This window comes from Lepagella muris (assembly GCF_004793975.1).
Classification (GTDB): Bacteria; Bacteroidota; Bacteroidia; order Bacteroidales; family Muribaculaceae; genus Lepagella; species Lepagella muris.
Genome location: NZ_SRYB01000019.1, coordinates 1 through 94,193, shown reverse-complemented (window position 1 = coordinate 94,193; position 94,193 = coordinate 1). Strand labels below are relative to the sequence as shown.

Annotated in this window: 95 protein-coding genes, 3 tRNA genes and 3 pseudogenes; 63 read left to right on the top strand and 38 right to left on the bottom strand. The window is 47.4% G+C overall.

What is annotated here, in order from left to right; genetic code table 11:
- The first annotated feature begins 186 nt into the window (after positions 1 to 186).
- From E5331_RS12965 to E5331_RS12795, 35 genes are all read left to right on the top strand, one after another.
- Positions 187 to 576: a hypothetical protein gene (locus tag E5331_RS12965; protein ID WP_123484870.1), complete on the top strand. Its 390-nt coding sequence runs from the start codon at positions 187 to 189 to the stop codon at positions 574 to 576.
- A 1-nt stretch (position 577) separates the two neighbouring features.
- Positions 578 to 913: a hypothetical protein gene (locus E5331_RS12960; protein ID WP_121698757.1), complete on the top strand. Its 336-nt coding sequence runs from the start codon at positions 578 to 580 to the stop codon at positions 911 to 913.
- A 106-nt stretch (positions 914 to 1,019) separates the two neighbouring features.
- Entirely contained in the window at positions 1,020 to 1,598 is a 579-nt protein-coding gene (locus E5331_RS12955) for a hypothetical protein (protein ID WP_121698756.1), read from the top strand.
- A 100-nt stretch (positions 1,599 to 1,698) separates the two neighbouring features.
- Positions 1,699 to 2,046, top strand: a complete 348-nt coding sequence (locus E5331_RS12950; protein WP_123484869.1) for a hypothetical protein — start codon at positions 1,699 to 1,701, stop codon at positions 2,044 to 2,046.
- Positions 2,043 to 2,486: a hypothetical protein gene (locus E5331_RS12945; RefSeq protein ID WP_123484868.1), complete on the top strand. Its 444-nt coding sequence runs from the start codon at positions 2,043 to 2,045 to the stop codon at positions 2,484 to 2,486. Before E5331_RS12950 ends, E5331_RS12945 begins: the two co-directional genes overlap by 4 nt.
- A 31-nt stretch (positions 2,487 to 2,517) precedes the next feature.
- A complete protein-coding gene (locus E5331_RS12940; protein WP_135985320.1) occupies positions 2,518 to 2,817 on the top strand; it encodes a hypothetical protein in 300 nt (99 codons plus the stop codon).
- 1 nt (position 2,818) lies between these two features.
- The gene (locus tag E5331_RS12935; RefSeq protein WP_121698752.1) at positions 2,819 to 3,220 is read left to right on the top strand and encodes a hypothetical protein; all 402 of its coding nucleotides are present in this window, start codon (positions 2,819 to 2,821) and stop codon (positions 3,218 to 3,220) included.
- A 21-nt stretch (positions 3,221 to 3,241) separates the two neighbouring features.
- Positions 3,242 to 3,517, top strand: coding sequence for a hypothetical protein (locus E5331_RS12930; protein WP_123484865.1), 276 nt, complete (start codon positions 3,242 to 3,244; stop codon positions 3,515 to 3,517).
- A 111-nt stretch (positions 3,518 to 3,628) separates the two neighbouring features.
- Positions 3,629 to 4,123, top strand: a complete 495-nt coding sequence (locus E5331_RS12925) for a hypothetical protein (RefSeq protein WP_121698750.1) — start codon at positions 3,629 to 3,631, stop codon at positions 4,121 to 4,123.
- Positions 4,116 to 4,820 (top strand): hypothetical protein, encoded by a 705-nt coding sequence (locus E5331_RS12920; RefSeq protein WP_135985318.1) that lies wholly within the window; start codon positions 4,116 to 4,118, stop codon positions 4,818 to 4,820. Before E5331_RS12925 ends, E5331_RS12920 begins: the two co-directional genes overlap by 8 nt.
- 25 nt (positions 4,821 to 4,845) lie before the next feature.
- Positions 4,846 to 5,241 (top strand): ribonuclease H family protein, encoded by a 396-nt coding sequence (locus E5331_RS12915; protein WP_121698748.1) that lies wholly within the window; start codon positions 4,846 to 4,848, stop codon positions 5,239 to 5,241.
- Between the two features lies 1 nt (position 5,242).
- Positions 5,243 to 5,455 (top strand): hypothetical protein, encoded by a 213-nt coding sequence (locus tag E5331_RS12910; protein WP_135985316.1) that lies wholly within the window; start codon positions 5,243 to 5,245, stop codon positions 5,453 to 5,455.
- On the top strand, positions 5,433 to 6,248 hold the full coding sequence (locus E5331_RS12905) for a radical SAM protein (RefSeq protein ID WP_338033522.1): 816 nt from the start codon (positions 5,433 to 5,435) through the stop codon (positions 6,246 to 6,248). Before E5331_RS12910 ends, E5331_RS12905 begins: the two co-directional genes overlap by 23 nt.
- Positions 6,245 to 6,556 (top strand): hypothetical protein, encoded by a 312-nt coding sequence (locus E5331_RS12900; RefSeq protein ID WP_135985312.1) that lies wholly within the window; start codon positions 6,245 to 6,247, stop codon positions 6,554 to 6,556. Before E5331_RS12905 ends, E5331_RS12900 begins: the two co-directional genes overlap by 4 nt.
- Positions 6,553 to 6,801 (top strand): hypothetical protein, encoded by a 249-nt coding sequence (locus E5331_RS12895; protein ID WP_135985310.1) that lies wholly within the window; start codon positions 6,553 to 6,555, stop codon positions 6,799 to 6,801. Before E5331_RS12900 ends, E5331_RS12895 begins: the two co-directional genes overlap by 4 nt.
- Before the next feature lie 4 nt (positions 6,802 to 6,805).
- A complete protein-coding gene (locus E5331_RS12890; protein WP_135985308.1) occupies positions 6,806 to 7,159 on the top strand; it encodes a hypothetical protein in 354 nt (117 codons plus the stop codon).
- A complete protein-coding gene (locus tag E5331_RS12885) occupies positions 7,156 to 7,491 on the top strand; it encodes a hypothetical protein (RefSeq protein WP_135985307.1) in 336 nt (111 codons plus the stop codon). Before E5331_RS12890 ends, E5331_RS12885 begins: the two co-directional genes overlap by 4 nt.
- Positions 7,484 to 7,732: a hypothetical protein gene (locus tag E5331_RS12880; RefSeq protein ID WP_135985305.1), complete on the top strand. Its 249-nt coding sequence runs from the start codon at positions 7,484 to 7,486 to the stop codon at positions 7,730 to 7,732. The genes E5331_RS12885 and E5331_RS12880 overlap by 8 nt, the downstream gene beginning before the upstream one ends.
- On the top strand, positions 7,729 to 8,220 hold the full coding sequence (locus E5331_RS12875; protein WP_135985303.1) for a hypothetical protein: 492 nt from the start codon (positions 7,729 to 7,731) through the stop codon (positions 8,218 to 8,220). Before E5331_RS12880 ends, E5331_RS12875 begins: the two co-directional genes overlap by 4 nt.
- Before the next feature lie 161 nt (positions 8,221 to 8,381).
- A complete protein-coding gene (locus tag E5331_RS12870; protein WP_135985301.1) occupies positions 8,382 to 8,741 on the top strand; it encodes a hypothetical protein in 360 nt (119 codons plus the stop codon).
- Positions 8,734 to 9,387 carry a hypothetical protein gene (locus E5331_RS12865; protein WP_135985299.1) on the top strand — a complete coding sequence of 218 codons (654 nt, stop codon included), beginning with the start codon at positions 8,734 to 8,736 and terminating at the stop codon, positions 9,385 to 9,387. The genes E5331_RS12870 and E5331_RS12865 overlap by 8 nt, the downstream gene beginning before the upstream one ends.
- A gap of 3 nt (positions 9,388 to 9,390) precedes the next feature.
- Positions 9,391 to 10,071, top strand: a complete 681-nt coding sequence (locus E5331_RS12860; RefSeq protein ID WP_135985297.1) for a hypothetical protein — start codon at positions 9,391 to 9,393, stop codon at positions 10,069 to 10,071.
- A gap of 5 nt (positions 10,072 to 10,076) precedes the next feature.
- A complete protein-coding gene (locus tag E5331_RS12855) occupies positions 10,077 to 11,966 on the top strand; it encodes a hypothetical protein (RefSeq protein ID WP_135985295.1) in 1,890 nt (629 codons plus the stop codon).
- 3 nt (positions 11,967 to 11,969) lie between these two features.
- Positions 11,970 to 12,203: a hypothetical protein gene (locus E5331_RS12850; protein WP_135985293.1), complete on the top strand. Its 234-nt coding sequence runs from the start codon at positions 11,970 to 11,972 to the stop codon at positions 12,201 to 12,203.
- Positions 12,204 to 12,364: 161 nt separating this feature from the next.
- Positions 12,365 to 13,057 carry a hypothetical protein gene (locus E5331_RS12845; RefSeq protein ID WP_135985291.1) on the top strand — a complete coding sequence of 231 codons (693 nt, stop codon included), beginning with the start codon at positions 12,365 to 12,367 and terminating at the stop codon, positions 13,055 to 13,057.
- A 216-nt stretch (positions 13,058 to 13,273) separates the two neighbouring features.
- Positions 13,274 to 13,555: a hypothetical protein gene (locus tag E5331_RS12840; protein WP_135985289.1), complete on the top strand. Its 282-nt coding sequence runs from the start codon at positions 13,274 to 13,276 to the stop codon at positions 13,553 to 13,555.
- 5 nt (positions 13,556 to 13,560) lie between these two features.
- Positions 13,561 to 13,785, top strand: coding sequence for a hypothetical protein (locus tag E5331_RS12835; protein WP_135985287.1), 225 nt, complete (start codon positions 13,561 to 13,563; stop codon positions 13,783 to 13,785).
- Between the two features lie 3 nt (positions 13,786 to 13,788).
- A complete protein-coding gene (locus E5331_RS12830) occupies positions 13,789 to 14,010 on the top strand; it encodes a hypothetical protein (RefSeq protein WP_135985285.1) in 222 nt (73 codons plus the stop codon).
- 2 nt (positions 14,011 to 14,012) lie between these two features.
- A complete protein-coding gene (locus E5331_RS12825) occupies positions 14,013 to 14,270 on the top strand; it encodes a hypothetical protein (protein ID WP_135985283.1) in 258 nt (85 codons plus the stop codon).
- Positions 14,251 to 14,601 carry a hypothetical protein gene (locus E5331_RS12820; RefSeq protein WP_135985281.1) on the top strand — a complete coding sequence of 117 codons (351 nt, stop codon included), beginning with the start codon at positions 14,251 to 14,253 and terminating at the stop codon, positions 14,599 to 14,601. The genes E5331_RS12825 and E5331_RS12820 overlap by 20 nt, the downstream gene beginning before the upstream one ends.
- Positions 14,598 to 14,792, top strand: coding sequence for a hypothetical protein (locus E5331_RS12815; RefSeq protein WP_135985279.1), 195 nt, complete (start codon positions 14,598 to 14,600; stop codon positions 14,790 to 14,792). The genes E5331_RS12820 and E5331_RS12815 overlap by 4 nt, the downstream gene beginning before the upstream one ends.
- Before the next feature lie 21 nt (positions 14,793 to 14,813).
- Positions 14,814 to 15,086 carry an HU family DNA-binding protein gene (locus E5331_RS12810; RefSeq protein ID WP_135985277.1) on the top strand — a complete coding sequence of 91 codons (273 nt, stop codon included), beginning with the start codon at positions 14,814 to 14,816 and terminating at the stop codon, positions 15,084 to 15,086.
- Positions 15,087 to 15,129: 43 nt separating this feature from the next.
- Positions 15,130 to 15,564, top strand: coding sequence for a DUF2829 domain-containing protein (locus tag E5331_RS12805; protein ID WP_135985275.1), 435 nt, complete (start codon positions 15,130 to 15,132; stop codon positions 15,562 to 15,564).
- A complete protein-coding gene (locus tag E5331_RS12800) occupies positions 15,561 to 15,821 on the top strand; it encodes a hypothetical protein (protein ID WP_135985273.1) in 261 nt (86 codons plus the stop codon). Before E5331_RS12805 ends, E5331_RS12800 begins: the two co-directional genes overlap by 4 nt.
- The gene (locus tag E5331_RS12795) at positions 15,808 to 16,188 is read left to right on the top strand and encodes a hypothetical protein (protein ID WP_135985271.1); all 381 of its coding nucleotides are present in this window, start codon (positions 15,808 to 15,810) and stop codon (positions 16,186 to 16,188) included. Before E5331_RS12800 ends, E5331_RS12795 begins: the two co-directional genes overlap by 14 nt.
- 38 nt (positions 16,189 to 16,226) lie before the next feature.
- On the opposite strand, the gene E5331_RS12790 is transcribed toward E5331_RS12795, so the two are convergent.
- The 6 genes from E5331_RS12790 to E5331_RS12765 all read right to left on the bottom strand — a co-directional run bounded on the left by E5331_RS12790 (position 16,227) and on the right by E5331_RS12765 (position 22,719).
- Positions 16,227 to 17,489: a tyrosine-type recombinase/integrase gene (locus E5331_RS12790; protein ID WP_135985269.1), complete on the bottom strand. Its 1,263-nt coding sequence runs from the start codon at positions 17,487 to 17,489 to the stop codon at positions 16,227 to 16,229.
- A 208-nt stretch (positions 17,490 to 17,697) separates the two neighbouring features.
- Positions 17,698 to 17,773, bottom strand: a tRNA-Phe gene (locus E5331_RS12785).
- A gap of 281 nt (positions 17,774 to 18,054) precedes the next feature.
- Complete coding sequence (locus tag E5331_RS12780; protein WP_123483806.1) at positions 18,055 to 19,533, bottom strand: lipopolysaccharide biosynthesis protein; 1,479 nt, start codon at positions 19,531 to 19,533, stop codon at positions 18,055 to 18,057.
- Positions 19,534 to 19,573: 40 nt separating this feature from the next.
- Positions 19,574 to 20,383, bottom strand: a complete 810-nt coding sequence (locus tag E5331_RS12775) for a GIN domain-containing protein (protein WP_123483807.1) — start codon at positions 20,381 to 20,383, stop codon at positions 19,574 to 19,576.
- Between the two features lie 101 nt (positions 20,384 to 20,484).
- A complete protein-coding gene (gene dusB / locus E5331_RS12770; RefSeq protein WP_123483808.1) occupies positions 20,485 to 21,465 on the bottom strand; it encodes a tRNA dihydrouridine synthase DusB in 981 nt (326 codons plus the stop codon).
- 30 nt (positions 21,466 to 21,495) lie between these two features.
- Positions 21,496 to 22,719, bottom strand: coding sequence for a M16 family metallopeptidase (locus tag E5331_RS12765; RefSeq protein ID WP_123483809.1), 1,224 nt, complete (start codon positions 22,717 to 22,719; stop codon positions 21,496 to 21,498).
- Positions 22,720 to 22,824: 105 nt separating this feature from the next.
- Between E5331_RS12765 and E5331_RS20995 the strand changes: the two are divergent.
- Positions 22,825 to 24,428, top strand: a pseudogene (locus E5331_RS20995) (DUF6377 domain-containing protein).
- Between the two features lie 536 nt (positions 24,429 to 24,964).
- The gene (locus E5331_RS12750) at positions 24,965 to 26,248 is read left to right on the top strand and encodes a chloride channel protein (protein WP_123483811.1); all 1,284 of its coding nucleotides are present in this window, start codon (positions 24,965 to 24,967) and stop codon (positions 26,246 to 26,248) included.
- Between the two features lie 124 nt (positions 26,249 to 26,372).
- On the opposite strand, the gene E5331_RS12745 is transcribed toward E5331_RS12750, so the two are convergent.
- Entirely contained in the window at positions 26,373 to 27,056 is a 684-nt protein-coding gene (locus E5331_RS12745; RefSeq protein ID WP_123483812.1) for a tetratricopeptide repeat protein, read from the bottom strand.
- Positions 27,057 to 27,306: 250 nt separating this feature from the next.
- Between E5331_RS12745 and rpoN the strand changes: the two genes are divergently transcribed.
- Together rpoN and E5331_RS12735 are read left to right on the top strand one after the other, a co-directional pair.
- The gene (gene rpoN, locus E5331_RS12740; protein WP_135985264.1) at positions 27,307 to 28,689 is read left to right on the top strand and encodes an RNA polymerase factor sigma-54; all 1,383 of its coding nucleotides are present in this window, start codon (positions 27,307 to 27,309) and stop codon (positions 28,687 to 28,689) included.
- A 176-nt stretch (positions 28,690 to 28,865) separates the two neighbouring features.
- Complete coding sequence (locus E5331_RS12735; protein WP_123483814.1) at positions 28,866 to 30,278, top strand: hypothetical protein; 1,413 nt, start codon at positions 28,866 to 28,868, stop codon at positions 30,276 to 30,278.
- Between the two features lie 31 nt (positions 30,279 to 30,309).
- Here the strand turns inward: E5331_RS12735 and E5331_RS12730 are convergent, their stop codons facing one another.
- Complete coding sequence (locus E5331_RS12730; protein ID WP_135985262.1) at positions 30,310 to 31,122, bottom strand: DUF4886 domain-containing protein; 813 nt, start codon at positions 31,120 to 31,122, stop codon at positions 30,310 to 30,312.
- Positions 31,123 to 31,322: 200 nt separating this feature from the next.
- Here E5331_RS12730 and E5331_RS12725 point away from each other — a divergent pair.
- From E5331_RS12725 to E5331_RS12710, 4 genes are all read left to right on the top strand, one after another.
- Positions 31,323 to 31,404: transfer RNA gene (locus tag E5331_RS12725), tRNA-Leu, on the top strand.
- A 306-nt stretch (positions 31,405 to 31,710) separates the two neighbouring features.
- Positions 31,711 to 31,920: a hypothetical protein gene (locus E5331_RS12720; protein ID WP_123483816.1), complete on the top strand. Its 210-nt coding sequence runs from the start codon at positions 31,711 to 31,713 to the stop codon at positions 31,918 to 31,920.
- Between the two features lie 83 nt (positions 31,921 to 32,003).
- Complete coding sequence (locus E5331_RS12715; protein WP_123483863.1) at positions 32,004 to 32,357, top strand: PAS domain-containing protein; 354 nt, start codon at positions 32,004 to 32,006, stop codon at positions 32,355 to 32,357.
- Between the two features lie 87 nt (positions 32,358 to 32,444).
- The gene (locus E5331_RS12710; RefSeq protein WP_123483817.1) at positions 32,445 to 33,362 is read left to right on the top strand and encodes a hypothetical protein; all 918 of its coding nucleotides are present in this window, start codon (positions 32,445 to 32,447) and stop codon (positions 33,360 to 33,362) included.
- A 312-nt stretch (positions 33,363 to 33,674) separates the two neighbouring features.
- On the opposite strand, the gene E5331_RS12705 is transcribed toward E5331_RS12710, so the two are convergent.
- From E5331_RS12705 to E5331_RS12615, 19 genes are all read right to left on the bottom strand, one after another.
- Positions 33,675 to 36,443 carry an alpha-amylase family glycosyl hydrolase gene (locus tag E5331_RS12705; RefSeq protein ID WP_135985260.1) on the bottom strand — a complete coding sequence of 923 codons (2,769 nt, stop codon included), beginning with the start codon at positions 36,441 to 36,443 and terminating at the stop codon, positions 33,675 to 33,677.
- A gap of 80 nt (positions 36,444 to 36,523) precedes the next feature.
- Entirely contained in the window at positions 36,524 to 36,964 is a 441-nt protein-coding gene (locus E5331_RS12700) for a DUF695 domain-containing protein (protein ID WP_135985258.1), read from the bottom strand.
- A gap of 32 nt (positions 36,965 to 36,996) precedes the next feature.
- Positions 36,997 to 38,145 (bottom strand): Smr/MutS family protein, encoded by a 1,149-nt coding sequence (locus E5331_RS12695; protein ID WP_135985256.1) that lies wholly within the window; start codon positions 38,143 to 38,145, stop codon positions 36,997 to 36,999.
- Positions 38,146 to 38,158: 13 nt separating this feature from the next.
- The gene (locus E5331_RS12690; protein ID WP_135985254.1) at positions 38,159 to 39,157 is read right to left on the bottom strand and encodes a PhoH family protein; all 999 of its coding nucleotides are present in this window, start codon (positions 39,155 to 39,157) and stop codon (positions 38,159 to 38,161) included.
- A 31-nt stretch (positions 39,158 to 39,188) separates the two neighbouring features.
- Complete coding sequence (gene sufB, locus E5331_RS12685; RefSeq protein ID WP_123483822.1) at positions 39,189 to 40,658, bottom strand: Fe-S cluster assembly protein SufB; 1,470 nt, start codon at positions 40,656 to 40,658, stop codon at positions 39,189 to 39,191.
- Positions 40,659 to 40,716: 58 nt separating this feature from the next.
- Positions 40,717 to 40,956: a hypothetical protein gene (locus E5331_RS12680; protein WP_135985252.1), complete on the bottom strand. Its 240-nt coding sequence runs from the start codon at positions 40,954 to 40,956 to the stop codon at positions 40,717 to 40,719.
- A complete protein-coding gene (locus E5331_RS12675) occupies positions 40,953 to 41,981 on the bottom strand; it encodes a hypothetical protein (RefSeq protein ID WP_135985250.1) in 1,029 nt (342 codons plus the stop codon). The genes E5331_RS12680 and E5331_RS12675 overlap by 4 nt, the downstream gene beginning before the upstream one ends.
- Positions 41,982 to 42,419: 438 nt before the next feature.
- A complete protein-coding gene (locus tag E5331_RS12670) occupies positions 42,420 to 43,880 on the bottom strand; it encodes a cadherin repeat domain-containing protein (protein WP_135985249.1) in 1,461 nt (486 codons plus the stop codon).
- Positions 43,881 to 43,940: 60 nt separating this feature from the next.
- Complete coding sequence (locus E5331_RS12665) at positions 43,941 to 45,209, bottom strand: cadherin repeat domain-containing protein (RefSeq protein WP_123483827.1); 1,269 nt, start codon at positions 45,207 to 45,209, stop codon at positions 43,941 to 43,943.
- Positions 45,210 to 45,229: 20 nt separating this feature from the next.
- On the bottom strand, positions 45,230 to 46,939 hold the full coding sequence (locus E5331_RS12660) for a RagB/SusD family nutrient uptake outer membrane protein (protein WP_135985247.1): 1,710 nt from the start codon (positions 46,937 to 46,939) through the stop codon (positions 45,230 to 45,232).
- Between the two features lie 17 nt (positions 46,940 to 46,956).
- Positions 46,957 to 48,273 carry a TonB-dependent receptor domain-containing protein gene (locus E5331_RS12655; RefSeq protein ID WP_135985245.1) on the bottom strand — a complete coding sequence of 439 codons (1,317 nt, stop codon included), beginning with the start codon at positions 48,271 to 48,273 and terminating at the stop codon, positions 46,957 to 46,959.
- Between the two features lie 18 nt (positions 48,274 to 48,291).
- Positions 48,292 to 50,058, bottom strand: coding sequence for a SusC/RagA family TonB-linked outer membrane protein (locus tag E5331_RS12650; RefSeq protein WP_135985243.1), 1,767 nt, complete (start codon positions 50,056 to 50,058; stop codon positions 48,292 to 48,294).
- A gap of 616 nt (positions 50,059 to 50,674) precedes the next feature.
- Positions 50,675 to 51,748 (bottom strand): cadherin repeat domain-containing protein, encoded by a 1,074-nt coding sequence (locus tag E5331_RS12645; protein ID WP_135985241.1) that lies wholly within the window; start codon positions 51,746 to 51,748, stop codon positions 50,675 to 50,677.
- Between the two features lie 23 nt (positions 51,749 to 51,771).
- On the bottom strand, positions 51,772 to 52,659 hold the full coding sequence (locus E5331_RS12640) for a cadherin repeat domain-containing protein (RefSeq protein ID WP_123483831.1): 888 nt from the start codon (positions 52,657 to 52,659) through the stop codon (positions 51,772 to 51,774).
- Positions 52,660 to 52,685: 26 nt separating this feature from the next.
- Positions 52,686 to 54,227 (bottom strand): RagB/SusD family nutrient uptake outer membrane protein, encoded by a 1,542-nt coding sequence (locus E5331_RS12635; RefSeq protein ID WP_135985239.1) that lies wholly within the window; start codon positions 54,225 to 54,227, stop codon positions 52,686 to 52,688.
- A gap of 50 nt (positions 54,228 to 54,277) precedes the next feature.
- Positions 54,278 to 57,319: a SusC/RagA family TonB-linked outer membrane protein gene (locus tag E5331_RS12630; RefSeq protein WP_135985237.1), complete on the bottom strand. Its 3,042-nt coding sequence runs from the start codon at positions 57,317 to 57,319 to the stop codon at positions 54,278 to 54,280.
- A 301-nt stretch (positions 57,320 to 57,620) separates the two neighbouring features.
- Positions 57,621 to 58,808, bottom strand: a complete 1,188-nt coding sequence (locus E5331_RS12625) for an FtsX-like permease family protein (RefSeq protein ID WP_135985235.1) — start codon at positions 58,806 to 58,808, stop codon at positions 57,621 to 57,623.
- Positions 58,809 to 58,833: 25 nt separating this feature from the next.
- Entirely contained in the window at positions 58,834 to 59,490 is a 657-nt protein-coding gene (locus E5331_RS12620) for an ATP-binding cassette domain-containing protein (protein ID WP_275441205.1), read from the bottom strand.
- Positions 59,487 to 60,857 carry a DUF4836 family protein gene (locus E5331_RS12615; protein ID WP_168355230.1) on the bottom strand — a complete coding sequence of 457 codons (1,371 nt, stop codon included), beginning with the start codon at positions 60,855 to 60,857 and terminating at the stop codon, positions 59,487 to 59,489. The genes E5331_RS12620 and E5331_RS12615 overlap by 4 nt, the downstream gene beginning before the upstream one ends.
- Before the next feature lie 290 nt (positions 60,858 to 61,147).
- On the opposite strand from E5331_RS12615, the gene E5331_RS12610 reads away from it, so the two are divergent.
- Positions 61,148 to 62,341, top strand: a complete 1,194-nt coding sequence (locus E5331_RS12610; protein ID WP_135985232.1) for a pyridoxal phosphate-dependent aminotransferase — start codon at positions 61,148 to 61,150, stop codon at positions 62,339 to 62,341.
- A gap of 119 nt (positions 62,342 to 62,460) precedes the next feature.
- Positions 62,461 to 62,543, top strand: a tRNA-Tyr gene (locus E5331_RS12605).
- A gap of 310 nt (positions 62,544 to 62,853) precedes the next feature.
- On the opposite strand, the gene pfkA is transcribed toward E5331_RS12605, so the two are convergent.
- On the bottom strand, positions 62,854 to 63,840 hold the full coding sequence (gene pfkA, locus E5331_RS12600; RefSeq protein ID WP_123483838.1) for a 6-phosphofructokinase: 987 nt from the start codon (positions 63,838 to 63,840) through the stop codon (positions 62,854 to 62,856).
- 239 nt (positions 63,841 to 64,079) lie between these two features.
- Here pfkA and E5331_RS12595 point away from each other — a divergent pair, with 239 nt between their 5' ends.
- The 14 genes from E5331_RS12595 (at position 64,080) to E5331_RS12535 (ending at position 77,147) form a co-directional block, all read left to right on the top strand.
- Positions 64,080 to 64,727, top strand: a complete 648-nt coding sequence (locus E5331_RS12595) for an HAD family hydrolase (RefSeq protein ID WP_135985230.1) — start codon at positions 64,080 to 64,082, stop codon at positions 64,725 to 64,727.
- Positions 64,724 to 65,602 carry a riboflavin biosynthesis protein RibF gene (gene ribF, locus E5331_RS12590; protein ID WP_123483840.1) on the top strand — a complete coding sequence of 293 codons (879 nt, stop codon included), beginning with the start codon at positions 64,724 to 64,726 and terminating at the stop codon, positions 65,600 to 65,602. Before E5331_RS12595 ends, ribF begins: the two co-directional genes overlap by 4 nt.
- Before the next feature lie 180 nt (positions 65,603 to 65,782).
- Positions 65,783 to 66,448 (top strand): uracil phosphoribosyltransferase, encoded by a 666-nt coding sequence (gene upp / locus E5331_RS12585; RefSeq protein ID WP_135985324.1) that lies wholly within the window; start codon positions 65,783 to 65,785, stop codon positions 66,446 to 66,448.
- A gap of 74 nt (positions 66,449 to 66,522) precedes the next feature.
- On the top strand, positions 66,523 to 67,629 hold the full coding sequence (gene recF, locus E5331_RS12580; protein ID WP_168355229.1) for a DNA replication/repair protein RecF: 1,107 nt from the start codon (positions 66,523 to 66,525) through the stop codon (positions 67,627 to 67,629).
- 1 nt (position 67,630) lies between these two features.
- The gene (locus E5331_RS12575) at positions 67,631 to 67,924 is read left to right on the top strand and encodes a DciA family protein (protein WP_123483842.1); all 294 of its coding nucleotides are present in this window, start codon (positions 67,631 to 67,633) and stop codon (positions 67,922 to 67,924) included.
- A complete protein-coding gene (locus tag E5331_RS12570; protein WP_123483843.1) occupies positions 67,921 to 68,382 on the top strand; it encodes an acyl-CoA thioesterase in 462 nt (153 codons plus the stop codon). The genes E5331_RS12575 and E5331_RS12570 overlap by 4 nt, the downstream gene beginning before the upstream one ends.
- A 34-nt stretch (positions 68,383 to 68,416) precedes the next feature.
- Positions 68,417 to 69,061, top strand: coding sequence for an SIS domain-containing protein (locus E5331_RS12565; RefSeq protein ID WP_123483844.1), 645 nt, complete (start codon positions 68,417 to 68,419; stop codon positions 69,059 to 69,061).
- The gene (locus E5331_RS12560) at positions 69,058 to 69,966 is read left to right on the top strand and encodes a hypothetical protein (protein WP_135985225.1); all 909 of its coding nucleotides are present in this window, start codon (positions 69,058 to 69,060) and stop codon (positions 69,964 to 69,966) included. Before E5331_RS12565 ends, E5331_RS12560 begins: the two co-directional genes overlap by 4 nt.
- Before the next feature lie 30 nt (positions 69,967 to 69,996).
- Positions 69,997 to 70,500: a 6,7-dimethyl-8-ribityllumazine synthase gene (ribH, locus tag E5331_RS12555; protein WP_135985223.1), complete on the top strand. Its 504-nt coding sequence runs from the start codon at positions 69,997 to 69,999 to the stop codon at positions 70,498 to 70,500.
- Positions 70,501 to 70,813: 313 nt separating this feature from the next.
- Entirely contained in the window at positions 70,814 to 70,948 is a 135-nt protein-coding gene (locus E5331_RS20755) for a hypothetical protein (protein ID WP_275441204.1), read from the top strand.
- Positions 70,949 to 71,232: 284 nt separating this feature from the next.
- A complete protein-coding gene (locus E5331_RS12550) occupies positions 71,233 to 73,455 on the top strand; it encodes a RelA/SpoT family protein (protein ID WP_135985221.1) in 2,223 nt (740 codons plus the stop codon).
- An 18-nt stretch (positions 73,456 to 73,473) separates the two neighbouring features.
- Positions 73,474 to 75,633, top strand: a complete 2,160-nt coding sequence (locus E5331_RS12545; protein WP_123483848.1) for an HD family phosphohydrolase — start codon at positions 73,474 to 73,476, stop codon at positions 75,631 to 75,633.
- Between the two features lie 110 nt (positions 75,634 to 75,743).
- Positions 75,744 to 76,544, top strand: coding sequence for a DUF4919 domain-containing protein (locus E5331_RS12540; protein ID WP_168355228.1), 801 nt, complete (start codon positions 75,744 to 75,746; stop codon positions 76,542 to 76,544).
- Between the two features lie 24 nt (positions 76,545 to 76,568).
- Positions 76,569 to 77,147: an FKBP-type peptidyl-prolyl cis-trans isomerase gene (locus E5331_RS12535; protein ID WP_123483850.1), complete on the top strand. Its 579-nt coding sequence runs from the start codon at positions 76,569 to 76,571 to the stop codon at positions 77,145 to 77,147.
- Between the two features lie 143 nt (positions 77,148 to 77,290).
- Here the strand turns inward: E5331_RS12535 and E5331_RS12530 are convergent, their stop codons facing one another.
- The 5 genes from E5331_RS12530 to E5331_RS12510 all read right to left on the bottom strand — a co-directional run bounded on the left by E5331_RS12530 (position 77,291) and on the right by E5331_RS12510 (position 82,914).
- Positions 77,291 to 78,949: a lytic transglycosylase domain-containing protein gene (locus E5331_RS12530; RefSeq protein ID WP_123483851.1), complete on the bottom strand. Its 1,659-nt coding sequence runs from the start codon at positions 78,947 to 78,949 to the stop codon at positions 77,291 to 77,293.
- A gap of 12 nt (positions 78,950 to 78,961) precedes the next feature.
- Positions 78,962 to 79,720, bottom strand: a complete 759-nt coding sequence (locus tag E5331_RS12525) for a DUF5683 domain-containing protein (protein ID WP_123483852.1) — start codon at positions 79,718 to 79,720, stop codon at positions 78,962 to 78,964.
- A 1-nt stretch (position 79,721) separates the two neighbouring features.
- Positions 79,722 to 80,597, bottom strand: coding sequence for a ParB/RepB/Spo0J family partition protein (locus tag E5331_RS12520; RefSeq protein ID WP_123483853.1), 876 nt, complete (start codon positions 80,595 to 80,597; stop codon positions 79,722 to 79,724).
- A gap of 66 nt (positions 80,598 to 80,663) precedes the next feature.
- Positions 80,664 to 81,440: a ParA family protein gene (locus E5331_RS12515; protein WP_123483854.1), complete on the bottom strand. Its 777-nt coding sequence runs from the start codon at positions 81,438 to 81,440 to the stop codon at positions 80,664 to 80,666.
- 79 nt (positions 81,441 to 81,519) lie between these two features.
- A complete protein-coding gene (locus tag E5331_RS12510; RefSeq protein WP_123483855.1) occupies positions 81,520 to 82,914 on the bottom strand; it encodes an MATE family efflux transporter in 1,395 nt (464 codons plus the stop codon).
- Between the two features lie 360 nt (positions 82,915 to 83,274).
- Here E5331_RS12510 and E5331_RS12505 point away from each other — a divergent pair, with 360 nt between their 5' ends.
- From E5331_RS12505 to E5331_RS12490, 4 genes are all read left to right on the top strand, one after another.
- A complete protein-coding gene (locus E5331_RS12505; protein ID WP_135985217.1) occupies positions 83,275 to 84,705 on the top strand; it encodes a TolC family protein in 1,431 nt (476 codons plus the stop codon).
- 186 nt (positions 84,706 to 84,891) lie between these two features.
- On the top strand, positions 84,892 to 85,851 hold the full coding sequence (locus E5331_RS12500; RefSeq protein WP_275441206.1) for an HlyD family secretion protein: 960 nt from the start codon (positions 84,892 to 84,894) through the stop codon (positions 85,849 to 85,851).
- 55 nt (positions 85,852 to 85,906) lie between these two features.
- Positions 85,907 to 87,073, top strand: coding sequence for an ABC transporter permease (locus E5331_RS12495; protein ID WP_123483857.1), 1,167 nt, complete (start codon positions 85,907 to 85,909; stop codon positions 87,071 to 87,073).
- Positions 87,074 to 87,117: 44 nt separating this feature from the next.
- Positions 87,118 to 88,341: an ABC transporter permease gene (locus E5331_RS12490; protein WP_168355227.1), complete on the top strand. Its 1,224-nt coding sequence runs from the start codon at positions 87,118 to 87,120 to the stop codon at positions 88,339 to 88,341.
- A 92-nt stretch (positions 88,342 to 88,433) separates the two neighbouring features.
- On the opposite strand, the gene E5331_RS12485 is transcribed toward E5331_RS12490, so the two are convergent.
- The 5 genes and pseudogenes from E5331_RS12485 to E5331_RS20405 form a co-directional block, all read right to left on the bottom strand.
- Positions 88,434 to 88,820 (bottom strand): DUF2752 domain-containing protein, encoded by a 387-nt coding sequence (locus tag E5331_RS12485; protein ID WP_123483859.1) that lies wholly within the window; start codon positions 88,818 to 88,820, stop codon positions 88,434 to 88,436.
- 13 nt (positions 88,821 to 88,833) lie between these two features.
- Positions 88,834 to 89,676, bottom strand: a complete 843-nt coding sequence (locus E5331_RS12480) for a CD225/dispanin family protein (RefSeq protein WP_123483860.1) — start codon at positions 89,674 to 89,676, stop codon at positions 88,834 to 88,836.
- A 132-nt stretch (positions 89,677 to 89,808) separates the two neighbouring features.
- A complete protein-coding gene (locus tag E5331_RS12475) occupies positions 89,809 to 91,647 on the bottom strand; it encodes an ABC transporter ATP-binding protein (protein ID WP_123483861.1) in 1,839 nt (612 codons plus the stop codon).
- 312 nt (positions 91,648 to 91,959) lie between these two features.
- Positions 91,960 to 93,155, bottom strand: a pseudogene (locus tag E5331_RS12470) (PDDEXK nuclease domain-containing protein).
- Positions 93,156 to 93,675: 520 nt separating this feature from the next.
- Positions 93,676 to 94,193 (bottom strand): annotated as a pseudogene (locus E5331_RS20405) (AAA family ATPase); the annotation flags it as partial.

The following is a 94,193-nucleotide window of genomic DNA, read 5'->3' as shown; positions in this document are numbered from 1 at the left end:
TTGCGACCGAAAGATAGGGCATAATTCGATTTTTTATTGTATCTTTGTCAAGTACTGCGTATTCTGGCATAGGTGCAACTTATTGAAGTTTGGCGACTATAATATAGTGCTTCATTTTCAGGATGCGCTGTATTTTATTTATTTTACCGAATTTTTAACATCTCAAAATAAGTTTAGACAACTTCAATGAAAAAGAAACAAACCAATGACTCGACCAGAGTAAAGGGTTTTTACATCAACGAGCTTATCAGAGGATTTTTCGGAGAACAGAATGAGGGAAAGATGATGCTTCAGAAAATGGGACTTTCTCCTGATACCGTACCATTCAGTGTAGCCATTTTCCTTCAGAACCAACGCATATTTTGGTTTGATAAGGATGGTAATCGTGTCACCATTTCTTTTAAGCTGAAGCCTCATCAACTGGAGTGTTTCGGCACTTACCGGAAGAAAAGAAAGTCTATGAGGCTTTTCAGAGAGTGGGGAGAATATGAAGATCCTGAAGTAATCGCTCGTATTGAGTCGGGAGCCATTGGTGACTGTTGTATGAGATGTATTTACGAAAATTTGATTGAATAATATGGGCTGGATAATTTTTGTCGGCTATCTTTTCTGTGGAGTGATGTGTAACATTTTCTACCAGATTGAGAAGTCATCCACCAAAGGTAGCAAGGAACAGAAGATTGCTACCATAGTTATGTACTGCTTTGCAGGCTTGATTGGCCTCGGACTCCTAATCCTGGCGATGTACGCAATCGGATGGATTTGGTATTTCTTCTGTGGAGGCTTCCTCATATTTGAGGATCAGCCGTTCTGGGATAAGGTCGTGTGTGGCTTAATGTCCTTAGTCTTTCTCGGATTTATCTTCGGTTTCATTGCAGTTTGCTGTGGCTGGGATCCGGATAGCAGACGATGAAGCCAACAAATATTAGAGGGATTAACTTTTCTTCACAAACTGTGGAGGGTTAATCCCTCTATTATGTTATATCTGATAAAAGCAGTTTCATTCTCAACATAATATTATGGATATATCTAATGTAAAGGTCTATGACCTTAAAGAATCCGTTATTGCTTGCAGAAATGCAATGCGTCTGGAGGTTCCGGAATATACGGATGAAGAGTTTGAGGCAAGTTTGAAACGGGCCATAAAACTATGTGAAGCCTCTAAGGGGCCGGTCAAGTGTCACGCCAATTTCCGCACTGGTATTCGTGTCAGCTTCGATATAAAATACCCCAACTACATCTCTCCCGAAATGCAGCGTTACCACTGGTTTGACATCGTGACCTCATCATCCAAAATGCACCGCATAATGCAAATGGATTTCGACAAGTGCTGCAACCAATGGGTCACTCAGGAAACAATCGCTCAAATGAAGCGACTGATTGCCAAATACAATGAGGACAAGTCCGAAGAGAACTTTATGACTGTTCTTTCCAACTGCCCCCAGGGTGTAATGCTCTTTATGAGAGTTTCTACCAACTATGAGCAGCTTCGCACAATCTACCTCCAGCGCAAGAGCCACAAACTCCCTGAGTGGAGAATGTTCTGTGAATGGATTGCCACTCTTCCTTATGCCAAGGAGTTAATAATTTGCGAATAATCTGCAATCTAAGTATATCGGAGTAATTTTTATACTGAAAGGCATTGCATTTTTTCGTAATTTTGCAGTGTCTTTCAGTTCTAAAGCAAAAACCAAAAATATGAATAGACAAAGACGAAGTGTTCTTCATGCCGTTCTTGACGGTTTAGCAAGACTGAGAGACCCGGTTGATAAGGCAGAGGCCCTGAAAATTCTTCAGAAAGCTCAATCTGATGTTCAGAAATGTGCCGATGAAGAGGAAGAAGCTCTTGATAACCGGCCCGAATCATTCCAGTGGTCTGCTGCCAATGATGCGATGACCGACAATGTGTCTGACCTCACTGATGCCAGTGGAGATCTGGAGGTGCTTATCGAAAACTGTCAATCTGCCGATAAGTTTTCGTACCAATCGGTCAAAAGTGACGTTATTAAGATAGTGAACACCATCAAACAGACTATTCATAGATGAACCAGGAACAACTCGCAGACAGAATAAAGGAAGCTGTAAATGGAGCTGCCTATACAGGTAGTTTGACAGCTTATGCCGTACAATCCATAGAGTTATCAAGAAGTAACTATCCAGTCCAAAATCTTATCATATTTTGTCAAGATATGAACTTGAAATTTGTGATGACAGATTTGGCTACTGAGGATCGCTTCTATCCCGATTCTGTGCTTGGTGTTCACAAGGTGTTGGATTTGCTTATGAGACGCTACCAAGTCGATCCTAAGTTAGTCTATCGAAAGACCGGAATACATTATACCCCTCCCAAATCTTTCATTCCAGAAGATCTGGAACGAATGAAAGAAGAGGCAGAGGGGCGTAAATATGTCATTCCACTTTCCATCAAAACCTTGTTGGCCGTCTGTGAGGTGATTCATTGTGATTTGACGTTTGACCCAAAATGATGAAAGCAGTGTCATAATATGATCAATATTTATGGCAACTAAGAAAGAGGTTCTTCAAAAATCTCAGGAAGCAATCGCAAACTACTTCCAATTATCAAAGTTTTTATTCAGTGAGGATGCTCCTTACGACGTAAATGAAATTCCACAAGACAGCCCATTCTATGAGAGTGCAAAAGCTATCTCAGATGAGATGGAGCTGGATTGGAAAAATATGTCGCATGAGGACAGCAATCGAGTTATGATCAATATGCTCGCAGATGCTTTTGCCGCTATTGAGCCGGATGAGCATTACGATGCAGTCCTGACCATCTCCTTCAAAAAAGCTGAATAATATGGGCCTGGCCGATACAGTTCAATTTACACTACGCCCTAAAGACTTGGAGAAAGCGAGTGATATGTTTGGTATTGAGATTGCCTTGCTGGAACGCCTCAACGCCCAGCGACTTCTCAATGCCACATACATTCGCAATCTCTTAATCAGGGCCGACTACGAAAGACTGACAAGCGGATTGCATTGGCTGGAACATCAGGACAAGAATTATAACTTCCCTGAAGTGTTGAGAGCGTTATCGCGCGAATACAATATAAGCCAACAAAGTCTCAAAGACATTCTTCACGGAAAGAATGAATCACTCTTGTTCTGTAACCGTTGTGGCCGACGCATTGGTAAGGCTCAGTATAACAGGACAAAAGGTTTCTGTTCCAACTGCTTCTCAGACACGTTGGAACTATAATTGATTAAAAGCAGTATTTATATGAACGCGACATTCCAAATCCAACAATTATGGCAATATTTAGGGGTTCAGGATGACGAAATCCTAATCATTCGACATTACAACCAGTCTGATGATAAAGATGAGTTCTTAATCGTTGAAGCAACCCAGAATGGTCTCACAATCACCACAACTGACACTCTTCCGGAGCTGAGAACTGACATGAAGTTCCAAATCGTTCAGCAACGTGACTCATCCGGGAAGTTCATAATCCCATCAGTAACTCAGTTAATCAATGACAAGGTTAGCGATTATTAACCAAAATAAATAGGCTTTTTAAGATTTATTAATAAATCTTTCTGAAGGCTCTGCACTATTACTCGGTGCAGGGCCTTTTTGTATGCCCTCAAATGATAACAGCAATATATTATGGCACAAAGAATAAAAACTAACATCAAGTTCTACAAAGGGCTTGAAAATGTTGCAGACCGGCTCTATGGTTTCGTCACCAAGACCAACGGAAGTTGGAAAGGGTGTCGGGAAACTGAGAGCAAGAAAAAAATCGTGTTCGTAGATCCGTCTATCGCAAAAGACATCATCCCCAATATGCTTTATAGCTGCACTCTGATGCCAATGCGTAGCGAGACTGGCTTCATAGCCAAATCTGCAACCATTCTCCGGTTCCCCGCCACCATTAAAACCATTTGCCGCAAAAACGTATTCGTTGTGCGCATAACTTTTGGTAACAAAGAAATCATCTACGACCCCTCCAGCAAGGAGAAGCGTAAGAATGACATTCAAGTTATCGCCCAGCTTCTTCGTGGTAGAAATGACCTTGAAAACGCCATTGCCACTGCCGAAGATTTCATTGACAATGCCTTTATGGTTAGAAGGCTTTACGAACAATCTCAGGGCAATGTTTGAAGAAGGAATGTCAAGTAATGAGCTGCTTGATGAGTATCGCTTAGACCTTGCAGATATTCAGGAAAAGACTGTCCGTTTCGACAACTCTGAATATGTCACACGATATTTATGGAAACGCCATAAACAGCCAACTGTGATTCTGACCAAAGTCTTTACCTCGTTTCGTGGTAACAGCTATCTCGGAATACTCATCTACTTTCAGACTGGCGCCGGCAAATCTAAGAAATGGGATTGGTCATCATTCCATATCGGTCTGATGAATACTGGCAAGGGCATATCAGCTATTGCCTTTTATACTGAGAGCAGACAAGCTATCAAATTCAATCCTCATTTCTTTCATCGCTATAAAGAGCGATTTATGGAGGTTTGTGACTGGCAGATCAGAGGTCAACTCACAACTTCAAAAAACATTATTGATGTGATTGCTATCTATATGAAGCGCAACCTGACGATGACTTGGATCGAAACCAAATCGGTCTTTCGTAACAAGATTCACATATTCGGCCCGGTCAATGATGGTGTAGCTCTGCTTCAGTGGGATAAGCAACGCAAACTGCTTCAGGCAAACACATTTGTAACCATGAATATGCTGGATGAGAAGCAGACCGAAATGGTGAAGTATGCCAAAATATACTTTTCTCTCTCCAAAGCACAAAGAAAGAAATTCCGTTTCCCGGATTTCATCTCAAATGATTAACGCAGTGTAACATAACTATCTTAATATGATTAGTCTCAATGAGGGTATCGCAGTTGACGCGGCCCATTCAATGAAGAATCGTAAGACAGAATTTCAGGGAGTTGACCTGAATACTGGGAAAACGCTATTCTATTCCGATTTGGGTAATCAGACCATTAATATCGGTGAGTTCCTTGCGATAGTTGAGGCTGTCAAATACATCATTGACAATGACTTTCAGCCTAAAGTCATTTTCTCAGACAGTACGACCGCTATAAGTTGGTTCAAGAATAAACGTACTGCATCCGGCAAGCGTAATGCGAGACTGATGAAAGCTGAAATATACCTAAGAGCTATGGCTTATTGGGTGGATGAGATTAAGGTAGTGAAATGGGATAACAGAGCCTGGGGAGAAATCCCAGCAGACTTCGGTAATAAATGATATGATACGCCATATAATTGAAGCCTATGGTATAGGTGCCCTATCTATGCAACAGCTATTCAATTCTTTTAGAGAAGAGCCTCGTGAAATCATTGATGTAGAATATGAAGATCTTTCAGACCAAATCGAGAATAATCAACTGCCTGCATCAGAACCCAATATAACAGAACCCCTTTTAATACCTTCCGATTATGCTGATTCAGATAACGAATAAATGCCACGAAGAATGCGCTCATTGTATGCACTGCTCCAACCCTAATGGAGAACACATGAGCGAAGCCACTTTCAAAAACGCCCTGAGATTTGGACAATTCTTAGGTGCAAGTGCCTATATCATAACTGGTGGAGAGCCGACAGAGCATCCTCAGTTCTCAGAGTTCTGTCAGTATCTTGACCGCTTTGTCAAACAAAGTAAGACTCCTGGAGGCTTTACAGTGACCTCAAATGGCACTTGGTTCCCGGAGCGCTCTGAAGAAATGATAAAACTTGCAAAGCTCCAATCTTATGTAGGTATGCAAGTTTATACTAATCCAAAGTGGTATAAAGATGCCTCATTCATCATTGAGCACAGCAAAGAACTCAGTGCCATACCAAAGATTATTCTTACTACTGATGAAATCAGAAGTATGCAGGACTTAGGTAGGGCCAAAACAAATGAGCAGGCTCAGAAAGAAATAGCAGACAATCCTCACTATATGTCTTGTCTGAATGGGCACTTGCTTTTCAAACAAACAAGTCCAACCAGAAAACTAACTGGATTGGATCATACACCGGGAGTGATGTGCAAGCCTTGTATTGACTACAAAGGCAATGTGCATCTTTCAGAATCCTGCCTATGCCCTTCATTCGGAAATGTCAATGATGATTATATGCTTGACATTTTCAACAATCTCAGGGAGGCTAAACCGTGTTGTCAGTGTGCTTTAGGAAAGAAGTTCCTGAAGTCGGACAATATCAAGATTGTGGTGGCCCGTAACTTATTAGGTTTTAAGGAGGAAGAAAAATGAGAGTCAAATATTATGACATCTTCGGAATGAGAGGTCAGATTAAGATGTCTGTCAATCCACCTCAATGTATTGTTGATGCCAACTTCCACATTGTGCTGGATGGTGTAGTTCATCAATATGTCGGTATCGGCTGGGTGCAAGTGCGTGATGCCACTCCTGAAGATGAGAACCTTCCCCAAGTGTTCTCACCTCACTGCTCTCAGTGCAAGCATTACGATGTCCTTAAAGACAAGAAAATGTATTGTTTCAAATCTCATAAGTGTATAACGGCACGAAAAAGACCGTGCAAAGACTACTCAGAACAATGAAAAAGCAACTTGTAACTTCCGTAGATGTGGCTGGTGTTCCTCGCGGTTTTGATGGCTTAATGGAGCTGTGTGTCATTGGCGAAGTATATTATACTCGTCGAACAAAAATCCTGAAACGCCTTGTGCGTAAGGTTATACATAAGGTTGAAGTTCCTCTGGATTACTTTACCTCTGTTGAAGCAGCCAAGGCAGAAGCTCGCCGGCAGATGGATGCGTTTGTAAAAGAATACTATCGTAACCACTAATCGTATGAAAAAGAAAATAGCGGCTCTACTTAGGAAATGGGCAAATAAACTCAACCCACAAGTCATTACTTGTCATGGTGAAGATCCCCGTGAATGTTACTACATACCAATCAAATCGGTTTACAAAATCACCCCAGTACAATGTGGCTATATTTTCCCACATAAATTTGGGGAAATCGTCGATCCTGACAATATCCCGCAATGCCAAAAGGAATGGGCCTATCGGCATATAGCTGAAGAGTTTGCTAAACATTTCCTTGAAAGTAATATCATCACATTCAACATCAGAAAGGCTTATAACAATGAGGTGATGTTGGAAGGTGAAATGTATGTCGGTGTAAAACAAGATAGACAATGAATGAAAACTTCTATCTTTCAATAGATGAGCTTTGCACGTTAGAGCAGACGGATGCTTTGCTGACTTTAGGGATGGGAACTGAGCGATTGTACTATGAAGAGCAATCGGGTCACTTCCTATTCCCTCTCAGCTCCGCAATAAAATGGATCAGGGAGAACAAGGGTATTAATATTCGTGCCAATTATCGCTTTATAGGCCGTGATTGGTTTGCTGATTGGTTAAACCTCAGCACTTCTGAATATGATGATACCGATGAATACTATCCCACAAAAGAAGCTGCTGAATCGGCAATGCTGTCTTTTGTCTTAACCCAGTTCAATAACAATGAGTAAGAAAGCATTATTTGCAATGTTGAGTGCTGCTGCAATGATGGCTCAACATTCAGACAACTTTTATCGGTATGGTGAGCGCAAGCGTTATCCTGTGCTGGATTCTGGTAATGGCTTTTCTAAAACCCTTCCCAGGGCCGTAGATAGCCGTCAGTTGCGTGAATTTTCAATCAAAGGACACAAGGTTATGGCATATTCCAAAAAGGATGCCATAACTCGTCTGAAACACCAGAAGAAAATATGAGCGTAGAAATAAAACATAGAAATGGTGGTGTCACTATTGTGCATGACTTATCGGTTTTAGATGATATATTAGAAGCTGATAGAAAATTTAATGCTGCAAGTGATGCTTTCCATGCCAAATTGATGGCAATGGGCGTAAAAGCATATAGGTGTAATGATGGCTGGGTAGATAGAGAGAACCATATTGTAACCTTTTTCGCAGATGAAAGAGAACCTGGATATTATTGGGGGAACAGAAATCTGAAAAATGGCGATAAGATTTTTCTCAGGGGCATAGGCGATAGTGGGCAATTTGCTCTGGTAGATTGTATGGTCGAAATTGGCTCATACAGTGTTAAATATCATTATATTCTGACAGACGAGTTCTTAGATGAAAATGGCATTTTTCATAATTCTCTAATCACCCCTCCTAAGATGAGTCATAAGAAATTTCGGAAGATGATCAATCGGATAACTGAAAGGTTTATCTCCAAAAAACAAAAGAAATAATAAGTCAGATGAAGCAGATAATATACTCCACGGGATTCTTCGAGACCGATCTCACTATTGAGCATCCAGCAGAAATGCCTGACTATAATGCTCCATATAAAGCCATTGTGTAATCACCTAAATATATGCTTCGGAAAACCTCTCAATGTTTAACGAAATTCGTGATTGAAGAGGGAGATTATATGATTTTGTGTGAATTAAATGCGAAAGCCAATAAAGCACTTCTTGACCTAAGAGATAACCTAATTACACTTGATGAGTGTCACATTGTCTGTAATAAGTTAAAACGCTTTCGTGAAATGTATGAGAAAGCGAAAAACAATTATTCAGAACCTTGTGAGAATGTGTGGTATATCGAAATAGCAGATGAAACAAGTCGTGGCTGTCAAGCTCTCTATCGTTTTAATGATGGAGTAGTTAGCAGCGAGCAATCTTGTAAAGTAGGAGAAATATTGGAACTAAAATATGACCCAATGTATTCTCAGTTTTCACCTATCAAAATTGTCACTAACAATGGCTAATAACAACTACTCAAATCCTTATGATGGGATTCTTAAAGTAAATCAGCTTTCCTCATACACTAAAGAGGATTCTTATAAAAATGCTGGGCCAATTCAAATAGCTAAAGATGAACCAACCTCAATAGTTATGCTGGGATATATCTCGCGTGATGCTGCCGGCAGATTAAAACTTACCCATTCTCATCCCAGTATGGCAATAAACTTTAACTTGTTGCCTCCAGACTTATTCCCAGAGGTTCAATACGGTTCGGAGCCTCTTTATGTTGAGATCAGAATAAGTCCGTTCTTAAATATAAAAACTCCTGAGCAAATCAAAGAGCAGACTGAATTTCAGGAACGGATTTTATGCAATCCTGACCGGCCTACTGATGAAGAAATATGGAGAGATTTAACTGGTGAGATTCCTTTGAAGGAGGAAGAGGAATTTGAGACACCCATTCCAAAATATAAGGTTGGTGATCGGATGTATATCAAATATCTCAATATGGTCGGAACAATAGATATTGTTATGGGCTATAATGAGGAAGAAGATGGCATATTTTATCATCTAAAAGTTGAACCTGAAGGGGTTGCGACTGCCAGAGAAGAATATCTTACTCCTTATACCGAGACAGAAATAAGGAATAATAAATCTAATAAATTATAATATATGGGGAGCTATAATGGAGAAGGCTGTATCTCTGGCCTTCCAATCGAAAGTGGAGATCCTATTGGTGGTATAATCTGTGTAAGCACGAAAGATTATTCTGACAATGAAATGATTACTCCAGTTTGGCCAATAATATGGGGCCATTATGATGATTACGGAGGCATTGACTTGACTTCCGTAGATTCTGAACTCGAAGAATATTTTGGCAATAGAAAAAATCTTCTTCGAGATTTAGAACGTGTGACTCACGATTGTAGGCATCAAATTGAAGATGGTATTCCTGAAGATATTTGTTTGCTTATTGAGCATGAGGATGTTCTGAAAACCATAATTACTCAGGGTAATCCTAAAACGATAGAAGAAAGTTTCAAAGCAGGTCAACCAATGTATCGACTGAATTTTAAGCCTTCAGGTTTTCAATGTCGGGGAGATAACATATATCATAAGAGATGGTCTTATTTTGATAATGACATCTTCCTTAAATGCTTTAGGAACCACTGTAAAGGGGGCTTGCCTCAGAATAAACAAGAGGCTTACTTCGATACGATAGCATTTTATATGTCATTATATGAGAATCATATTTTCCTAAAATGGCAACGATTTGCTGGTTGGCAACATCCTGGCCGTAAAAGTGCTATCTGGAAAAAATTAATTTCGGTTTATAAAAAATTAACCCGTTAAGTATAATGGAAAATTATGAGTTAAAGCCAATCGTTTCCAGTATTCTTCAATTTCTTGAAGATACTACTGGGTGTTATTTGAAAGATTTGGAGGGTCAAATATCTTTCAAAGGCTCAATCGGAAGATACTGTAACACAAAAGATCTTTTCACAATCAATAACTATATTCAGAGTGGTGATTATGAGATTGCCTACGAAAAGGAAATTACCTTCCTCAAAAATCTCATTTCTGAAATCCGTTTTTCTCACAGAATGGATGAGTTAGTTCAAGATTGTGAAGCAGTTGGTAATGCTCTTCTGAAAGCTCATCATATTTTCAAAGAGTATGTAGCGTGGACTGCTGAAGAGAAAATTCGTTTCCGGGAGTATCTATTCAACAATAAGTTTCTTAAAGAGGAAGAAAAAACAGAGGATTTTCTCAATAAATTCAGCTATGAATGGGTGGATGCAGCCAAAAAATCAGTTCAATCTAAGCTGCTTCAGCTTTATAATTTTGGCAAGGCTTCTAACACCACTCTCAGCATAGGCCATACGGTGCCATATTCTATTTCTGACGCACTTTGTATCTCAGATAATATAAACCTCTGCATCGGCGCCAATAAGGGCGAAAACGAGGATGTCTGCTATGCTCGACTCGCATTGAAAATTGACAGAGAGTTGGCTTTCTCTCACTTCATCATTACAATCCAGTATAAAGATAGGATATGGCTTGTAACAGATAAACCAGCCATGCCCAATCCCCAGTTTCGTGAAAATTCAAGAAACCCATATCGTTGGCGTGAAGAGGCTTTTGAGAATATCCAGCTTCCTTATGGACTGCTGGATGATATAGCAGAATGGCGTAAAGAGTCAAAAGCCATTGCTAAGGAAAATAGTTCTGAGGTCTATATCAAATCTATTAGAGATTTCTTGCCTCCGGCCTCCAAAATTCTGATCAAGCTGATTATCGAGGAACTGATATACAACGTCATTCCTATGAAGCAGCATAACTTAAAGAAAATTGGATTTGCCAGAGAAACTATCAAACTTCTTGGTGCTGGTAACGAACAGGTTGCTGACAATAATTATTTCAGTCAAACCAATAGGGAAGCTAATGAAGAGCGACTAAACAATATCATTTATCCGACCTCTACTGAACTTATCAAAATTGACCCGGCCAAAGCTGTGGCTCAATATGTGGAAGCTGGAGAATTATGTACTGAAGATGAGGTACGAAAGATTGCTCTCTGGTCTCAGAAAGAAGAAATGCGCCGGCACAAGCAAAAACTATTGAATGACGCATATACTCGTGAAAGGATGAGAGCTGATGAAGAAGAGCTGAATAAGGTATTGTTTGATAATATCGAAAATCTTTATGAAGTCATCTTCTCAGCAGATACAGTTTATATGTGCATAGAGGATGAAAAAGCTAAATGCTTTGGGGCACCGGCTGGAATTGCGATATTCCAGATATTTGATGCCAGCCTTTTTAAGTCATCATATTCTCAACAATATCTCACAAACTATCATATCAATAAGTTTAGAGATATGTCTCACGTAGCAAACTGTATCGTATGTGATTGCGAGAACCCGGTTAATCTTCAGTTGAAAGTCTTTACCTATAAAGAACTCTGCGGGATTCTTAGAATAAAACGAGAGCAGCTACCATACACTTTCCAAAATTATATCAGTAATTATTATATGCCTTATTGCGGCAACACAATTTTGGATAATGTCAATCCGGAATATATGGTTTGTGATCCTCGAAGCAGAGAGCATAGAAACTCCTATTCAATAGGTGTTCCCTTGAATAAACGTTGTTTCAACAAGCTCCGAAAGAAATACTGGAAGTATGAGAAGAGTCTTGTAACCATTAACTACGGGAAAGGTACATTAACCATTCAAAAATATCAATAAGATATGGCTAAAAAGATAAAAGAACTTGATTCTATGACTCTTTCAGAAATAAAAAATCTGAAAGAAAAGATGGAGGATGAAATTCGTGAAGCTATATGGGCAATCGAGAAAAAGTATAAAGCCAAATATGAATTTGGTCAACTGGGAGTAGATACCCACACATCTTTTAGTGATATGGAGGAAAAACCGTATCTGTACGTTGACGTGAAATTTTACTATGATGAAGAAGAAGTCTAATAGTGATCGTCAATTCCGAAAATATCCACAAACTGTAGTGATACGTTGTCCGTGCTGTCAACAAGTGTATTACGTTATGCCTTGGTTTGACGCAAATGGGGAAGCTGAATATCGCTGCAACTGTGGCTATCGGAGTAAAATAAAACTTGCTAAATACCCAAATGGATAAAAATATATCTAACAAGAAACCTGCAATTTGTGGCGGGTGTCAAAAGGAATTATACCCACTACCAATCCTATCTCCAGTTGTTAATGATGAGTTGTGGGAACAGTGTCTAAGTTATTACAACCTATCTGAAAATAGACCGGGGCCACAGCTCTCAGCTATGACCCCACAATATATCTGTGCAGAATGTATGGAAAAGGCACTTGGACGCAAACTAACTCTGAAAGACTTGAAAACCGTACCCTTTAATGTCTATTTCAATCTTTATTACTTTCATAATGTGCCTTTTGATACAGTGGTAAACATTCGTAATCACGCAAAACAATACATTAATAAGGCACCACAATTCAAGACACCAGGGTTACAAACAGAGATGAACTTTATCGCTGGTGTGGCAATGCCATTTCTTCATTCTGACCTTGCCGGATATGCAAAATCATTGTTGGCTTTGCTGTCTGATGATGAATTAACTGAAGAGTTAAAGCGTCGAGACAAAGAGCGCCAAGCTCAATATCCTCGTGGCGCTCATTGTCGTGATTGCAAACATTGTGGAGAAGGCCATACTTTCAAACATCACTTATGGACTACAACGGTTTGTTTTGCCAAACCTAAACCAAAGATGGGACCAAACCACTATTATGCGACCTCTTTATCTTGTAAGATTTACGATAAATTTGAACCAAAATGAGCAAACTAATAGCAATTTGGAAAATCTTGTGGTCTCACCAGTATGCAGTATTCACTTTCAAAGAAGCTGCACCTGACCCAACATGGTTGACCGTGCCCACTTTTTCGTGGGTGGTATCGAAAAACTGGAGAGAAAATCATTTCTTCTGGTTTATCCGTGAGCGACTAACGAATATCGAGAAATACAATGGAGTATTAAATAAATAAATCATTAAGTATGGAAACAGCAGCATTATGTATCGGGTATGCGATACTCACACTGATGGCAATGATCATCTTACTTTTTGCTTTCGCATTAGGGTGGTTTGCAATTCACGAAGCAAGAGGTATTATATCCTCACGCAAATGGCGAAAACGTAAGTTAGAACAAATGAAATACGAGACAGCAAGAGATTGTGCGTACTATCTCAATCGTTGGGAATTACCGACAGATACGACAATCTTTGTTGCCTGCAACTATTTTGACCGAAAGGTCAAAGAATTGAAGAATAAACAGTGATAATTATGGAAGAAAAACTGAAAGCGGTTCATCAAATCCTTCAAGATGACTGGTATGCCGTAATATGCTTAGACCCAACTCAACAAAGAGGATGGTATATGGGCTTCATCCCAGATGATGAAGCCGAAGCATACAGACTCTTTTGTGGAGTTTGTGATATGATAAACCGTACATATAAAGAGAAATTCAATCGAGACTTAATCACATTCAACAATAATTCATCAAATTGACTTATGGAAGATCTAACATTAGAAGCTCTTTACCAGCTGGTAAGGGAAATGTGGAAAGTGAAAGAAAATAGAGATAAGAAAGTCCAAGTCTGGTTTTGGAGTTCGGCTAAACAAACTGGAGCTTGCTTATTCGATAAAATCGGAGCAGTAGTTGATGCCGGCAATTACTTTGAATCCAGAGAAGAAACTTCAACTATACCTGTTCTCAAAATTGAAGAGCGTTAAAAATGGCAGCAAAAGATTATGTATTTGTTGAAAGTGGATTAGGAACAATCTATCTCGCAAAGAAAACCAAGACACCAAATCTAATGTCGCAAGACCGTAGAGTTGTGACAGATGATGAAATTATAGGTTTGTTTGAGCACTACTTGAAAAGATGGTGCGAAGAAAACAACACCACTCATCTTGGCATAACTGATCAAAATGGCAATGAAATTTTCAGAGCAATCTTAACTAAAAACAACAATGCAAGCAATAGTGATTAAGACTGGAGAGGTTGTCGAAGTTGAGAAGACAGCAACCTATTGCGCAACCTGGAGTGGGAACAAGCAGATATATAATGAGTCTGAACTTCTCTTTGAACCATCTACAAAAATTGATGGCTGGGTTGCTCGTAATGCTACTGGAAAGATTTTATTCTTCAAAGGTAAACAAGCACCCAGCAAACCAAATTATGAAAAATTGCCAAAACAATGGCATGGAAGTGCGCCCCCGGATAATGGCATACCCATCGTTCCTCAATCCGCTTTCCCTGAAGTCACATGGGATTCCGAACCTCTTGAAGTGACTATTATCATAAAACCAAAAGAAAAATGAAATTCGATGTTCGATTCATCCAGAAAAAGCCCAAGGCTCTGGAGTGGCTATATCTGTTAATTTTCGGACTTGGACTATTAATAGCTGTACCATTCGTAGCAATGGCTATCGTATCAGAAATTATCTTATATGCTGGAAAGGCATGGATTCAATGGCTTTCTCGCATACTTGATATAGAGTTCACATTATAATTCACCTAAAACAAAGGAACAATGACAAAAGCAGACATTGTAAACGAGATCGCCCAAAAAACCGGGCGTGAAAAGAAGGCTGTCACTGAGTGTGTAGAAGCCTTTATGGAAACAGTAACTGAAGAGCTTGCTCGCGGAGGCCGTATCGAGCTTCGTGACTTCGGCAACTTCATGGTCAAAGAAAGGGCCGCAAAGATTGGTCGCAATCCGGCCACCGGCGCAGTCGTAAACATCGCCGCCAGAAAGATGCCGGTATTCAAGCCCAGCAAGACCCTCAAAGACAAAGTTCTCTAACAACGTGCCCCGGACGGCCTCGTAAAATCCAACTGAAACCGTAATGAGAAAATTCGATTCAATCGTAGGAGTCTCAAAAGACTTCGCTCAGGAAGCCGTAAATGCTAATCCTGCCTACAAAGAAAGTGAAGAGCAGATTATGCTCGCTGTTGACTATGGCCATGAAAGAGCCTGGATGCAGCTTGAAACAATGAGCTTTGGAGATGCTATCAATGCTCTCAAAGCTGGTGCAAAAGTGGCCCGTAAAGGCTGGAATGGCAAGGGAATGTTCCTCTGGCTCAAACCAGCTGCCAACGTCAAATCCGAATGGTGCAAGGATCATATGCTGAAGAAGCTCGCAGATGACAATGGTGGGGCAATCGAAGCCCTTGGCACTATCTGTATGCTCACTGCACAGCATCAGATTCTCACTGGCTGGCTCGCTTCCCAGACTGATATACTGGCCGAGGACTGGGTTGTTATCTCCGAACCTGAATGAGAATCCGTCTGACAAATCCCGCAATGCTCGATAAAGTGCTTGAAAAACTTGATGAAGTTTGGCCCTTTGGAGAGGATAACGAGCGTTTCATTGAGCATTGCGTTCCTTCTCTGAAAGAAAAGATTACCCAAGGCCAGACGGTAATCCTTGAAACTGAGATAGGCAATATGGGAAATGGTATTGTTCAGATACCTTCTTATTGGACTCTCGACGAACTTCCCACTGATGAGGAATTTCTTAACAATGGAAACGAGTAAGGTTTTTCTCAGAGATATGAATACTGGGGAGGAACTTGAAATTCTCCCCGGCACTGTTGAAGTATCTTGGACTGACAAAGACACACATCCAATAGACATTCATCATTCATACAAATTTGAATGTAGTGTCAATCTGCCTCTGATGAATGAGGTGGCAAAGGAGCTTTTCTTTGGTAGTCCAGGATATAAAACCGCTTGTAGGCTTGCTGATGAACTAAACGACCTGATTGAAGAGTATCACGCTCCAGGGACACCAAGACGTGAACGTCGGGCCATCAGACGTGAGTTCGTCAAAATCTACAGGATATTCCGCAAACACTGTAAAGAATGTAAAATTAACTTTAAGTTTGTGAGACCAGAAAAATAAGAATAGGGGCAGTCAATCAGTAGCTGCCCCTATCTTTTTTAGAACTTCATAGCTGCCAATACCTTGTTTCGACTGGCAGTATCACCTTGATTGTTGTAGTAGATCTTTTCACAGTTCTCTATGCTGGTGCCCATCATATTCGACACATATATAACCGGCACCCCCTTACTGATATAATGTGTTATCGCTGTATGCCTGAAAGTGTAGGTATGCAGCGGAAACGAACAACCCAGCGCCTTGCCGACTTTTTTTAGCCAGTTGTTCAAATTCCCTATAAAGTGTTTTATATCCCCATTATTGGTGATCTGAGTTTTCAGTTTCTCCTTATTCCGAATAGGGAAGATATAGCCGTCCTTGGCTAATCTTCGCCATCGGAGCATTATACGGTCAAGTTCTGTATTGATTGGAACAGAGCAAGGCACGGCTTGCTTCTCAGCAATCTTTCTTCGGTTGAACACAAAGTGACTGATACCGCCTATTTTCTTGATGTCCGAATATCGGAGAGCGATCGCGTCACAAGCAGACTGGCCGGTGTAGAGAATGAAGAGGCAGAAATCCCGGTACAGCTCATTCAGAGGTGACTTGGAGATTGATGACAAATCCAGAGTGGTAAACTTCTTACATTGCTCTTCAGTCAGTGTGTGGAACTTCTGGGAGCTGGAGCTTGGTTTCTTGAACCAGTTGCATTTCTTGAAATCCTCAGCTTTCAGATACCCCTCCTTATCAGCTTTCATAATCAAAGAATGGAGTATCTTTGAGACATAGCACATTCCTGTGCCTTTACGCGCGCGCTCGACCCATTCAAACACGTTATTCACGAAAGCTGCATTAAGCTCCGTAATCAACAGTTTTGAGTATTTAATCTTTTTTGCCTTGCAGAACTCCTGAAGTCTTTTGTCACATTTCAGGTAGTTCTCAAAACTGCCCTTTCCAGAGCCGTCTGCGTGCTTGTTTTTGTTGAGCTGGTCAACTACATACTGGATAAATTCTGAGACCGTCATGGCCTTCTGAGAGGGCTCTGTGGCCGTTTCCATAGCAGCTATCATACCAAAGACGCTGCCAGTCCAGTTGATTGCCATTTCATCGTACCTCTGCCGGAATTGAACCAGCATGGCATTGTTCTCATCACTGAAAGGGCAGCTTGGGATAAAGAGCTGCTTCTTCTGATTCCAGTGCTTCTTCTGGATGGCTCCTTTCAGCATTTTGGTGACGTTGATAAACTTTGTCTCGCCGTCCTGATAGAGCCTCAATCTTAGTTGGAACCCTTTGGTCCCGAACATCTGATAGTTGATTGTAATCATTACGTTGCTTTAATCAGTTAATGTTGGCGCATTGTCTGTCACAAAATATGCACATCATTGACTGACCCAAGCCACTACACTGCAAAAATACCCCAAAGTGTACAGGGTATTGACAGAACTTAGAGTGGGCTAACTCTAAGATAATCAGCTATAAAAAGAGAAACTCAGTAAACACTTAGTGTACAGTGTAAACTGAGTTTCATCAATCTGGTGGTGCCACCAGGAATCGAACCGGGGACACAAGGATTTTCAGTCCTTTGCTCTACCAACTGAGCTATGGCACCTTTTGGGGTTGCTTCTGTTGAAGTTTCTTGTCTGATTTGTCGCTCTCTAGCGTCCTTATCAGCCCCGTTTGCGATTGCAAAGTTAGATACTTTTTGCGGTTCTACCAAATTTTTTGGTCACTTTTTTCAATATTTTTTATCTTTTATTTTTATCGCATTATTTATCAACTATTTATTTTTGTCTTTTTTTCGCGTTTATTGGGTGATCGTATGGTATTTTTGATATTTTTTGGTGGGTAGCGGATATGTCGGTCTCGGTTTTGTCGTTGTCAAGGCTGTTTTTATTTCCTTTTGCGGAAGCGTCCGAAGATGTAGGCGGTGCCTTCCTGTAGTTCGGGACTCTTCCCTATCCACATTATAAGCAGGTATGCCGCTGCACCTACTGTGATCTCAATCATCATCTGCATGGGTGCCGGCAGCGTGAGGACCGACATCATGCGGCAGACACACCACATGACGCAGGCGGCGGAGGCAAAGGGCATGAGGTCGTAGATCATCGCCCCTACCCTATAGCCAATCGCCCTACCGGTCATTGTCACCACTATGACGAAGGTGACAACTGAGGCTATCAGCTGACCCCATACGAGCCATTCTACGCTTCTAAGAAATACCGTGGATATTATCGCCAAAGCTATCGCGCTATCCTTTATGAGTTCTATTATGAAGAGGCGTTTGCCGTAACCTTTTGCAAGCATGTAGTTGCCGTAAAGCGACACGAGCACCACGAATATGCCGCGTATCACCAGTATCTGAAACAACAGTATCGATGCGTCCCATTTGGATCCGAAGAGCGTATGGAATAATGACTCCCCTATTGCGGCTAATCCGACCATGGCAGGGAAGACTATGAAGGCCCCAAAACGGTTGATGCGTCGCACGTAGCGGCGGAAATCGTCGGGATTATCCTGGAATCTTGAGAGGAGTGGCACGAATGATGCAGTAAGCACCTGCGATATTGATGCGCTACCCATCTTGCTCCATTTGTCAGCCTGTGTGTAGACTCCAAGCGACTTCAATGAATAGAACGCACCTATGATGAAGGAATATATCGTCAGGAAGAGCGTGTTGAGCATTGATGAGGAGAATACGCTCAGTCCTATACGCCATATCTTACGGAATGATTCTATCTTTATCCATGATGTGGGGAACCATCCCCCGGTAGCCCACAGTATCCCCGTCTTTATACCTGCCAATGCCACCGACTGCCATACGAGTGCCCACGCACCGTATCCTGCCAATGCGAGGGCGATGCCAAGGAGTCCGCCACCGGTCTGCGCCACAAGATTCGACACGGCAATCATCTTCACGTCCATACGTTTCATGAGGCGGTTGGTCTGCACAATCGCGAGAGCGTTGAGCACAAAGGTAAGAAACATCACTTTCGACAACGGTATCAACCTACGGTCATGCTGGAATATATCGGCAATCAACGGCGCCGCAAACCATAGTATACAGTATATTCCCACACTCACTATGAGGTTAAACCAGAATACCGTGGAATAATCCTTCTCCGTCGGGTCCTTTCGCTGGAGCAGCGCTGCCCCAAAACCGCTGTCGGCAAATATTATTGCGAATGCCTGAAAAACGAGAAGTGCCCCCACGAGTCCGAAATCCTCCTGCGAGAGCACATTCGCGAGCACAATGCCCACCACGCCATAAAGCACTTGCGATGCAAGCCTGTCTATGGCATTCCATTTAAGAGTACGTGCCGTCTTCAGTTTCAACGGCACGTCGGTATTGTTGTTGACATCTTCTGCCATCAGTCTATTTCTTAATCACTTCCGGCTTAAAATAATCATTTCACTCATCATCATCGTCATCATCCTCCTCCCCGTCATCTTCTTCATCTTCTGACTGAGAGGCAGATTCCTCTTTCATGGAATCATTCCCTTCCATATATGAGCCTGACGTGCGACCCTCCGGCAACGGATAGAGCTTGCCGCCTCCCGATTTCTTCACCTGCGGATCACCCTTATAATATACCTTTGTCGAACCGATTCCCCTCACATTCAGCTTCTGCAACGGCCAGCAACCGATCGAACCGCTGCCGAGAATCTTGCATTGCACCACATCTGCCTCAAGACGGTCGGCGGAGATCGTGCCGGTGCCCACCATCTTCAGCACAGCCTCCTTGCACGTGCCGGAGACGTTGACAGAGCCATTTCCGGTAGCCACTCCGGCAATCACCTTGTTTGCCTTGACATTCTCCACGCGCACGGAGCCATTGCCTACCTGCGTCACCTTGAACTCGGCACAAGCCGCCGGATTTTCCACCGTAAAATTGAAATTAGATGCATTTTCCACTCCCGTAAGGAAATCGGAATATATATAGAGAGTCGGGAGGTCGGGATGACCCACGTCCTCTGTCGACACCTGTATCTTCAGATTTCCATTCTTCGGAGTGATTATGAAGGCGTCGGCAAACTGCTTGTCGCCTCTATACTGTATGAATCCGGAGGAATCCGGCAGACAACGGTACACCACGTTAACGTTGTCGCACACTTTCACACGATCAAACTGACCGACCTCTACCTTATAGTTGTTAATTTCCTGTGCCCATCCGCACAACGACACTGAAAGTAGGATTACAAGATAAAAAATTTTATTCATAGACTTTTCTTATGTTTATTCCCGTGGTTATTCCTATTGGCTTACCTGACGGAGTACAAGCAGGCATTGCCACATCATATATAACGTGGTCTCGTCAATCTTTAGCCGAAATACTTTTCTTCTATTTCACGGAATATCTGTTCAAGTTCGTCAGCCGTCTCAGCACGGAGCATCCGTATTCTGGTCTGCCTGAAATCGGGCAGACCCTTGAACAATGGGGTTGCCGCAAGATGCCGGCGGATGTGTAGTATACCACGATATTCATCTATGCGGTCGATGCTCTCACTTATCTGACGACGCAACAGGGCAAATTTCTCCGCATCCGTCAGCGGAATCCACTCCCCTGTGCGCAGATATTGCTCCACGTCATGAAAAATCCAAGTGGCACCGATCGCTCCCCTCCCTATCATCACTCCGTCAACGCCATAATCATCGAAAGCCTTAGCCGCTCCCTCAGGCGTGGTGATGTCGCCGTTGCCGATTATAGGTATCTCCATCTTACCGGATGACTTCAGTTCGCCGATCAGCGACCAGTCGGCATCCCCAGTATACATCTGTGCCCTCGTGCGTCCATGCACAGTAAGCGCGGCTATACCGCAATCTTGCAGCCTTGGAGCCAAATCGGTTATGATCTTGCTCTCCGCATCCCATCCCAGGCGTGTCTTCACCGTCACCGGCAAGCTGACTGCCTTCACCACAGACTCCGTTATTGCAAGCATCTTGGGCACATCTCTCAACATGCCTGCACCTGCACCCTTACCCGCCACCTTCTTGACCGGGCAACCGAAATTTATATCTATTATATCCGGACCGGCGTCCTCCACCATCTTGGCAGCATCGACCATAGCTTCCGGATCACGTCCATAGATCTGTATCGCCACCGGACGCTCCCTCTCATCTATATTCAGCTTGCGTGCGGTCGACGCGATATTACGCACGAGAGCCTCCGATGATACAAACTCCGTGTAGACCATCTTCGCACCCTGTTCACGGCATATCAGACGGAATGACGGGTCGGTGACGTCTTCCATCGGAGCAAGCATCACCGGGCGTTCCCCGAGATCAATATTTCCTATTTTCATCGTATGTTTTCTTATTTTTGTTTTGTCTTATCAAATCAGCGTCAGACACGCGCACTTGTCGGGCGACAGGAGTTCAGCCACCTGACGCATCTCCTCTGCCGTCACAGCCATTATCCGATCAGCCGTGGTTGATATGTCGTTGATACGGTCGTAATACAGCAGGCTCTTACCCATAGAGATCGATCTGCTCTCTATATTGTCGGAGCTGACGAGCAACTGACCGCAATATTGACGTTTTATGCGCTCAAACGTGGCAGCGGATAGCGACGACTGTGCCAGACGGTCAAGCTCTCCGGCTATTATACGGCGGCATTTACCTACCGTCGACGGATCTGATCCGAAATAAATGATAAGGAGTCCGCTGTCGCTCAGCAATCCCACGCTGCTGTCTACCGTATAGACGTATCCCCTTCTCTCGCGCAACTCACGGTTAAGGCGAGAATTCATGCATGGTCCGCCGAGATAATTATTCAGAAGAAAGAGGGCATATCTTCGGGGATCTTGCCTACAGAACACCCTTGCACCCACGATAGTATTCGCCTGATGGTTACCACGGTCGCGGCGCAGGTCAAACGGCTCCATCGGCGGCGGCACGATACGGTTATGCCCCCTGTCAGGAAAGCTCATGCAGGAGAAATATCTCGACACGAGCCGCTCCACCCTCTCCGGCGGCAACGGACTGCTGCAATACACCACCATATTGCCGGGAGTATAGTAACGGTCGAGGAATCCGCGACAATCTTCCCCGGTCAGTTTCTTGACACTTTCCGGCGAACCGAGGATATTGTGGGAAAGACAGGATCCGGCGTATGCCAGCTCCTCAAACTCATCATATACCGATTCCGACGGGCTGTCAAGATAGCTATTGATCTCCTCCACCACCACTTCCCTCTCGCGGTCAAGCTCCGCTTTCGGGAAGCAACTTGCCGTCAGTATGTCGGCAAGCAGTTCCATGGCTCTCTCCTCATAACCTGACGGGGCATTCGTGTAGACCACCGTCTCCTCCTTTGATGTGTAGGCATTCAGCTCGCCCCCCACCACTTCCATACGCGCCGATATCTGCCAGCTGCGCCGTGATAGGGTCCCCTTAAATATAGTATGCTCCACAAAATGCGCGAGTCCGTGGCAATCCCCGGCCTCGTCGCGGCTTCCGGCATTAATCACCGCCCCTATATAACTGACGAGTCCATTCGTCCGACGGCTGACCACTCTCAGACCGTTTGCCAATGTGAAGATATTGTATGCATGATCCATATTTTCCTTCTTGCTTTTTAGAACTACAAAATTAATAAATTTTCCTTAACTTTGTATCCGTATCCACCCAGGGATACACAAACCTTAAAATTACTCTTAACGAATATGAGCCGTTTTTTTAAAGAATCGCTTCCCCTCCTTTTCATACTCCTGATTGTCGCATCCTCATGCAGTAACCCTTCGGGACAGTCAAGCAGTCTTGAGGCGGAGATTCCATACGACGTGCTAAGACGTCTTAATGCCACCATCACCAAGGCACCTATATATCAAAAAAAGAAAGTAGAGAAGATCGACTCTCTTAAAAATCTACTTAAAGCAGGCAACCAGCCCTCCCGGCAGTGGGAGGTGCTTCTCAAAATAGCCTCACTTTACCGACAGATGAATGCCGACTCCTCAATATTCTATGCTCAAAAGTCGGTCTATGCAATCCCGGCAGATGACAATGGCATACGCCTAATTAAGAGCGAGCTCGCCACAATAATGGCTCTCAGCACCGCCGGAATATTCCCTCCTGCCATACAGAGACTTGACTCTATAAGCAAGCTAAATCTCCCACATGACGCCCGCATTGAATTTTGGAAAACATCGAGGATGTTGTATTCTTATATGCTGGCATTCGTACAAGACCATGGGGAATATTCCGAGATATTCAGGAAAAAATACATCCAATGTGACGATTCCCTGCTCTCCCTTCTCCCTCATTCCGATCCTTTCCGACAATTCATATTTTCCGAACGCCTCGCCTCTGATGCAAAGTGGGAGACTGCCCGCAAGAATCTTGAAACGATATTGAGAGAACAGCCAAAAGAGAGCAACATCTATGCTATGGCTGCTTTCCAACTCGCGTTTGTCAACATGAATCTCGGCAATCCCGCGAAATATGTGGAATATCTTGCGCTTTCCGCTGAAAGCGACATAAAGCAATCTGTGAAGGAGGGTATCGCTCTCCCAACCCTTGCATACCGACTATATGAAATGGGAGATATTGACGATGCCTTCAAATATATAAACTTCGCCCTTGAGGAAGCCAACAGCGGCAACATACGAATGAGGATGGTATCAATAGCGCATTCATGCCGCTGATTGATGAGGCCTACCGTAAAAAAATCAATGATTCCAACAATAAGATGCTCGCATACCTCCTCATATCGACCACCCTCCTAATAATCGCACTGATTCTCTCCACCTCTCTGATACGCAACATACGAGACTCGCGTGCAAAGGAGAAGAAACTCGCCACAGCCTCAAAGAAACTGGAGGCATACGTAGGCAACTTCATCGGACTTTGCTCAAATTATGCGTCAAGACTTGACCAGTTTGGCAAACTTATCACCCGTAAAATCAACGCACGCCAGACCGACGATCTTTTGAAGCTCGTATCCTCAGGACGATTCAATGAAGAAGACAACGATGAGTTCTATCGGCTAATCGACAAGGCAATCCTTGACCTGTTTCCTGACTTTGTCGACAATATCAACACCCTTCTGATGCCCGACCAACAGATAGCGCTTAAGCCCGACATGCAGCTTTCTCCCGAACTGCGCATCTACGCGTTCGTAAGGCTCGGAGTAGACCAGAGCAACAAAATCGCACAGATTCTAAACTACTCCTCCAACACTGTCTATTCTTACCGTAACAGGATGAGAAATCGCGCATTTGACCGCGATAATTTCGACAAGAACGTGGCAGAGCTCGGGTATAACAATTAATTTTCACGTCATATCATCACTTCATAATCTATATATAACCTTATATTTAATCTATATTTAATTTTTACAACATAATGATTTACAATATATTAAATTAAATAAAATCTATATACATACAATATTATGGTTAATATCACTTGCAAAACATGTTTTTGATGATTAATTTTGCATTGTTCTCAAAAGAGAGAATCACTACTCTCTCAACTGAGACACCTCAAAATAGATTTATAGGTAAATAATTCATAAGGATAAATGACTCATAGGTTATAAGGTAAGTATTATTATTTCGATAGTTTTTACAGTAATAATCTACATTAAGGTAAAAAAGAGAAAAGGTTCAGATATTCTGAAAGAAATCGGGGACAGTTTAGATTAAATAAATCGTTTATGTTAGGTTTGTAGAAATAATTTTGATTCGCAACGTGGCAGACTTCTTGTGAAAGAAGTCTGTTTTTATTTATAATCCTGCTTCCAAACTTCTGTTTCATTTGTTATAGTATAAGACAACACTGATAACATAAAAAGACTCATCAACCATGCCCTATAATTACAGATCAAAGACGTTCATATTGCTGCTCGCCATCACAATCGGCATATCCACAGGATTAGTTGCATGGCTGCTGAAGCTCGCAATCTCATCATTGGCAAATGTATTCCTGACTCACATACATGATGCAAAGCCCGACTGGTGGCTACTTATCACGCCTGCAGTGGGAATAATCCTAACCGGAATATTCTCCAGATACATTGTGCGTGAGAATCTTGAGCATGGCACGGCTCAACTGAAACGCAATCTCAGAAAGAGACTCTACAAAATAAGGCGCAACCGATGCATCTCTCCTCTCATCGGCTGCTCCCTAACGCTCGGATTCGGCGGCTCCGCCGGAGCCGAAGGACCTATAGCGTCTGCCGGAGCCGCCATAGGCAGTAATATCGGGCAATACGTCCATGCAGACAACGATACCCTCAAGACATTTATCGGATGTGGGGCAAGCGGCGGTATCGCCGCCATATTTGCTGCTCCTATTGGAGGACTGATGTTTTCACTTGAATTGCTACGTATCAACTTAAACGTCAATTCCGTATTGATGCTGTTCGTCACGAGCCTAACCTCCTATCTCACCATCTCTGCACTGACAGGGTTCAGCACAGATCTTTCATTCACTGCATATCCCGACTTTGAGATACACGCCATCCCTATGGTGATTCTATTGGGGTTATTCTGCGGTGCATACAGCATCTACTACACCTCTGTTACATCATACATGGATGCCGCCTATTCCCGTATCCGAAATCCATGGATACGCAATCTATCGGGCGGACTGATGTTGGGAGCCACACTTCTTATGTTTCCGTCAATGTACGGGACAGGCTATCCGATCATAACCGACGTAATCAACGAGCATCCCGAGTCTCTTGCCAAAGGTTCTCCTTTGATGGAGATATTATCCGGCGACAAATTGCTGATAATAGCCGCTATATGCATACTTCTCTGCAAATGCTGGGCCGTGTCGGCATCCAACAGCAGTGGCGGCGTGGCAGGCGACTTCGCCCCGACCATATTCGCAGGGAGCATGGCAGGCTTTATTTTCGCCACCATGAGCAATCAGTGCTTAAACATGCATCTACACGTCGGGGCATTCTCATACATAGGCATGGCTGGAGTCATGGCAGGCGCGATACAGGCACCCCTTATGGCTATATTCATAATCTTGGAGATGACGCAATCCTATCATTTTGCATTGCCTCTAACCATTTGTGCCATCGTGTCATACATCACCACACGCTACGGACAACATATCCTCAAGAAAAAGGCATAAGAAAAGGGCACCCGGCTCGAAAGCCACCGCCCCTTTTCATAAAATAAGCAAATGTTTTATTATTTTATGTAATATTGCCTTGTTTAATAATGAAGTTGTATTAACTTCAATCTTTCGAAATCACTTATTTTCCGAGTCTTGCATTTTCACGCGCTATGTAGGCGTCGATGTCAAGACCATTCCCCAGGCGGAACTCCGGGAAATCATTCTTTATGGAAGTATAACATTCAAGAGCCTTGTCATACTTCTTCTGCTCGTCATAGACGTTAGCCTCCTTAAGGAGCACACGCGGAACAATCTGCGGATTGCCGTCTGCCTTTCTGACAGCTTTCTGATATGCGCTCAGCGCATCGTCATATTTCTTCAGATTGACGTAGCAGTCGCCGGTCAGCACCATTGCATTTGCATCAAGCACCGCATCATCCGACGAGAATTTCCCAAGATATTTGGCAGCCTCCTCATACTTACCCTCGTTGTAAAGAGCCTCGCCCGCACTGAGAGCGGCAAGATTGGCGGCATCGCTGCCACTGAAGTTGTCGGCGACCTGCTTATACTGCGCAGCTGCGATAGAGTCGTTAGCAAAAGCCTGCTGCTCCACCTTGTTATACGCCTCAAACGCCTTCTCCTCTCTGGGCTTACGATAACCGAAGAGATAACCCAATATCACAACAGCCACCAGGATGATCGCTCCGGTGGTGATGTATATGATTTTCTTATTGTTTGCAATCTTGTCGCCAGCTGCTGTAAGCTGCGAGTTCATCTTGTCGATTGCTGTCTCATCCTGCTGATTAGTATTCTGGGATGCCATTTCGTTTGTTTAATTGTTACTGAGGTTTTTGGTAACGCTGATTAAGCTTTATTTCCCTGCATGTCTCTTAAGGCTGCACTCATTTCTCTTTGGCTCGCTCTTTTAACACATGCTACGGTTTGGAATCGCGAAATTAAGCATTTTTTGTCGCAATCGCAATTTTTTCATGATATTTTTCTCTCCACTCCCATTTTTATGCTAATTTCGCAGTGTTTTTCATCAATTATGGACTACTTTAAATAAAATCCGTATGTCTTCATCGCAATCATTATCCCTTGACCAGCGTCTCTCAATGAGGCTATCCGCCCAGCAGCTCAGATTTGTGAAAATGCTGGAATTTAATGCACCAGAACTTGAGGAAGCCGTGGAACGGGAGATTGAAGACAATCCCGCACTGGAGGTAGTGGAGGAGCCGGAAAATGTCGACAAGGAGTTGCCTAGATACCGTACATCCATCAACAACTCGTCGCCCGACGACTATTCCGACTACGACTTCTCCCCTCCCGACACAGGCGAATCCTTGTATGACTGCCTGCTCCGCCAGCTGTCGGAGCGCGACATTCCGGAGAAAGTGCGTCTGGCTGCCACATACGTTATCGGAAACCTTGATTCCAACGGCTATCTGCACCGTACCATACCCGCCATAGTCAACGACATGGCGTTCGGTCCGGGCATCGACATCACGGAGGATGACGCCCGACGCGCACTTGACATTGTAAGAGACCTTGAACCATACGGCGTCGGGGCTACCGACCTGCGGGAATGCCTCATGATTCAACTGCGTCATCTCTCCGACTCCCAGCCGAAGGAAGATGCATTGAAAATCATAGAGTCGCAGTTTGAAGCTTTCTCCATGAAGCACACACACAGGATCATCACCGGGCTCAAGATCGACAAGGAGAGGGTTAGGAGAGCCATCGACCTAATCTTGACATTAAACCCGAAGCCCGGTGCGTCAATAAACTCCGATGCCGGGAATACCAATATAATAATCCCCGACCTTGTGATATCTACGGAAGACGGTATCCTATCAGTCGCGACCAACAACCGCATACCGGAATTGGCAATCGACAGATCTTTCTCCGAGGCTGTCAGAGAGATGGAATCCGGCGAACGGAGAAAAGCCAAGAGAGGGAGTGAGTTCATCACGTCAAGATATAACGATGCCCGAGATTTCATCAAGATATTACGACAAAGGCAGGAGACCCTCATCACCGTAATGACAGCCATCATGAAAATTCAGCATGAGTATTTCATGACTCAGGACGTATACCGACTGAAACCAATGATGATCAAAGATATTTCCGCCATGACAGGATTGGATCTCTCGGTCATATCCCGCGCCACAAACAATAAATATGTGGCGACCCCGTGGGGAATATTCCCTCTCAGGTTCTTCTTCAGCGACTCTATCGGCGAGGAGGGGGACGATGCTGCCGAGACACTCACAAACAGAAAAATCGAAGCTGAAATCTGCGCTCTCGTGGAGAAGGAAGATAAGCAGCATCCCCTTAGCGACGAGAAGATCCGTCAGGAGATGGAGGCAAAGGGGTACGACGTGTCACGCAGGACCGTGGCGAAATACCGCGACAGGCAAGGGATACCGGTGGCACGACTGCGCAAGGAATTATGACTTCAATTTTCCACAAATGATGAAATCGTCGGCATTCCACTCCTTTTTTTATCATAGCTGCAATATTCTTTAATTATTTTTTACTACTTTTGTATTTTAAAAGACAATAACAATCCAACAGGCGGTGACAATTCACATTGCCATCTCCATAAAACATTCAAGCCGATCACTTCATAATGAAACGACTCATCTACCTATTTCCATTATTCATCTCTCTCCTTGTATCCATCCCGGCAAAGGCTGTCACGGAAAAAGAGATGGATCAGGCCCGTGCCTTGGCAGCACAGGCTTACCTACGTTATGCCAACGATGGCTCAGGGTATCTCGACAACATTCATCCCAAAAGCATGTCTCAGCTTGAGCGTGCGCTAAAGACGAAGGAGAAAGAGAATATCAAGGCATTCAAGAATATTCCTGTCCCTTCCGACTATGCATCATGGGACAAACAGAAACTCGTGGACTATTGGGGAGTGAAGGCTTTCGCGGCAAGCGGACTCCTTCAGAAAGGGCGCGTGGGAAAGGGACGCGCTAAGAAAAACATATCCGCTATGAAAATATCCGAGCCGGTGAAGACAGAGAAGACTGTAGCCAAGCCGGCTGCCACCACTGCCAAACCCGCCCAGGACAAACAGGAAGCCGCCAAGCCTGCCCAGACTCCGGCTGATGCCCCCGAATCAGAGAGCAAAACCGATTCCTCCCTGAATGTAAGCCAGGAAACATCTGACACCACTGCTCCCAATCTTGATAATGATAAGTTTTTCGCCGATCTTGAAGAGGAGACCCAGATAAAAAAGGCCGAGGACCACACTTGGATATATATACTTATACTATGTATACTCGTAGCCGTCGTGGTCGCCCTCGTGGTGTTTGCGTCAAACGTCATGAAACGCAATGAGGCACGTCTTGCCGAAGCCGACCGCATTCATGATGATAATCTCACCCCTTCTGCCGACTCTGACAAGATGAGGGAGAAATTCGCCGCCGCAATGGCTACCAAGAATGAGGAATTGGCTACACTGTCGCAGAAAATAGAATCACTCAACTCTCTCAACACTTCTCTTAAAGTGAACATACAGGGTCTGACTGCAGAAGTGGTATCCCTACGCACAAGACTTTCGGAAGCAAACGCCCGCATAAGATCGTTTGAAGAGAAAGCAGCAGGCGCCACACCTCAGGCAGCTCCTGTAAAGCAACAGTCTGCAACTACAGCAACTCCCGCATCCACAGTCCCCACACGTCAGACATCACCGACAGATGCCGACACGCCTGCCGTGAGATCAATATATCTCGGCAGAGCAAATGCTAAAGGCATATTTGTGCGTGCCGACCGTTCGCTGATCCCCGGCAACTCGATCTATCGTCTTGACACAACCGACGGTTATGCCGGTTCATTCCGTGTGGCTGCCAATCAGGAAGTGTGGGAACATACGCTCCGCTCACCCATAGAGCTTCTTTCCGGAGCATGCATTGCCCCCAACTTCACAGAGACTTCCGGCATGACAAAAATTGTGAACGACTCTGCCGGCACAGCCATATTCGAAGACGGCTGCTGGAAGGTGATACGCAAGGCAAAGATACATTTTGAATAATGCAGCATAGCCACATTGAGACACGGGCTTATCAATCTGCCGGATGCAGATTGATAAGCCCTCTGTTATCAAATACAGTTTCCTGCGCCACCTGCTGGATATATTCCGCAAGTTCCGGATCAAAGTCAGCGGTCCATGAAGTCTGATAGTGCCGTCCAAGCATAGTGGCATATATCACGTTTGCCGCAAGATACGTACCTAACCGGGAGGGATGGCTACGATCCGGACAATACAGAGTGTCATACGGGCGTTCTTCCCTTACTCTCTTCCAAGCCATGCCAACTGGCGCACACATAGCACCTGTGGTATATGCCATCTCCAGATAGCTTGTCTTAATTCTATCCTGCATCCCCTCATACGTCATTGCCAACGGATAGGGATTATCGGGATTCCGGAATCCATCCTTATGACCCCACGTCATGTAGTAGATCACACGCGTATTTTTGTCAGCAGAACGGGCAAGGCTGTCAAGGCGTGCCGCGTAGGGATATACGTTTCTCACCACCGATTCCGTTTGCATGGCAGGGGCTGTGCTCTGCTCCTGTATCACCACAAAGTCCCATCCACCTTTCTTCAGAGCCTTTATCAATTCCGGATTCTCAAGATGCTTACGAAGCGTACATCCTCCCGGAGTGAATGACACTGCCGATATATTCATTTTCTCATGCACACCGGCACGGAGTGCCAACTGCCTTATCATATCCGGAAGATCATGATAATGCGTGTAGCTGTTTCCTATAAATAATACCCTCACCGAATCTTGTGATTCCTCGCCCTTCACATTATTGGGAAAGACCATTCCCGACAATGCCAGGAATGCTATAATAACTGATCTGATTTTCATTTTGCAAAAATACACAAAAAAAAATATATACCGACAAATTCATTTTATAAAATGGTATCCAAACAGTCGGTGACATACCACATACCGTCACAATTTATTTTTTAACGCACTAAAAATTTCGCAAAAGATTGCATATAATAAAATTTATTACTACCTTTGCACCCGAAATCACGAAAAGACACGTCTAATCGTGGATTCCTGCCCTGATGGCGGAATTGGTAGACGCGTTGGTCTCAAACACCAATGGAGCAATCCGTGCCGGTTCGATCCCGGCTTAGGGCACCCAAAAACCTTGCAACCTTTTGCAAGGTTTTTTTGTTTCTATATCCGACCGCATACTTTTTCTGTTGCCTCAAATGCAACAGATGCTAACAGTTGATTCACATCGACCGACGAGATTTCGATGATTTTACCCCTAAAATTCGTTAAAATCGCATTTTTTTAAGTTAATAGTGTTAAATATCCCATTTTATATGATATAAAACATAAAAAAAAGTCCTTTTTTGATTCGCGTTAAAAAAATTAGTATTAACTTTGCACCGTTTTTGATAGCAAATATTGTTTTATTATTTTTAAATTTTAACAAAGATGAAAAAAGTAGTTCTTTCACTCGCTGTTCTTTTCAGCGTAGCTATGGTTAGCTGTGGTGGCAACAAAAATGCAGCTCAGGATTCTGACTCTGTTGTAGTTGAAGAAGTTGCTGTTGAGGAAGTAGTTGTTGATAGCGCAGCTCCTGCTGATTCTGCTGCTCCTGCTGACTCTGCTGCTCCTGCTGCTGAGGCTCCCGCTGCTAACTAAGAATTAGCTCTCAAATAAGACTAAAAGCAATATTGACCGATGCCCTCCCCGAGAGCGTCGGTCAATTCTTTATATACAGACACATGGACAGCAATATTCCTGACTCACTTATAGGATGGGCAGACGACGTGGACTATGCAGTTACAATCTGCGACATCGACTGCCGGATTATTTATATGAACCGTCGTTCACGCGAGACATTTGCAAAGCATGGTGACATTATCGGGAAAAACCTTCTTGAATGCCACAACGCTAATTCACGCGAGAAAATTAAGGAGATGCTCTCTCTCGGCACATCCAATGCTTACACAATCAGCAAAGGTGGTGTCAAGAAACTGATTTTCCAATCTCCTTGGCGTAGAAACGGCGTGATTGCCGGGCTTGTTGAAACATCAATGATTATACCGGAAAATATGCCTCATTACGACAGAGGATAAGGTTTTACCCTCTCTTTCTTGGGCATTAGCAAAATTCGTTATAACTTTGTAAATTGTTGGGATCTTCAACTCACCCATGATTTTATTATGAATAAAAACCAAAAAATAATCCTCTTTGGAGGGATTGGAGTGCTCGCCGCTCTGGTGGGGCTGATTATTTTTCTTATAATTTCAAATGCGAACCGCACGAATGAAGTGAATGAGGCACGTGCCGAGACCGAGAATCTCCGTCTCGCCAACGACCGTCTACTGCTGACTAATGAATTCAACCAGTTGAATGCGGACTTCAACCAGTATGAGGATCAGCAGATATATCTGAAGAACGACTCTCTCGTGCAGAAATACAATGAGGCTCGTCTGAAGGTGGAAGGATTGCTGACTGAACTTAACCAGGAGAAGAAAAGCAATGCCTCCAACCGCAAGCGTATAAAGCAGCTCGAAAGCGAGATTGCAACTCTTAAAGGCATCGTGAAACATTACCTGGAGGAGATCAAGCGTCTTGGTGAGGAGAATGAGGGTCTACGCCAGGAGATTCAGCAGGTGACTCAACGCAACGAGCAGCTCGCCTCGCAGGTGACAAAGGCTACAAGCCGTAACGAGGAGCTTTCCCAGACCGTAAAACTCGCAAAGAAGCTCAATATAACGGGACTTTCGCTACATGCCTATAACAAGAAAGGAAAGAATGAGAAAAACATCACCAAGGCCCGTCAGCTCGGTGTCAGCTTTATCGTGAGCCCTAACAACACTGCCGCTCCCGGCATGAAAGACTTCTTCATCCGAATACTTAGCCCGGAGGGATTCCTGCTTGAAGGTGGAGGCTCGTTCACAATTGACGGACAGACCGTAGCTGCCACTGCCCACCGACAGATGGAATATGCCAACGAGGAGCTGAGCGTAAGTGTATATTGGGATGTAAACACCACCCTTACTCCCGGCGACTATACAGTCGAGGTCTTTGCCGACGGATACCGTCTCGCCTCTCGCCATTTCACAATGAAGAAATAATCCCCCGTCTCATAAGAAATAGTATCTTGAAATAATCTGAATCTGGTGTGTATCGCTTGTATCGGGGGTGATACACCGATACAACCGATACAACCGATACAAGCGAATCACAAGGGAACGAAGAAAAGAAAGAAATTATTTTTAAATGAATAATTTCTTTCTTTTCTTTTTTCTTAGTGTGAGTCCGTATCTAAAAGACTATGGGCGGCTTCCCATCGGAAGTCGCCCATAGTCTTTATTATGCTTTGACGAAATTATGCCTTGACGAAGTCTGAATCATACCTTATGTATGACCCACCTAAATCATAAATTTCAGTTTGCCATCACCTTCTTAACGGCATTACCGCAACGCAACACGTAGACACCGGGAACAACACTCACGCTGCCGCTGACTGTCACGCTGCCTACCATTCTGCCGTCCATGCTGTAGATCTCAACCACGCCGGGAGCATTGTCAACCACAATCTTTCCATCGGCTGCATACGCCATCAACGTCTCTCCATCAGCCTCGATACCATCTACTGCCGACGACACACCTTTGCTCGCGATAACCACATAACAGTTAGCGGGTACAGTCACTTTCTTGTCAGCAGCATTGAAGGATGGCGCACTGCCGTATGATTTCGACATGATTGTATAGGCATCATTATCTGCCTGCAAGAAATCCACACTGAAAGTGCGCACGCCTGTCACGTTAGGATTTATAACAGTATAAAGCTCCTTACCATCTGCAATCGACACCATTGTCCTGCCGTTCTGCCAATTGTTGGAATTGCAAGCCATGGAGAAAGTGGCAGACTCTGTGAAGAGCTCCGGATTCCCGGTGCGGAGTGCGATAAGCTCTGAATAATTGTCATACAATCCCTTATGATCGGCATCATCAAGCAATCCCCAATTTACGATCTTGGGATCCGTATTGTTGCCGCCGTTCTGGTTTTTTGTAGTCTGGGAGTTACCAAGTTCAGAGAACTGCCATATCATGTGGGCACCCGGCGCAAGTATCATCTGCACGGCTGCTGATCCGAGACGCTGCATCGACACCTTCTCATTCCCCTTAACGCCTGCTGCGCCATCCTTATTCTGCTTGTAGGCGAGACGCTCCTCGTCATGACTCTCCAGATATGACACCGTTGAGCCCCATGTGCGGCTGTCATTGGGTGCATACATCCTGTTGAGATTGGAATTAGAATTATATCCCATTGCGAACTGGCATCCTGCCCCATTGATATTAGCCCAGTTGAGCTGACCTGTCTCAGCCATCTCATTCTCCTCTTTTGCTCCGGCAAGGTTCTCATTGATGAAATAAGCGTTCGGATTGACTGATTCCACCACTTTCTGAAGCTCTCTCATACGTGCCACGCGGGAAGCGTTGTAGGCGTTTGTGCCGGAATCGCCACTGTTGGCGTATGAATCATTATCACCGAGACCCTTCACGAGGTCGAAACGGAATCCATCAAACTTATACTCCTCCATCCAGTAGCGGAGCACGTCTACCCATTGCTCCTGCACCATCGGGAAACCCTGGTTCCAGTCGTTGAGCACGCTGTAGGCATGAGGCGCATTCATATTGTAGAACGGATTGGAACCTACAGGATACATCTGATACCACGGATGCAGACCGTCGCTCTGGTTAAACACCATGTCGAGAATCACCGCCATGCCGTTCTGATGACATACGTCGATAAATTCCTTGTAGTCGTCCGGCGTGCCGTATGCCTTGTCAGGCGCGAAATAGAAGTTGGGATTATAGCCCCAGGAGATATTCCCGTTAAATTCCATAATCGGGAGAAGCTCTATGGCATTCACTCCGAGAGTCTTCAGATAAGGAATCTTCTCGATAGCCTTGCGCACGGTGCCGTTGCCGTCTGCCTTACCCTCTGTGCCGGTGAAATCGCGGAACAGAAGCTCATATATGATAAGGTCGGAGGCGGGAACGCCCTTGAAGTCTGTCACCTGCCAGTCGTAATCATTGATGTTGCCCTGATATATTGCGATAGGCACGTCTGACACTTTCCCTACAGGATATTCCGGCAGACCGGGATATACGTCAGTAAGAAGATACTTGTCGTTCCACGGGTCAAGCACAAGCCGTGCGTATGGATCGCCTACGCTCTTGTTGCCATCCACAAGGAAGTAGTAGCCATACATCTTGTCATTCTCAAGACCTTTGACTGTAGTCCAGAAATAACGCATACCATTGACGTCGGTATAGTTCATCACGTAGTCGTTGCTGATCTCATAGTCATTCCATTCGCCCACGAGAATCACACTCTGCTTCTCGGGAGCTCCCAGACAGAACGTCACGCTGCCGTCGGCATTCTTCACCGGACCCATCTTCGGCGTGCCGCCGGGATAGGCTGCTTCCTGTGAGTCGGAAGCATAGACGTAAAGGGCTGTCTTCTCCACCGTCATATCGCCCGCAGTTGCCACTGCCTTCACCTCATAATTTCCGGGAGCGTCAAACGTATGCTTCACGGAAAGAAGCGTGGTGTCTGCCTCGGTTGCCACCACTGTACCATTAATACTCAAAGAGATGGCAGCTTTCATAGTGGTTCCGACTTTAAACGTGACTGTAGATGTTGAGGGGGTGATCATTGTCGACGGCAGATCAGACTCTATCGCAATCTGCAGTCCGGCATCCATCACGTCAAGGAAGATATCCTTCCCCCCTTCTGCCTTACCCTCCTTGGAGCCATTGGCATTTCTGAATACAAATGCCAGCTTAGCCACCTTCTGGGAAGGATCGGTGATTCCATAATAAGTGTGAATATCACCGATATAAAGTTTCCATAAGTCCTTGCTCACATACTCAAGCTCATACTTTTGAGAATTGTCGCCCCATGTCGGAGCATATTTCCAATCGCTTGGTCCGTCGCCTTCAAGCAACACTCCAGTGTGGGCATAGATTTTGGCACTTGCCGGCTGCCCCATAAGTCCCTTGGAGCCTTGATCGGCATGAAAGAAGATAGTCACATCCTTTGAATCCACTTGAAGGGGACTCGGCTTGGACGTGACCTGGGCGTTGACATTCAACGCAAATGCCACTATTGCAAGCAGCATCGACAGGTAAGTTTTCACCATGGTCAATTTATTTAGTTAGTAAAAAATAAGCAATTCAACTATAATCCGAAATATCCCCGTTAACCCAATCCTATCCCCTCTTATTCCTCATCGGGAACGTAGGTCTCCTCACGAACATGAAGATACTCCTCCCAATCTTTATCCTCCTCTGCCTCTATCACGATTGGGATGGTGGGAAACTCTGACAACGCCTTGTTGAAGACAAGGGAGAAGATCTTAAGGTTTTTCGTATAGAATACCCAATCCCTCTTACCGTCGCCGGTGTATATTCCGGTCATGACTGCCACGCGGTCTTTCTTGAATGATTCCAACAGTGCATCCGTAGCCTTCTCCATAAGTGCGGCATCATCCTCCTCCGGCATACCGTCTGGGAGTGCATTGTAGTTCCACGTCACGTCTATGCGGTAGTTATATTTACCGCTCTCTCGATATTCATCGATGCAGTCGCGCCCGGTCACTATCACCGTCTTTCCCGACTCTCCCTCGGCAGGATATGACCACCATTTATCTGTATATTTCATGTCGTTCTCGATTTTAGGTTCGTGATTTGAGGTTAATGAATCGTCACGAGAGTGGCACCGAAGCCATACTCACGGAAAGAGGCATCCTGAAGTTCTGCCTTGGGCCATTCCTTCTTGAGCAGGTCAAGCACTGCCTTGCGGAGCACTCCCTCCCCTTTGCCATGAATGAACACAAGTTTCTGACCGATGCGCCCACTGTTGGCTCTCATGTGCTTTCTCACTGCGGCGAGCTGCATCTCGAGCATATCCTTAGGCTCCATCCCTGTCAGGGTATCGGTAAGTTCCCCGATATGGAGATCCACCTCTATCAGTGGCAACACCTTGTGAGGATTGTCGGCAGTTGAGGCAGATTTCCCTTTTCTTCCGGAATCGACCTTATATTTCTTCGACAATTCGCGGGCGGCATCCTTATCTTTACGGTCCCCCTGCATGGCTGAAGCCACTTCTGCGGCATTCACCTCCAGCGGACGATGCGCCACACCATCCGTCACTATAGGGATCTCCAGCACAGGCGTCTCAAAGTATATGCCAGGACGGAAACAATGGTATTTATGGAATTTCGTGAGATCAAGTTTACGCGATACACTCACGGGAGCCTGAAGCGTGAAGAGTCTATCCTTCTTGTATGCCACACACTGGAACGCTATCTTCTCATACTGTGGGAGGGTCTCATGGGTAAGCGACACCATATCGCAGTACTCATTGGGAGCCACTGTGCCCTGCCATACCATAGTCCATCCCCTCTCCTCCTCGCTGCGGCGAAGGAGGGTGAAATTGAGGAAGTAGTTGGAATCGTTGACCAACACGGCAGAGAAACGCGACTTGTCGAGATGCTTCACGTCGCTCGGCTCGAAGGCAAGGGCTATGTTCATCTTGTCACCGTGGGAAGTCTCCTCCACGGGAAGTTCCGGCTGAACCGTCACGACAGGTTCCGGTTCGACCGCCACTGCCTTAGTCTCCGGCTTTTTCCGTCCGTCGTCAAATGCTTTCTGGTCAAACATCAGGCGCGGACCGTCATCCTTGAGGTCATGCCCGGCAGGCATCACCACTACCACCTCCTTGAGAAGCACAGGCGTCTCAAATCCGTCATCGTCAACGTAGGCTATCTGCCCCTCTATTCTCATTATCCGTCCGCCTCCGACGCTATTGAGGAAGCGGACCGTATCTCCTATCTTTGCCACAATCTAATAATTTTTAATCCTGATTTCTCTCCTCCGGCGCCGGCATCTTCAACCCTGCCTCAAACTCATCATCCACCTTCTTCTCTCTCGACTCGTAGGCATCCACTATGCGCTGCACGAGCGGATGACGCACAATATCCTTCTTGACATATTCTATTATGCCGATACCCTCCACGCCTCTCAGTATGCGCAACGACTGGAGCAGACCGCTCTGCACCGTGCGCGGAAGGTCGATCTGCGTGGCGTCGCCTGTGATAATCATCTTACTGTTGACACCGAGTCGCGTAAGAAACATCTTCATCTGATGCTTGGTGGTGTTCTGTGCCTCATCGAGGATAATCACGGCATCATTCAGCGTGCGACCGCGCATGAATGCAAGGGGCGCAATCTGGATGGTGTCGTTCTCCATATACTCCTTCAGTTTAAGCTGGGGAAGCATATCCTCCAGTGCGTCATAAAGCGGACGGAGATATGGGTCAATCTTATCCTTCATGTCGCCGGGGAGGAAACCGAGCTTCTCACCCGCCTCCACAGCCGGACGCGACAAGATGATGCGCTTGCATGCCTTATTCTTCAGAGCCGCCACAGCCAATGCTATCGCGATATAGGTCTTGCCGGTGCCGGCGGGACCGAGTGCGAAAGTAAGGTCATTATGCGCGAAACTCCTCACCATCTTAGCCTGATTTGCATTACGCGGCGCAATCGGGCGACCTGTCTGACCGAAAATGATGACACCCTCGGTATTGACGGGCTTCGGAGGCTCACCCTTGATTATATCAATGATGACATCCTCGGTCAGTTTGTTGTAGGTGGAGGCATAATTCTCGATCTCCTTCACCTTACGCTCAAACTCTCCTGTCTCACTCTCCTCCCCTATGACCTTTATCACGTTGCCGCGAGCTGCCATCCGCAATTTCGGGAAGAGATTGCGGATCAGATTTATATTATTGTTATTGACCCCATAGAAAGTCTGGGGATCAACCTTATCGATTATTACTATCCTTTCGTTCATCTAAATATCAGAAAAACAATATCATTTGGGATCATCCCACGCTCCCTTCGAGCGTGATCTGAAGCAGTTTCTGTGCCTCCACCGCAAACTCCATCGGAAGTTTGTTCATAACCTCCTTCGCATAACCGTTGACAATCAGAGCCACTGCCTCCTCCGTCGGGATGCCGCGCTGGCGGCAATAGAAGAGCTGAGCCTCATTGATTTTTGAAGTGGTTGCCTCATGCTCCACTGTAGACGTAGAGTTCTGCACGTCGATATACGGGAAAGTATGTGCTCCACACTGGTTCCCCATCAGAAGCGAGTCACACTGGGTATAGTTACGGCAATTTGCGGCATCCTTCGCCACCTTCACCAGTCCACGGTAAGAATTCTGGCTTTTTCCGGCAGAGATACCCTTGCTCACGATAGTACTGCGAGAGTTACGCCCCACGTGAATCATCTTGGTGCCCGTATCCGCCTGCTGGTAATTGTTGGTGACTGCCACGGAGTAGAACTCACCGACACTCTCATCACCCTTTAGCACGCAGGAGGGATATTTCCAAGTGATTGCAGAACCGGTTTCCACCTGAGTCCATGAAATCTTCGAACGGTGTCCGCGGCATAGCCCGCGCTTGGTCACAAAGTTGTAGATGCCACCCTTGCCATCCTTATCGCCGGCATACCAGTTCTGAACCGTACTATACTTCACCTCACTCCTCTCCTCGCAGATTATCTCCACGATAGCAGCATGCAGCTGGTTCTCATCACGCATAGGCGCGGTGCAACCCTCCAGATAGCTGACGTAGGCATCATCATCCGCCACAATCAGAGTGCGTTCAAACTGACCGGTGCCGGAAGCATTGATTCGGAAATACGTGCTAAGCTCCATCGGGCATCTCACACCCTTAGGAATATAGACAAACGAACCATCGGAGAAAACCGCCGAGTTCAGCGCAGCGAAGAAGTTGTCGCGATAGCTCACCACTGAGCCGAGATACTTCTTCACCAAGTCAGGATAATCCTTCACAGCCTCCGAGAATGAGCAGAAGATGACTCCCAACTCCGCAAGTTTCTCGCGGTGGGTAGTCTTAACGCTGACAGAATCCATCACAGCATCCACAGCCACTCCGGCAAGCTGCTTCTGTTCCTCCAGAGATATGCCGAGCTTATTAAACGTATCGATAAGCTCCGGATCGACCTCATCCAGACTCTTCTTCAACTCCTTCTTCTTAGGTGCGGCATAATAAGAGATTGCCTGGAAATCAATCGGCGGGATGTTAAGATGCGCCCAATCCGGCATAGGGAGCGTGAGCCAATGGCGGAACGCCTTCAGACGGAAATCAAGAAGCCAATCCGGCTCCCCCTTCACCTTGGATATGAATCTTATTACATCCTCATCAAGACCCGGAGGCACAATCTCCGTGTCTATATCGCTGGTAAACCCATACTTATATTCAGAATTAGCAGCTTTCTGCAACACGTCATCCTGCTGCAAGCTCCCATCTTCTCTAACTTCTTCCATATCTTTTCTTGTATTCAATAATTAACCCGGAACCTACTCCTAATTAATTAGAAACAAATCAACCTTCCCCTCTGTTGGGGCAAAAACTTATTTTCCCACAAAAATAATCAAAATCTTCCATTTGACAAAATAAAGCCCCAACCGCCCGGCACTTCCGCTCCTTTCGCCCCTGCTCCTCAGCTGCCTTCGCCTTATCCTTTCGCCCATGGGCGAAAGCACACAACTCCAGCCGCTCCAAATTCCAACCATCAGATTGCTGGAGTTCCGTGCCCGAGCCCATGGGCGAGGGGATCCTCATTCTCGGCGGAATTTTGCCGAGCTGAAATCAGACTCTACGATACGTTCAGCCAGCCTATTCATTTCCAGACATACAGCCCGCATCGGATGCCGGCGTTCAAAAGAACGCTCATCCCGCAACGATACCAACAGATAATTCCCTGTGGCGCAATAATCAAACTCCTCCCGATAAGGATGCTTACGAGCCGGCAGACCAAACTCAATGATACGTATCATCCGCCACCCGTTCTTCAGTCCCTCCTTATAAATCTCATCCTCTATCGGATGTATAAACGGCGACACCAGCACTCCCCCATTCCTTGCAATCTCCCTCGCATACTGCAACCTCCTGTTATTCTCTGCCTCACTCACCTTACTTGTGTATCTCACCACTATTTTCTCAGGATAATGCAACAGAAAAAGATTACCGTAGGCATGCAACGAGCCTAAACCGTCAGAGATAATCAAAGTTCGATGAAACAGATCAGAAAATGTTCGTTTCAACAACGCCCTTCTCGGATTATCCTCAATATATCGTTGCCAGCGGGACCACTGTCCCTGATCATATAAAATCCTATCATTATCCCCATTCCTTATAAAATAGGACAGATCCTTTTCCGCATACTGAGGAAACCGTTCCCTCATTATTCGAGTGCAACTTGCTTTAAGCTGCCCGACATACCAACCGAATTTCCTATCAAGTTTATCTGTGACATAAAATATTATGTGCACATGATCCGGCATCACCACCTTATAATTACATTTAATCAACGGATTACGTTCAAGAAAATTCGTAAGTGCATCCAAAAACACAATCCCAAGAGTAGTAGGTTCTGTATAAATTCTATCCCCTCTAACCCTAATATCCCCCCTTATTACCGACAAAGCCGATAATTCCCGGCTCCTCATAAAAGTCCATAGATACGCACACTTCTTCTTATAGTCATGGTCACGCATTCTGCGAGTCTGACAATGCTTGGTAGGCTGCCGGAAAACAGGACGATGATCAGAGTCATTATCAATAAAAGGTAAGGAGGAGTCATTCATAGCGATGTTTTTCCACAAAATTAATTAAAACTTTCGATATGCCGCTTTTCCGACAAAACTATTTGAAAATTTATTCCTACCCAACCAAATTTATAAGCTCTTCCGGTGCTTTCTCCCCGCTCCTCAGCCGCTTTCTCCCCGCACTTCCGATCCTTTCGCCCATGGGCGAAAGCACAGAACTCCAGACATCAGGAGCACGAGCAGACATCAGGAGCACGGGCGGTCATCAGGAGCACAGGCGGGCGGCCCTACCCGTAGCCACGCCCGATTGCTGGAGTTCCGTGCCCGAGCCCATGGGCGAGGGGATCGTCATCCCCGGCGACGAGCGGATCCTCATTCCCGGTGGCGAAGATGGGATCGGAAGCACAAAAAGAGAGGGGATTACGAATTTCGCAATCCCCTCTCTTTATTTCAAAATCAGTGATTATTTATCAGTGATTATTTCTTCTCCAATGTGCAGCTGTAGGGGAGCTGGCTCAGGTTAAGGGTTACTTCGTAAGTGCCTTCACCCGGAGATGCAATATTTGCTCCACCCGGAGTCAAGTTCTGCATGTCGCCACCAAGATTGACGTCCCAATCGTCGTTGCAACGGAATTTGAACTCGCCACCCTTGAATTCAATTGTACCTTTCCAAATGAGGTTGTCATCTGAAGTGAGAGCTGTAGAAGCATCCCAACCTGCCGGAGTAGCATCGCCAATCACGCCGATAGTAGCTATCTGAGTGAGAGAATATGTGAGAGATGCTGTATTTACCCTGCAATAGTAGAGACCGGCTTCTGAAACCGTAAGGTTGCCTGCTCCACCATCAGTAGTCAACTCACCTTCAACACCGGCTGAACCATAGTTTGTTCCAGACCAATTAGGAGCAGAAGAGAATTTGAATGCTCCCGTCAGATAGGCATAACCCTCATAGCTGGAGTAGTTATTTGTAAAGAGCTGCTGAGATGCCTCCTGATTCCATCCGTTAGAATCGCCCGGAGTATAGAGATTTTCTACCGCAGAAGTGAACTCGTATGTATCCTTCTCCATATTGAGAGTCAACAAATACGGACCAGACACTTTCAATGATCCTGGATAGCAGTCAGCATCAGCTGTACGTACCACAAGTGTTCCTGACAGGGAATCATCACCCTCTACAGCAACGCCATACGCAGCATTCGCAGCATTAACCATGCTGCCGGTGGCATAAGTAGATTCAGGGATTATCTTCCAGTCCCAACCTGCAGCTGCCTGGTCATTGGTAATTTCCACCTTAATTGTGAACACAGGATCATCATACTGGCTCTTATCTGAACGATTCAGTTTTACAGCAGTCTTCACATCCCAATCATTGATAGTGCCTATCAGATAATAATTTTCCTCAATCACCTTTGATGCCGGGAATGGAGCCACTGTAAATGTATAGGGTCCATAGAAATTATCCGGATTGCCTACATAAGCAACCTGATTTCCAGTCTTTGTCTTCAGCACATAGCGGAGCTGAATCTCACCTTTCTTCGGATCTTTGGAGATATTCGCATAATAGACGCCCTGAAGATCATCTGGATTCACCTCAAGTGAGAAGACGCTGTCGTTGGCTGCCACTACCGACACAGGCACTGATGCACTGCGGGCAAAACCATTTGCAGAGATTTCTGCATCAGCGACAAACTCATATCCTTCGGGAAGATCGCTGCAATTGATAGTAGAGAGAACGATATTCTTACCCTCGTCATTAAGAGCCTTGAGATCGTAGGCTGCATCAGCCGACACATCCTGAGTCACGACAACATCGCTGACTGCAAGGACAGGCTCCTGTGGATTTGTCTGCGGACGGGGATTCGGCTCCTCATAATTGTCGCACGCCGCAAACGAAAGAGCGAACAATGAAGCCAGACCGTATATTGAGTATTTTTTCATTTTGGTTCTTTTGATTTAATCCGGAAGCGGATGCTCTCCGCTTCCGGAATGTTCTGTTTCTTATTCTATTTCGTAAGCGACAGTGTTATTGTTGGTATCAACTGTCAGCGACAATGTGCAATCTGATTCAATATTGAATTTCCAGTTACCCTTACCGAAAACATACGGACCGCTGAATGAGCCGTTGGTGAATGAGCACTCTACATCCGCATCATCAACCTGGCTGCCGATCTGAGTCTGATTGTTCCAACCGTCATCATTGAGTTCCAATGCAAAGCGGAAGTTTACATCACCAGCTGCTACATTAAACTTGCCGGTATAGATACCGTCGCCTGTTGTGTCGGCAAGGCGGTAATCCTTGTAGCTGTCGGCATTGGCTGTAGAGGGTTCTATCCAACCGCTGATTTTTCCAACAAGATAGATATACTTGGTGACAGTCACAGATGCCTCGCCGGCTGTGCATGTCAGCGTGATATTCTTCATGTCGCTCATATCTACGGTCACAGTCATCTTGCCACCGGGGAAGTTCGGGAAACTGAACGAACCTTTTCCCTTGACTACAGTACCGGTGAAGGTGCCGTCAGCAAATTCAGGGAAGTCCACCGGATTATCATCTACCTGACTACCGTAGGAATCGGCATCCCAACCGGTGAGTGCGGTATAGAAGCGGAATTGAGGCGCAGCAGGCATATCAAACACGCCTGAATATACGTGCGAACCGATTGCATCAGCCGGCTCAAACAGACGCCATGGAGCATAATGTGCGGCATTCGCTTCTGTCGGACCAGCCCAACCCTCAGGCGAACCAACGAGATAGATAAATCCGGGCACCGGAACTGCGAAGTAGCCTTTCAGATTATTATAGCTGACTACGTTCGAAACGATACGTGAGCTCTCTACTCCGTCAAGCTGGCATATAGCGCGGAAATATATCTTCATCGGCTCCATTCCGTTGGGGAACTTTGCTGCGAAAGAATCCGCATCCTTCACGCCTGAAAGTTCGCAGATACCTGTAGCAATCTGCTCTTGCTTCAGAGTCATACGCGCCTGATGTTTATCTGTCACATCAAGCTGGTACAATTCAGAGAAATCCTCTGTCAGCGACATCTCGGCTGAATAGTCAGCTACGGCTGAATATCCGTAATCCGGCTGTGAGGCAACAAGCTCTATTGTGTTGCCTTCCTGCAGCTCGATATACTGCTCCTGCATTGCCGGAACATTGAGCACAAAAGTAGTTGGCGTCTGGAGAACCGGATCGGTATCCTGCGAACAAGATGCTGCACCCAGAAGCGCGCCGGCCATCGCCATATATAATGATAGTTTTTTCATCTTTATGTCGAATGCTGAGATTAGTAATTAGGATTCTGTGTATAGCCGTTGCGGGCGCAAGTTGTGCTCGGCAAGGGATATACATTGAAGTTTGAAGAGAAGTCCGCACCGTTTGCCACCTGATTCTTCCATGACCAGTTGTAGCCGGAGATCCACTTGCCATAACGGATAAGGTCGCTACGACGGGTAGACTCGGTGTAAAGCTCACGGCAACGCTCATCCTGAAGTTCTATGAGGTTCAGGTTGGTGTAGGGAACCATACCGGCACGTTCGCGGATATAGTTGACGTATTCCACTGCCTTTGCAGAAGAACCTGCGCCATTCAGTATTGCCTCAGCAGCAGAGAGGTAGATCTCTGCCAGACGGATCATTGCGTAGTCACCGCCGAGCTGGTCGGTCGCAGCAGGTGAATTTGCTGCGTCAACGCCGTTGTCATCCATAGCCCAGTTGGTGTACTTCACGGCAAGGTAGCCGTTGCTACCCCATTCAGCCTGACGGAGTGATACGTTCTGCATTCCGAAGCCATCCTTTGAGGTCTTCCACCATTCTGTGCGCTTATCCGGTGAGATAGCATAGTCAGCATCCCAATCGAATTTCTCAACAAACTCAGGACGGGCTACCATACATTTCCAACCATTGCCGGAATTATAGTCAGCCATTGAGCAAGTGAAATCTGCATCGCCGGGAGCGTCACCGATCCAGCCGTTACACATAAATGTGGAGTTGGCAAAACTCATCAGACCTACACCGGAAGGATTCTGTGAAGTCTGCTCCTGCGGAATAGTCCAGATAATCTCGTTGACAGGGTTAGAACCACCGATTGCAAACTCCTTGTTGTTTGCACCGAAATTCTGGAAATAGTTGTTGCAGAGACCGGAATTCTTGAAACCTCCTTTGCCAAGACGACCGATGACTGCCTCTGCATGGGCAAGACACTTATCCCAAGCGGCAGTGCCTGTATAGACCTCAGCATTGAGATAGAATTTCACGAGAAGGGATTCTGCCACATCAAGACCGACATAGCCGTAAGCCGGACGATTGTTGGGGTCATTATCCTTATACCATGCCACGATATCCTCAAGGTCGGCTACGACACGCTCATACACCTGCTTACGACCCTCCTTGAAATCAGTGGAAAGCTGGGGAGCCACCTGACCCATGCGGACGTTCTCATCTGCGTAAGGCACATTGCCAAAGTTGTCGATAGCATACCAGTAAGCACCAGCACGAAGTATGCGTGCCTGACGGATATATTCATCTGCCTTTGCCTGAAGTTCCGGTGTAGTCAGATTGTAGTAGCCGTCGCTGACTGTCTGCATGAACTGGTTGCACATCGCGATATTGATATACAGACGCGAGTACGTACCCATGATAACTGTATTTGATGCAGGGATTATGCCATACTGGAACAGTCCGTAGTCTGCATCCGCCGGAATCCATGATGCCTCATCAGTAGGCACCTCCTCAAGGATAAAGACTGCACGCTGGAATGTAGACATACCGCCGTCAAAGCCCTGTACTGAGGCATCCCCGTTGGCACCGTATGTGGCATACTGGAGATATACACCTCCAATAGATTTGTCAAGAAAACCGGAGGGATCTGACGCAAACTGATCAGGTGTGAGCTGGCTCGGGTCTGTCGGGGTGAGATCAAGATCGCCCACACAGCTGCCAAGAGTCATCGCTGCTGCAATCACACTTCCGGAAAGGAAAAATTTATTGTATTTCATCGTTGTTCTCTTTTAATTTAGAAGGTTGCGATCAGACCGATTGTGAAGCTGACGGGACGAGGATAAACGTTGTTGTCGATACCGTCGAATACCTCCGGGTCAAGACCTTTGTATTTTGTGATCACGAATGGATTCTGAACTGCTCCATAGAGACGGAGACGCATGTTGTCCTGGAAAAGATTCGACCAAGTATAGCCGAGTGTGATGTTGTCACAACGCAGGAACGAAGCGTTCTCCACCCAATAGTCGCTCAGTTTGAGCTGCTCGTGGTTATCGGAGAAGATAAACTCGTCACGGAGTATGTTGTTCAGACCGTAAGAATCAACACGCGCGAGGTTGGTGCGCTCGTAGCGGGGATTGTTATAGACATAGTTGCCGAGGTTGGCACGAAGTGCGAATGAGAGGTCCCAGTTCTTATAGCTGAAGTTGTTGGTCCAGTTGAACGTAACCTTCGGATCCGGTGAATGATAGTTGATCAAGTCCTTGTCGTCGATCTTGCCGTCGGCATTCTGGTCGACATACTGTCCCTGGATCGGATCGCCGTTATTGTCATACACCTGCTGATAAACTCGGTAAGTGAAGGCTGGCTGACCTACAAGGTGCCACTGGAGTTTACCACCTGTGCCTGAAGGAAGGTCGCGTGCGGAGATCTCATCAGTGTTGGCATCGCCTGTGAGGGCTGTGATCTTGTTGCGGTTCCATGCAACGTTGATATTAGAGGTCCATGTGAAGTTCTCTGTCTGTACGGGACGACCGCCGAGAGTCACCTCAAGACCATAGTTGCGGAGGCTACCGATGTTGGTGAACATAAAGTTTGATGTGTTCATACCGAGTGCCGGAGCATTTGCGAGAAGGTCTTTGGTGTTGCGGAGATACCAGTCGATATTAGCTGTCAAGCGGTTGTTGAAGAAGCCGAAGTCAAAGCCGACGTTCCAAGTGGTGGTTGTCTCCCACTTCAGGTTGGCGTCGTAAGGCTGCGGGTAAAGAGGATTGAGCCATTCTCCATTAGGACCGATATACTGGAAGCCTGGCTTATAAGAGCTTGTATAGATAGGCATATATGCGAAGTAGCTACCTATATCCTGCTGACCTGTCTGACCCCAGCCGAGACGGAGTTTCCACTCGTCGAGCCATGCTGCATCGCGGAGCTTGCCTACATTATTGATCTTCCAGCCCAAAGCAACTGAGGGGAAGAGGCTCCAGCGTGTATCCTTAGAGAAACGAGAGCTACCGTCATCACGAAGAGTGAAGGTCAGAAGATATGTCTCGTCGAAGGTGTAGTTAAGACGACCGAAGAAGCTGACAAGCTGGAGAGGATTACCCCAACGGCTCATTGCCGCGTTGTTGACAACCTAGCCGATTGCATTGTGGGTGTTGGTGTCCATATAGTATGAACCGTCGGCGTAAGTGAAGCCGTTATCACCATTCTTATTAACGAAACCGAGTGAGTTAACGTAATTCTGAGAACGTCCGAGATAGCTGAAACGCTGCCAAGAATAACCTGCCATCACGTCAAGGTTTGACTTGATAGCCTCGAAATCCTTCTTATAGTTCACGTAGAAATCAAGAAGAGTGTTGCGCTGGATCTCATGCCATTTGTAGAGAGTGGCAGCACCGGCTGCATCATTACCGAGAAGACCGTCATTTGTCCAAGCCATTACAGAGTTGGCAGCTGTGATGCTTCTCGCGTCGTTCTTCGACACCTGATAACCGAGGTTAAGGTTGAAGTGAAGTTCCGGGAGGAAATGAAGAGCATAGTCAATCTGGATGTTACCGGATGAAGACCATGTCTTGTTGTGGCTGTTGACATCCTCAAGAAGCTGGACAGGGTTCTGTGCACCATTGCGGTCATATACTCCGGCGGGAGCGTAGTTATAGTAGCCGTTGTAGAGATAAAGACCTGTGTTGCCGCCCATAGCGATGTTGGTTCTCACAGGCTTGGTCGGGTCCATGCTCACTGCGCCACCGATTGCGCCCTGATCTGCATTACGCTGATCTGCGTATGTGCCGTTGACGTTGATGTTGATCGAAAGAAGATCATTGAAGAATTTAGGACTGAGGCTGAAACCTGCAGTGACACGCTGCATGTTTGAAGTCTTCAGGATACCTTCTGAATTGGTGTAGCCTGCATTGACACGATAAGGGAGGAAACCTGCCTTACCCGCGATAGAGGCTGTATAGTCTTGAGAGATTGTAGTGCGGAGCACCTCTTTCTGCCAGTCAGTGTTGTACATCTCACCGTTGTAGCCGAGCTGTGCCACTGAAGATTCACCGAGATTGTTCTTAACGAAATCAGAGAACTCCAAACCGTTCATGAGGTTGAGAGTCTTACGGGCTGTGTTTACTGTCATGTTGGCAGTGACGTTCACAACCGGTTTGCCTGCCTTACCCTTCTTGGTAGTCACGATGATGACGCCGTTAGATGCGCGGCTACCGTAGATTGCTGTAGCGGAAGCATCCTTAAGCACTGTCATGCTCTCGATATCGTTAGGGTTGATCATGGTGAGTGCGTTCATGCCGCCACCCTGACTTTGGTTAGTCATAGGCACACCGTCAATCACGATGAGAGGGTCATTGGAAGCGTTCAGTGAAGAGCCGCCACGGATACGGATTGTACCGCCACCTGTCGGGTCGCCACCATTCGTAGTCACAACGACACCCGGAGATGCTCCGACGAGAAGATCCTGTGCGGAAGTTGAGATACCTGCGTCTATCTCATCCGGCTTGATGACCGACACTGAGCCGGTTGCGTCAGATTTCTTAACGGAGCCGTAGCCGATGACCACTGTCTCAGCAAGCATCGTTGCGTTCTCCTTCATTGTTATTTTAAGGTCGGTTTTGCCGTCTACCGGCACTTCCATCGGATCATAACCGATGTAGCTTACAACAAGAATGGCCTTGGGATCGACATTGATAGTGAAATTGCCATCAATGTCTGTCGCAGTACCATTGGATGTGCCCTTCTCCATTACGGTGGCACCAATCAGGGGCTCGCCCGTCTCATCGTCCACGTAACCGCGAACGGTGATCTTCTGCGCGAAACCCGGAAGCGCAAGCCCAAGCAACATTACCAAGGCCATCCACAGCTTCCTGTTCAGATGAAAACTGATGTTCTTCATGCAAGAATAATTTAGTTGTTATTAATTGTATGTTTTTATTTATTCCTTATAGTTGCCATCACCGATGCTAAGGTTAACTTTTATACTTGACCCGAGACAGTGCGCAAGTCATTGACTAACCTCTGACTCAGGGGACAATCCTTCACGATAATCACTATAATCCAATTTATCGTCTTAATGTATGTATAAGATAGTTAAGCTGTTCAATCGGCTATTGCCATTTATTTTTCATGGATTTTTGACGAGTAGCGCATATTCGGCTTATATCTCGCTGACGCCTTTCGTTAAAATCTCTGCAAATGTAGGAATTTTTAATCTTTTTAACCCCAATTAAATTTCCATTAACTTTGTTAATTAACAACTTTAACAATCTCAACCATCGGATTTGCATGAATTGAAGCTGGGCTGGGACTACTGAGACTACTAAGACTGGCTAAGACGAATAAGACTACTTGGACTACTAAGACTGCTTGGACTACTAAGACTACTGAGACTACTGAGACTACTGAGACTACTAAGACATCTTGTAGTTACAAGTAGTCTCAGCAGTCTCAGTAGTCTTAGTAGTCCAAGCCTGTCCAAGCCTGTCCAAGCCTGTCCAAGCTGTCCAAGCCTGTTATTTCGGTGTGCAAGTCGCTGTGTAAGGCACTTTGCTGATGTCGAATGTGACGGTATATGTACCTACGCCGGGATCAGGAAGATTGCTTCCGTTGTATGTCATGTTTTCAAGACTTGTGCCGAAGCTGATAGCCCAGTCATTATTGGCACGTATCTTCCATTCGCCCGTGCCGTCAAACGTCACGTCTGCCGTCCATATCGTGTAGTCGTCGTTGTGCGACATCTCCGCATCGCCGTTCCAACCATTGAAGTTGCCTATGACTCCAAGTGAGGATATGCCTGTCATATTATATGTGAGTGCCGGTGTGTTGACCTCCACCCAGTAAAGACCGCTCTCCCCTACCGAGAGATTGTCAGCACTTCCATCGATGCTCAACGTGCCTGCCTCTGTGCCGGCTCCATAATTGGTGCCGTCCCAACCGGGTGCGGAAGTAAACTTGAATGAACCGGTAAGGTAAGCAAGTCCGGAGTAGTTCTTGCCATCGGTAGACGGCAACTGCATACTCTGTGCCCCGTTCCAGCCGTTGCTGTCGCCCGGTGTGTAAAGCACGAAGACAGGATCCGGTGTCAACTCAAAGGTGGACTGAGCATAATATACGTCGGAGCCACCAAGACGTATGACGCTGCCCTTATCATTCTTGGCATAAAGTTCCGCACGTCCGTGGAAATCTGCCGGGGTAGTGTTAAGTCCCAACAGTGCCTCGTAGGCACTCTCCAACTGACCGGTGGTGACATTTCCCGTCGTGCCATCCTCTGAAAACGCCACCTCTATAGGATAGGACGGCGAAAACTCCTCATTGGCTGCCACAATATATGTGGCGGTCAGGTGATACCCTTCCGGAAGATTGCCGACGTCGGTGACTCCGATGACCGCCACATCTTTCGTGGAGGAGGCATTGAGTGCCGGAAGATCTACTGACGTGCCTATCGGCGAGCTCACCTGAAGCTTCGAAATATCATATCCGGGTATCTCCGGATTGACCTGCGGCTTTCCCGTCATATCCTCCACCTCATCACAAGAGGTGAAGGCTATGCCGGCAGCAAGCAGTGCATATATTGCTATCTTGTTCATGGATATTCTTTTTTACGGTTAATTTATTCTGTTGTCCTGCGGTCGCCGCTCATTACCTGGATGCTATTGTCATTCAGATTGACCATGATCGTCATCGTGCCGCCCGGATAATCGGGGAAGCTGAGTGAGCCTTTACCTGCCACGAGCTTACCCTGCCACTGTCCGTCGGTAAGAGTATAATCGATCGGGTTATCTTCTGCCTGCGAACCGAATGAGTTTACATCCCAGCCTTCCAATGCCGTATAGAATCTGAAGACAGGTGCCGCCGGCATATCAAACACTCCGGTATAGACGTTAGAGCCTATCGCTGTCTGGCTCTCGAAAAGCCTCCAGTCGGCAAGCGCACCTGCACTCGTTGCGTCCGGGGTAGGCCAGCCGTTGCACGTGCCGAGTATATAGATGAATCCCGGCTCCGGAACAGCGAAATACGGCTGCACCTTGTCGAGTGTCACCCAATCGCTGACAACAAGGCTGCTCTCCACTCCCGGAAGCTGTGCCGTTGCCCTGACGTAAAGCGTCTGTGCCTCATGTGCCTCCGGCTTCGCCTCCCAATCCTCGGAGTTCTCTATGCCGTTGAGTACGCACATCGCCGTAGCCACTGCCGATTCCTTCACCTCTATATTCTGCGAGGTAAGTTTCTCCGGAGATATCTGGCGCACCTTATCCTTGTCGAGCGACACTTCCAGACCATAATTGACGGATGCAAGGAATCCATAGTCCGGCTGACGCTCTACGGAGAAGTCCATCATACCTTCCGGATTCAATATGTAGAGCTGGGAGGCAAACGGTGGAGTGTTAAGCACCATCGGTTCCGTGGGAGTCTGATACGTGGGGGAATCATCATCATTGCAGGCGGCAAAACCCACCATCAGAGCCGCAGCCGCAACATATCGTATTATTTTGGTAATCATTGCTTTCTGATTTTACTCGTTAATAATCAATAACCCGGATTCTGTCCGACGGTTGCAACATACTGGTAAGGTATCACGAAGAGAGCACGGGTCTCCGGTATAGCCACACCTTCGTATACACCGCCCTTCCACGACCAGTTGTAGTCAGATCCGGTGTATTTACCGAAACGTATAAGGTCGCTGCGGCGCCATCCCTCCCAATAAAGCTCACACTGACGCTCATGGAGAAGATTCTCCTTTGTCAGTGCCGCCGTGGGAAGACCCGCACGTTCACGCACTGCATCAAAATAGCTCTTGCCATTGCATTCCACCCCATTGAGCTGGCACTCGGCAAGCATCAGGTAGGTGTCGGCAAGACGGAACAGAGGATAGTCGGCATCACACATCTGGTTGGAGTTCTCAACGCCAGCTGTGTTCTCATAGTCATCCTCGGTGGTATAGGTGTATTTTATGCACATGTATCCGTCGGATTTCTCGTCATAGTTATCAAGATTCTCCACACCGACGTTGTAGGTGCCGGCATAGTAGAGTGCGCGCTTGTCGTTTGGCTCGAATGCCGTTGAGAGCTCCGGACGCATCCTCACGCCGCTCCATGGAGTGGCAACGCAGCCGAGACGCTTTAGCAATTCCGCCGGCGCGGATTCAACGTATGCACCCGCAGTCATGTAGGTGGTGCCGCCGTATGTCTCCATCGAGCCGACCTTCTGGGGTATTGCCCATAGAATCTCACCGTTGCCTACGTAGCGGTCGTTCGACGCACAGAAAAGATACTTATAGGTGGGAGCAAGCTGAGGAATCGACTTCACGATCTCCTTGCATTGCTCGGCACATTCGCTCCACATTGGGGTGCCTGTGTAGACCTCCGCATTCAGATAGAACTTGGCAAGGAGCATACGTGCAGCCTCAAGCGAGAGTCTGCCGTATTCCTGACGGGACGCCGGACGGAGATGCCCCTCGGCAATGGTTGCCTTCAGCTCACTGACAGCTGCGTCAAACAACTGCTGACGGTCGTAGGTCGGAGGTATGGCACCGGTCGGGGAGTCGTTGACAAACGGACCCTTGCCAAACAGATCCACCATATAATAATAGGCAAGGTTACGGAGCACCTTCGCCTCCGCCTTCATAGCCTCCACCTCCTCTTCGCCGAGAAATTCCTTCGCACCATCTGCCTTTGACAGGAATTCCGTGCATTGGCGAGCAGTGTAGAATTCACGCGAGAATGCAGCATACACCCATTCGTTATCTGTGAGCCAAGTGTTGAAGTTCAGGGAATGATAGCCGGGGTCATTCCATTTGTTGGAGACGATAGCCTCATCTGCCGTGATTTCCTGGAGATTCCAGTGGCAACGCGAGAAGGTGCCCGCGCCTCCGTCGGAGGTGCTCAGGTTTCCAACATACAGCAATGAGCCGTAGAGACTGCCGAAGTAGCCGTTCCACTCGTTGGCACTATCAAGTGTAATCTTTGTATTTGGATCGGTAGGAGTAAGGTCAAGGTCACCCACACACGAGCTGAGACCCGAAGCGGCGAGAGCAAGGACACCGATACCGATATATCTGGATATTTTCATAATTCTCTTTCTTTTATTTTAATACTTCGTTATCAGTACTGTGGCTGCCGTCAGAACTGTGCCACGATTCCTATGGTAAACGTTATCGGACGCGGATATACATTACTGTCGATACCGCTACCTACTTCCGGATCAAGACCTTTATATTTGGTTATCACAAACGGATTCTGCACTGCGCCATAAAGTCGCAGACGAAGAAGGTCGTTGAACAGACCTGGCCACGTATAGCCTACCGATATATTGTCGCAACGCAGGAAGCTGGCATTGCGCACGAAATAATCGCTCGAACGTACTGCCGTGTCGCGGGTCATATTCCAGAGATAGACGTTGTCAAGAAGATTGCTGAGAGGTGCGGCGGAGGTGGAGGAGATGAAGGCATTGTTCATCTCATTGGCATTATAAAGCCAGTTGCCGATGCTTGCACGCAACACGATGCCGAAGTCCCAGTTCTTATAGTTGAACGTATTCTGCCAGTTGATGGTGACAGCCGGATCCTTGCTGTGGTAGAGATATTTGTCGGCATCGGTGATCTCACCGTCGCCGTTACGGTCTACATAGACGCCCTCCATCGGTGTGCCGTCGGCATTATATACCTGCTCATACACCCAATAACTGTAGGCGGGGAAACCCTCCTGATGCTTCATGACGTTGACACCGTTGCCGATACCGCCTGTAGATGTGTCGGCTCCGTCGGCAAGACGCGTCACCTTATTCTTGTTCCATGCCACGTTGACACTGCTCGTCCATTGGAAATCATTCGTGACCACAGGGCGTGTCATAAGATTGAATTCTATACCATAGTTCTCAAGGTCGCCGAGATTAAGGTTGCCCATGTTGGAAAGATTGGAGCCTGCCGGGAAGTTGGCGTAGGTCAGAAGGTCTTTCGTCTTACGCAGATACCAGTCGATGCTACCGGTGATACGGTTGTTGAGGAATCCGAAATCAAGACCCACATTGTATGTGGTGGTTGTCTCCCATTTAAGATCGGCGTTATACCATCCCGGAGTGACTATGAACTGGTCATTGCCTCCGACCGGATAACGGGAATTGAGATCATTAGATACGTTGTAGGCAGGGATATAGGGGAAATACACGCCGAGATCCTGCTGACCGGTCTGACCATAGTCAAGACGGAGCTTCAAGTCGCTCATGACGCCGCGCACGCTTTCCATAAACGGCTCTTCTATCGCACGCCATGCAAGCGCGACTGCCGGGAAGACACCCCAACGGTGCTCCTTGGAGAAGCGGGAGGTGGCATCACCTCGAAGGGTGAACGTGACGAGATAACGGTCCTTGAACCCATAGTTGACACGTCCGAAGAACGACACAAGCTGATAAGGAGTGCTCCCATACCATACCGGGCTACGCATATAGCCGTCGAACGATTGACCCGGGGCATTCACCCATGAGAAATTATGCTGCTTGTCGCGGAATTTCTGCCATGAATAACCGGCTGTCACGTCAAGTGATGAGCTGATTGCCTCGAAATCCTTATTGTAATTCAGGAAGAAATCAAGAAGGAGATTGTATCTCTCCTGGTTCTCTTTCCCCTTGGATGCATAGCCGTCATACACAGGACTGTCGCTGCCTGCAACGTAATGACCATCCTTCCAGGCTGCCGGGGAGAAGGGATAATTGTAGTTCCAACATTCACCGTGATTATATTCGTAGCCGAGATTAAGGTTGGCTTTCAGTTCGGGAAGGAACGGGAGAGTATAGTCAAACTGGATATTGCCGACCGATTGATACACCTTTGACGTGGATGAATAGTCATTGATGAGCGACACCGGGTTAAGTGCCATCAGCGTGTTGGGGCGCCCTTCGGGAGTATTCATGTCGGCAAGTGTGCCGTTCTCCATATATGTCAGATAATTATTATAATGGTTGCCGCCGGGCATGTAGACCGGTAATGTCGGGTTGAAGCTGACCGCCCCGCCCAGACCATCGCCATTATAGCGGTTGGAGATATAGGCTCCCTTGATATTGGCATTGATTTTAAGGTTATTGTCGAAGAACGACGGATTAAGGTTTATACCTACCGTGGCACGATCCATCTTCGAGGTGCGGATGACACCGTTATTGTTGGTGTAGCCTACGGCGACACGGTATGGCAGCCAGCCGAGAGTGCCACCTACGCTTAAGTTGTAATCGCTTGACACCGACGTGCGGAGCACCTCTTTCTGCCAATCGGTATTATAGTTCACGCCATTGATGCCGAGAGCCTGTGCCTGCGATGAATCCGCACCATAATAGTTGGTGACGAAATCTGCGAATCGGTCGCCGGTCATCATGTCCATGTAGTTGCGGGGCGTGTTGATATACATGTTGGCAGCGAAGTTTACCTGCGGACGTCCGCTCTTACCCTTCTTTGTAGTTATGATGATGACGCCGTTAGATGCACGGCTACCGTAGATTGCAGTGGCTGACGCACTCTTAAGGATGGTCATCGACTCCACATTCTCCGGAGAGACAAGGCTCAACGGGTTGGACGAGCCTTTCACACTGCCGCGCTCCATCGGGACACCATCTATGACGATAAGCGGCTCATTTGATGCAGCCAGTGATGCTCCGCCTCGGATAAGGATTGACGCATCTCCCTGAGGACTACCGCCGTTGGTGGTCACCACCACGCCCGGAGATGCACCCACGAGAAGATCCTGTGCGGAAGTCGCAAGACCTGCCTCTATCTCGCTCGGCTTGACAACGGATACCGAGCCTGTGGCATCCGTCTTCTTGACGGTGCCATAGCCGATCACGACTGTCTCCGCAAGCATAGTGGCATTCTCCTTCATGGTGATTTTAAGCTCGGTCTTACCGTCGACCGGCACCTCCAACGGGTCATAACCCACATAGCTCACGACGAGAGTCGCTTTCGGCTCAACACTAAGCGTGAAGTTGCCGTCGATGTCTGTCGCCGTACCATTCGTTGTGCCCTTCTCCATTACGGTGGCACCGATCAAGGGTTCGCCTGTCTCATCGTCCACGTAGCCATGTACGGTGATTTTCTGCGCGAAGCCCGGAAATGCAAGGCCAATCAGTAAGCATATAGCCATAAGCCATTTCCTGTCAAGATGAATACATGTGTTCTTCATGCAAGAGTAAAATTAAGGGATTATTAATATGGGTTTCAGTCTTAACGACTGATTCTTGACATACAAAGAATCTTATCGGTATATGCGGTCTACATGATAGCTGCGGAAGACATATAGGACTTCTAAAAATTAACAATATTAACATTCTAAATTAACATTGTTAATTATTAAATTTTGTTATTCAGATTCGTATTAGCAACCAATCTGCGCTCTGATTTGTTCAACCCATTCCCCTTTTTAACAATTCAACCCCGACTTATTCGTGTCGGGGCTGAATATACAAAATGCCTGATATAGAGTTTCAACGCCATGACGACCGCACCTTCCGGCGCACCGCAATCACGTTAAAAATCATAATGACAACAGTGAGTGCCACTGCCGTAAGCACGCCGCTCCACCAGTCGCCGCAATCCGCGCCAAGACCCTCGAGCGGAGCTACATAACTGGCGCGCAAGAGAAATATACCGCCGATTGCAATCATGCAGGAGATCAACGAGGAGACCACTACTATCCTTTCGTATGGCCTACCCACATCACGGAGCGGGAAACCGAGCATCAGCAGCGAATGGAGCTTATCGCGGTTTTTCTCCATGAGCAACGACATGGAGAGCATCAATATGAAGAAGGACAGCAACGTGATGACACTGCCGACTCCCACCACAATTCCTGAAACCACCTTCAGCAGATATGAGGCTGACGAACCGCTCTTGTCGCCCGCCACTTCAAGGTCATGGCTCTCCAGATAATCCTTTATCGCTACATCTCCGGGGCTGCTGACGTCGATTATCAGACGGGAGGGACGGGTGCTCTTACGACTATCGCCAAGCACTCTGTTGCTCCACCGCATGAACGTGTCGGGCACGAGGATGGTATTCAGCCGGTTGGAGAAACCGACCACCCTGCCCGTCATTCGTTGCTGCCGCATACCGTCGTCCGACGTGAGGGTCAGCGTCAACGGTATGCCCGACATTATGTTTTCCGACATCTGGGGCAGACCTGCCGACGTGGCAAATCCGAAATTATATAGCGTCAGGTAATCCTTGGATATGATTATGGGCACCTCCCTGTCTCCCTCCCGGAATTGCCAGCCGCTACCCTTAACATCGACAAACTCATCAGGTATCGACTCAAAGAAGAGCATTGTCGACATCCCTCGTCCACCCTGCTCAACCGATGCCTGCACCTTATAATCTGTCGACAGGAACTCGCCGACCGACCTCACCCAAGGCTGCTTCTCTATATCAGCTATCTCAGCCGGGGTGAAATCGGAATCAGAATCCTGCCACAGGTTTGCCGACGTGACACGCTTGTTGACAACGAGATAATCCGTCTTTATAAAGCTGTCATCAGCCGACCAAAGCGTCCGTGCATCCTCATAAAACTGCACCCCACCTGCCACTATCCATAATCCTATGACGTTGGAAAGCACGAATCCGGCGATACGAGCCACCGACATATTCTTACGTAATAATCGATCAATAAGTCTCATAGTTAAAATTACAATTTCATTAAAATTATAATTTCAGTCTTTCCGGCTCGGCAAGCAGAAGCGGATTCCCCACCGAAGTCGATATTATTCCGGCACCCTGCCGCTGCGCCTCCGCCATGATGATTTCTGCCGCCTTCCTATTATTCTCCTCATCGAGATGGCTCACAGGCTCATCAAGCAGGATAAAGTCGAAGGGCTGGCATATCGCCCGGATTATGCCGACGCGCTGCTGCTGACCGATCGACATACGCCCCACAGGATAATTCCGGCGCGAGTCGATCCCAAGCTCATGAAGCCACTCCTCTATCCTCTCACGACGGACGCCTCCGGTCAGGGTGCTCTTTAGCTCTATGTTCTGGAGTGCCGTCAGCTCCGGAAACAACGACAGCTCCTGTGGAAGATAGGCAATATGCTCCCTGCGGAGAGATTGCCACTCGGATATGCCGAATCCACGCACGTCCTTGCCGTTGAACCTAAGTTCACCCTCATAGTCATCGCGCAAACCATATATATATGCACACATCGAGGATTTACCTCCGCCGCTGGCTGCCTCCACAAGATAACGGTCGCCTCTCCGGAATACCACCTTGCCACGCCATACATCGGAAGCGGGGATGCTTTCCGAGACAAACACCCTCGGAAGCATCCCCTCTAATTCAATCGTATCAAGCCGCGTCATCATTTCGCATCCTGCTCTATCAGAGCCAGCAACATATTCTTCGAATCATCTACGCTCTCAAGTGTGATGTCGCATTTCAATCCCTTGCCGGAGGGAACAAGCCTGAACGCCATGGTCTTGAGCACGGACCCCGCGCCGGCCTCTGCATTCTGCATATTCATCACCACTCCGAAAATCGAACCCTTAAGCATATCCGCAGCCTTCGCCACGTCGAGCGGACCCGATACAGTTCCTTTCGTCACTCTCACCAATTTACCGTCTTTCTTGGTCTCTCCAAAGCCCGAAAGCATCGACATGAAATCGCGCGATGCCTCTCCGTCGGTGGTCACAACGCCACAGAGCGACGATTCCGGATTCTTAAGATCGCCACACGCCACGGCGACAGTGCCGTCTATCGGCTTCAGCGCATCTATAAACGAGCCGAACATATTTCCGCCTAACGATGAGCCGATCTTCTCTATCTTCTTGGTGAAATCCTTGGTGATGGTCATTGCTGCCACAAACTGCGCGTTCGCTCCGACGCTCTTCACCGTGGTGAGGTCTATCTTCGACGACGGGAGGAGATATTTGGCTGGCTCTCCATCAAGATTCATGACCGTAAGCGAGCCGCCGCACTTACCCTTATCAAAATCAAGATTGAACGATATGGCAGACGCATTCTCAAAAAGCATTCCGGCAACAAGATTCATTGTGGAAAAATCCCCTATCGGAAGACCCTGCTTCGCTATCGCCTTTATATCACCCCAACCCACTATGTCGGAGGTCATGGTGGCTATATTGGGTGAGAAACCGTTCTGCATGAAGCTCTGGTTGGCACCGAGTGTGGCATAATTTGCGACTGCCTTGGCATCTATCGTATTGTTTGACGACACGCATATCCACACCTGCGCACCTTTCATCGCTATATTGCCACAGGTGCGGACGCCGTTCTCCGCATCCTCCAGGTTCATTCCGGTCTGGTCAACGATAAACGACTCAAACTTTCCGGTGTCGGCTATACCTGCCGTCAGATAGCTGTTGTAGGCATCTGTGAAATAGATCGCAGCCGTAGGGTCGATGCCGCTCTCTCCGTCGAGAAAGAGTTTCAGTGCGCGGCGCGCTGAATCCTTCACGTCCTTCTGACGGTCGATCCACGCCGATACCTCCTGACCGGGAGTGATGTCGCTCCCGTCGACCTTGCAGCCCGACTTCTCAAGGACAGACTTGACGTTGACTCCTACAACCAATCCGGCTGACGAAGGCACCGTCGATAACAGGTCGCCGGCATCTGCCGACTCCTTATTACATGAATTAAACACCGGCAACATCATCGCCAGCATGCAGACCATCACCACGCGGGAGGTCAGTGTCGCAAAAATTCCTCTTTTCATATATTTTTTATTATATTTTTTCAAATTGTAAAGACATTGTAAAGGGAATCGTCTATTTCTCACACTCCTTATCATAAAAAAGGGTCTTATCACAATTCCCACAATATCTTTTTAACAAATTAAACAACGTCTGACGGATAATAGAATGGCAAATATACGGAAAAATTTTTATCTTTCATCAATTATTTTCTTTGTTGCTTCAATTTTAATATGTAACTTCGCGAAAATTACAGATGCCAGGGTGGTGGTCAACTATCCCAATCATCACAGTATTAATCAATAACTAAAGAATGATGCAGATTTCTCAACGTATCCAAGCTTTGGCTCCATCAGCCACACTCGCCATGTCGCAGAAAAGCGCAGAACTAAAGGCTGCAGGTGTGGACGTTATCAACATGTCGGTCGGTGAGCCGGATTTCGACACTCCCGACTTCATCAAGGAGGCGGCTAAAAAAGCCATTGACGATAATTTTTCCCGCTATACTCCCGTGCCGGGCTATCTCTCGCTAAGGAAGGCTATTGCAGGGAAACTTCTGCGTGAAAATAAAATTGAGTTCGCTCCCGAACAGATCGTGGTCGGAAACGGTGCGAAGCAGGAGCTTTGCAACGTGCTGCTCGCCTGCATCAATCCGGGCGACGAGGTGATTATTCCCGTGCCGGCGTGGGTAAGCTATGTCGAGATGGTGAAACTTGCCGAGGGCGTAACCGTGCAGGTGTATGCCGGAGTGGAAAGTGATTTCAAGATCACTCCCGAACAGCTTGAGAAGGCTATCACTCCCAAGACAAGGATGATTATGCTCAACTCCCCTTCTAACCCTACCGGCAGCATCTACAGCTACGAGGAACTGAAGGGTCTCGCCGAGGTGCTTGCCAAATATCCCGACGTGATCATTCTCGCCGACGAGATATATGAGCACATCAACTTCACCGGTGAGGTGCACAGCATCTCCGAGTTTGAGTCTGTGCGCGACAGGGTCGTGATTGTCAACGGTGTGTCGAAGGCATACGCCATGACAGGCTGGCGTATCGGCTACATGGCTGGTCCGCTCCCGATTGCGAAGGCTGTCACCAAACTTCAGGGACAGTACACCTCCGGCGCGTCATCCATCGCGCAGAAAGCTGCCGAAGCTGCCTACAATGGTTCGCTCGAATGTGTTGAGACCATGCGCAAGGCATTTGAACGCCGCCGCGACCTCATCGTGAAACTTGCGAAAGAGATTCCGGGATGGATTACCAACGTGCCGCAGGGTGCCTTCTACCTCTTCCCTGAAGTGTCATCATTCATCGGCAAGAAATACGGCGACCGTGAGATCAAATGCAGCGGTGACTATGTGATGTACCTTCTCGAAGAGGCACACGTGGCATGTGTCGATGGTGAGGCATTCTGTGCTCCGGGCTACATGCGCCTGAGCTACGCAACATCCGACGACAACATCCGCGAGGCTATGCGCAGAATAAAAGAGGCGTCAGCAAAATTAGTCTAAGAATCAACAACTTGGAATAATTGAAAATTTTATTTCAAAAAAATATTTGCACGGTTAAAAAATTATTTATAACTTTGCAACGCAAATCAGCGGAACGGCATCCGCTCCGCTGATAAGCCGGGCGAATACCAGAGTGGCCAAATGGGGCAGACTGTAAATCTGCTGGCTTATGCCTTCGGTGGTTCGAATCCATCTTCGCCCACTTACGACATCAATTCAATTATTGCACATAACGACTTACAAAGGCGCATCCGTGAGGATTCGCCTTTTTTTACATCATGCACATCATGCCGTAACATCATGCACACAATGCCGCGACATCCTGGATCCATTAGGTTCTCCTAGTAGTCCCAGCCGTCTTAGTAGTCATAGTAGTCCCAGCTATCCCGTGGTAAATCGTATAAATCCGATTTACTGCACCACAAAGAGCGCGGAGAACACAAAGTAATAATAAAAACTCCGTGTCCTCCGCGTTCTTTTCAGTTATTTAAAACACTCTGTGGTGGCTTCGATTAGATCGAGAGACGACGGAGTGTAGACATCAGCTCCCTGTTGATGGGTTTGTCGTTCTTGATCGCTTTCGTGAACGGCACGTAGACAATCTCATCGTTCTTGATACCGATCATCACGTTGCGCTGGTCGTCAAGAAGCGCATCGACTGCAGCCGCTCCCATACGTGAGGCAAGGATACGGTCGTAGGCTGTCGGTGAACCGCCACGCTGCAAGTGACCGAGGATAGACACACGCACGTCATAGTTGGGATATTCTTTCTTCACGCGCTCTGCAAGTCCCATCGCGCCACCCGTGGACGGTGATTCAGCCACAAGCACGATCGATGAGTTCTTCGACTTACGGAATCCGTTTGCAATCAGCTCGTCAAGCTGATCCTCCTGAGTGGCAACCTCCGGAATGATGGCAGCCTCCGCACCCGATGCGATAGCACCGTTAAGGGCAAGGAATCCGGCATCGCGTCCCATCACCTCTATAAAGAAAAGACGCTCGTGAGAAGTGGCAGTGTCGCGGATCTTATCGACACAATCCATGATGGTGTTGAGCGCAGTGTCATAGCCGATGGTGGAATCTGTGCCGTAAAGGTCGTTGTCGATAGTGCCCGGAAGACCTATGATCTGAAACTGGAATTCATTCGCAAATATACGCGCACCGGTCAGCGATCCGTCACCACCGATGACTACAAGCGCACTTATGCCATGACGCTGAAGCACGTCGTAGGCACACTGACGCCCCTCCTTGGTCTGAAACTCCTTGCAACGCGCCGTCTTCAGTATAGTGCCGCCGCGCTGTATGATATTGGATACGTTCTGGGTGGAAAATTCCTCTATCTCATCAGTAATCAAACCCTTGTAGCCTCGCATTATTCCAAACACCTTGAAGCCTGCAAAAATTGCTGCACGCGTCACCGCCCTGATTGCGGCGTTCATGCCCGGCGCATCTCCTCCGGACGTCAGGATTCCTATTGCTCTCTGTTCGTTTGCTTCCATATCTTTTATAAATATAAAATTTCAATATTCGGGATATTTTTCGGCTTCCGGCTACGGGCCGTCAGTTCGTAATCATCCGTAGATCCACATCTTACGTCAGTATATTGCCTCCGACTTTGCAAGACATAAGGTCCTCTTTTTTCACAAAGTTAGCATTTTGTCGGGGAAGTGACAAAAAAATTCCGTAATTTTGCAAATATTTATCTTCTATTCTCCTTTGGTTTTCAATTTCATGTAGTATGGAATCAATAAAGAACATAATTTTTGACCTCGGAGGCGTAGTCATTGACCTTGACCGCAGCCGTGCCGTCAAAGCTCTTTCCGATCTCGGAATAACGGACGCGGCTCGACTCCTCGGTGAGTATGAACAGAAAGGTCCTTTCCTAAAACTTGAGACCGGCGAGATCACCACCTCTCAATTGTTTGACACGTTGATGCCGATGTGCCGACCGGGCACCTCTGCCACCGACATTCGTGACGCTTTTGAAAAATTCCTCGTTGATCTACCCGCCGAACGGCTCGCAACCATACGCGAACTCCGCGAAAGAGGATTCCGGGTCTTTGTATTGTCAAATACAAATCCCCTGATGTATAACCATTGGATTGAGGAGAAATTCCGACAGGAGGGTGCCACCGTCAACGACTATTTTGACGGTATCGTAGTCTCATTCCAGGAACGCACATGCAAACCCGATCTACAGATATTCCTCAACCTCATAAAAAGATACGGGCTGGTGCCTTCGCAGACAATCATGCTTGATGATTCGGAGGCAAACTGCAAGGCTGCCATGTCGGTCGGACTGAATGCCCGGCAGATAAAGAAGGAGGGGAACGACTCGTTTAAATCAGTGTGTGAATATCTGCTGGAGAAAGGACCCGCGAAATGAGTGACAAGGCCGCCGTCATCGGCACTTTCGACGGTGTCCATCTCGGACATATCGCAGTGCTCCACAAGCTCAAGGAGGAGGCTGACAACCGGGGGCTTACGCCAATCGCAATTACGTTTGACCGCCATCCTCTCGCGCTAATCGACCCTCAGCGGGCACCCAAAGCGATCACGTCAATACCAAAGAAAGAGGAGCTTATTCTACGATCCGGAGTATTGCCGATTGTGATTCCGTTTGATGAGGAGCTACGTGCCACTTCTGCCGAGGATTGGATGCTGCGCCTGAAGAGGGAGCATGACGTCAGGATGCTCGTGGTAGGATATGACACCACTTTCGGATGCGACGGAATAGCCTACTCCATATCCGACTACAAGCGACTCGGCGAGAGATTGGGCATAGAAGTGATAGAGGCTCCCTTCGTGCCGGGCATCAGCAGCTCCGCCATCAGGAAGGCTATAGCAAACGGTGAAATCAAGGAGGCGAACGATATGCTCGGACGACATTTCTCTTTATCAGGCATAGTGGTGGCTGGCAACAGGCTGGGGCGCACTATCGGATATCCCACCGCCAACATAATGCCCTCACCGGGTATCGTGGTGCCTGCCAACGGGGTATATGCCGTAAAGATCACTCTCCCCGACGGGAAGAAAAGGGATGCAATGGTCAACATAGGGGTCAGACCCACTATAAGACGTGGAAACGAGAAGACTGTAGAAGCCCACATCATCGACTGGAATGGCGACCTTTACGGGAAATCTGTGACTCTCACGTTCTATTCCCGATTGAGAGACGAAATCGCCTTCAAATCAATCGACGCGCTGCGCAAGCAGCTTGATGCCGACCGTCTTGAAGTGATGAAATCGCTACGCAATTAATGGAATAAATGCAAAAATAACCGGTTTTTACGCAACTTATAAAAAAAAGTATCCGCCGATGCGACAAAACACCATAAATAATGGTTATATTTGCATAAGTAAACCTTTGCGGTCTCAACGGGACTTCCACCACATGACTCCCCCGATTCCGCCCCTATAAACATCGAGGATATGAACGACATAGAAATTATCAACTTTGCTACGACTCCAAGTCTCGTGAGCCGATACATGCGCGAATTGCGCGACATCTCAATACAGAAGGACTCTATGCGTTTTCGCCTGAACCTTCATAGAATAGGTGAAATCATGGCATACGAAATCTCCAAACGTCTTAATTATGTGCAGGAGAAAGTGCAGACCCCTCTCGGGTTTACGATGTGTCATGAGCCTGCCGACAAAATTGTGCTCGCCACAATCCTGCGTGCCGGATTGCCTTTCCATCAAGGGTTTCTGAATTTCTTCGATAATGCGGAAAATGCATTCGTCAGTGCCTACCGACGCTACAAGGAGAAATGCAGCGATAAGTTTGAGGTGCTTGTCGAATACATGGCTTCCCCGAATCTCGACGGCAAGACTCTGATTCTAATCGACCCGATGCTTGCTACGGGGAGTTCTATGGAGCTGGGATATAAGGCTCTTCTGAAAAAGGGGACGCCGGCAAGGGTGCACGTGGTCTCCGCAATATCATCCCGACAGGCGATAGAATATATCTGCAACACATTCCCGTCGGGCATCACTACGGTATGGACAGGTGCCATCGACCCGGAGATAAACCATCACAGCTATATCATACCCGGACTCGGCGATGCCGGCGACCTCGCCTTCGGGGTAAAGGAGGATGATTGACGCCCTCGCACCGTGAGGCAATCATCTTGCAGGAACATAGCTAATAACCTTATTTAATCCCATCCAATCCCGACGTGATTCTAAACAGTATCGACATCCTTAATTTCAAGAATATAGCCTCCGCCACCCTGGAATTTTCCAACGGTGTGAACTGCCTGCTCGGAATGAACGGCATGGGGAAGAGCAATCTGCTCGAGGCGATACACTTCCTATGTATGGCACGCCCCATGAATCCCCTGCCCGACAATGCCCTGATCCGGCATGGTGAGGAGATGCTGATCGTGAAGGGGAACTTCGCCTCTGACTCCGGCAATGCCGACACAATAGCCTGCGGAATCACTAAGGGGAAAGGGAAAAGCCTGAAGCGAAATGGCAAGGAGTATCGTAGATTCTCCGAGCATATCGGACGTTATCCGATCGTGACGGTCACTCCCGGCGATTCGATGCTCATAAGCGGTGCCGCAGAGGAGAGAAGGAAACTGATGGATATGGTCATATCTCAGGCGGATGCGGAATATCTCGCACAGCTGATACGCTACAACCGTTCGCTTGAAAGCAGAAACCGTATGCTGAGAGCCGGAGTGCGCGACGCTTTGCTGTTTGAATCGGTGGAGGCGGGGATAATTGATGCCGCTGCCGTCATTTTCGCCACAAGGGAGAAATGGATCACCACAATCGCACCGAAGGTGGAGGATTGCTATGCCCGACTATCCGGGCAGAGGGAGCGCGTGGAAATCGCTTACGCAAGCCAGCTGAAGGGGAAATCAATGGCTGAACTTCTGGAGGAACGACGACAGAAGGACGCCATATTGGGATACACTTCCGCCGGCATACATCGTGACGACATCGACACGCGCCTCGACGGCTACAGTCTCCGGAAACTCGGAAGCCAGGGGCAGGTAAAGACCTTCGCAATCGCATTGCGTCTCGCCATATTCGACTTCCTGAAGGAGGCGGGTGCCTCTACCCCTCTCCTGCTGCTCGATGACATTTTCGACAAGCTCGATTCTCACCGGGTGGAGAACATTATGCACGAAGTGACCGGCAATTCCACTTTCGGACAGATTTTCATCACCGACACCAACCGCAAGCATCTCGATGACATACTTGCCGGAGTGGAGGGTCCGTGCGCAATGCTGAACGTAAAAGACGGGGCATTCTCTCCCATCAACATAAAATGACATGGAAAGAAAGGAATCTCAAAGTATTGGCGACGTGCTTAGAATCGCATTCCAGGAGAACTGCATGCAGGACAGGCTCGACGAGATGAAGGCGATAAACCTATGGCCCGCAGTAATCGGGATGGAGAACGCCGCAGCCTGCCGACGTCCCACCGTATACGATGGTGTGATGACTGTCGGGGTGCCTAACGCGTCGCTCAGGCATGAACTCTCCATGAACCGCTCGGCTATCCGGAACGCTCTGAACAGCATGATCGGTAAAAATTCAATATCTGAAATACGTTTCATCTCATGAATCCAGAACTCATACCAAATCCCGATTTATTCCGCCACTCTGCGCCGATGCAAATACGGTTTAACGACGTGGACGTGCTCGGGCACATGAACAATACTGTCTATTTCACTCTCTACGACACTGCTAAGGCTGACTATTTCGCTGCCGTCAGAGGGGAGAAAATGGACTGGAAGCATGTCGACATCGTTGTCGCAAACGTAAACTGCGCATATATCGCCCCAATTTTCTTTGGGGAGGAGATTGAAGTGCTCACTGCATGCTCCTCAATATCTGAAAAAAGCTTTAAACTAATTCAGATGATACGGGAGAAAAACACTCTTGAACCCAAATCTTTCTGCGAGACCATAATGGTTAGCTTCAATCCGGAGACCCAGAAAGCCAGCGAGATGCCGGAAGTCTGGAAACGGATGCTCTGCGACTTTGAACAGAAAGACCTGATCAAGAGAAAGATGATGTAAGTGAGCCGCAATATTTCATATATCTATTATTATCATGACCAAAAACGAGCAAATATCTGACAGGTTGAAGTCAATACTGGATGCCGAGGCGAAAGCCATCAGCGAAATCCCGATTTCCGAGAATTATTCCAATGCGGTGAATCTTATAGTGGAAAAAGTGAACCGACAGGGGGGTAAACTCGTTACTTCTGGTATGGGGAAAGCCGGGCAAATAGCAATGAATATCGCCACGACTTTCTGTTCGACCGGAACTCCCGCCGTATTCCTTCATCCTTCTGAAGCTCAACACGGCGACCTCGGTATCCTCCAGAGCAACGACGTGCTGCTGCTTCTCAGCAACTCCGGAAAGACTCGGGAAATACTTGAGCTTGTCGAACTCGCGAAAGCCCTCTATGCCGATATCCCGTTTATTGTCATTACCGGCGACCCTGACTCCCCTCTCGCTCATGCCGCCGACCTCGCTTTGTTCACCGGGGCGGCACCGGAAGTGTGTCCGTTGGGACTGACTCCAACCACCTCCACAACGATGATGACCGTGATAGGCGACCTTCTCGTAGTCGCAACAATGGAGGCTATCGGATTCACAGCTGCCGACTATGCAAAACGGCATCATGGCGGCTACCTCGGACATAAATCGAAGGAAGCCTCTAAATCTGCTAATAACAATATCACAATATGACACAAATTGAGATACCCCTGAAGTTTGACAACTTCCCGAAGCAATCCGAGGAATTAAGGATTCTTAAGGAAGTAAACGATGGTCGCGCCGAAGCCGGAAAGCTTATGGCGGACGAGAGAGTGATGGATGCCCTCCAGAAATCTATCGAAGGTTTAAGGGTAATGAGGGAATTTCCCGACTTCAACAACACGGAATTCCGTGCCCTGCTCGTAGCCGTGATTTTCGACCTCGCCGAGATTCATTTCCAGCTGAAGGATTACAAACAGAGTGAAAAGGAACTCGACACCCTGTTTAAAGTGCTTGACTCGCTCGTGAAAAATGATGAGGAGCGTTTCGGCAAGCTGCATATCCTCGCCATGGAGCTATCCACAAGAATCCTGAGATCAAGAAAAAAGGCTCTTGACCTTCTCGTCAAACAGCAGATAAATGCTGCCGCTCTTTATGAAAAGGTAAATTCCGGGGTAGCTGCCGCCACTGACAGGCTCGTTGACTCGCTTAGCAACGTGGCGCAGCTTCTCGCTTCAACCGGCGACCTGAAAGGGGCTCTCAAATTCTATTCCGAGGCAATAAAATTCTCTAAGAAACGCACCGGAAGAGTGACACGGAAGGAGATTAAGCTGACTATAGAGATGGCGGAAATAATGATGAGGATTAAGCAGATGAGACCGCGTGCGCTACGGCTCCTCAATGCAATCCTGCCTCATGCAATCGCCCTTGAGACCCTCGAACTGGAGAGAGACATACTTTCTCTTAAATCGCTCATAGAATCCGAACCCGACAATGAGCCTAAATGGAAGAATTTCTTCCATCAGCTGACCGTATCAGCAAAGGCTAAATTGAAGAAATTCAGCAAAAGTGAAACTGCTGAGAATAAGGGCACGGACGAGAGCGAGACTCAGGAATAGGAAAATGCGAATAACCTCAACAGCAGCATTATGTCAACAATACTGAACACGAACGGCACCGCCCTACAGGTGCCGCAACTGATGCCGCAAGCCGACGGACGTTTTATCATAATCACGGCTGACTGGAATCCTAAAGTGACCTACGCACTGCGCGACGGAGCCACCGACGTGCTTGAAAAAGCCGGGGTGAAACCGGAAAATATAGTCTGCCTATCAGTGCCGGGCACTGTAGAGCTCGTCAACGCTGCAGCCGTGGCAATCGACTCCGTGAAGAACGGAATGCCTACTGCTGCGGTCATCGTTATCGGATGCGTGATCCGTGGAGACACACCACATTTCGACTATGTATGCCAGATTGCGGCGCAAGGCACCGCCGAACTGAACGCCAAGGGGAAAGCCCCCGTGATTTTCGGAGTCCTTACTGTCGACAACCTACAGCAGGCTCTCGACCGCGCCGGAGGAGTACTTGGCAACAAGGGCGCAGAGGCGGCATGTGCCGCTATTTATATGGCGAACTTCCCACACCTGCTCTGACCGTACAGCTGAAAAGAGTGTCTAAGACTACTATTTATACCACATACCGTCCCGACCATCATTTGGACCGGACGGTATTTTTTTAACACTTATATCCCCCTTTTTTAACTTTCATATACTAATATTTAGACTATTACCCTCGTTTCTATATCAGAAAAAGGGAGATTAAAACTCTCCCATATCCATAACATGATTTGTCGGCAATCGTCCAAAGCCTTTATGACCCTATAAGGCTCAAGCCGGAGAAAACGACACCGACATCTGACCATTCTACCATCCTTTTTTACTATTATCCATAAAAACAGCAACAACCATGTTTTACCATTTTCATCATGACAATGCCGGGGCTTTCAACACCCCTGACTCCTACTATTCCGATTCCAATATCGGCAATACTAACAATGTCGAATATGCCGTGAGCGGAATCACAGAAAACTTTTTTTCATGACTTAGATATGTTTTTTCAATACCTTGGTCTTTTTATACTACAAACATAATTGTCTAAATTTTGGGTTATATACATTAGTAATTTCTATCATCTGCCGAAGATACGGAAGCCAAAAGGCTCCCTGGATTCTCTCCCGCATTAATCTCGGAGTCTTTGGAGTCTGACGCAGGGAAAAACCGGTCACCGTGAGGTGAGCGGTTTTTTTGTTTGTATTCTGTTTTTTATTAATTTTGTAGTGTACTTTACATTTTTTCTGTCACACCTCTTTTTTTGATAAGTTTATCATGACTAAATATCTCTCTCAGACTCCGGAAGAAGAAGACCAGATGGTCGAAAATGCTTTTCATGAGGTGCTCGAGGCTTATCTCGCAAGCAACCATCGGAAAAAAGTGGAAATTATCGAGCGTGCATACCGCTTCGCGAAAAATGCCCATAAAGGCATACGTCGGAGAAGCGGTGAGCCATACATTCTGCACCCGATCGCCGTCGCGAAAATCGTCATTTCCGAGCTCGGACTCGGATCAACCTCGATTTGCGCCGCACTGCTGCACGACGTGATTGAAGACACGGAGTTCACGAGAGAAGATATTGAAGCGGATTTCGGCACGAAAGTCGCAGACATAGTGGAGGGGCTGACTAAGATTTCCGGCGGCATATTCGGCGACAAGGCATCCATTCAAGCTGAGAATTTCCGTAAGCTACTGCTCTCAATGTCGTCTGACATCCGGGTGATTCTCATTAAAATGGCGGACAGACTTCACAACATGAGGACTCTCGGGGCAATGAGACCGGAAAAGCAATATAAAATTGCCGGAGAGACCCTGTATATCTATGCGCCACTCGCTCACCGTCTCGGTCTATTCAAGATAAAACTTGAGCTGGAGGATCTCGCCTTCAAATATGAGCACCCCACGCAATATGCCGAGATTATGGAGAAGCTGAGCGAGACAGCCGATCATCGTGAAAAGATTGTGGAGGAATTCGTCAGGCCCGTAAGGAAGATGCTTGATGATGCCGGATTCAAGTATGAGATCAAGGCTCGTGTGAAGAGCGCATACTCCATATTCAACAAGATGCAGACCAAGAAGATCCCTTTTGAGGAGATCTACGACATATATGCTGTAAGGGTGATTTTTGAGAATGACGACGATGCCTTGGAGAAGATTCGCTGCTGGCAGATATACACATTCTTCACCGACGGACATCGTGTGCATCCCGACCGACTACGCGACTGGACAAGCATCCCGAAAGCCAACGGATACCGTGCGCTTCACCTCACGGCAATGGGACCGGAGGGGAAATGGATTGAGGTGCAGATACGTTCCAGGAAAATGGATGAGATTGCCGAACTCGGATATGCCGCACATTGGAAATACAAGACCGGAGTGCAGGAAGACGACAGCGAACTTGATTCATGGATGAACACCGTGAAGGATATTCTCGCAAATCCCGAACCCAACGCCATTGATTTCCTCGACACAATAAAGCTGAACCTCTTTGCTTCGGAAATATACGTGTTCACGCCTAAAGGCGACCTCATAACTCTCCCTGCCGGATCGACTGTGCTCGACATGGCATTCTCCATACACTCCCAGGTGGGCACCCATTGTCTCGCCGGAAAAATAAGCCATAAGCTCGTGCCGTTGTCACACAAGCTTGACAGTGGCGACCAGGTGGAGATAATCACCTCCGATTCCCAATATCCACAACCCGAATGGATTGAATTCTGTAATTCCGCAAAGGCTAAAAACCGCCTCCGCTCAATACTGCGTAAGGACCGTAAGGTGCTTCTCGAGAAGGGGAAACGGATTTTTGAGGAGTGTCTCGCCAAAGAGAATATACAGTCTTCCAATCAGATAATCACAAAGATTCTTGGAAATCATCATCTGCAAAGCCGCGACGACCTTTATATGATGCTGGCTAATGATGAGATCAACATCTCTCATAAAGAATTGAAAGACCTCATCTCAACCCGCAAGTCGCTCATGAAGAAGCTGCTCCGGAATCCATTCTCCTCAAAGAAGGATGGCGACAACCAGATGAAACAGCCGGTGAACCGTAAGGAGGTATACACTCTTCGTCCCGACGACTCCACTCCGAATTATCGGTTGGAGTCTTGCTGCTCACCTATTCCCGGCGACGATGTGTTTGGGTTTGTAGATGAGGATGAGAACGTGGTGGTGCATAAGATTGATTGTCCGGTGGCAATGAGGCTGAAAAGCGCATACGGATCAAGACTGGTCGCAACAAGCTGGGGAGGGATAGCAAAACGTTTCTCTGCCGTGATAAGCATCGATGGCATCGACCGGCATGGCATTCTCGAAGAGATCACCGCCACTATATCTACGAAAATGAACATCAACATCAGGAGCCTCAACATCGCGGCAAAACAGGAGGTGTTCCACTGCGACTTGACCGTGCTCATCGACACGGCAGAAACGGTGGGCGCAATATGTGACGCCCTGAAACATATAAAGGGCGTCAAGTTCGCCCATCGCATTTCTTAACGCTAATTCTTTTAAATCATGTGGAGTAATATTTTCTCTCGATTAAATCTCATACGGTTTGGAATCGCAATTATCTCTGTGATTGCAATCGTCATAACCCTCCCTCGCACCGACCATCAAAGTTTCTCTTATGAGCTGAACCAGCCTTGGAAATATCCATTGCTCACCGCTGATTTCGACATGCCTATCCTTCGTGATTCCGTATCTGCGCGTGCCATGCGCGACAGCATCGACAAGGTGTTCATACCTTTTGTTAAGAGGAATGACGACATCAAGAAGGAGAATATCGATAAATTCACCCAACTTCTCTCGCATAACGCCAATCCGCAACAGACGCAATCGCTCCTGAAGCTGATGAACAAGGTCTACGATAATGGGCTTCTCGATTCAAGGGTATACGCCGGACTTGAAGCAAGGAATGACAAGCGACTCCGGCTCGTGGTAAATGAAAACGACAAGAAGACTGTGGTAAGCATCGATGCCTCAGATATGCTGTCGCCGGCAAAGGCTTACGCAATGATTGATTCCATATATCATTCCCACTCAAATGCAGAAGGACATCTTAACAGCGACATACAGAAGGCCATAAACCTATGCCTGAATGCCAACATTGTAATCGACTCCTTGACCGACTACAAATACCGTAGCCAGGAATATCTCAACGTGACCGGCGCGATGGGCATAATCAAAAAGGGACAGAGAATCGTAGACAGAGGCGAAATTATCAACCGACAGATCTTTACGAATCTCAACACTTATCAAGAGATGATGGTGTCGAGGCAGTCAGAGACCAACCACACCTACTTCATAATCGGGCAAGCCATGTATATAATCCTGATTATAAGCATCCTCTACATATTCTTAAGCCTGTACAGATCAAGATTCTTCGGGAATATCCGTAAGATGTCGTTCCTGATGTCGTTCACCACCCTATTCATCCTTTTCGCTATCTTGATGTGTGAATATTTCACGAATGGCATATATCTCATCCCATTTGCGGCCGTTCCCGTGATAATACTCGTATTCTTCGATTCCCGCACCGCCATATTCTCACTGCTGACAACCGTGCTGATATCGGCTCTTGTTGCCACTTATCAGTTCCAGTTCATTTTCATGGAGTTTGTAGTGGGTCTCGCCGCCACTTTCAGCCTGCGTCAACTGAGCCGCAGGTCGCAGCTGCTGCGCACTGCGGTGTTATCCTTCATCTCATACGTAGCTACTTACTTCACAATCTGCCTTATCACGGAAGGGAATCTGTCGCAGTTCTCCCTCAAGATGATAGGCACCTTCGCCATAAACTCAGTCATCCTCTCTTTCGCATATATCCTTATCCTTGTGATTGAGAAGCTCTTCGGCTTCACATCGACTGTGACGCTCGTCGAGCTTAGCGACATCAACAATAAGCTTCTGCAACGTCTCGCTACAGAAGCCCCGGGCACGTTCCAACATTCAATCCAGGTATCTACTCTTGCTTCTGAAGCTGCAAGGGCAATCGGTGCAAATTCAACCATGGTGCGTACAGGTGCGCTATACCACGACATAGGCAAGATGACAAGCCCTATATTCTTTACCGAAAACCAGCACGGGGTGACGCCTCATGCCGGTCTTGACCCGGAGACGAGTGCGCATAAGATAATCTCCCACGTCACGGAAGGCGTGAACCTTGCGTCAAAGGCGAAATTACCTGAGGTGATAAAAGAATTCATCAGGGAGCATCACGGACGCGGACTCGCTAAATATTTCTACACCACCGCCGTCAATGAGAATCCGGATAAGGTCATCGACAAGTCTAAATTCCAGTATCCCGGACCAAACCCGCAGTCAAAAGAGACGGCGATTCTGATGATGGCCGATGCCGTGGAGGCTGCTTCCAGAAGTCTGAAGGACTATACCCCCGCATCTATCGACAATCTTGTGGACAGGATCATAGACTCACAGATACAAGACGGACTGCTTAAAGAGGCTCCCATCTCTATGCGCGACATTGAGACGGTGAAACGCACTTTCAAGACCCGCCTGTCCACGATATATCATTCCAGAGTGGCATATCCTGAAATGAAGAAGAACACTGCCACAGCCGAGGAACTCAAGAAAAATTCAACTCTTGCATCCCCTTTGGCTGACAAACAGATAGAAGAGAATAGCGATTCATCTGATTCTTCTGAAAACAATAATTAAGAAAAAAATAGGATTAAACGTTAAATATTTCTCAATCAAGAAACGTTCTAATTTTAGATACAGGTCCTCATCTGTGCCTTTATCGTAAACTAATGTTAGAAAATAAGACAATGATAAAGAATATTTGCAAGCATCTGCATATAATCATAATCTCAGCATTTGCGTTATCCTTATCCGTAGCATACGCACAGACGTCAGTGCCATCTGCCGCTGCTGCAAGCAAACGGAAAATAACAGTGGAGAAACCGGATCTCAATAAAATCAAGGATGAGACGCTTAACCCCGGGAGTCCGTTCTATTTTCCCAAGCTGATGAAGAAATATACCCGCAACGACACCACAATGACAAACGAGGAATACCGATATTTCTATCTTGGGTATATGTTTCAGGAGGATTATGACCCCTACCGCACATCCCCCTATTCCGGCATCACGGATGAACTGCGCATGAAGGCAACCCACTCAAAGGAGGAGATCGACACCATAAGGAAATATGCCGAGCTATCTCTCCATGATAATCCTTTCGACCTGCGTCAGATGTCGTTTCTCATCCACGTGTTGAAGGAGAAACGTAAGGATATGAGTGCAAAGATTTGGGAATACAGGCTTGAGCATCTGCTCGGCGCGATAAAGAGCACCGGCACCGGTGAGGATATCGAAAACGCTTGGTACGTCATTTACCCGATGCATGAATACGACATGGTGCAGCTCCTCGGATATGAGGCAACTGATGCACAATTCATTGATCCGGGATACGACTACCTCTCAGTAATGCCTGAGGAGGAGACGGCAAAACGTCTGAAGGATAAAGTAGCAAAAGGCTTCTATTTCAATGTGGAGGTGCCACAGTCGCAATACGAACTGAAGCATCCGGAAAGTCTGTCGTCTGCCGACGACGCTCCGGCTGAATAATCAATTGAATAAATTTTTAATGATATGAGTGATAACACACGTGAAGTGGTAGGTCCCGGTAAATTTGTGACCTACTCCTACAAACTTTATAATGATGCAAACGGAGAGCTCCTTTTTGAGGCAACCTCAAAGGCTCCGGACGAGATGGTGTATGGCGTCAGCCAGGAAGTCGTGCCCGGATTGGTGGCTACGCTGAAGGATCTCGGCAAAGGCGACAAATTTGATGTCACCCTACCCCCTGTAGCTGCTTTCGGCGACAGAAGTCCGGAATATGAGCTGACCCTTGACCCGCAAATCTTCATGCGCGATGGCAAACTCGCCGAAGAGGTGAAGGTTGGTGCCGCTCTGCCAATGATGACAGCTGAAGGCTACCGTATTGAGGGTCGTGTGACAGAGATAGGCGACAAAATCAAGATGGACTTCAACCATCCGTTTGCCGGAATGACAGTAAGATACGAAGGCGTCGTGGAAGACGTGCGCGAGGCAACACCCGAAGAGCTTAATCCCTCCACAGGATGCGGCGGTTGCGGAGGAGGATGTGGAAGCTGCGGAAGCGACAGCGACTCATCCGGCTGCTGCGGTGGCGGTTGCGGCGGCTGCTGATCCCCTCGGCAATACATGAATACCATGTTTTACCATGATATAACATGATACAACATGGTATATCATGATAAATCATGATAAAAAACCAAAAGGGCAAGGAAAGAATCTTTCTTTGCCCTTTTGGTTATCCGAAAAAAACATTGTCAACGACGTCTCTTCTTCGATTTCTTCTTTGTGGATTTCTTTGTCGCACTCTTCGGAGGGATTACGAGAGTCTTGCCGGCACGAAGCGCATCGGATTTCATTCCGTTCGCCCTCTTTATGGCATCTACGGTGACTCCATATTTCCTCGCTATCGTGGATAGACTCTCTCCGTTGCGTATCTTGTGGGAAGTTGGCTTCTGTGCCTTAGGCTTAGCCTGTTTTGCCGGCTGCTGCTTCTGCTTTGTCTGCTTGGAGGCAGTCTTACCCGTCACGGCTGCTACAGTATTCTCCATCCTCTCCTGCGGAGTCTCTACGGATATACGCAACTGCTGACCTACCCTGACCGCATTACGGCGAAGATTGTTATTGCTCTTTATCTCCTCCGGGGTCACACCATACCGCTGGGCTATCGAGGCAAGACTCTCTCCCGCCGCCACCTTGTGTATGACAACAGAAGATTTACCCTGAGCCGTAGCTATCGCCACGTCTTCCTCTCCCTCATCCTTGCCCCAGGCATTCCCATCCTCCACGGCAAGCATCGCATCGGCAGGCACCTCACCCGGATCAACCGTCGTGCGACGACCATATTTGTCGGATTCGTAGGCATGAATCTGATCCTCACTCATCAGATAAGCATGAATCTGCTGGGAGGGAAGGATAAACGTGTAAGGCGACTCCGGAGTGCCTGGTATAACGTCTGCCCTGAACTGGGGATTCAATATCCGGAGATCCTCGACCGGAATGTTGAGCACCTTCGATATCTGATTGAAATGAACCCTGTCGGTAATCTGGAGAGTATCCATCACCAACGGCTTCACCGGCAATACCGGCGAGATATTATGCTTGGGATAATACTCCATCACGTAATTCGTGGCGATAAACATCGGCACGTATCCCCTTGTCTCCGGAGAGAGATAATTATATATCGACCAGAAGTCAAGATCCTTGGCATCCGCTCCGGCGCGACGTATCGCCTTGTTAACGTTACCGGGTCCGCAGTTATACGCCGCAATAGCAAGCGACCAGTCGCCATATACGGCATACAGATCCTTCAGATAGGCTGCCGCACGCTCCGACGACACGTAGGGATCCCTTCTCTCATCCACGAGTGAGTTCACTTCCAGTCCAAGACCTTTAGCCGTCCCCAACATAATCTGCCAGAGACCTGTGGCTCCATGCTTCGACACAGCATTCGGGTCAAGACCCGACTCAATGATGGGGAGATACTTCAATTCAAGGGGAAGTCCCTGCTCCTCAAGAGCCTGCTCAAATATAGGCATATAATAGAGACTCATGCCAAGGAGAGCGGCGACCTGCTCACGCCCGCGCTTAGTGTATCGTTCGATATAATTGCGCACTATCTGATTATAGGGCATCTCTATCACTGTCGGAAGGGATGCCAGACGCTTCGTAAGCTCCTCGTCGCTGACTTCCACATCCTTCTCCGTGGCATAACGCGTGTCGGTGGCTGTATAATTCTTCATAAACCATCCTTCAAGCATCTTATGGGTGTCAGCCTCAAAACTCTCGGGATAAACGATCTCAGAGTCTGTGATGTTGTGCTTCAGGTCAAATACATTTGCATTTTTGCCGCCTTTGGCAAATCCTGCCAATGAGACTGCCGCAAGAAATGCAGCTATGAATATTTTTCTTTTCATCTGCAAGTGTAGTTAAAAATTAAATGCCCAATTCAATCCGACGCTCACCTTACGGTCTGACGGATTGACTATCATTGCCGGGCTCCATTCTATCGACAGGTCGGGTGATATGTCGAAATGAGCGAGAGAGGCATCAACGTAAGCATCGATCATGCAAAGGAGATAGAGACCTACGCAGCATATTATGCACAAGTCGCGGTTACGCCGGTAGAAGTCGCGCCGCGACTTCATCGTGTTGGCAAGCCAGGTCTTGTCAAGGTCCTCCTCCTTCGTGGTCGAGGGGAAGAAATTCATATAGGAATTGGTAGCCGGATCGCTGTCCATAAGGTCGCGGTAAGCCTGTGTGTACTCCGTCAGCTGGTTATTGTTCCAGCTTGTGGCATAACCGAGTCCCATAAATCCCCCCACCACGATGGGGAGCTTCCAGTAACGCCGGTTGTAGACCTGACCGAGACCGGGAAACAATGCAGACATCCACACCGCACGCGTGGGCGACGGATTGAACTCCTTCTTCCCGTCAAGTCCGTAGGGGGAATCATCAGCCGTCACGACTGTCTGCACCGTATCGTTTGCCTCCTCCAAGGCATAGTCAGACGGCTCTCTGACAAGCACCTTCTCATCCAGATAGACAGTGGAATCCGGAGGTATCTCCCCGGCTGCCGATGCTGTCGTGGAAAGCATCACAGGGAGGCTGAACGCCGCAATTCCGCGGAGCAGATGCCTCACGATGATTCTCCTCTTTGCAATATGCATGTTATCGTCTATGGTCATATCAGTTCTTAATCTTCCCAAGCAGATCCATAATCTGCTGGAGTTCATCGTCTGAAGCGAATTTAAGGGTGATGGTGCCTTTCCCGTCAGACTTACGCGCAAATTTCACCGGAGTCGGGAAATACGTGGCAATCTCCTTTGCAAAGGATTCAAATCTGCCATTATCATTGCCACTCCCCTTCTTGGCAGGCGGATTGGGCGATTCCTCCTCCATGCTCCGCGCAAGCTCCTCGACACGACGCACCGACAGCTCCTCCTTCAGAATCATGTTGTAAAGCTTTAGCTGACGCTTGGGATCCGACACGGAAAGTAGAGCCCTGGCGTGTCCCATATCCAGCTTATGGTCGCGCAGACCGAGCTGAATCTCCGCAGGCAGTTTCAGCAGGCGCAGATGGTTGGCTATCGTGGCTCGCTTCTTCCCGAGTCGTTCGGAAAGACGGTCTTGCGTAAGATTATAAGTGTCGATAAGCTTACGGAAAGCCAACGCCACCTCAATCGCATTGAGATCCTCCCTCTGGATATTCTCAATAAGAGCCATCTCCGTCACTTCGGAATCCGACACCGTGCGCACGTAGGCAGGCACGCTGGAGAGTCCCGCAATCTTTGCGGCGCGCCAACGACGCTCGCCGGCGATGATCTGATAAGTGCCGTCGCCGGCATCACGCAATGAGAGCGGCTGGATGATGCCAAGCTCCCTCACCGACGATGCAAGCTCTTCCAAGGTCTCCTCATCAAACGTGCGGCGAGGCTGTCCGGGATTCGGAAATATCAGATTTACGTCTATCTCGTTGATTGCAGACGAGCCGCCCGTCTGCACATCGCCCATTGTAAAGAGGGAATCAAGCCCTCTTCCCAATGCATTTCTTTTCAATGCCATAGTTGGTTGTTGTTTTATCTTGTATCCCCTCCGGGAGTGCCTGCGCTTTAACCGCCAGGCTATCGGTTATGCTTTCTTTCTTCTGTTGCGCGATATCAGTTCCTTGCTCAACTGTCCGTAGGCTATCGAACCGCGGCTCTCCGGATCATACAGGATGACAGGAAGTCCATGACTCGGCGACTCCGACAATTTTATGTTGCGCGGAATAACGGTCGAGAACACCATATCCCCGAAATGCTCCTTCAGCTCCTCAAAAATCTGATTTGCCAGACGCAGACGGGCATCATACATAGTCAGCAGGAAGCCCTCTATCTCAAGCGCGGGGCGAAGACGAGTCTTGATGATGCGGATAGTATTGATAAGCTGCGAGATGCCCTCAAGTGCGAAATACTCCGCCTGAACCGGGATGATGACGGAATCGGCTGCCGTCAAGGCATTGACCGTAATCACGCCAAGCGAAGGGCTGCAGTCTATAAGTATATAGTCATATTGCTCTTTCAACGGTTCAAGCACGTGTAAAAGAGATTTCTCTCTCTCTCTACGATTCATCAGTTCCACCTCTGCCCCTACGAGATCTATGCGGGAACAGATAAGCTCAAGCCCCTCCACACAGGTAGGCATCACTGCCGTGGCGGCATTCGCACCGTCTACAAGACATTCATAGATTGAAGACTTTGCCTCATCTGGATTTACGCCCAATCCGGAAGTGGCGTTCGCCTGTGGATCAGCATCCACGAGAAGTACCTTCTTCCCGTCGCTGGCCAGGCATGCTCCTAAATTGAAGGCGGTAGTGGTTTTCCCGACTCCACCCTTCTGATTGGCGATCGCTATGATTTTACCCATTTATTTCGTGTGATATGGTTTTGGATTGCAAAGTAATAATTTTTCTCTGACAATTCACAATTTTTATTATTAAAGTGTCTTAACAAGACTCTTTTTTCTCCTCTATCTTCGCCTCTTCCCTTTTCAGAGTGCGGTTGAAGGCGGTCATCAATAGAACCGTGGCGACAAATAATGCCACTGAAAAACTATAATAGACGCCGACTGCCTCAAGACCCAACGGGACTGCAAGCACCACCATAATCGGTATGCCCACCACTATATAGCTGAATATGGAGATCCACAACAGTGGCTTCACCACCGACGTGCCGCGCAGCGCATTGACGTAGGTCAGCTGCACTCCGTCGCAATATTGATAGAGGATAAGCGGGATCACAAGAGGAAGTGCCGCCGCGACAACGTCGGGTTCCGGTGTAAAGACCGTCACGAGATTCCCGGTGAAGAAATAGAATATGATCGACGTGAACGTTGCCATGACAAGGATTATATGCACCCCCGCACGTGAGATGCGGCGGATACCCGACATGTTGAACGTGCCCATAAAATTGGCTACCCTGATCGAGACTGCCCAGCCGATGCTCATATACGTCATGTAGCCGAGCTGTGCTATCGTGTTGACCACCTGATAGGCGGCAAGCTGCACCTTGCCGAACCAGCCGCTGACTACGGCTCCCATTGCCCACATGCCACATTCAACGCCACTCTGGATCATAAGCGGATATGACGTCACCCAAACCTTATACCGTCGCCCGCTCCCGGCATGCTGATGACGCATGGCATCCCAATATACCCGGTAACGTCGTCTCACCCCTATAACCACCACTATCGCTATGGCGGCAAGCGTGCGAGCCGTCAGGGTGCTGATCCCCGCGCCGAGAAGTCCGAGTTCCGGAAACCCGAATTTGCCGAATATAAGCAGATAATTACCCAATATGTTGAGCACGTCGGCTCCGAGGATTATCCACATCGGGGTGGCAGTGTCGGTCGTACCGTTTGCCATCTGCTGGAAACAGTTGAACACTGCCATCGGAAGCAACGTAGCCAGAAGTATCAGGAAATACGGACGTGCTATGGGGAGAAGCTCCTCATCCTGTCCGAACCGGTCAAGAAAGAAATAAAGCACGCCCATCAGCAGCGTGAAGGCAAGCGCGAGTATGACGTTGATCTGAAGCGCACCACGCAACGTGCGTCCCGCCTCCTCATGATCCCCCTTGCCATATAATGCCCCAATCAAGGGGGTGACACCCCCCGCAAAGCCCATGAGCATGACAGTGATGATTATGAACAGGCTGTTGACAAACGCAGAGGAGGCGAGCTCATCAAGCCCGTATGCACCCACCATCATCGTGTCGGCAAAGTTAACGAGAATTACTCCAAGCTGCGTCACCAGCACGGGAAGCCCGAGTTTGACAAGGCTCACGTATGACTCTCTGTAAGATTCAGGTGTAATTTTCCTTATTAGTCTTTTTCCAACCATCTGTATTACTATCTGTTGTTGACAAAAGCCACATTCCTGAAAATGCGCTCCGTCTGATTCAGGTTGCAAAGTTAGGCAAAATTCATGACATTGAGCCCGACGCTATTGATTCTCGTGAGAATTTATGTGGAAAAAGTTGGTCTATTTTTCAGAAATTAACACTGTGATTTATTCTTTTAAAAAATTTAAACAAAAAAAGGATAATTTTGTAATGAATATAGGCGGATTTGTTGCTGAATCATAATGAAGTCGTCTAAACTTCATCTGTTTTAACATGGCATTCCACTCAATTAAATGCGCATCCGTCTTAATTTGTTAATCTAAATCCTGCGGAAACGGCAGGAATATCGTATCAGGATTATGAAAAAGTTATTACTGTCAATAGCCGTGGTTTCTTGCGCCGGACTCGCTTCTGCTTCCGTGAGTCTTGACTCTTGCCGCAACATGGCGGTCAGAAACAATAAGACCGTCAAAAGTGCGGAGGAATCCATTCGTAGCGCGGAATACTATAAGAAGGCGGCTCAAAGCGCGTATCTGCCCGGAATTGATTTCTCCGGCACCTACATGTATAACCAGCACGAGGTAAGGCTTCTTGGTGAAGACGCGAAACTCCCCACAATGAGTTTTGACCCTGCCTCACAAAGCTATCAGTACAATATCTTGAAAGGTCCGGACGGAACTCCCGTCAAAGATCCGGCTTCCGGAAGCTATATCCCTACAGAAGTGGCGGTGATTCCAAAGGAGGCGATGAGCTATGACATGCACAACGTTTTCGCCGGGGCGTTCACCCTAACCCAGCCTATATTCATGGGCGGACAGATCAAGGCTCTCAACGAAATTGCCGGCTATGGCGAGAAACTCGCAAAGGCGATGCGCAACAGCCTTACTCAGAACATAGTGTTTGCCGTTGACGAGGCATACTGGCTCGTAATCTCGCTGAAAGAGAAAAAGACGCTCGCCGAGAGTTTCGTCAATCTTGTCGATTCCCTGAGGTTTGACGTGAATGCCATGCTTGAAGAGGGCGTCGCCACAAGAAGCGACCTCCTGACGGTGGAGGTCAAACTGAATGAGGCGAAAATTGCCCTGACTAAGGTAGACAACGGACTTTCCCTATCAAGAATGGCTCTCGCACAGCTATGCGGGCTCCCTGTCAACACTCGGATGGAACTTGAGGATGAGCAATTGCAGAATGCCGGCAATGCATTGCCCGAACCGGACGTCGATATGCAGACCGTATATGCAAAACGCCAGGATCTCGAGATTATCCGGCAGGGCATAAATATGCTGAAAGGGCGCGAGAATCTTGTGAAGGGGGAAATGCTCCCGAAGATTGCGCTGATCGGTGCATACTCATTCTCAAACCCTAACGTAATCGATGGTTTTGAGAAGCGTTTCGGAGGAGGATTCTCTGTAGGCGCGGCAATCACTATCCCGATATGGCACTGGGGGGGCGACTACAACAGATATAAGGCAGCAAAAGCCGGCACAAAGGCTCAACGCCTAATGCTGGAAGACACGGAAGAGAAGGTGCAGCTGCAAGTGAGTCAGGCACGTTTCAGTTTCGATGAGGCGAAGAAGACCTTCGACATGACCGTCAAGAACCTGACGAAAGCCGATGAGAACCTACGGCAAGCGGAAATCGGTTTTAAGGAAGGGGTGCTCACCACCAACGACGTGATCGGCGCACAGACAGCCTGGCTGGCTGCCAATTCAGAGAAAATTGATGCGGAAATCGGAATACGGCTCTGTCAGACCTACCTTTCAAAGGTGCTCGGCAATCTGATTTATTAATCCCTTGCAATCCGCCTTATCAAATCCCCTCCTCATTATTCTACACATTATTCCCCACATTATTCATTTCCACGAAAATCAAAATTTCATAATATGGCAACTCTTGATCAAAATAACAATATGCCCAACGGGTATAAATCAACTCCCGCCCAATCAGGCAATGATGCGGTGTCTGCAAAAGACCGCATGTTGATTCTCACTATCGTAATCGTGCTGCTGGTTGTGGCAGCTATTGCAATTGTCGGGTTCCTTTGCATAAAGCAAGGTCCGGACACTGTGCAGGGACAGGCGGACGCCTCTGAGATACGTATCTCCGGAAAGCTACCCGGCAGAGTGGCGCAGCTCTTCGTGGAAGAGGGGGCGCACGTGAAGGAGGGTGATACCCTTGTCAGGATACATTCCACTCTCGTAGATGCAAGACTCGGACAGGCGGAGGCGATGGAGAGTGCCGCCAACGCCGCCAACGCGAAGGTGGATGCCGGCACGCGCACGCAGATTATCAACGCTGCATACGATCTTTGGCAACAGGCGAAAGCCGCTTCCGAAATTACACGCAAGACGTATCAGAGGATGCAGAACCTCTTCGAGAAAGGGGTGATAAGCGAGCAGAAACGTGATGAGGCAAAAGCCGCATACGATGCCGCCACTGCCGGCGAACATGCAGCAAAAAGCCAGTATGAGCTTGCCAAGTCGGGAGCACAGAGGGAAGACAAGGAGGCTGCACGTGCCATGGTCAACGTGGCGAAGGGTAGCGTCAACGAGGTGAATGCCCTGCTTGAAGACCAGTATCTCGTGGCTCCGTGCGACGGTGAGATAACCGAGATATATCCCCACGTCTCCGAACTCGTGGCTACCGGCGCGCCAATCATGTCGCTTCAGAAGGATGACCATTGGGTGGTGTTCAACGTGCGCGAGACGCTGCTGAAGGATATCAAGCTGGGGTCTACCCTTAAAGTCAAGATTCCTGCGCTTGATATAGAGACCAACGTGAAAGTGTTCTACATAAAGGATCTCGGCACATACGCCAACTGGCAGGCCACCAAATCCACGGGCGACTTCGATGCCCGCACTTTCCAGGTGAAGGCGCGTCCGCAGAAGAGGATCGAGAATCTACGTCCGGGCATGTCGGTGATTCTCATGCAATAATTCCATGCAACTCTGCAATAATTTCTGAAAATCACCCTATTAATATCGCAACAATATGAAGCCGACCGGATTCAAAGCCATATTCGTCAGGAGCGTACTCCAGATTGTGAGACGCCCCATTTACTGGGCGGCGTTCTTCATTCTCCCGCTTTTCTGCTTTCTCTTCCTCTCCGACCTTATGACCGACGGACTGCCCTCAAAGGTGCCGGCGGCAATGGTCGACAAAGACGGATCATCGTTATCCCGCTCTGTCACCCAACAGCTCGGCGGAATGCAGATGGTGGATCTCGTGGAGAACTGCAACAGCTATACCGAGGCACGCCATAAAATGCAGGAGGGTAAGATCTTCGGATATTTCCTTATTCCGGAAAATTATCAGCAGGATCTACTTGCCGGAAGGAAACCGGTGATTACCTTCTACACCAACATGACCTACTTCGTGCCCGCGAGCCTTCTGTTCAAGACCTTCAAGACCACGGCAATGTTCACCAAAGCCGGCATAGCGATGTCTGTGTTGGAATCTGTAGGAGTCCCCGATGATGTCATAACCCCTCTCCTGCTCCCTGTAAACATCGGCGCGAGAGCGATCCACAATCCCGGTCTGAACTATGCCATATATCTATGCAACTCCTTCATCCCATGCGTGCTGCAACTGATGATCTTCCTCGTCACGTGCTTCAGTCTCGGACAGGAGATCAAATATGGCACCTCCCGCAAGCTGCTGTTCATGGCAGACGGGTCTATCGTGAAAGCTTTGGCGGCAAAACTGCTCCCGCAGACCATTATATGGCTCGTGATTGCATTGTTCATGGAGTCGTGGATGTATAAGATCAACGGCTACCCCGTGCATGGTTCATTGATGTGGATGACAATATCGGAGATAATGTTTGTATTCGCTTGTCAGGGCATGGCAATATTCTTCTTCGGAATCTTCCCGAACCTCAGGATGTCGCTCTCGATAAGCGCGCTCCTCGGCATATTGTCATTCTCAATCGCGGCATTCTCATTCCCGATTGAGAGCATGTATCAGTCAATAGGCATATTCAGTTGGATACTCCCGATACGTTACAACTTCCTCATATATATCGACCAGGCATTAGACGGCGTGCATATATATTACTCCCGTATATGGTTTGTGGCATACATACTGTTCATGTTGCTCCCATTCACAATGCTCTGGAACATCAAGAGGAACATGCAGCGTCAGGTGTATGCCCCGTAAGCATCCGCCGGGACTGCCGTATAACCTTATTTTTAGAATCTGTCATGTCAAAAAATAGAAAATCATACATAAGACAACTCTTCGACGTATATTGCCGGGAGTTCAAGCTCGTAATTCATGATCCGGGCATACTCATATTTTTCATATTCCTGCCGATAGTATATCCCGTGATATACTCCCTGATATACAATCCGGAAGTGGTGAGGGATGTGAAGATGGTGGTGGTCGACAACGACAGGTCGGCAAAAAGTCGTGAACTGGTGAGGAATCTTGATGCCACTCAGGAGGCGTGGGTGATAGGATACGCCGCCGATATGCCGGAAGCCCGTAAGGCGATGGACTCCCACAAATGCTTTGCAATTCTTGAGATTCCCGACGGATTCGGACGCAAGATTGTACGTGGCGAACAAGCCAACGCCATGATGTATTGCGAGGCAAGCCTTCTTCTTAGATACCGTGGGTTCCTTGTGGCGTCGACCAACGTGTCGCAGGCTATGGGTGCGGAGATTCTTGCCGACAAGATCAATGGCATCGCGCCTCTTGCCGAGACAATCAGCACCGGCGACCTCATGCCGATAGATAATATCTCAATGGGCAACATCGAGAACGGATTCGATTCGTTCATAATGCCCGGAGTGCTGATTCTCATCCTGCATCAGTGCATTGTCCTCGCCGCAGGGATGGCAGGTGGCGCAAAAAGGGAACGCCCCTCCCTTATCGGGTATGATGGTGTGAACGACCAGCCCAGCGTGGCAATGACAATGTTGGGACAGATGCTCTGCTACATCACAATCCTTATCCTACCGATAATATATCTCGTGCACTACATCCCGCTGATGTTCGCATTCCCAATGGCAGGCAATTTCGCAGAGATTATAATGTTCCTGACCCCAATGGTGATTGCCGCCCTCGGCATGGGATTCATGTTCCAGGGCATCGTTTGGGAGAGAGAGTCGGTATTCGTGCTTTGGGTGGTCACTTCCGTAGTGTTCCTCTTCCTGTCGGGTCTCACATGGCCACGCTATGCCATGGCTCCGTTCTGGAAATTCGTCAGCAACTGCATCCCCGCCACGTGGGGAGTGGAGGGTTTCATACGGATGAACACCAACGGCGCATCCTTGGCGCAAGTAAGTCATGACTACACATCGCTATGGATACTTGCCGCAATATATCAGGCAGGAGCCTACTGCGTGCAGAGATGGGTGGTGCGACCATCCATACTGAAAGGCAGCAACTCTTTTGAATCGGCGAAGTCCGAAGCTATATAAATTACTGTAGTTTATAGTTGATGGTTTATTGTTGATGACCTGCTTACATCATAAACCATAAACTTTAAACCATAAACCTTAAACCTTTCGATTCAGATACCGAGCATGTTTCTTACAATCATCCATGCAGCAAACGCCACTCCCGTGGCAATTATCAATACCGGGGAATATACCCTCCTGTAAAGATGCGGTCGGCGTTCCCTGTTGAGTTCCACCCACAGAAGGAAGGCGACGAATGGCAAGGAGATAGTGACAAAAGCATTTGCCCTGAATCCCCCGGCAATATCCCCGTGCAGGAGCGCATGAAGCATCCTCTGGCTCCCGCATCCCACACATTGCAACCCCGTGAGCCGATGAAACACACACTGGGGCATGAAGGGGAACGTAGCGGGATCCACTGCAAAATAAAATACGGCGCCGATGATCACAACAAGTGTCATCGTGCGCCGTGTCTTTATATCATCCAATATCTTTCTCATCAGCTTATACCCATCAGCTTATTAGCATAATGGGGAGATAGAGTGTTGACGTCAGCAATCCGAGCACAAACGACACTATTATCCATATCTGTGCACGGTCTGATGCCTGACGTGCCCCCTGGATATCACCTGCAATGTAGCGTGTGCTTACCTGTGAGGAGAAGATGATCGCCACGATGCCGGGGATGAAGCAGCAGAATACTGTCGCAAGCACCGACCATATCATATAAGTAGACGGCATGGGAGATTCCCCCTGTGCAGGCGTAGGATTGAACGGCGTGCCCTGCATACCGTTGGGAGCGGTAGCGTTAACCTGTGGGGATGCGGGTTGTGCCGGTGTGGGTCCTGCCGGTGTGGGTTGTGCCGACGGAATCGGCGGTGGGGTGGTTCTCACGCGTGATTCATCGAAATCTATCTTCAGCGTCTCCGCCCATTCCTCATCCACGCTCTTAGGCTCCTTTTTTTCAAGATTGATCTCCTGACGGGCAGCAGCCGGACGTTCCAACGCATTGACCACCTCTATCGGAGCCTCCTCCGGACCGGTCAGCGTCACTACCTTACCGGCATACTCGCTCTCCACTGATTCCGGAAGTATACCCTTAAAGTCATCAAGGGCGATAAGCTCCACACCTCTCTCCTTCAATAGAGCCAGCAATTCGGAGGCGTCATCCCGTAGACGTTCGCGCGACATGAACACCGTCTCGATGCCAAACGGCTGTAGAAGTTCTATTATCTCGGCATTCTCTCGGTCAGTGACCACGAGACTCACCCTTATCCTGTTGCCCTCATTAAAGAGCGACACTACACGCCTTGCAGACTCTCCGCTACCCGACGCAAATATGGCGATATTCTTCATATACTGGCATAATTAATTCCCCTCCATCCCTCAAAAAGACGGGCAAATAGGGTCAAATTCATTTCAATCCCCAAATTTATAAAAAATTTATGGATTAACCCATAATTTCTTGAAGTTAAGTTCAGAAGTTAGTTAAACTTGCTGCATCTCGACGAGACGGCGGTAATGTCCGTTGAGGGCGATCAGCTCGTCGTGCGTGCCACGCTCCACGATACGCCCCTCGTGCATCACGCAGATAAGGTCGGCATTGGCTATTGTCGAGAGACGGTGGGCAATGACTACCGTCGTGCGGTCCTTCATCAGCCGCTCCAATGCCTCCTGCACAAGCCGCTCGCTCTCAGTGTCGAGTGCCGAAGTAGCCTCATCAAGTATCAGCACCGGCGGATTCTTCAGCACCGCCCGCGCTATGCTGACGCGCTGACGCTGACCGCCCGACAACCGGCATCCCCTGTCGCCAACCATCGTGTCAAACCCGTCGGGCGTCTCCATGATGAAATCGTAGGCATTCGCTATCTTTGCCGCAGCAATCACCTCCTCCATCGTGGCATCCGGCGCACCGAAAGCGATGTTGTTGAAGAAAGTGTCGTTGAATAGTATCGCCTCCTGATTGACATTACCCATCAGCGAACGCAATTCACTCACGCGATAATCCCTCACATCGGCTCCATCCACTTTCACCTCACCCTTGTCGACATCCCAGAAACGCGGGATCAGATCGACCAACGTAGATTTTCCCGAACCGGACTGACCGACAAGCGCAACCGTCTTACCCGGCTCGATATCCAGATTTATATCCTTCAGCACGTCTCGCTCCCCGTCATAGCTGAACGACACATTCTCAAAATGTATTGATCCACCCACTCTCTTCACAACCTCAAGATCAACTGGGTTTGCAGCATCCTTTATCGGGTTGTCGGCATCAAGAATCTGGTCTATACGTTTCAACGACGCCATACCCTTCTGAATGGAATATGACACCTTCGACAGCTCCTTCGCCGGATTGATGATACTATAGAATATCACCATATAATAGATAAACCCCGGTGCATCTATCGAGGTGTCGCCACCGAGAATGAGGGTGCCGCCATACCAGAGCACAATCGCAACTGCCATAGTGCCGAGGAACTCGCTCATTGGGTGAGCCAGCGAATAACGGCGCTGCATGCCGTTGCAGATGGTGCGGTACTGTTCAGTCTCGCTGTCAAACAGCCCCTCCATCTGACGCTCCGCATTAAATGCCTTCACCACGCGCAAGCCGCCGATGGTCTCCTCCGTGGTCGAGAGGATTGCGCCCAAAGTCTCCTGAGCCTTCATCGACGATGCCTTCAGCTTCTTGCCGACAGTGCCCATCACCCATCCGGCTATCGGCAACAGGATAAACACGAATACGGTGAGCTTCCAACTCAGCACGAGCATCACGAAGAGATAGCCGATTATCTGGATAGGATTCTTTACAAGGGCGGAAAGGCTCGATGCCACCGACACCTCCACCTCCGTCACGTCACCCGACAGACGCGACATTATATCCCCCTTGCGCTCGTTGGTGTAGAACCCGATAGGCAACGACACTATCTTAGCATACAGGCGGTTGCGGATATCACGCACCACGCCGTTGCGGAGCGGGATCGTAAAGAAATCGCTGAAATAGGCAGTGATGACCTTCACGAAAGTGGCGACCACAAGCGCGGTAGCCATCATGGCAAGTGTCGTCGACTCGCCAAACCGGCTGATCAGGTCGGTGACATACCAGTAGAAATTATTGATAAGCACATCCTGAAAGTCACCCTCCCCGAATTGCATGTAGCTATATTCCGTAGTGTCAAGTTTAAACAGGATTTTCAATATCGGCATGATGAATGCAAACGAGAAAATCGTGAAAAACATGGTCAGGAAATTGAAGACTACGCTCCAGACGACGTTCCACTTGTAGGGACGGGCGAAACGCCTGATAAACATTAACAGATCTTTCATCTCATCTTAATTGATTTTGCGGCGATCATGTAACCATTACACGCGCCGCTTACGCTTTAAGCGGCATTTGCGGCTACAAAATTAATTATTTGGAAGAGTTGCACAAAGAAAAGAAAGAAATAAAAGAAATTATTTTTGTTTTAATTCTTTAAAAAACTAATAAATTTCTTTCTTTTATTTTTTTTCTTCGTGTGATTCCGTATCAGTTTGTATCGGTTTGTATCGCTTGTATCGGGGTGAAACAACCGATACAAACGCTCGTAGGAGCACACTTTATAATTTATTCCCATTTCGGTGGTTACTACCATCTTATTAAGAATGTTCTTTTGTTGAATTGTCTTTAGACAAAAGAGATTGAAGTTCATTGATGTCCGGCAATGTTCTTCTTAGATTTTCCGGCATTTCCTGTGCTGTTCGGTAAGTTGCAACGCCCATAGGCTTATCGTAGTCGCGCACCAGAACTTCAACAAACTGACGATTAGCATCTTGACATAAAATAATACCGATAGTGGGATTTTCATGCGGTTTCTTTTCTGTCATATCGTATGCCGTCAGATAACCGCTGAGTTGACCGAGATAATTGGCTCTAAATTTTCCACGCTTTAGTTCTACTATGACGCTCGCATTTAGCTCCCGATTAAAGAAAACAAGATCGGCAAACATCTCTTCTCCTGCAACAATAAGTCGATGCTGGCTGCCAATAAAAACGAAATCGTTTCCAAATTTAAGAATGAATTGTTTGATGTTTGCCACGATTTGGGTTTCAATGACTTTTTCGTTCCAATCCTGCTCTTTTTCTCCGATATTTTCCAAATTAACCATCTCAAGCATGTATTCATCTTTGAACGCCATTACTGCTTTAATGGCATATTCGGCTTCAGGAATAGCGCGAAGAAAGTTGCTGGGCAGAGAACCTCGTTTTGCGTATAGGTCATCTTTCAAGAAATTTTTAAGTGTAGTGCTTGTGCTGCACAATGGATGTAAAATAGACGCTCCGTTACATCTTTTGTGCGAGTGATAATCTCAATGTGATGCGAGAAGCTAATTTTAATAAAGTCGTCCCATGAGAAAGAAATCCCAACAGGTTGAAGAATAAGATTGTACAACAAATGCTCATCAACCTTGATTTCATCCAACACCGTAGGGAGAATTTCATCGTTAGATGAATTATTCAATGATTGTGTAATTTCGCCCAACACTGTTGGACGAATTAGAATGGACTGCCATTCTTCATAAAAAGAACGCATTCTCTTCAATGCCGATTCAGAAAATCCTCTTAATCCGGGAAGTTCTCTCTGTAAAAGAACTGATATGGATGCAAGAGCTTTAGTTCCCCAAAATCCTGTACGGGAATTTTCGGATACAAATTTACCCACACCGAAGTATAGAGAGAGTGTTTCACAATTTACGGCTGATGCACTTCGATAACGGCTGCGTTCAATAGCATGTTTAATCACATCTGCCGCCGTTGCATATTGTGAAAGGTCTGAAGGGTATGTTTGTTTCATGTTTTATTTGCTTTTTAGAGTGCAAATTTAGTGAAATTTTATGGCATTTAGGCTATATCTTTGAGCGATAGCAGACGATAGTCTGAATTGAGCAGTCGTTTTAGATTTGATTTGAAATCGTTACCCAGACTAATTATATTAACACAGAACGCTGATTTCCCGCCAAACACACGATTTGCCAAATTTACTCATTATACCACAGGTCATTATGACAAATAGATATAAACCACATATTGCCTATCGGTTGCTTGAAAGATTAGTCAGTATTATAAGACCCCATTTTTAAGAGATAAAGTTATCTGATGGACACACGAAGAAAAGAAAGAAATAAAAGAAATTATTTTTGTTTTATTTCTTTAAAAAACTAATAAATTTCTTTCTTTTCTTTTATTTCTTAGTGTGATTCCGTATCAGTTTGTATCGGTTTGTATCGGTTGTATCGCTTGTATCGGTTGTTTCACCCCGATACAACCGATACAACCGATACAAGCGATACAAGTGAAACAGGCGATACGTGCGGTTAGAGGTTGGCTTTTGTCAGGCAGCGTTGCACTTTGGCGAGGCTGATACCTAACTCGGAGGCTATGTCTCGGAAAGTCTTTCCGTTACGCCGGAGTTCTACGATCTTGTTATTAATCAAGTTGATCTCCTTGTCATCCTTCTCTCTCAGATGGTGGGCTTCCCTGTCATGTCCGATCTCATTGAAATGCAGATAACCGTTGGGTTCCTTGACGATATCAGCCACTATCACGTTGTCCTCACCATATTCAAAGGCACCGGAACGGCATTTTATCTGCTTGATATACCGCAGGTTCTCATCTTTGGCACTTCTGCCGATTGCAAACGCACTGTCAAAGAAGTTCATCAGTTTCTTACTTCCGGCAAGGGTGTTCTGGTCAATCGGGTTACGTAGACTCCGTTTCGGGGTGTGGGCAATGACAAGAATACTCCATCCGTGGTTCTTCTTCAGCTGCACAAGCCGAGCCATCAGTATGCCTGCGGCATCACCATTGTCAGACGAGTTGCAGATCCATGTCA

Bases quoted from the DNA above. Each gene is read 5' to 3' on its own strand.
- E5331_RS12965 (WP_123484870.1), top strand. From the start codon at position 187: ATGAAAAAGAAACAAACCAATGACTCGACCAGAGTAAAGGGTTTTTAC.
- E5331_RS12960 (WP_121698757.1), top strand. From the start codon at position 578: ATGGGCTGGATAATTTTTGTCGGCTATCTTTTCTGTGGAGTGATGTGT.
- E5331_RS12955 (WP_121698756.1), top strand. From the start codon at position 1,020: ATGGATATATCTAATGTAAAGGTCTATGACCTTAAAGAATCCGTTATT.
- E5331_RS12950 (WP_123484869.1), top strand. From the start codon at position 1,699: ATGAATAGACAAAGACGAAGTGTTCTTCATGCCGTTCTTGACGGTTTA.
- E5331_RS12945 (WP_123484868.1), top strand. From the start codon at position 2,043: ATGAACCAGGAACAACTCGCAGACAGAATAAAGGAAGCTGTAAATGGA.
- E5331_RS12940 (WP_135985320.1), top strand. From the start codon at position 2,518: ATGGCAACTAAGAAAGAGGTTCTTCAAAAATCTCAGGAAGCAATCGCA.
- E5331_RS12935 (WP_121698752.1), top strand. From the start codon at position 2,819: ATGGGCCTGGCCGATACAGTTCAATTTACACTACGCCCTAAAGACTTG.
- E5331_RS12930 (WP_123484865.1), top strand. From the start codon at position 3,242: ATGAACGCGACATTCCAAATCCAACAATTATGGCAATATTTAGGGGTT.
- E5331_RS12925 (WP_121698750.1), top strand. From the start codon at position 3,629: ATGGCACAAAGAATAAAAACTAACATCAAGTTCTACAAAGGGCTTGAA.
- E5331_RS12920 (WP_135985318.1), top strand. From the start codon at position 4,116: ATGTTTGAAGAAGGAATGTCAAGTAATGAGCTGCTTGATGAGTATCGC.
- E5331_RS12915 (WP_121698748.1), top strand. From the start codon at position 4,846: ATGATTAGTCTCAATGAGGGTATCGCAGTTGACGCGGCCCATTCAATG.
- E5331_RS12910 (WP_135985316.1), top strand. From the start codon at position 5,243: ATGATACGCCATATAATTGAAGCCTATGGTATAGGTGCCCTATCTATG.
- E5331_RS12905 (WP_338033522.1), top strand. From the start codon at position 5,433: ATGCTGATTCAGATAACGAATAAATGCCACGAAGAATGCGCTCATTGT.
- E5331_RS12900 (WP_135985312.1), top strand. From the start codon at position 6,245: ATGAGAGTCAAATATTATGACATCTTCGGAATGAGAGGTCAGATTAAG.
- E5331_RS12895 (WP_135985310.1), top strand. From the start codon at position 6,553: ATGAAAAAGCAACTTGTAACTTCCGTAGATGTGGCTGGTGTTCCTCGC.
- E5331_RS12890 (WP_135985308.1), top strand. From the start codon at position 6,806: ATGAAAAAGAAAATAGCGGCTCTACTTAGGAAATGGGCAAATAAACTC.
- E5331_RS12885 (WP_135985307.1), top strand. From the start codon at position 7,156: ATGAATGAAAACTTCTATCTTTCAATAGATGAGCTTTGCACGTTAGAG.
- E5331_RS12880 (WP_135985305.1), top strand. From the start codon at position 7,484: ATGAGTAAGAAAGCATTATTTGCAATGTTGAGTGCTGCTGCAATGATG.
- E5331_RS12875 (WP_135985303.1), top strand. From the start codon at position 7,729: ATGAGCGTAGAAATAAAACATAGAAATGGTGGTGTCACTATTGTGCAT.
- E5331_RS12865 (WP_135985299.1), top strand. From the start codon at position 8,734: ATGGCTAATAACAACTACTCAAATCCTTATGATGGGATTCTTAAAGTA.
- E5331_RS12860 (WP_135985297.1), top strand. From the start codon at position 9,391: ATGGGGAGCTATAATGGAGAAGGCTGTATCTCTGGCCTTCCAATCGAA.
- E5331_RS12855 (WP_135985295.1), top strand. From the start codon at position 10,077: ATGGAAAATTATGAGTTAAAGCCAATCGTTTCCAGTATTCTTCAATTT.
- E5331_RS12850 (WP_135985293.1), top strand. From the start codon at position 11,970: ATGGCTAAAAAGATAAAAGAACTTGATTCTATGACTCTTTCAGAAATA.
- E5331_RS12845 (WP_135985291.1), top strand. From the start codon at position 12,365: ATGGATAAAAATATATCTAACAAGAAACCTGCAATTTGTGGCGGGTGT.
- E5331_RS12840 (WP_135985289.1), top strand. From the start codon at position 13,274: ATGGAAACAGCAGCATTATGTATCGGGTATGCGATACTCACACTGATG.
- E5331_RS12835 (WP_135985287.1), top strand. From the start codon at position 13,561: ATGGAAGAAAAACTGAAAGCGGTTCATCAAATCCTTCAAGATGACTGG.
- E5331_RS12830 (WP_135985285.1), top strand. From the start codon at position 13,789: ATGGAAGATCTAACATTAGAAGCTCTTTACCAGCTGGTAAGGGAAATG.
- E5331_RS12825 (WP_135985283.1), top strand. From the start codon at position 14,013: ATGGCAGCAAAAGATTATGTATTTGTTGAAAGTGGATTAGGAACAATC.
- E5331_RS12820 (WP_135985281.1), top strand. From the start codon at position 14,251: ATGCAAGCAATAGTGATTAAGACTGGAGAGGTTGTCGAAGTTGAGAAG.
- E5331_RS12815 (WP_135985279.1), top strand. From the start codon at position 14,598: ATGAAATTCGATGTTCGATTCATCCAGAAAAAGCCCAAGGCTCTGGAG.
- E5331_RS12810 (WP_135985277.1), top strand. From the start codon at position 14,814: ATGACAAAAGCAGACATTGTAAACGAGATCGCCCAAAAAACCGGGCGT.
- E5331_RS12805 (WP_135985275.1), top strand. From the start codon at position 15,130: ATGAGAAAATTCGATTCAATCGTAGGAGTCTCAAAAGACTTCGCTCAG.
- E5331_RS12800 (WP_135985273.1), top strand. From the start codon at position 15,561: ATGAGAATCCGTCTGACAAATCCCGCAATGCTCGATAAAGTGCTTGAA.
- E5331_RS12795 (WP_135985271.1), top strand. From the start codon at position 15,808: ATGGAAACGAGTAAGGTTTTTCTCAGAGATATGAATACTGGGGAGGAA.
- E5331_RS12790 (WP_135985269.1), bottom strand. From the start codon at position 17,489: ATGATTACAATCAACTATCAGATGTTCGGGACCAAAGGGTTCCAACTA.
- E5331_RS12780 (WP_123483806.1), bottom strand. From the start codon at position 19,533: ATGGCAGAAGATGTCAACAACAATACCGACGTGCCGTTGAAACTGAAG.
- E5331_RS12775 (WP_123483807.1), bottom strand. From the start codon at position 20,383: ATGAATAAAATTTTTTATCTTGTAATCCTACTTTCAGTGTCGTTGTGC.
- dusB (WP_123483808.1), bottom strand. From the start codon at position 21,465: ATGAAAATAGGAAATATTGATCTCGGGGAACGCCCGGTGATGCTTGCT.
- E5331_RS12765 (WP_123483809.1), bottom strand. From the start codon at position 22,719: ATGGATCATGCATACAATATCTTCACATTGGCAAACGGTCTGAGAGTG.
- E5331_RS12750 (WP_123483811.1), top strand. From the start codon at position 24,965: ATGCCCTATAATTACAGATCAAAGACGTTCATATTGCTGCTCGCCATC.
- E5331_RS12745 (WP_123483812.1), bottom strand. From the start codon at position 27,056: ATGGCATCCCAGAATACTAATCAGCAGGATGAGACAGCAATCGACAAG.
- rpoN (WP_135985264.1), top strand. From the start codon at position 27,307: ATGTCTTCATCGCAATCATTATCCCTTGACCAGCGTCTCTCAATGAGG.
- E5331_RS12735 (WP_123483814.1), top strand. From the start codon at position 28,866: ATGAAACGACTCATCTACCTATTTCCATTATTCATCTCTCTCCTTGTA.
- E5331_RS12730 (WP_135985262.1), bottom strand. From the start codon at position 31,122: ATGAAAATCAGATCAGTTATTATAGCATTCCTGGCATTGTCGGGAATG.
- E5331_RS12720 (WP_123483816.1), top strand. From the start codon at position 31,711: ATGAAAAAAGTAGTTCTTTCACTCGCTGTTCTTTTCAGCGTAGCTATG.
- E5331_RS12715 (WP_123483863.1), top strand. From the start codon at position 32,004: ATGGACAGCAATATTCCTGACTCACTTATAGGATGGGCAGACGACGTG.
- E5331_RS12710 (WP_123483817.1), top strand. From the start codon at position 32,445: ATGAATAAAAACCAAAAAATAATCCTCTTTGGAGGGATTGGAGTGCTC.
- E5331_RS12705 (WP_135985260.1), bottom strand. From the start codon at position 36,443: ATGGTGAAAACTTACCTGTCGATGCTGCTTGCAATAGTGGCATTTGCG.
- E5331_RS12700 (WP_135985258.1), bottom strand. From the start codon at position 36,964: ATGAAATATACAGATAAATGGTGGTCATATCCTGCCGAGGGAGAGTCG.
- E5331_RS12690 (WP_135985254.1), bottom strand. From the start codon at position 39,157: ATGAACGAAAGGATAGTAATAATCGATAAGGTTGATCCCCAGACTTTC.
- sufB (WP_123483822.1), bottom strand. From the start codon at position 40,658: ATGGAAGAAGTTAGAGAAGATGGGAGCTTGCAGCAGGATGACGTGTTG.
- E5331_RS12680 (WP_135985252.1), bottom strand. From the start codon at position 40,956: ATGAGGATCCCCTCGCCCATGGGCTCGGGCACGGAACTCCAGCAATCT.
- E5331_RS12675 (WP_135985250.1), bottom strand. From the start codon at position 41,981: ATGAATGACTCCTCCTTACCTTTTATTGATAATGACTCTGATCATCGT.
- E5331_RS12670 (WP_135985249.1), bottom strand. From the start codon at position 43,880: ATGAAAAAATACTCAATATACGGTCTGGCTTCATTGTTCGCTCTTTCG.
- E5331_RS12665 (WP_123483827.1), bottom strand. From the start codon at position 45,209: ATGAAAAAACTATCATTATATATGGCGATGGCCGGCGCGCTTCTGGGT.
- E5331_RS12660 (WP_135985247.1), bottom strand. From the start codon at position 46,939: ATGAAATACAATAAATTTTTCCTTTCCGGAAGTGTGATTGCAGCAGCG.
- E5331_RS12655 (WP_135985245.1), bottom strand. From the start codon at position 48,273: ATGAGCCGTTGGGGTAATCCTCTCCAGCTTGTCAGCTTCTTCGGTCGT.
- E5331_RS12650 (WP_135985243.1), bottom strand. From the start codon at position 50,058: ATGAAGAACATCAGTTTTCATCTGAACAGGAAGCTGTGGATGGCCTTG.
- E5331_RS12645 (WP_135985241.1), bottom strand. From the start codon at position 51,748: ATGAACAAGATAGCAATATATGCACTGCTTGCTGCCGGCATAGCCTTC.
- E5331_RS12640 (WP_123483831.1), bottom strand. From the start codon at position 52,659: ATGATTACCAAAATAATACGATATGTTGCGGCTGCGGCTCTGATGGTG.
- E5331_RS12635 (WP_135985239.1), bottom strand. From the start codon at position 54,227: ATGAAAATATCCAGATATATCGGTATCGGTGTCCTTGCTCTCGCCGCT.
- E5331_RS12630 (WP_135985237.1), bottom strand. From the start codon at position 57,319: ATGAAGAACACATGTATTCATCTTGACAGGAAATGGCTTATGGCTATA.
- E5331_RS12625 (WP_135985235.1), bottom strand. From the start codon at position 58,808: ATGAGACTTATTGATCGATTATTACGTAAGAATATGTCGGTGGCTCGT.
- E5331_RS12620 (WP_275441205.1), bottom strand. From the start codon at position 59,490: ATGATGACGCGGCTTGATACGATTGAATTAGAGGGGATGCTTCCGAGG.
- E5331_RS12615 (WP_168355230.1), bottom strand. From the start codon at position 60,857: ATGAAAAGAGGAATTTTTGCGACACTGACCTCCCGCGTGGTGATGGTC.
- E5331_RS12610 (WP_135985232.1), top strand. From the start codon at position 61,148: ATGATGCAGATTTCTCAACGTATCCAAGCTTTGGCTCCATCAGCCACA.
- pfkA (WP_123483838.1), bottom strand. From the start codon at position 63,840: ATGGAAGCAAACGAACAGAGAGCAATAGGAATCCTGACGTCCGGAGGA.
- E5331_RS12595 (WP_135985230.1), top strand. From the start codon at position 64,080: ATGGAATCAATAAAGAACATAATTTTTGACCTCGGAGGCGTAGTCATT.
- ribF (WP_123483840.1), top strand. From the start codon at position 64,724: ATGAGTGACAAGGCCGCCGTCATCGGCACTTTCGACGGTGTCCATCTC.
- E5331_RS12575 (WP_123483842.1), top strand. From the start codon at position 67,631: ATGGAAAGAAAGGAATCTCAAAGTATTGGCGACGTGCTTAGAATCGCA.
- E5331_RS12570 (WP_123483843.1), top strand. From the start codon at position 67,921: ATGAATCCAGAACTCATACCAAATCCCGATTTATTCCGCCACTCTGCG.
- E5331_RS12565 (WP_123483844.1), top strand. From the start codon at position 68,417: ATGACCAAAAACGAGCAAATATCTGACAGGTTGAAGTCAATACTGGAT.
- E5331_RS12560 (WP_135985225.1), top strand. From the start codon at position 69,058: ATGACACAAATTGAGATACCCCTGAAGTTTGACAACTTCCCGAAGCAA.
- ribH (WP_135985223.1), top strand. From the start codon at position 69,997: ATGTCAACAATACTGAACACGAACGGCACCGCCCTACAGGTGCCGCAA.
- E5331_RS20755 (WP_275441204.1), top strand. From the start codon at position 70,814: ATGTTTTACCATTTTCATCATGACAATGCCGGGGCTTTCAACACCCCT.
- E5331_RS12550 (WP_135985221.1), top strand. From the start codon at position 71,233: ATGACTAAATATCTCTCTCAGACTCCGGAAGAAGAAGACCAGATGGTC.
- E5331_RS12545 (WP_123483848.1), top strand. From the start codon at position 73,474: ATGTGGAGTAATATTTTCTCTCGATTAAATCTCATACGGTTTGGAATC.
- E5331_RS12540 (WP_168355228.1), top strand. From the start codon at position 75,744: ATGATAAAGAATATTTGCAAGCATCTGCATATAATCATAATCTCAGCA.
- E5331_RS12535 (WP_123483850.1), top strand. From the start codon at position 76,569: ATGAGTGATAACACACGTGAAGTGGTAGGTCCCGGTAAATTTGTGACC.
- E5331_RS12530 (WP_123483851.1), bottom strand. From the start codon at position 78,949: ATGAAAAGAAAAATATTCATAGCTGCATTTCTTGCGGCAGTCTCATTG.
- E5331_RS12525 (WP_123483852.1), bottom strand. From the start codon at position 79,720: ATGACCATAGACGATAACATGCATATTGCAAAGAGGAGAATCATCGTG.
- E5331_RS12520 (WP_123483853.1), bottom strand. From the start codon at position 80,597: ATGGCATTGAAAAGAAATGCATTGGGAAGAGGGCTTGATTCCCTCTTT.
- E5331_RS12515 (WP_123483854.1), bottom strand. From the start codon at position 81,440: ATGGGTAAAATCATAGCGATCGCCAATCAGAAGGGTGGAGTCGGGAAA.
- E5331_RS12510 (WP_123483855.1), bottom strand. From the start codon at position 82,914: ATGGTTGGAAAAAGACTAATAAGGAAAATTACACCTGAATCTTACAGA.
- E5331_RS12505 (WP_135985217.1), top strand. From the start codon at position 83,275: ATGAAAAAGTTATTACTGTCAATAGCCGTGGTTTCTTGCGCCGGACTC.
- E5331_RS12500 (WP_275441206.1), top strand. From the start codon at position 84,892: ATGTTGATTCTCACTATCGTAATCGTGCTGCTGGTTGTGGCAGCTATT.
- E5331_RS12495 (WP_123483857.1), top strand. From the start codon at position 85,907: ATGAAGCCGACCGGATTCAAAGCCATATTCGTCAGGAGCGTACTCCAG.
- E5331_RS12490 (WP_168355227.1), top strand. From the start codon at position 87,118: ATGTCAAAAAATAGAAAATCATACATAAGACAACTCTTCGACGTATAT.
- E5331_RS12485 (WP_123483859.1), bottom strand. From the start codon at position 88,820: ATGAGAAAGATATTGGATGATATAAAGACACGGCGCACGATGACACTT.
- E5331_RS12480 (WP_123483860.1), bottom strand. From the start codon at position 89,676: ATGAAGAATATCGCCATATTTGCGTCGGGTAGCGGAGAGTCTGCAAGG.
- E5331_RS12475 (WP_123483861.1), bottom strand. From the start codon at position 91,647: ATGAAAGATCTGTTAATGTTTATCAGGCGTTTCGCCCGTCCCTACAAG.